The organism is Streptomyces sp. JK94 (genome assembly GCF_053613315.1).
The window spans coordinates 1-113,425 of record NZ_JBSICH010000015.1 but is presented as its reverse complement, the minus strand read 5'-3'; the positions used below and the strand labels follow the sequence as shown (position 1 = coordinate 113,425).

Sequence of the window (113,425 nt, the reverse complement as noted above, 5' to 3'; positions counted from 1 at the left end):
CGGGGCTCAGGCCCGTCTGGTCAACCTGGCCATGGACCTCGGGCTGGCGAAGGAGAAGCTCAGGGAGGATCCGCAGGCGGCGGCGATCATGGTGGACGAGGCGCACGGCGAGGTGAAGACGGCCCTCCAGGAGCTGCGGGACCTGGCCCGAGGCATCCACCCGGCGGTCCTGACCGACCGCGGCCTGGACGCGGCCCTGTCGGCGGTCGCCTCGCGCTGCACCGTGCCGGTGCGGGTGGAGGTCGACCTGGTGGAGCGGCCGGCTTCGGCCATCGAGGGCATCGCGTACTTCACGGTGTCGGAGCTGCTGCAGAACGTCAGCAAGCACGCGCGGGCCACGTCGGCCGCCGTGGAGGTGTGGCGGGTGGAGGACCGGCTGATGCTCCAGATCGTGGACAACGGCATGGGCGGAGCGGACGTGTCGGCCGGCTCCGGACTGGCGGGACTGGCGGAGCGGCTCGGCGCGGTGGACGGGATCCTCGTGGTGGACTCGCCGGCCGGCGGGCCGACCCGGGTGACTGCGGAGCTGCCGTGGCGGAGCGAGCTGGCGACCAAGTGAGGCACCGCGGCGGCGGGCGCGCGTGGGACATCGTGTGAGCACCACCGGTGCCAGGGTGCGGCCACCGCGTGAGCGCAGCGAGGGCCGACGCGCGGGACACCCCGCAGGGGCCACGGGACCACCGCGCCTAGCCCGGCCCTCGACGTTCCGGTCCTCCCCCTCTTCTCCGTTGCCCTGAAGCATTCGGCCCCGGATGCTGGAATGCTGGGCCTGTCACACGGACGGTTCGTGAACGCGGCGCGGGCCGCGCGGGCCGTGAGGTGGACGGGCTGTGGGGGGCCGAGGATCGTGGAGGACAGGGTGCGGGTGGTCATCGCCGAGGATTCAGTGCTGCTCAGGGAGGGGCTGACCCGATTGCTGACCGACCGCGGGCATGAGGTCGTGGCCGGTGTCGGCGACGGGGAGGCACTGATCAAGACCATTGCCGAGCTGGACGCGCAGGGTGAACTGCCGGACGTCGTGGTGGCCGACGTACGGATGCCGCCGACCCACACCGACGAGGGCGTTCGCGCCTCCGTGCAACTGCGCAAGGCCCACCCCGGCCTCGGCGTCCTGGTGCTGTCGCAGTACGTCGAGGAGCGCTACGCCACGGAGCTGCTGGCCGGTTCCAGTCGCGGCGTCGGCTACCTGCTCAAGGACCGGGTGGCCGAGGTCCGGGAGTTCGTGGACGCGGTGGTGCGCGTCGCGCAGGGCGGTACGGCCCTGGACCCGGAGGTGGTCGCGCAGTTGCTCGGGCGCAGCCGCAAGCAGGACGTGCTGGCGGGGCTCACTCCCCGGGAGCGGGAGGTTCTGGGCCTCATGGCCGAGGGACGGACGAACTCGGCGATCGCGCGGCAGCTCGTCGTGAGCGACGGGGCGGTCGAGAAGCACGTCAGCAACATCTTCATGAAGCTGGGTCTGTCCCCGAGCGACGGTGATCACCGGCGAGTGCTCGCCGTCCTCACGTATCTCAACTCCTGACGTCGCGCGTCCCGGCATCCGACGCCCGTGCGGCCGCAGACGTGACGCCGAGCGTTCCGACGCCGGGTCCACGTCCCGATGCCGGTGCCCGACGCCCGACGCCCGACCGCCAAGCGTCCGTGCCGCGCATCAAGTGTCCCGAGCATCGACAGGGCGGCGTCCCACGCCCCGGGAATCGCGTCCGGGGCCGACCGCTCGGCAGCTGACCCGCGTCTGACCTGCAGCTGACCGGTTTCTCATCCGCCCGGATGAGAAACCGGAGCGCGGGCAGGGCGCGTCCGCACAGGTGCCGGGAGGCGGGGAAACCGGGGGCCGCCGGTCCGGCGGGCCGTCTCGGGGTCGTGTCCATCATGCGAATGTCCACCGGAAGTAAACCCTTGCGGACGTAGGGTTGATCCTGGGACGGCCGGTAAAAGACCGTTCCTCGGACAGCCGCCTCGAGGGAGGTCCACTTCAGTGACCAGCCAGGTCAGCAGCCCAGCGGAGCAGACCGACGGAACCGTCGTAGGAGAGCAGCGCAAACCGGTCGGGGCGAAGGACGTCCGCCGGCTGGACCGGGTGATCATCCGGTTCGCGGGAGACTCGGGCGACGGGATGCAGCTCACCGGCGACCGTTTCACCTCGGAGACCGCGTCGTTCGGCAACGACCTGTCGACGCTGCCGAACTTCCCGGCCGAGATCCGGGCACCCGCCGGCACTCTGCCGGGTGTCTCGTCCTTCCAGCTGCACTTCGCCGACCACGACATCCTCACCCCCGGTGACGCCCCCAACGTGCTGGTCGCGATGAATCCGGCCGCGTTGAAGGCGAACATCGACGACATGCCGCGCGGCGCGGAGATCATCGTCAACACGGACGAGTTCACCAAGCGGGCGATGCAGAAGGTCGGTTACGACACGTCGCCCCTGGAGGACGGTTCCCTCGACGGGTACCACCTGCATCCGGTGCCGTTGACCACGCTGACCGTCGAGGCCCTCAAGGAGTTCGACCTCACCCGCAAAGAGGCCGAACGCAGCAAGAACATGTTCGCGCTCGGGCTGCTGAGCTGGATGTACCACCGGCCGACCGAGGGCACGGAGAAGTTCCTGAGGTCGAAGTTCGCGAAGAAGCCCGACATCGCCGCCGCGAACATCGCGGCCTACCGGGCGGGCTGGAACTTCGGTGAGACCACGGAGGACTTCGCGGTCTCCTACGAGGTGGCGCCGGCGGCGAGGGCGTTCCCGCCGGGCGTGTACCGCAACATCTCCGGGAACCTGGCGCTGTCCTACGGCCTGATCGCCGCTGCCCGCCAGGCCGATCTGCCGCTCTTCCTCGGCTCGTACCCCATCACCCCGGCCTCCGACATCCTGCACGAGCTGAGCAGGCACAAGAACTTCGGTGTGCGGAGCTTCCAGGCCGAGGACGAGATCGCGGGCATCGGTGCGGCGCTGGGTGCCGCGTTCGGCGGCTCGCTGGCCGTGACGACGACGAGCGGCCCGGGAGTGGCGCTCAAGAGCGAGACCATCGGACTCGCGGTCTCCCTGGAACTGCCGCTGCTGATCGTGGACATCCAGCGGGGCGGGCCGTCCACCGGGCTGCCGACCAAGACCGAGCAGGCGGACCTGCTCCAGGCGATGTACGGGCGCAACGGCGAGGCGCCGGTCCCGGTGGTCGCCCCGCGCACCCCGGCCGACTGCTTCGACGCCGCTCTGGAGGCGGCCCGGATCGCGCTGACGTACCGCACCCCCGTCTTCCTGCTCTCGGACGGTTACCTGGCCAACGGCAGTGAGCCGTGGCGCATTCCGGAACCGGACGAGCTGCCGGACCTCGCGGTGCAGTTCACGCGGGGCCCCAACCACACCCTGGACGACGGTACGAAGGTGTTCTGGCCCTACAAGCGGGACCCGCGCACCCTCGCCCGCCCCTGGGCGGTGCCGGGCACTGCCGGTCTGGAGCACCGGATCGGCGGCATCGAGAAGCAGGACGGCACCGGGAACATCTCGTACGACCCGGCCAACCACGAGTTCATGGTCCGCACCCGCCAGGCCAAGATCGACGGCATCGACGTCCCCGACCTGGAGGTCGACGACCCGGACGGCGCGAGGACCCTGGTGCTGGGCTGGGGGTCGACGTACGGCCCCATCACGGCGGCCGTGCGCCGTCTGCGCACCGCCGGTCACGCGGTCGCGCAGGCGCACCTGCGTCACCTCAATCCGTTCCCGCGCAACCTCGCAGCGGTGCTGGGGCGGTACGACAAGGTCGTGATCCCCGAGATGAACCTCGGCCAGCTCGCCACGCTCGTCCGGGCCAAGTACCTGGTCGAGGCGCAGTCGTACAACCAGGTCAACGGCATGCCGTTCAAGGCGGAACAACTCGCCACGGTCCTGAAGGAGGCCATCGATGGCTGAGACGTCCACGGAAGCGAAGCGGGCGGGTACCGGCTCTGGCACCGGCAGCGCCGACACCGGTACCGGCACTGGCACTGGCACTGGCACTGTTCAGGCGCTTTCCCTGGTCCCCCGGGCCGAGGGCAAGCAGTCCATGAAGGACTTCAAGTCCGATCAGGAAGTGCGCTGGTGCCCCGGCTGCGGTGACTACGCCATCCTCGCCGCCGTGCAGGGTTTCATGCCCCAGCTCGGCCTGGCGAAGGAGAACATCGTCTTCGTCTCCGGCATCGGGTGTTCCTCCCGCTTCCCGTACTACATGAACACCTACGGGATGCACTCCATCCACGGCCGCGCCCCCGCCATCGCCACGGGGCTCGCCTCCTCCCGCCGCGACCTGTCCGTGTGGGTCGTGACCGGTGACGGCGACGCGCTGTCCATCGGCGGCAACCACCTCATCCACGCCCTGCGCCGCAACGTCAACCTCAAGATCCTGCTCTTCAACAACCGGATCTACGGCCTGACCAAGGGCCAGTACTCCCCCACCTCCGAGGTCGGCAAGATCACCAAGTCGACTCCGATGGGCTCCCTGGACGCACCCTTCAACCCGGTCTCCCTCGCCCTCGGCGCGGAGGCGTCCTTCGTCGCCCGGACCGTCGACTCCGACCGCAAGCACCTCACCGAGGTCCTGCGCCAGGCCGCCGAGCACCCGGGCACAGCTCTGATCGAGATCTACCAGAACTGCAACATCTTCAACGACGGCGCCTTCGACGCCCTGAAGGACAGGCAGCAGGCCGAGGAGGCGGTGATCCGCCTCGAACACGGGCAGCCGATCCGTTTCGGAGCCGAGGGTTCCCAGGGCGTCGTGCGCGACCCGGGAACCGGTGACCTGAAGGTCGTCACGGTCACCGCGGACAACGAGGCGGACATCCTGGTCCACGACGCGCACGCCGCGTCCCCGACCACCGCGTTCGCCCTGTCCCGGCTCGCCGACCCGGACACCCTGCACCACACCCCGATCGGCGTCCTGCGCTCCGTCGAGCGGCCGGTCTACGACACGCTGATGTCGGACCAGCTCGACACCGCCGTCGAGAAGGACGGCAAGGGCGACCTCGCCGCGCTGCTCGCCGGCGGCGACACCTGGACGGTCGTCGGCTGACGTCGGCGGTGGTGCGCGGTTTCGACGAGGCCCGGGCGGAAACGCCCGGGCCTCGTCGCATGCCGTCGCCACCGGGCCGTGGGAGCGGACACGCCTGCGCACTAACCTTCTGGTAAGTACCTTACCTTGAAGTGGGCACTATCCATCAGTTAGCGCACGCTTTAGGGTCAGCGATACCGCACCCCACAAGGAGCACCGAAGCCATGAGCATCGTCATCACCGGAGCCACCGGACACCTCGGCCGCCACGTCGTGCGGCAGTTGCTGGAGAAGGTGCCGGCCGACCAGGTCACCGCGGTCGTCCGCGACCGGGACAAGGCCGCCGACCTCGCCGCCCGCGGCGTCCGACCGGCGGTCGCCGACTACAACAGCCCCGAGACCTTCGACGGCCTGTTCGCGGCCGGGGACCGGGTGCTGCTGATCTCCGGCAACGAGTTCGACAAGGGCCGCGTCCAGCAGCACACGGTCGTGATCGAGGCGGCGAAGAAGGCCGGCGTCGCCCTGCTCGCCTACACCAGCGCCCCCAGCAGCCTTACGGCCGCGCTCGCCGACGACCACCGCGCCACCGAGGACGTACTGGTCGGCTCGGGCCTGCCGTACGTGCTCCTGCGCAACGGCTGGTACCACGAGAACTACACCGAGCAGCTCGCCCCGGTCCTGGAGCACGGCGCCGTCGTGCAGGCCGCCGGCGAGGGCCGGGTCTCCTCCGCCGCCCGCGCCGACTACGCGGCCGCCGCCGTCGCCGTACTGACCGGCGAGGGCCACGCGAACACGGCGTACGAACTGGGCGGCGACGAGGCGTGGAGCTTCGCCGAGTACGCCGCCGAACTGAGCCGGCAGACCGGCAAGGAGATCGCCTACACCCCCGTCTCCACCGACGCCTACACCGGCATCCTCACCGGCGCCGGGCTGCCCGGACCGCTGGCCGCCGTCCTCGCGGGCGTGGACGGCGCCATCGAGAAGGGCGAGCTGGTCGTCTCCACGGGCGACCTGTCCCGCCTGACCGGCCGCCCGACCACACCGCTCGCCGAAGCCGTCTCCGCCGCACTCAAGGGCTGACGCCGGCCTGCGGCCTGCCACACGCCACCACGCCCAGGTCCACCCCCACCCCCACCCCCATCCCCGCCCTCGCCCGCATTCCGCTTCCCGCTTCCCGTTTCCTGTCATGACCGTATGGCGATACGGGCATGACAGGAGGCCGGGTGCGGCGCTACCTTCGTCGTGGCGCGCGTCCTTCCCCGCACGCCGTAGCGCGAGCAGGAGGTTCCCGTGGCCGGGTCGTCCAGGAGTGAGCAGCGAATAGGCCTGCTGAACGGCTTCGCGGCGTACGGGATGTGGGGGCTCGTCCCGCTGTTCTGGCCGCTGCTCAAGCCCGCCGGGGCCGGGGAGATCCTCGCCCACCGGATGGTGTGGTCCCTCGCCTTCGTCGCCGTAGCCCTGCTCGTCGTACGACGCTGGGCCTGGGCCGGCGAGTTGCTGCGGCAGCCGCGGAGGCTCGGACTGATCGCCGTGGCCGCCGCGGTCATCACCGTCAACTGGGGTGTCTACATCTGGGCCGTGAACAGCGGCCATGTCGTCGAGGCCTCGCTCGGGTACTTCATCAACCCGCTGGTCACCATCGCCATGGGCGTGCTGCTGCTCAAGGAGCGGTTGCGCCCCGTGCAGTGGGCGGCGGTCGGGACCGGCTTCGCCGCCGTGGTCGTCCTCACCGTCGGCTACGGACGTCCGCCGTGGATCTCCCTCTGCCTCGCCTTCTCCTTCGCCACGTACGGCCTGGTGAAGAAGAAGGTCAACCTCGGCGGCGTCGAGTCGCTGGCCGCCGAGACGGCGATCCAGTTCCTGCCCGCGCTCGCCTACCTGCTGTGGCTGGGCACCCAGGGCGAGGCCACCTTCACCACCGAGGGCGCGGGGCACGCGGCCCTGCTCGCCGCGACCGGCGTGGTCACCGCGATCCCCCTGGTCTGCTTCGGCGCGGCGGCGATCCGCGTACCGCTCTCCACGCTGGGGCTGCTGCAGTACCTGGCCCCGGTCTTCCAGTTCCTGCTCGGCATCTTCTACTTCGGTGAGGCCATGCCGCCCGAGCGCTGGGCCGGTTTCGCGCTGGTCTGGCTGGCGCTCACGCTGCTCACCTGGGACGCCCTGCGCAGCGCCCACCGGACCGCCCGGACCCTCAGGGCGCAGCTCGACCGAGCGGGCACCGGGGTGCCGCCGGTCAAGGACGGCACCGCGCGGAAGTCGGACATCGTGGCCTCCGGAGTCCCTGCCACCGGTCCCGCCGAGCCCGCCGAGTCCGCCGAGTCCGCCGAGTCCGCCGAGTCCGCCGAGTCCGGACAGCGGGACGCTCCGGCGGCGAAACCCTAGAAGGCTGCTGAACTGCCTGTCCAAGTCGCCCATGACTGGCCCGTTGTAACGCTCTCCCCGTCCCTAAGCGATCCCCGGAGCCGCACACTCCCCGAGCCCCGTATATGCGGGTGTTGGACGCGTTGACCACGGATAGCCGGGCGGGCGAGTTCGCCCCCGGCGCGCGCATCCCGTCCGAAGCCGAGCTGTGCGAGCGGCACGGCGCAGCTCGTGAGACAACCCACCGAGCTGTTCGGGTTCTCCGGGAACGGGGGCTCGTCGTCACTGAGCGGGGTAAAGGGACGTTCGTTGCCGGTCCCGCCGAGCAGAGCGAGGACGAGCACCAGGACGACCAGTGCTGTGACCGCATAGGTTCGCCGGTTCGGATGTCTTACAGGTTGTTCACATAGAAGCTGGTGAGTCGTTCGACGGCAGCGTCGACGTATTCGGGTTCGTCGTACATCTCGTAGTGGCCGGCGCTGTCGATCACCATGAGGTCGACGGGGTTGGGGGCCAGCTTCCACAGCTGCATGCCGGTGTCGTAGGAGCCGGTGTTGCCGATGCGTCCGGCGAGGATGACCTGTAGTGGCTGGGTCATGAGCTGATCGGCCAAGTGGAACGCGTCATAGCCCAGCAGGAGGGAGTCGCTGCGCGAGAGACGCCGATTTGTGGAGTGTTCGTTACCGCCACGCTCGGTGCGGTAGTAGGTGATGGCTTGAGTGGTGTCAATGTCGATCAGGCCCGCTGTCGTGGCGTCCTCGAGGGTGTCGGGCAGCCAGTTCACACGGGTTGTCTCGCCGGAGCGGGCCTCTTCGATACGTGCGTTCGCCAGGGCGTTGAGTGCTGCGGCCGGGCCGTCGGGCTGGAAGCTGCGGAATGTGGTGCCCATGTTGTTGGGGACGACCGTGCCGACCGCCTTGATGCGGTGGTCCGTGCGGGCGGTGTGCACGGCGTAGCCCCCACCGGCGCAGATGCCGAGGACGCCGATGCGCTGCGGGTCGATGCCGGGGGTCGTCGTGAGCACGTCGATGGCGTAGGAGATGTCCTCACCTCGGCGGTAGGGGTCTTCGAGGTCACGGGGCTCGCCTCCGCTCTGGCCCTGATGAGCGGGGTCGAAGACGAGCGCCGCGATGCCGCGGGCGGCGAGACGGGAGGCGTAGTTGGCGCCGATCTGCTCCTTCACGCTGCTGCCTGGGGTAGAGAGCACCACGGCGCGCAGCGGTGCGCTGCTGTCGGCGTCGTCGGGCAGGTGGAGGTCGGCGGCGAGTTCGATGGGACCGCGCGGGATCGTGAGGTGCTGAAGCATGCGTGGCTTCCTTCGTGAGGTTGTTGTTGCATAGGAGTCCAGTACAAAACAGCAACTGGTACAATTTAAAACCAATACGAAACGGTACCACCTGAACGGAGGCTCGCATGACCGTGGACGGGGCGCAGCTGTGGACGCTGAACCAGCGGCTGCTGGGCGTCGTGATGGATGCCTGCACGCGGGAGCTGGCCGAGCTCGGGTTGGAGACGAAGGAGTTCTTCGTCCTGGCCGAGGTGGAGGCATCGCCGTACCCGGCCGAGATCGCGACTGCGCTGCTGCTGCCCAAGGCGAGCGTGACGGTCTACGTTCGCAACCTCGTCGCCAAGGGCTTCATCCGCCGCGAGATCGACGAGGCGGACTTGCGGCGTCATCGGCTCGCACTGACCGCTGAGGGCACGCAAGCACGCGATCGAGCACTTGCAGCCCTCGCGGCGGAGTACGACCGCAGGTTGGCGAGGGTCACCCCCCAGGACCGCGTTGAGCTGCAACGCATCCTCGCAGCGATGCTCGCCTCGCCCGCGTCAGGCCGTATGCGCGAGTGATTCGCCCGTCCGGTGCTCTGCTGCACGTTCGGGCTGCGACCGTATGCATTCGTCAGATCGTTCAGGTTGAGACGGCAAGGGACGTCCGCCCCAGCGGATGCCCTTCTCGCTTCGGATGCGGGCGCGTTCGCGACGCTGCGCCGCGAGGACGTCGGGGTGGCGGGCGTTGGCGTTGCGCCAGCGCAGGTAGGCGTGGAGGACCCGGGTCTGCACGCTGTGGTTGCTGTGGTGGGAGTTCGCCATCGTGAACTGTCGCGGAGGCCCGAAATGGGCTTCGATCGGGTTGGCCCAGGAGGCGTAGGTCGGGGTGAAGCACAGCTCGACGCGGTTCTTCTTCGCCCAGCGACGGATCTTGTCGCCCTCGTGGGCGGACAGGTTGTCCAGGATGACGTAGATCGGGGCGCCGTCCGGGCGCGGCCCGGATCGACCTCAGTGCGGCTGGGTGTTCACCGCCCCCCGTCGTGTGGCGGTTGACGCCCCACAGCCGGTCGTCGCCGATGGAGTAGCAGCCGTGGAAGTACCGCACCCCGTGGGTGCGGTGGTAGGTCGCGGGATGGCGCTCGGAGCGACCGGCGGGAGCCCAGCCGGCTCCTGTGGTGGGGCGGATGCCGAGCGGCCTGAACTCGTCGCACGCGAACACGCGGTCCGCGAAGCGTTCCAGGGCCTCCTCGATGCCGTCCAGCTCGGCGTCGCGCTCCGGGTCGGGCGACTCCTTCCAGGTCTTGGTGCGCTGGAAGGTGACGCCGCGGCGGGCGAGCAGGCACCGTAACGCTCGCTGGTACGGGACACAGGGATGCGGCACACGGGCACGCCGAACCGCAACCGCTCGTCTCGTTCTTGACCAGCACCGATGCCACCATGACCACGCGCCAGAAACGCCAGAACGGAGTGTTGGGAGACCCGGAGGGAACGAGTTCTGCGTTCACTAGGGCACACCTGGTGACCAGGGGCTTCCGATAATCGCGAGACCGTGGCCGGATACCGGTCTTGACGGGGGGTCAGCCGCGGCCACACCATCCAGGCACCCATTCACTGCGAGGCCCCTCCCCAGGGGCCTCCTAGGAATTCGGAGCCCCCCACATGAAGCTCCCCCTGTCCGGGCGTGCACTGACGGCCGGTGCCGTCGCGGTCGCCACACTCATGGCCGGCGGTTCGGTGGCCGGCGCGGCGCCCGCCTCCGAGCGCTCCGCACCCGCCCCCGGGTCCGCGACCGTCGCCGCCGCGCCCGACGTGCCGATAGCCAACGTCAAGGCCCACCTGACCCAGCTGCAGTCGATCGCCACGGCGAACGGCGGCAACCGCGCCCACGGCCGCCCCGGCTACCAGGCCTCCCTCAACTACGTGAAGGCCAAGCTGGACGCGGCCGGCTTCACCACCACCGTCCAGCAGTTCACCGCCTCCGGACGCACCGGCTACAACCTCATAGCCGACTGGCCCGGCGGCGACACCGACAGAGTTGTCATGGCCGGGTCACACTTGGACAGTGTCTCCTCCGGCCCCGGCATCAACGACAACGGCTCCGGCTCGGCGGCGGTCCTGGAGACCGCCCTCGCCGTGGCCCGGTCCGGCCACCAGCCCACCAAGCACCTGCGCTTCGCCTGGTGGGGCGCGGAGGAGCTGGGACTGGTCGGCTCCCGCCACTACGTCAACAGCCTCGGCTCCACGGGGCGGGCGAAGATCAGCGGCTACCTGAACTTCGACATGATCGGTTCGCCCAACCCCGGTTATTTCGTCTACGACGACGATCCGACGATCGAGGGGACCTTCAAGGACTACTTCACCGGCCTCGGCATCTCCACGGAGATCGAGACCCAGGGCGACGGCCGCTCGGACCACGCACCCTTCAAGAACGCGGGCGTCCCCGTCGGCGGCCTCTTCAGCGGCGCCGACTACCGCAAGACGTCCGCCCAGGCGGCCAAGTGGGGCGGCACCGCGGGCCAGCCGTTCGACCGCTGCTACCACTCGTCCTGCGACACGACCGCCAACATCAACGACACGGCCCTGAACCGCAACAGCGACGCCATCGCGTACGCGATGTGGGAACTGTCCCAGTAGGACCGGCGCATCCGGCGGGAGCCGTCCGGTCAGCCGGTCCCGGCGCGGGCAGGGCACGGGCGCGTGCGGTCAGCCGGTCCCGGCGCGGGCACGGGCGCGTTCGGTGAGGCGGCCCATGCGGGTGCGAGCGGACTCCAGTTGCTCGGTGTCGCCCGCGGCCGGTCCCTCCTCGGCGGCGAGGTCGCCCCACAGGCCGACCAGGTCGCGCCCGAGCTCCAGTCCCCGTGCCGGGTCGCGCACGGCCCGCCAGGCGGTGGCCGCGCTCTGGACGTTGCCGTAGGCGGCCTCCGCGTCGCCCGCGCGGCGGTGTGTCCGGGCCAGGTCCAGGGAGAGGAGGAAGGCGCGGTCCGGGTCACCGGACAAGTAGGCGATGTAGGCGGAGAGTTCGCGGAGCCGGAGCACCTCGGGGTGCTCCGGCCCCAGCGCTTCGGATGCCTCCGTGACGGTCTGCTCCGCCAAGAGCGCCGCTTTCTCCGTACACCCCTCCTTGACGGCCTCGTTGATACGGGCGGTCGGCTCCGCGAGAAGCGCGGGGGTGGTGGCGTCGCCGGGAGCGGTGAGCGGTCCGTCCCCGAGCACGGCCTCGGCCACGGCGTCGAAACCGCGAACGGGGGTGGGCTTGGGGTCGGAGCCCGGGCCGACGGTGCGGGCGAGGCCGAGGTCGACGAGGGGGGCGGGGGCCGGGACAGAGGTAGGGGCAGGGGCAGGAAGCGACTTGGGGAGGGGAGCCGGCTCGGGCCTCCGGAAGGGCGCGGGCGCGCCGAAGGACTGGGGCGCGTGGGCCGGCTCGGGCGGGGCGTCGGTGACGGGCCGGGGCCCGCGGGCCGGCGCGGACTCGGAGGCGGTGGCGGTGGCGGTGACGGGCCGGGGCCCGCGGGCCGGCGCGGACTCGGAGGCGGTGGCGGTGGCGGTGACGGGCCGGGGCCCGCGGGCCGGCGCGGGCTCGGAGGCGGTGGCGGTGACGGGCCGGGGCCCGCGGGCCGGCGCGGGCTCGGAGGCGGTGATCGGCTCGGGCCAGGCGACGGGCTCGGGACGATCGATCGCCGCTTGGCGCCGGGTGACGGGCTCCGGGCGGCGCAGTGGGTCAGCGCCTACGACGGGTTCGGGCGTGGCCACCGGCTCCGATGCGGGCCGCGGTCGAGCACCCTCGACGGTCCCGGTCCCGGTCCCGGTCCCGGTCACCGTCTCGGCCGCGGCCTGGGGCCCGGTCCGAGGGCCGGCCTGGGGCCCGGTGTCGTGCCCGACGCACGTTCCGGCCGGCACCCCGGTCCAGGGCCCGGCCTGCGGTCCGACCGGGGGCCCGGCCTGGGCTCCGGTCTCGGAGCCGCCGTCCATCCTGGGCGGCGGTCCGAACTCCCCCGTCGGCGGCGCGACCGTGCCGGGTGCCGTACCCCCCGCCGGTCCCGCCGGGGCGCGCAGCGGGAACACCGGCACGGAAGCGGTGGCCGGTGAGCGCTGCGGCTCGGGTTCCGCCGGCCGGCGGATCGTCGGGGCGCTGTCCCGTACCGGTTCCACCGAGCGCAGGACGTGCGCGGACCGGTCCTGCCGTGCGGCCTTCTCCTCGGGAGCCGTCGGGACGGGTTCCGAGGCGAGGTGACTGGAGCCGTCCGGGTCGACCCGGAGGGGGACGGAGTAGCCGAGGCGCTCGTCGCGGATCGTCGCGAGGACGGGATGGCCGGCGGCGAGGGCGAGGCGGTGGAGGCGGTTGAGCACGGCGTTCTGGATCTCCTCGCCGGGAGCCGCGACGACCAGCGCACCGTCGACCGAGGCACTGCGTACGCCGGAGCCCTCCGGCACGCGGACGTCGATCGGCGTCGTGGCCGGGTCGGGCGAGTGCTCGGCGCCCTCGTGATCCCGTTGTTCCTCGCGGCCGAGTCGAGACATCGTTCCCCCACCCATCGGCGGCTTCCGTCGGCGGTTTCGGTTCCCGCACCGTCCAGAGCCTGTCATGCCTGTCGTACACCTGCCGTCGAGTCTCTCCGCTCGCCGGCGCTTCTCGGGTCACCGGGGTGTCACAGGCTCGTTCCAGGAGGTCACGCGCCGTACCGGGCGGGGCGCTGCCGGGTTGGACGATCCGCGTGGGCCTCCTCGCAGACGGTCCAGGTGCGCTTTCCCGTGGACGGGCCGGACCACGTACACGTGGACGGATCCGCGTGCGCGTGCCCGACCCCGTGGACGGACCGGCCCACGTGCGCGTCCCGCGGAGGCATCCACCCGCGCACCCCCATGGACAGGTCCATGCGTACGCATATAATGCATGTGCTGGTATTGGCCCACACCCACCACTCCGGGGGACCCCATGACCCGTCGTTTCCTCTTCCTTCTGGGCAGCAGCCGCCCCGACGGCAACACCGAGCTGCTCGCCCGGCGCGCCGCCGAGCAACTGCCCTCGGACGCCGAGCAGCGGTGGATCGACCTGGCGGAGCACCCCCTGCCCGAGTTCGAGGACCTGCGGCACGACAGCGACCACGTACGCCCCACCGGGGGCAACGCCGGCCTGCTGCTCGACGCGACGCTCGCCGCGACCGACCTCGTGATCGCCTCGCCGCTGTACTGGTACTCCCTGTCCGCCCCGGTCAAGCGCTACCTCGACCACTGGTCCGGCTGGCTGCGCACCCCCGGCCTGGACTTCAAGGCGACCCTGTCCGGCCGCACCCTGTGGGGCGTCACCGCGCTCGCGCACGAGGAGCAGGAGGTCGCCGACCCGTTGATCGGCACCCTCAACAACTCGGCGGCCTACCTGGGCATGCGCTTCGGCGGGGTGCTGCTGGGCAACGGCAGCCGGCCCGGGGACGTGCTGAGGGACACGGACGCCCTGTCCCGGGCCAAGACCTTCTTCGCGCAGGAGGCGCCGCTCGCCCGATTCCCGTACGAGCACGCGGACACCTCGTCCGCGAGGTGACGCCCTCGGCCGCGGGCCTGTCCGCTACGAGGTGATGTCCTTCGCCGTGAACCGCGCCCAGGCCGCCGAACCGAACACCGCCGCGTAGAGGACCTGGACGCCCAGGTTCTTCACCACGTCGTCCCAGTGGACCGGGGCACGCATCAGGTCGGCGAAGGACAGCCAGTAGTGGGAGAAGAAGTACGGCTGGAGCGCGTCGAGCTGCGGGATCTGGTCGAGGATCTGGACGGTGATCAGCAGCCCGACGGTCGTCGCCATCGCCGCGATGCCGCTGCCGGTCAGGGTCGAGACGAACAGGCCGAGGGCCGCGACACCGACGAGTGACGCGGCGACGACCAGGGCGATCAGCAGCGCCCTCCCCAGGCCCTCGGCGTACGTGATCCGGGTGCCGGAGATGGTCGTCAGGTCGCCGGCCGGGAACAGCAGCGCCCCGACCGCGAGCGCCGAGGCCGCGACCACCAGGGTGGCGGCGAGGCAGAAGACGATCACCGTCGCGTACTTGGTGAGCAGCAGCCGGGTGCGGCCCGCCGGGGCGACCAGGAGATAGCGGAGCGTGCCCGCGCTCGCCTCGCCGGCGATCGCGTCGCCCGCGACGACGCCGACGGCCATCGGCAGGAAGAACGGGAGGGTCGCGGCGAGCGCGGTGAAGACCAGGAACAGGCCGTTGTTGCTGATCTGCGAGATGAACGCCGGTCCCTCGCCGCCGCCCCCTCCACCGCCCCCGGGGCCGAACGACGACCCGTCGCCCGTCTCGATCCTCACGGCGACGCCGACCAGGACCGGCACGACGGCCAGTACGCCCAGCAGGGCGAGGGTGCGCCAGCGCCGGAAGGTGATCAGCAGTTCGCTGCGGAGCAGTCCGAAGGACCACAGCGGACTCGGGGCACGCGCCGCCCGCCGCGCCTCAGCCTGCGACATCGAAGCCCTCCCCGGTCAGCGCCACGAACGCGTCCTCCAGGGAGGCCCGCTCCACGCCGAAGCCGCGGACCCGGACACCGGCCGAGACCAGCGCGGCGTTCAGGTCGGCGAGGTCGCGCTCGGGGGGCTCCGCGGTCACCCGGTCCTCGGCGGTCACCACGTCCCCGGCCCCCTGATCCTTCAGCACCCGGGCGGCCTCCCCCGTGTCCGGTGTGGTCACCACCAGCCGGCCGCGCGCCCCCGCCGCCAGGTCGGCGACCGCGCCCTGGGTGATCAGCCGGCCCTGCGCCATCACCGCGGCGTGCGTGCACACCTGCTCGATCTCGTCCAGCAGGTGGGAGGAGAGGAAGACGGTGGTGCCGTCGGAGGCCAGTTCGCGCACCAGGGCGCGGATCTCGCGCATTCCCTGGGGGTCGAGTCCGTTGGTCGGTTCGTCCAGGACGAGCAGGCGGCGCGGCTGCAGCAGGGCCGCGGCGAGGCCGAGGCGCTGCTTCATGCCCAGCGAGTACGCCTTCGCCTTCTTGCCGGCGGCGGCCGCGAGGCCCACCCGGTCCAGCGCCGCCTCGACGCGCTCGCGCCGGGTGCGCGGGTCGGCGGTCGGGTCGGCGGCGTCGTAGCGCAGCAGGTTGTCGCGGCCGGAGAGGAAGCCGTACAGGGCCGGGCCCTCGATGAGGGCGCCGACCTGGGGCAGCACGGTGCGGGCGGCGCGCGGCACGGGCCGGCCCAGCACGCGTGCGGTGCCCGAGGTCGGCTCGATCAGCCCCATCAGCATGCGGATGGTGGTGGTCTTGCCGGAGCCGTTGGGACCGAGGAAGCCGAAGACACTGCCCGCCGGGACGGTCAGGTCCAGACCGTCCACGGCGAGCTGCCCGCCGCGGTAGCGCTTGGTGAGCGCGCGGGTGGCGATGACGGCATCGTCCGCGCTCCCCTGGTCCGGGCGCTCCGGCTCCGTGGTGGGCGGTGCGGCCATCGGCTCCCTCTCTGCGTCGTACGGGGACGGCTGCGTCGTACGGGCACGGCTGTGCCGCTACTGCGCGGCGTCGGCCGCCTTGACCAGCGCGTCCTTGGTGACGGCACCGGCGTAGACCGTGCCGTCGTCCGTGATCAGGGCGTTGACCAGGCGGGTCTTGAAGACCGTGCCGGAGCCGAAGTCGCCCTTGACCTGGTCGCCGAAGGAGCCGAGGAAGCCGCCGAGTCCGCCGCCCGCGGCAGCGGTGGGCAGGCCCTGGCCGCCGGTGTCGAAGGTGGCGATCGTGTTCCAGCCCTCGCCGATGACCTCCAGGCCGTCCATCTCCCCGGCGAGGCCGTCCTCGGCCCGGTGCCCCTGCCCGGGCGCCTTCGCGGCTTCGTCGCCCTCGGTGACCTTCGCGCCCTCGGGCGGCGTGAAGTCGAACGTCGACGCGTCCGGCTTCGCGAAGCTGACCCGGGTGAAGCCCACGTCCACGACGGCGGCGCCACCGCTCGCCGGGGTCAGCGTGAACTTCAGCGGCATGCCGGTCCGGGCGTCCACCGCGACGGTGACGGCACCGACCGTGGAACCGGACTGCTTGGGCTTGATCACCAGCCGGTAGGCGTCCCGGCCGGCCACCTGCGCGGTGCCGTCGACCGTCACCGACGTCGTGTCGTCGACCGCCTCGAGCGCCTGGTCGGCGAAGTCCTTCGGGGTGGCCGGCACCTCCTTCTCCGGCTGTCCGGCGGCGCCGGAGACGGTGGAGTGGTAGACCTCGTTGGACTTGCTGTCGTAGCCCCAGACGTCCTTGCCGTCATGGATCAGGCTGTACTCGGCGGCGTCCTCCAGCAGCGACAGCTTCTGCCGGTCGGGTCCGTCGGCGGCGACCCGCAGGGTGTGGGTGCCGGACACCAGCCCGGTGAGCTTGGCGGACGGGTCGGCGGCGGAGCCGTCCTCGTCCCCGCCCGTCCGCGGACCGCCGGACATCCCGGACATCAGGCCGCTCTCCAGGCCGCCGAGGTCCGGCAGGCCCAGGTCCGTGCTGATCTTGACCGTGCCGGACAACTGCTCGACGTCCGACTCGGCGATCTTCTCTATGAGTTGCTCCGCCGTGACCTCCGGAAGATCGGGGTCCCCGGAGTCGGCGAGCGCGGGGACGAGCCCGATCGTCGCGGCCGCCACTCCCATCACCGCGACCGGGACGACGTACCGCGTGGCCCTGCGCCGTCCGGCACGCGAGTCCTCGCCCTCCCCGGCGGTCGTCATGTCGTCGGAATCGATCGGTGCCATGTGTGCCCTACCTCCGTCGTCGGCGGCGGCTCTCTCGCGACCTCGCACTCGTTCTCTCACCCGTGAGCCGCCATTCTCACCCGAATCGGTGAGGATTGGTGTTTTCCGTAGTGTCCATCTGACCAAATCGGCCGGACGGAAGCGTCAGACCCCGGGCTCAACTCCGCCTACTCCTGCGGGATGACACGGAGGGGCGTCGCCTCCCCCCGCCCGTAGGAGTGGGGTGCGCCGTCCGACGAGGGCGGGGCAGGTGCCGACCTGGGCACGGGCCCCGACCTGGGCACGGGCCCCGGCCCGGGGGGGGGCGGACGCCGACCTGGGCGCGGAGCCGGCCGAGGCGCGGACGCCGGCCAGAGAAGGCGGCCGGGAAACCGACGGCGGGCAGGGCGGGCGGCACTCGGCCAGGGCGAGGCCACCCGCGGCTCGGGACCCGGCGCCTACGAAGGCGACGGCCAGGGAGCGAGGGCCGGACCCGGGACCTCGGCCACCGGAGGCTCAGCCCGCCCGGTGCACCACGGCGTCGCACAGCTCCACCAGCGCGACCTTCGCGTCGCACTCCTTGAGCGGGGCCAGCGCCGCCCGGGCTTCCTCGGCGTACCGGACGGTGTCCCGTCGCGCCTGCTCCAGCGCGGGGTGGGCGCGCAGCAGACGCAGGGCCTCCGCGTGCCGTGCGTCGTCACTCAGGTCGGAGTCCAGCAGCTCGCACAGGGCGTTGTCCTCGGCCAGCCCCAGCCGGGCGGCCCGCTCGCGCAGCCGCAGCACCGGGAGGGTCGGGATGCCCTCGCGCAGGTCGGTCCCGGGCGTCTTCCCCGACTCGTGCGAGTCGGAGGCGATGTCCAGGACGTCGTCCGCGAGCTGGAAGGCGACGCCGAGCCGCTCGCCGTACTGGGTCAGCACGTCCACGACCGTCTCGTCGGCGCCGGACATCATCGCGCCGAACCGGCAGGAGACCGCCACCAACGATCCCGTCTTGCCGCCCAGCACGTCCAGGTAGTGGTCGACCGGGTCCCGTCCGTCCTGCGGGCCCGCCGTCTCCAGGATCTGGCCGGTCACCAGCCGTTCGAACGCCAGGGCCTGCACGCGGACCGCCTCGGGGCCGAGGTCGGCGAGGATCTGGGAGGCGCGGGCGAACAGGAAGTCGCCGGTGAGGACCGCGACCGAGTTGTCCCAGCGGGTGTTCGCGCTGGGCACCCCGCGCCGCACGGTGGCCTCGTCCATCACGTCGTCGTGGTACAGCGTGGCGAGGTGGGTCAGCTCCACGACGACCGCCGAGGGCACGATCCCGGGGGCGTAGGGGTCGCCGAACTGGGACGCGAGCATCACCAGCAACGGCCGGAACCGTTTGCCCCCCGCCCGCACCAGGTGCTGGGCGGCCTCCGTGATGAAGGGCACCTCGCTTTTGGTTGCCTCAAGCAACCCTTCCTCGACAGCAACCAATCCGGCCTGGACATCGGCTTCCAGAGCCTGGTCCCGCACGCTCAGCCCGAACGGCCCGACGACGGTCACGAGGGGTCTCCTGTCTGCTGGTGTCCACTGGCGATTACCTGGTTTGTCGATAGGTCGCTGCCACCACTCAAGTCAGCGTATCCGGTCACGTTTCGATCACCGCTAGCGCCCACCGTTACAGGCCGGTCGGTATCGGATCATGTGCGGCAACATTTCGATCAGGCGATATGAGCAGATATTGATCGACATCACCCGAGGCCCGCGGCACGGAGTGCGGGCGGCCCGGAAGCCGCCGTCGAAGATCCCATCACTCCTCCCAACGGCCCGCGCTCCGAGAACGTCACCCACCCGGCACACCCCCCTCCCGTCCCGAACGGATGCCCGCCCGGCACACGGGGACACCGAACGGGAACACCGGACGGAGCGGGCCCCGGGCGGCCCCGGCAAGGCCGCGTACGGCAGTCGGCGCCACCCGGTCGCACCCGTCCAGTCGCACCCGTCCAGCCCCCACCCGGCCGACCACGCCCGCCCGGCCGCACTCGCCCAGCCCTCACCCGGCCGACCGCACCCGCCGCTCACACCCACCCGGCCACCACCCGCCCATCCGCCACCCCTCACTCTCACCCCACCCCCACCCCCATCCGCGGCCGATTGACGCACACTTGGAAGCAATGCCCGATTTGCCGCTCTTGCCGAGGCCAGTGAGTTGACTCACTCCCCCTCCCTGTGAGCAACCCTGCCGCCGACTAGGCCCTCCCTTTGCGCCGCAAGCCAGTTGAGGCTTGGCGACCGCAAAGGATCAAGCACCTCAAACCCCCCAGACCAAGGTCAACAGGCGCGTTGGGTGATTCCTGCACTTGTTCCGGACATGTGCTCTCGCATACGTTCCGGGCCTGTCGGGCGGACGCCGAATCCTGCCACCGCCCGTACGCACAGTCATCCACCAACAAACTCGCAGGCAGGAGCGGGGGACCCAGGTAAGTCGCCGCACCGGTCACCACCGGAGCGGCTCGGGGTGAAGCCGTGCCCGTCAGGGCCCGGCCGGGCACCTCCCCGCCCGAACCCGACAGCTCACCTCGCAGGCGTAAGGAGAGGGACTCACGCATGTCTGCCAACGGTCACAACCGTCACACCCGGACCGCCCGCATCGCCCGCAAGCTCGCCGTCGCCGGCACCGGCGCCGCCGTGCTCGCCCTGCCGCTCATCGGCGCCACCAGCGCGTCCGCGGCCACCCCGGCCGCCGCCACGACCGCCGCCACCGCGGTGACGACGTACCCGGACACCCTCGACGGCTGGATCCGGGAGTCGCTCGACATCATGGCGCAGCACGGCATCCCCGGGTCGTACGAGGGCATCCACCGCAACATCATGCGGGAGTCGTCCGGCAACCCGCTCGCCATCAACAACTGGGACATCAACGCCATCAACGGCACCCCGTCCAAGGGCCTGCTCCAGGTGATCGACCCGACCTTCCAGGCGTACCACGTGCCCGGCACCTCCTGGGACCCGTACGACCCGGTCGCCAACATCACCGCGGCCTGCAACTACGCGGCCGACCGGTACGGCTCGATGGACAACGTCTTCGGCGCGTACTGAGCCCGCTGACGCCCGCCGGGACGGCGGACCGAGGCAGCCGGCCAAGGTTCGCCGAGGCCTGCCGGTGCCTGCCGAGTCCTGCTGCCCTGCTGAGGCCTGCAGAGGCCTGCTGGGCTCGGCAGAGCCGCACTGAGCCCTGCTGCTAAGAGGCTCCGAAGATCCGCTCGAGGACGACGGCCACGCCGTCGTCCTCGTTCGTGAGGGTGACCTCGTCGGCCACCGCCTTGAGTTCGGGGTGGGCGTCGGCCATGGCGACGCCGTGGGCGGCCCAGTGGAACATGGGGATGTCGTTGGGCATGTCCCCGAAGGCGATCGTCCGCCGCCGGCCGAGGCCCAGGTGCTCGGCGGCGAGCGCCAGACCGGTCGCCTTGGTGATACCGCACGGCTGGAGCTCCACCGTCCCGGGCCCCGACATCGTGACCGTGGCGAGGGAGCCGACCACCGTGCGCGCCGTCGCCGCCAACTCGTCGTCGGACAGGTCGGGATGGCGCAGCAGCACCTTGCTGATCGGCGCGCTCCACAGCTCGTCGCGCCGCTCGACCCGCACCGCGGGCAGCGTCGGGTGGGGCATCAGGTACTCCGGCTCGATGAGCGTGAGGCCGTCGACACCGTCCTGGTCGACGGCGGCGTGCACCTGCCCGACCTCGGCCTCGATCTTGCCGAGCGCGGTCTCCGCCAGTTCCCGGTCCAGGGTGACCGACCACAGCATCCGGTGCGCGGCGGCGTCGTACACCTGCGCGCCCTGTCCGCACACCGCGAGCCCCGTGCAGCCGAGACGGCCGAGCAGGGACCGCACCCGGGGCGCCGGCCTCCCGGTCACCACCAGGTGCCGCGCACCGGCCTCGGCCACCCGTGCCAGCGCGCCCAGCGACCGGTCGGAGACGGTGTCGTCGCCGCGGAGCAGCGTGCCGTCTAGGTCGGTGGCGACGAGTGAATATGCGGTGCGGTCCATGATCAGAGAATACGGACACCGCACCTGCCCGGCTCACCCGCGATCGCATCCGAACGAGGACGCGCGAGTCCGGCACGAGTGCGCACGAGTACCGCGTAAGTACGCACGAGGACGCACGTTCGTGTCCGAAACCTGGCACATCATCGGCTAAGGCCGCTTCAAGGCCTGTGCACCGGTTGGCAACAGGATCGTCCGCTACCTACCGGCCGGGGGGCGCCCGGGGGTACCTTCCTGTTGTCCAGGGGACTTGATCGGGGGGTCGGGTTGAACAGCGGACGTGTGCGTGTGCTCAGGCCCGAGGAGCTGGGCGAGGGGGAACGGGAGCACTGGCGCGAGCTGCGCGCCCGGTCGACGGCGCCCCGCAATCCGTTCATGGAACCGGAGTTCACCGACGCCGTGGGCCGGGTACGGCCGCGGGCGCGGGTGGCGGTGGTCTACGACGGCGGCGACATCGCGGGTTTCCTCCCGTACGAGCGCGGGCCGCTGGGCCAGGGCCGGGCGATCGGACTCGGGGTCTCGGACTGCCAGGGAGCGGTGCTGCGCCCGGGCCTCGTCCCGGACACCCGCCGACTGCTGCGGGCCTGCTCCCTGTCGAGTTTCGCCTTCGACAACCTGGAGGCGGACCAGGGGCTCTTCGTGCCGGCCGCCGCCGAGGAGCACGCCACGTACGTCATCGACGTGGCGAAGGGGTACGAGGCGTACGAGAGCGTGCTGCGCGCCCGGTCGCCGAAGTTCCTGAAGACCACCCTCGCCAAGGAGCGCAGACTCGGCCGCCAGGTCGGGGGCGTGCGCTTCGTGTTCGACGAGCGTGACCCGGCCGCGCTGCGCACGCTGATGGAGTGGAAGTCGGCCCAGTACCGCAGGACGGGGCGCCGGGACCGGTTCGCCCAGGAGTGGATCAGCCGGCTGGTCGCCCGGCTGGCCGGGACCCGGGCACCGGGGTGCACGGGCACGCTGTCCGTGCTCTACGCCGGCGGCCGGCCGGCCGCCGCCCACTTCGGGCTGCGGTCGGCGACGGTCCTGGCGTGCTGGTTCCCGGCGTACGACCCGGACCTGGCCAAGTACTCGCCGGGGCTGGTCCTGCATCTGCGCATGGCCGAGGCAGCCGCCGCCGAGGGCATCGGCATGCTCGACATGGGCCGGGGCGCGGCGGAGTACAAGGACGCGCTGAAGACCGGGGAACTGCCCGTGTACGAGGGAGCGGCCGCGCGCCCGGGGACCGGTGCCGCGCTGCACCGCTTCGGCCGCGAACCGGCCCGCCGTGCGCGCGGCTTCGTGCGCCGCCGGCCCCGGCTGGCGTCGCTGGCGGTACGGACGTCGAGGGGCGTGGCCCGGCTGCGCCGGTCATGACGCAGGGCAACACGAGGGGGTGGGCGCATGGCCGGTGCACGGCGTGCGCGGCAGAAGACGGAGCGGGACATAGCGGAGTTCCTGAGCATCGGGCCGGTACAGGTCGCCGAGCTGGATCTCGTCGCCGAGGGGGCCGCGGGGACGAAGGGGACGGACGGAACGGAGGGCGCGGGCGGAGCGGAAGGCGCGGCGGCATCCCCGGACGCGGAGAGCGCGGGAGGCACGGAGAGCGCCAGGGGGACGGAGAGCGCCAGGGGCACGGAGAAGGCCGAGCGGGTCGCGCTGAGGCCGGGACCGGGCAGCGCGCCGGTGACGTCCGGGGCGGTGTTCCTCCTGGTCAGAAGGTCGGGTCGGCCCGTCGGCACCCTGCTCGGGGAGGTGCCCGAGGGCGCCGACCCCACGGAGGTGCTGACGGCACTCGCCCGGGAGCTGCCCCACGGGCCCCCGCCCGGACCGCTGCCCGCGCCGCCGTCCGCCAGTGTCGTGGTCGCCACCCGGGAACGCGCGGACCAGCTCGCCCGTGCGCTGGACTCGCTGCTCGCCCAGGACCACCCGGACTTCGAGATCCTCGTCGTCGACAACGCGCCCGCGACCGGGGAGACCCGGGAACTGGTCGAGCGGAAGTACGGGGAGCGGGTGCGGTACGTCCGCGAACCGGTCCCCGGGCTCGCGCTCGCGCACAACCGGGGACTCGCGTCCGTACGGGGTGAGGTGGTCGCCTTCACCGACGACGACGTCGTCGCCGACCCGCGCTGGCTCACCGAGCTGACCGCGCCCTTCACCACCGACCCGCGCCTGGGCTGTACCACGGGCCTGATCCTGCCCGCGCGGCTGAGCACCCCCGCCCAGGTACTGCTGGAGAGCCACGGCGGCTTCGCGAAGGGGTTCACCCCGCGGACGTACGACCCCGGGCACCCGCCCGCCGACGAGCCGCTGTTCCCGTTCACGGCCGGCCGCTTCGGCTCCGGCGCCAACATGGCGTTCCGCACGGAGGTGCTGCGGACGGTCGGCGGCTTCGACCCGGCGACCGGCGCGGGCACGCGCGCACGGGGCGGCGACGACCTCTACGGCTTCGTCCGGATCCTCACCCAGGGGCACGGGCTGCGCTATACCCCCTCGGCACTGGTCTGGCACCACCACCGGGAGACCTGGCGGGACCTGGAGGCCCAGGCGTACGGCTACGGGGCGGGCCTCACCGCGTACCTCACGGCGATCCTGGTGAACCGGCCCTCGCTGCTGCCGGCCTTCCTCGCCCGGGTGCCGGGCGGACTGGCGCACGCGCGGGGGCTGACCGCCGTACGCACCACCGACGCGTGCGCCACCGCATGTACCACCGACGCACGTGCCACCGGCCCGGACACCGGCAACACACACACCACCGGCCCGGACACCGGCAACGCACAGGCCGTCGGCCCGCCCACCGACGCCGCATGCGCCACCGGCCCGTGCACCACCGACGCACAAGCGACAGGCGCCCACGTCACCGTCGGTCGCCACGGCGGGGGTGCGGGCGCGGGCCCCGCGGCGGGGGTTCCGGGCGGGCACGACTCCCGTACGTATCCCTGGCCGCGCCGCCTGGCCCGGTTGCAGCTCCGGGGCATGCTGTACGGACCCGTCGGCTATCTGCGCGCCCGCCGTACCCTGCGCGCGGTCGCACGGGAGGCGGGATGAACGAGAAGGCGAGGGCGGGCGGGGCGCGGGAGGGCGGCCGGGCGCCGGGAGACGGGCCCGTCCCGGTCCTCCTCTACCACGCGGTGATGGACGACCCGCCCGCGTGGATCGCCGAGTTCACCGTCACTCCCCGGGACTTCGCCGCGCACCTGGACACGATCGCCGACAGCGGCCGGACGCCCGTCACCCTCAGCGTGCTCGCGGACCACCTGGCGGGGAGGGCGCCGCTGCCGGCCCGGCCGGTGCTGCTCACCTTCGACGACGGCTTCGCCGACCTGCCCGGTCCGACCGCCGAGGCGCTGGCCGAGCGCGCGCTGCCCGCCACCGCCTACCTCACCACCGGGGCCATCACACCGGGCGGCCGCAGTCTGCTGCCGCCCGCCCCGATGATGACCCTGGACGCGGTGCCGGAGCTGGAACGTTCCGGCATGGAGATCGGCAGCCACACCGTCACCCACGCCCCCCTCGACACCCTGCCGGCCAAGGCACTGGCCCGCGAACTGCGCGCCTCCAAGGCCGTACTGGAGGACGTCCTCGGGCACCCGGTCCGCCACCTCGCCTATCCGCACGGCTACAACAGCGCCAAGGTGCGGGCGTGGTCGGCCCGTGCCGGGTACGAGACGGCGACCGCCGTGCGGCACGCGCTCAGCTCGGACCGCGACGAGCGGTACCGCATCGCCCGGCTCATCGTGCGGCAGAGCCACACGGTCGCCGACGTCGAGGGCTGGCTGGCCGGGGAGGGCGCCCGCATCGCGCCCTACCGGGACGGGCCGAAGACGGTGGCGTGGCGGTGGTACCGGCGGGGGCGTGCCCTGGTGCGGGGGCCGGAGTTCGCCGGGTGACCCCGGCCGCCGCCCGCGTCAGCCACGCGGCTGGTTGAGGTGGGGGTCGGCGGCCGCCTCGCGCAGGGCCGCCCACGCCTGCTCGCCCGCCACGGCGAGGTCGCAGTGCGGTCCCGGGTCGCGGTGGTTCCACTGGAGAGCGGCCTTGACGCCCTCCAGGTCCTTGAGCACCCCGGGCACCTGCGCGTACCAGTCCGCCTGCCGGTCCGGCCGCTGCGGGTCGGACGCGCTGCCGAACTCCGAGAGCATGAGGGGCTTGTCGGCGGAGAGGTGGGCGCGGATCCAGTCGTGGGTGGCGTGCTGTGTCTGCGCGAAGCTGAGCCATCGTGCCTTGTGGCAGAGGTAGTAGTTGTACTGGTTGTAGCCGATCCAGTCGACGTAGTCGTCCCCGGGGTACATCCGCTCGAACAGGTCGGCGTGGTCCAGGTAGCCGGTGATGATCCAGGTCCACACGACGTTGTCGACGCCCAGCTCGCGGAACCGGTCGTGGATGTGGCGGTGGGCGCGGACGTAGTCGGCCGGGGTGCCGTTGTCCGGTGTGCGGGTGTCCATCTCCAGGTCGAAGGAGAGGAACACCTTCTTCCCCGTGCGCTGCCCGTACTCCTTGATGCGCCGCGCCTGGACGTCGATCACGGAGTCGTCCAGTTCGCCGGCGGCTATCCGCCTCCAGGTGGGCTGCTGCTTCCCCGTACCGCCCCACCACTTGCTCTCCCAGGAGAGCAGCAGCATGCGGTCCTTCCCGACGCGCTGTTCCTGTTCGGTGAGGAGCTGGCCCTCCAGACGGGTGTCCGTGACCGCGGACATGTCGTGGTACGTGTAGACGATGTCGAGCCTGCGGCCGACGTTCTCCTCGTAGGCACGCACCTTCTCGGCCAGGTCGGACTTGTCGTGGGGCACGAAGGCACCGAACCAGGCGCCGCAGGGCGGTTCGAGGAGGGCGGTCGGGCGGCACTCCCCGTCGTCGGCCGGGCCGGCCGGGCCGGAGGCGTCGCGCAGGGCGAGCACCGCGACCAGAACCGCGCAGGTGACCGCGACGGACACGGTCAGCAGACGGCGCCGTCCCCGGCCCGGGAGAGGCTTCGGCTCCGTGGGGGCCCTGGGCCGGCGGTGCTGTCCGGTCGTCGCCGAATCCGCAGACGTACGACGAGCGGGACGGGCGAACCTCACAGAGCGGAACCCTTCCGTGTCCTCGGCACCGCCCCCGGCGCCGTCCTGGGCGCCGGGGCGGCACGCAGGCGCGGGCAGAACGCGGCCAGCGTGGTCAGCAGGGTGAGCGTCAGCAGCACGCGGTCCCCGCTGAAGACGCGCGTGGCTATCAGCACCGTGGCGGCCAGCGTCGCGGCGCTCACGCTCAGCAGGACGGCCAGCATCAGCCCCTCCAGCAGGTCGGAGTGGTGTTCGAAGTCCGGGGCCCGGCGTTCCACGGGGCCTTCGGCGCGGCGGGCCCGCAGCGCGGGGCCGCAGATGCCGACCAGGGCGGCGCCCGGGCCGACGGCCAGGAAGACCGCGACCGCCGCGCCGCGCAGCGGTGAGCCGCCGGGCAGGGCGAGCGCGGCGAGCGCCAGCCAGCCGCCGAACGGAGGCAGCATCCGGATCACGAGGTCCTGCGGTGTCACCAATCGCTCCCCTCCGGTGTCATCACTCGCTCCCCTCCGGTGTCATCACTCACTCCCCTCCGGTGTCATCACTCACTCCCTTCTCGCCCTTCTCGGCTCGGCGGCTCAGCTCGCCGGTCCCAGGACGTAGAGGACGCCGGCGCTGTTCTCCGCCACGCGCTCGAACCGCGGTGAGCCCGCCACGGACTCCCTCACCCGTCTCAGCTGGGCCTCGTCCAACTGCCCGTTCATCTCGGAGTTGGCCACCTGGCCCTGGGTGAGCAGGAAGTAGGCGCGGGCGGGTGCCTCCACGGCTCCCATGTCGCGGGCGAGGACGGCGGCCGGGTCGCGCACGATCTCCTCGACGTGGCGCCGGTCGTCGTCGAGGAACCAGTAGTGGTCGACCCGCCAGTACCGCTCGTAGGCGAGCGGGTAGTTCCGGTTGGCGGCGACGACCAGGGAGTCGTCGGGCGCCTGGTCGAAGAGCTGCTGGACGAGGGCCACTTCCCGGGGCGGGAAGTAGTTGACGCGGTCCTTGCCGGAGTAGCTCGGCACGAACGCGAGGGTCCCGGCGAGCAGCACGGGCAACGGCACCCACGCGCCGTACCGCAGCGGCGGCAACGAGGGCGGGCGCAGGCGGCGGCGCCGGGCGGAGACGTCCGGCGAGCGTCCGTCCTTCCCCCGCGCGGCGGCGTCAGCGGCGGCGGCCAGTGTGCGGACCTCGGGCAGGAGCGCGGCGGCGGCGAAGAACGCCGCGCCGGGCAGCATGAACAGCAGTACGCGGAAGATCATCTCGCTGCCGTAGCTGCTCGCCACGAGCATCGGCAGTGGGGCCGCCGCGACCAGCAGCAGTGGCAGCGCCCGGTGCCGCAGCACCCGCTGGCGCAGTACGCCGGCCAGCGCGAGCAGGAGCACGGAGGCCGACAGCAGCCGGGCCGCCCAGGAGGTCGCCACCGCGCCGGTGCCGGTGGGCGTGGCCCCGTAACCGGTCTCGACGTTGGCACCGACGTCACCGATGGAGCGGATCATCTCCGGCATGGCGGCGGAGAGGAAGGGGAGCGCGGCCGTGAGACACCAGGCCAGGAAGATCGCCACCGACGTGACCACCGGAACCCAGTGGCGGTGGCGGCGGGTGAAGGCCAGCGCCACGAGCGTGACGACGAGCATGCCGGGTGTGAGCTGGTGGGACACGACGATGGCGATGAGCAGCACGCTGAGCAGTACGGTCCACACGGCCTGCCCGGGCCGGCCGTCCCGTCCGCCGGAGCGGCCGTAGCGGCGCAGTACGACCGCGAGGACGCCCAGGTGCAGGGCGAAGGCGACGGACTGCGGGGAGAAGTAGTCCTGGCCCACCCAGTTGCCGACGCAGAACAGCCACACGGCGGTCCAGATCAGCCGCCGGTCCTCGGTGAAGGTCCGGTAGATCAGCAGCAGCGGGAGCAGCAGCATGACGCTGGAGGCCAGCGGCCACCAGGCCATGTACATCGCGGCGTTGTCCACGCCCAGCAGCCGCACCAGCGCGGCCTGGGCGGCGAAGAAGCCGGGCCACTGGTCGTAGACGGCCATGTCGCCGAGTTGGTCCGCGCTCTGCAGCCCGCCGGACGTCAGCAGGTGGTCGACGACCGCGTCGTGCTTCCACGCCCACGCGTACAGCGGGGCCGGGTAGAGGACGGCCTGGGTGGCCCGCTCCATCACCAGCAGGCCGAGGACGTACGCGAGCGGCCAGCCGCCGCCTCGGCGAGGATGGCGCACCGTGCACCAGAAGCCCGCGGTGAGGACCGCGAGGCCGGCCCAGAAGGCGGGGTGCAGCGCGCTGACGAGACCGAAGTCGTCCAGGGCGGAGACGTCGGTGTGACGCATCGCGTGGACCCACAGGGACAGCGCGACGATCAGGGGCACGGCCGGCCAGGCCGCTGCCACGCGGGCCGGCCAGGCGGCGGGGGCGAGGTCGGACAGATCCGTCACGGGCGGCCCGGCGACGAAGCCGGCGGGCTCCCGGGCAGGGGGGCGGTGGGCGCGTGCGGTGACACGAACCGGCCGTGCGGACGCTTCCTGCGAGGTCGCGGTGACCGACTCCTGCGAGGTGCGGGCGGCCTCGCTGGTTTCCGGTTCGTCCACATGTGCCGGCTTGTTCACGCCTGTCGGCTCGTCGTCCGCGCGCGTCGGTTCGTCCGAGAACTCCCGTGCGGCCGAGGGGGGCGGCTGGTCCGAAGGGGGCGGCGTGGCCGAGAGCCCCGGTGCGACCCGGTCGGGCGCGTCCGGGGTCTGGGGCCCGGGCGCGGGCTCTGGAGCGGATCTCTCCCGTGGAGTTGCTGGCGGACGCACGACGGTCTCCCCCCGACGATTCGGCTCTGCGCTTGGTCAGTCCCCGGACATGCCGTTCGGTCTGGTGCGGTGCGCGGGCTTCGTCGTGTCCGTCCTATCCATCACGTCCGTCACATCCGTCGTGCAGGCCGGGCGGCGCACCGGCAGGAGCAGGACGACGAGAACGAGCAGCAGGAGGAGAGGCGGCGCGACCGGCGCGAGCTCCTGGTGCCAGACCCAGCCCCCCACCGCAGCGAGATACAGAACCCCCCAGCGTCCCTGCCACGGCAGTCGGCCGCCCGCTTTCGCGAGCAGCGACCACAGCGGTACGAGACAGAGCAGGTGCAGGACGAGCGGCGCCCAGCGCAGCAGGGGGCCGGGCCCGTCGAGCCCCGTCGCGTCCGCGAGGAATCCGGCCGTCTTCGCGTAGAACGTCCCGGCCACCGCGTCCGGTTCCCGGCCGAGGGCGACGGGCGCCGCGTACAGGGCGACGACGACGGCTGCCAACGAAGTGCCGGGCAGCCACGGGTCGGGCGAGGCGCACAAGGTCACGGACGCCGCGAACACCACGAGCAGCAGGGCCCCCGCGACCAGTGCCGGCAGGGGCAGCCCCCGCAGCACCTCCCGTCCGGTGAGCCCGGCCCCGGCCCCGGACGCGCCGCTCAGCCAGGGCAGCCCGCGCAACGCCACCAGCAGGACCATGGCGGTGACGCCGAGCAGCAGCCACAGAACCGGTCTGAGACGCCGCTCGGACACCACCTCGACGCCGTCGTCGCGACCGTGGAAGCCGTCCCCGTCGTCGGGCCCACCGTCCCGAGAACCGTCCCCGTCATCGCGACCGCCGTCCCGAGAACCGTCCCCGTTGTCCCCGGACACGAACTCGGACCCGGAAACGGACCCGGACCCGGACACGAACTCGGACCCGGACCCGGACGCGAATCCGACCCCGGAGTCCCGGGGCCGCCGGACGATCATCGCGAGGGTGTCCGCCTCCAGGGCCTCCCGTTCGTAACCCGGGCGCCCGATGAACAGGGCGACCGTGTCCTCCCGTGCCGCCTCGCCGGGCTGCTCCTGCTCGTACGCCACCCGCCGCGCCCAGTTCGTGCCGTATCCCGCGGTGGCGTTCAACCGGGCCCAGCGAGTGCCGTAGGAGGGGGCGGCCCCCTGCTTCCGGTCGCCCCGCGACCCCGTGTCCCCGAAACCGCCCGAGCCCCCGGCACCACCGGAACCCGCCGCTCGGCCGCCGCCGCGCAGGGTGGCGCGCAGACCGGGCGCGCAGCCCACCGCGACCACCGTCATGCCCCCCAGCACCGCCCAGCCGGCGCCCGCGATCCCGGCCGGCGTGAACAGCATCGTGGCGCTGCCCAGCACCAGGACGCACATGGCGCCCTGCACGGCGGCGAGCACGCCGGTGCGCCCCTGGACGCGCAGCACCCCGATGTACAGCTCGACCACGATCCTCGGCAGCGCCGCGAGGGCCAGCAGACGCAGAACCGTGGAACCGTGCTCGGCGTAGTCCGCGTCGAAGGGCGCGAGGATCTGCGGGGCGAGGACGACGAGGACGAGCACCACCGGCACCAGCAGCAGCGCCATGCGGCGCAGCGCTCCGCGGACGCCGTCGGCGAGGCGGCGCGGGTCGTGCGAGGCGTGTGCGGTGAGGGAGGAGGCCATGTTGATGGCCATGAACTCCATCGTGCCGCCGACGGTGTAGGCCACGTAGAAGTAGCCGTTCTGCGCGGCGCTGAAGTTGACCGCGACCATCACCGGCAGCAGGTTGATCATCGCCAGGCTGAACAGGGCGCCCAGCGAGTCCCCGGCCAGGAAGCGTCCCATCTCGCGGGCCTTGGGCGGTTCCACGTCGTGGTCGGCGGCGGCCTGGCGCGGGATGAGTCTGCGGAAGATCAGCCAGCCGAGCGGAAGGGTGGAGAAGGCGATGGCCACGGCCCAGGAGACGAAGATGCCGAGCGCCGGCAGCGCGGTGGCGAAGAGGGCCAGCAGGATCAGCTTCCCGACCGAGAACACGGCGTTCCCGGCGGGCACCCACTCGGCCTTGCGCAGCCCGGTCAGCACACCGTCCTGGAGGGTGAGCAGCGCCCAGGCCACGCACGCCGCGACGAACAGCGCGCCCGCCCCGGCCGTGCCCAGCGGTGCGTAGGACGTGCCCCACAGGTCGAGGGTGAGCAGGAAGACGAGCGCGGCCGTGGCGACGACCACCGAACTGGCCGCGTACACACGCCATACCAGCGGTCCGGTCGCACGGCCGGCGCGTGGCACGAAGCGGACCACGGCGCCGATCATCGTGGTCGCCGTGATGCTGGCGAGCAGTCGCATGGCGGCGATGGCGGCGGAGCCCTGTCCGACGGCCTCCTCCGAGTAGTGGCGCGCGGCCACGAGCCAGAAACCCAGGCCGAGCACGGCAGAGACGCCGGTGCTGAGCATCAGGAAGTAGGCGTTCTTGAAGAGCGAGTCACCGCCGTGCCCGCTCTCGGGTGACGTCGGGCCGCCACCGGCGGGTGCCGCGACGGTCTCGTGGACCCGGGTCTCAGCCACCGGACGGAACCAGCCCCTCCGGTGCCTCGGCCGGCCGTACTCCGGACTCCTCCAGCGCCGCGACGGTCGCACGGGCGCGCAGCGGGTCCACGGGCAGCGCGTGCCGCGCGAACCAGCGCGCCCCCGCGGGGGACGGGGACGGGTCGGTGAAGGCCGCGCCCGCGTAGTCGTCCAGCGGCGGATCGTAGAGGTGGCCGACGACGATGCCGCGCCGGGCCAGCGCGCGGACCGCCGCGTCCCGGTCCGCCACGAGCAGCGGCACCCGGAACAGCGGCTGCACCCCGCCGGGCGTCCTGCTCCTCGGCGCCTCCCGTCCGGCCGGTGCCGCCCAGCGCGTCGACAGCAGCAGCTCGGTCCCCGACCGGCACTTCGCGAGTACGCCGTCCAGCCCGTCGAGCCGCCGTCCGACGCGCCCGAGCCGCAACCGCCCCGCCCGCAGCCGGTAGTCGTGCATGTCCACGCGGACCCACGGATCGTGCGCGGCCAGGTCGGGTGCCGAGGCGATCGCGCGGGCCAGCTCCCGCGGGCGCAGGGGCATCCGGATCTCCTCGCGCTCCAGCCGCCCCAGCATCCGCATCGTGGCCCAGGCGGCCCTGCGCAGCCCCAGCCCACGCACGGCGGCCTCCGCGTACGGCCGCACGGCGTAGGCGAGTTCGGCCGTCGTACGCCGGGGCAGCAGCAGGTCGTCGCAGGTCTTCCCCAGCGCGTCCCGCAGCCCCGGGTCGGCGATCGCGAGCATGCCTCCGGCCTTGGCGCCGACGTGCTTGGACAGGCTGAAGAAGGAGGCGTCCCCCCAGGCCCCGACCGGCCGGCCGCCCACCTCGCTGCCGATGGCGTGCGCCGCGTCCTCGAGGAGCGGGATGCCCCACGCGTCGCAGCGGGTCCGCAGCCCGGGCGCCGGGTCCGGGTTCCCGTACAGGTTCGTCGTCAGTACGGCGGACAGCGAGCCCCACGTCTCCTGCGGCACGGCGTCGATGTCGATGGAGGCGTCCGACGGGCGGAGTGGCGCCTGGACCGGCCGCAGTCCGGCCGCCAGCACGACGAAGAAGATGACGTCGTCGTTGACCGGCGACATCAGCACCCGGCCGCCCGGCGGGCACCAGTGCCGCAGTGCCGCGTACAGCGCGAAGCGGCATGACGGTACGTACACGCATTCCCGGCCGAGTCGGCCGCGCATGGTCTCTTCCAGCCGTTTCATCGGCTGCGAACCACCCCGCACCGAACCCGGACCGGCCTCCCCAACGGCCATCCGTCCCCCTGGCGCGCCGCTGGAGGCCCCCTCCCCGAGGCCCCCCGGCACCCGCCCAGAGTCGCCCAGTTCGCACCGCTCCGTCAAGATTGCCTACCGGCCTGTGGACAACCACCCGTGCTCGAACGGAAGCGGAGCGCCACATCCGCGGGCCTGCACGCGGGCGTACGCGGGCGGCGCGGGAGGCCGCCCCACCCGTCGCACCACTGGTCGCCCGCCTCGCCTCCCGCGCCGGGGCCCGCACCATTCCCCCCGCACGTCAGCACAGCTGAGTGCGCCCCACCCGCCACGCACCGCCGCCTCCCCACGCACTGCCCAAGACCGGGGCGCCACCCGTAACGTGTGGCCCGGCCACGAACCACGTGGCCACCCGACGCACCCGGCGCGCACGGCGCACATGGCGAGCACGAAAGCGAGGCAGCACCCGATGCCCCCCTTCGATGTCCCCGAGGGCGACCCCTTCGGCCCGCACAACCTTCCGTACGGTGTGTTCTCGGTCCACGGCGCGCAGGAGCGGACGGTGGGCGTCCGGCTCGGCGACCACGTCCTCGACGCCGGCGCGGCGGCCCACGCGATCGGATCGCCGTACGCCTCCCTGCTGGCGCGGCCCACCCTCAACCCGCTGCTGGCGGCCGGTCGCACCGCCTGGTCCGACGTGCGGCGGGCCCTGACGGCCTGGCTGACCGTCCCCTCCCACCGCGAGACCCTGGAACCGCTGTTCCATCCCCTGTCCTCGGTGACCCTGCACCTGCCCTTCGAGGTCGCGGACTACGTCGACTTCTACGCCTCCGAGAACCACGCCCGGAACGTCGGCCGGATCTTCCGCCCCGACGCCGCCGACTCCCTCACCCCCAACTGGAAGCACCTCCCGATCGGTTACCACGGCCGCTCCGGCACGGTGGTCGTGTCGGGCACGGACGTCGTACGGCCCTCCGGGCAGCGCAAGGCCCCCACCGACGCCGCTCCCGTCTTCGGCCCGTCCGTGCGCCTCGACATCGAGGCCGAGGTCGGCTTCGTGGTGGGCGTGCCGTCCGAGGCGGGCAGCCCGGTGTCGCTCGGCGACTTCCGCGAGCACGTCTTCGGGCTGTGCCTGCTCAACGACTGGTCCGCGCGGGACGTCCAGGCATGGGAGTACGTCCCCCTCGGCCCGTTCCTCGGCAAGTCCTTCGCCACGTCGGTGTCGGCCTGGATCACGCCGCTGGACGCCCTGGAGGAGGCGCGGGTGGCGCCGCCGGAGCGCACGCACGAACTCCTGCCCTACCTCGACGACACGAGCGGGCAACCCGACGAGCCCGGCGGCTACGACCTGCGGATCTCCGTCGCCGTCAACGGCCACGTCGTCTCCGAGCCGCCTTTCTCCACCATGTACTGGACGGCCGCCCAGCAACTGGCCCACATGACCGTGAACGGCGCCTCGCTGCGCACCGGCGACCTCTACGGCTCGGGCACGGTGAGCGGACCGGCCGAGCGGGAACGCGGGTCGCTGCTCGAACTGACCTGGAACGGACGCGACCCGCTGGAACTCCCCGACGGCAAGCGGACGTTCCTGGAAGACGGCGACGTGGTGACCCTCTCGGCCTGGGCCCCGGGGCCGGGCGGCACCCGGGTGGGGCTGGGCGAGGTGACCGGACGGGTGGTCGGACGGGCGGCGGGCCGGTAGCCCTCGCGCGTCCGGATCCGATGCCCGTCGGCAGCTGACGCACACCGCCCGGCACCGTCATACTGGCGTCGGGCGGTGTGCCCGCGGCACGTCCGCCCCACCGCCCGGCTCGTGGCGCTACCCGGCTCGGAACCGCACACCCCTCCGAGCCCCGCAACGCACCGGCGACCGGCGACCGGCGCCAGCACCACCGGGCGACCACCGCAGTCCCAGCACAGCCCCGGCGCACCGCCCAGCCCAGTCCGAACCACACAGCCCCGGCGCACCGCCCAGCCCGACCCAGCACAGCACCGCCCAGCACAGCACAGCACAGCACCAGTGCACCGCCCAGCCCAGCACAGCCCCGTCCAGCCAGAGCCGTCCTTCCGACCAGGATCCGGAGCCCTCGGCATGACCGTCTGCCTGCTCCTGCTGTTCGTCGTCGCCGTGACCGCGGCGGTACCGGTGCCGCGTGCCCTCACCCGGTCCGCGTGGCCCGAGCGGGAACCCGTGGTCGCGCTGTGGGTGTGGCAGTGCCTGGTCGCCACCGTCCTGCTGTGCTGCCTGACGGCTCTCGTCCTCGGCACCACCGCCGTCTTCGGTACCGTCCGCGCCCAGCTCTTCGCGCCGGCACCGCCCGCGGTGACCGCGGCCTACAACCTCTCCGCCGGCCCGCTCTGGGCCGCGGTCCTCACCCTGCTGCTGGCGGGAGGAGCCGCCTGGACGACCGCCATGCTCGCCCGGGAACTGGTCGAGGTCCGCCGCCGCCGTGCCCGGTCCCGCGCCCACCTGCGGGAACGCGCCCCCGACCTGCCCGCCGGTCTACCGGCCGCCCGCGGCCCCCTGCTGGTTCTGGAGGACGAGTACCCGGACGCCTGGTGGATGCCCGGGCACCCGCCCCAGCTGATCGTCACGACCGGCGCCCTGCAGCGCCTCACCGACCATCAGCTCGACGCCGTCCTCACCCACGAGCGCGGGCACGCCCGGGCCCGCCACGACTGGCTGCTGCACCTGTCCACCGCCCTGGCCTCCGGCTTCCCGCACGTACCGCTCTTCGCCCACTTCTGCGACCAGACCCATCGCCTGGTCGAACTCTCCGCCGACGACACCGCCTCCCGCCGCTGCGGCCACCTGACCACGGCACTGGCCCTGATCGAGCTGAACCAGCACCGGGGCGTCCTGTCCTGCGCCTCCAGCCACCGCCTCCTGGGCGAGCGGGTCGACCGCCTCCTGGAGCCGCCGCCCCGACTGCTGCCCCGGCACCGGGCCCTGACCACGGCCACGGCCGCCCTCGTTCCCCTCCTCCCCCTGCTGATCACCTTCGCCCCGGGCCTGACGGCCCTGGCATGACGACGCGGCCGACCGCGCCGGGCAGCATCGGCCCGGCCGGCCGTCGCCGTGCACCCCTATATCCAGTCGTCCGGCTCCGGCTCGGCCTCGGGCCAGTCGTCCACGGCCGCTCCCGGGCCGTCCGACGGCCGGTCCGGTGCGGAGGCCTTGGCGGCGGCCGGGGCGGGGGCCGGTCCCTCAAGCCCGGCCAGGACGGCCAGGACACCCTCCCCGTACGTCACCAGCTTCTTCTCGCCGACCCCGCTGATGCCCCCGAGCTGCCCGATCGAGGTGGGCCAGGCGGTGGCGATCTCCCGGAGCGTGGCGTCGTGGAAGATGACGTACGCCGGGACGCCCTGCTCCCGTGCCTGCTCCGCACGCCAGGCGCGCAGCGCCTCGAAGGCGGGGACCAGCGCCTCGGGCAGCTCGACCGCGGCGGCCTTGGACTTGCGGTCGCCGCGTCCGCCACCCGCCGCCCGTGCCGCGGCCGGCTTCTCGGGCTCCTTGCGCAGCGGCACGTCGCGTTCCCGCCGCAGCACCGACCCGCTGGCCTCGGTCAGAACCAGCGTGCCGTACTCGCCCTCGACCGCGAGCAGCCCCTGGGCCAGCAGCTGCCGGGTGACGCCCCGCCACTCCCCCTCGGACAGCTCCTCGCCGATGCCGAACACGGAGAGCTGGTCGTGGTCGAACTGGATCACCTTGGCGGTGCGCTTGCCCAGCAGGATGTCGATGATCTGCCCCGCGCCGAACTTCTGCCCTCGCTCCCGCTTCAGCCGCACCACCGTCGACAGCACCTGCTGCGCCGCCACCGTGCCGTCCCAGGTCTCGGGCGGGGTGAGGCAGGTGTCGCAGTTGCCGCAGCCGGCCGGGTCCGGTTCCTGCCCGAAGTAGGCGAGGAGCTGGCCGCGACGGCACTGGGACGTCTCGCACAGGGCGAGCATCGCGTCCAGGTGGGACTGGGCGCGGCGGCGGAACGCCTCGTCGCCCTCACCGGACTGGATGAGCTTGCGCTGCTGTATGACGTCGTTGAGCCCGTACGCCATCCACGCCGTCGACGGCAGCCCGTCCCGGCCGGCGCGTCCGGTCTCCTGGTAGTAGCCCTCGACCGACTTGGGCAGGTCGAGGTGGGCGACGAACCGTACGTCCGGCTTGTCGATGCCCATGCCGAAGGCGATGGTCGCCACGACCACCAGGCCCTCCTCCCGCAGGAACCTCGACTGGTGCGCCGCGCGGGTGCCCGCGTCCAGGCCAGCGTGGTAGGGCACCGCCTCGACGCCGTTGCGGGAGAGGAACTCGGCGGTCTTCTCGACGGAGTTGCGCGAGAGGCAGTAGACGATGCCCGCGTCTCCCGCGTGCTCCTCGCGCAGGAAGCTCAGCAACTGCTTCTTGGGGTCGCTCTTGGGCACGATCCGGTACTGGATGTTGGGCCGGTCGAAGCTGGCCACGAAGTGCCGGGCCGCCGGCATGCCCAGCCGCTCGGTGATCTCGCGGTGCGTCGCGTGGGTGGCCGTCGCGGTGAGCGCGAGCCGGGGTACGTCCGGCCAGCGCTCGCCGAGCAGCGACAGGGCGAGGTAGTCGGGCCGGAAGTCGTGGCCCCACTGCGAGACGCAGTGCGCCTCGTCGATCGCGAAGAGGGAGATCCTGCCCCGGGAGAGCAGGTCGAGGGTGCCCTCCAGCCGCAGCCGCTCGGGGGCCAGGTACAGCAGGTCCAGCTCGCCGGCGAGGAACTCGGCCTCCACCACGCGCCGCTCGTCGAAGTCCTGCGTGGAGTTCATGAACCCGGCGCGCACCCCGAGCGCGCGCAGGGCGTCCACCTGGTCCTGCATGAGCGCGATCAGCGGCGAGACCACTATTCCCGTGCCGGGCCGGACCAGGGAGGGGATCTGGTAGCACAGCGACTTGCCGCCGCCGGTCGGCATGAGCACGACGGCGTCCCCGCCCGCCACCACATGCTCGACGACCGCTTCCTGTTCGCCCCGGAAGGCCTCATACCCGAAGACCCGGTGCAGTGTGGCCAGCGCCTCGCTGTCCGCGCCCCCACCCTTCGCCTGCGCCGCCTGTGTCGCCTGTGCCATCTCGCCGATCACGCCCGTCCCGCCCATCGCCTCGCCCCCGTACGTCCTGCCCCGCCCGTCCGGGCCATCCGGTCCCGTCCGGTCTGTCTGGTCCGCCCTGTCCCGACCACTGCCTCAACGATAGGGGTCCGCGCCGACAGCCCCGGAGTTATCCACAGGCTCGACCTCCGTAACGGCCGTCACCCGCGTCGAGGACAGCACAGTCGTTCACCTCGTGCACCCCGTTTACCTCGTACACCTCGTACACCTCGTTGACCTCGTACACCCCGTTCGCGCCGGACCCGTCCGTTTCCAGCGGACGGTCCGATCGCCCCGGCGGGACTCCGTCCCGTCGGAGCGCTGACGAGCGGCACGCCGCAGCGGCGAGTGACCCGCGCGCACGTGACGGCGGCCCGGCACCCCCCGAGGGTGCCGGGCCGCCGCGGTCACACCGGCGGACGCCCGCGTCAGCGCACGAACACCCCCGCCTGCCCCGCCAGGTCCAGGAAGTACTGCGGCGCGACACCGAGCACCACCGTGACCGCGACGCCCACGCCGATCGCCGTCATCGTCAGCGGTGACGGCACCGCGACGGTCGGGCCCTCCGGGCGCGGCTCGCTGAAGAACATCAGCACGATCACGCGGATGTAGAAGAACGCCGCGATCGCCGACGAGATCACACCGATCACGACCAGCGGGGCCGCGCCGCCCTCCGCCGCCGCCTTGAACACGGCGAACTTGCCGGAGAACCCGGAGGTCAGCGGGATTCCCGCGAAGGCCAGCAGGAACACCGCGAACACGGCCGCCACCAGCGGCGACCTGCGGCCGAGCCCGGCCCACTTCGACAGGTGCGTCGCCTCACCGCCCGCGTCGCGCACCAGCGTCACCACCGCGAAGGCGCCGATCGTGACGAAGGAGTACGCGGCCAGGTAGAAGAGGACGGACGAGATGCCGTCCGGCGTGGTCGCGATGACACCGGCGAGGATGAAGCCCGCGTGGGCGATCGACGAGTACGCCAGCAGCCGCTTGATGTCGGTCTGGGTGATCGCGACGATCGCGCCGGCCAGCATGGTGACGATCGCCACGGCCCACATCACCGGCCGCCAGTCCCAGCGCAGGCCGGGCAGGACGACGTAGAGGATGCGGAGCAGGGCGCCGAAGGCCGCGACCTTGGTGGCCGCCGCCATGAAGCCGGTCACCGGTGTCGGCGCGCCCTGGTACACGTCCGGCGTCCACATGTGGAACGGCACCGCGCCCACCTTGAAGAGCAGACCCATGACGATCAGCGCGGCCCCGATGAGCAGCAGCGCGTCGTTGCCCATGGTGTCCGCGAGCGCCGGGGTGACGTTCTGGACGGTACCGTCGACGACCTGCGCGATCGTGCCGTACGACATCGAGCCCGCGTAGCCGTAGAGCAGGGCGATGCCGAACAGGGTGAACGCGCTGGCGAACGCGCCGAGCAGGAAGTACTTGACCGCCGCCTCCTGCGACATCAGCCGCTTGCGGCGGGCCAGCGCGCACAGCAGGTACAGCGGGAGGGAGAGGACCTCCAGGGCCACGAAGAGGGTCAGCAGGTCGTTGGCCGCCGGGAAGACCAGCATGCCGGCGACGGCGAAGAGCAGCAGCGGGAACACCTCGGTGGTGGTGAACCCGGCCTTCACCGCCCGCTGCTCACTCTCGCTGCCCGGGACGGAGGATGCCTGCGCGGCGAAGGAGTCGACGCGGTTGCCGTGCGCCTCCGGGTCGAGCCGCCGCTCGGCGAAGGTGAACAGGCCGACCAGACTCGTGAGCAGAATGGTGCCCTGCAGGAACAGGGCCGGTCCGTCGACGGCGATGGCGCCCATCGCCGCGATGCCCGCCTTGGTCGTGCCGTATCCGCTCGCGGCGAGCGCGACGACCGCGGCGAAGGCGGCGACGAGCGCCACGGCGGACAGGAACACCTGCGCGTAGTAGCGGGACCTGCGCGGCACGACGGCCTCGATCAGGATGCCGACGACGGCCGCGCCGATGACGATGAGGGTGGGCGACAGCTGCCCGTACTCGATCTTCGGCGCGTCGATCTTCGAGATCGGATCGGCCGCCGTTGTCCACAGGCTGTGGACGGCTGTTGCGCTCACTTGGCCGCCTCCACCTCAGGCTGGGGGTCCTTCTTCTGTACGTCGGACATGGTCTGCTTCACCGCGGGGTTGACGATGTCCGTGAGGGGCTTCGGGTAGACGCCCAGGAGGATCAGCAGCGCCACCAGCGGCGCCACGACCACCAGCTCGCGCACCCGCAGGTCGGGCATCGCGGAGACCTCCGGCTTCACCGGGCCCGTCATCGTCCGCTGGTAGAGGACGAGGGTGTAGAGCGCGGCGAGCACGATGCCGAAGGTGGCGATGATGCCGACCACCGGATAGCGCGTGAACGTACCGACCAGGACCAGGAACTCGCTGACGAAGGGCGCGAGGCCCGGCAGGGAGAGGGTCGCGAGGCCGCCGATCAGGAAGGTGCCGGCGAGCACCGGGGCGACCTTCTGCACTCCGCCGTAGTCGGCGATGAGCCGCGAGCCGCGCCGGGAGATCAGGAACCCGGCGATCAGCATCAGCACGGCGGTCGAGATCCCGTGGTTGACCATGTAGAGCGTCGCACCGGACTGGCCCTGGCTGGTCATCGCGAAGATGCCCATGACGATGAAGCCGAAGTGGGAGATCGACGCGTAGGCGATCAGCCGCTTGATGTCGCGCTGGCCGACCGCGAGCAGTGCTCCGTAGATGATGCTGATCAGCGCCAGTACGAGGATCACCGGCGTCGCCCACTTGCTGGCCTCCGGGAAGAGCTGGAGGCAGAAGCGGAGCATCGCGAAGGTGCCGACCTTGTCGACGACCGCCGTGATGAGCACGGCGACCGGGGCGGTCGACTCCTGCATGGCGTTGGGCAGCCAGGTGTGCAGCGGCCACAGCGGCGCCTTCACCGCGAAGGCGAGGAAGAAGCCGAGGAACAGCCAGCGTTCGGTGTTGGTCGCCATGTCCAGCTCACCGCTCGCCCGGGCCGCGGCAATCTCGGTGAGCGAGAAGTTCCCGGCGACCACGTACAGCCCGATCACCGCGGCCAGCATGATCAGACCGCCGGCCAGGTTGTAGAGGAGGAACTTGACCGCCGCGTAGGACCGCTGGGTGGCGGCCGTCTTCTCGCCGTGCTCGTGGGCCCGGTCCCCGAAGCCGCCGATGAGGAAGTACATCGGGATCAGCATGGCTTCGAAGAAGATGTAGAAGAGGAAGACGTCGGTGGCCTCGAAGGAGATGACCACCATCGCCTCGACGGCCAGGATCAGGGCGAAGAAGCCCTGCGTCGGCCGCCACCGGCTGCTGCCGGTCTCCAGCGGATCGGCGTCGTGCCAGCCCGCGAGGATGATGAACGGGATCAGCAGGGCGGTCAGCGCGATGAGCGCCACCGCGATGCCGTCCACGCCCAGTTCGTACCGGACGCCGAAGTCCGGGATCCAGGAGTGCGACTCGGTGAGCTGGTACCGGTCGCCGTCGGGGTCGAAGCGGACCAGCACCGCGATCGCCAGCGCGAGCGTGGCCAGCGAGAACAGCAGCGCCAGCCACTTGGCCACGGTGCGTTTCGCGGCCGGCACGGCGGCCGTGGCGATGGCCCCGACGGCCGGGAGCACCGCCGTGACTGTCAGCAGGGGAAAGGACATCGGTATCAGACCGCCCTCATCAGCAGGGTCGCGGCGACGAGGACCGCCGCACCGCCGAACATCGAGACCGCGTAACTGCGCGCGAACCCGTTCTGCAGCTTGCGCATCCGTCCGGACAGGCCGCCGACCGAGGCCGCCGTGCCGTTGACGACCCCGTCGACCAGGGTGTGGTCGACGTAGACCAGGGAGCGCGTGAGGTGCTCGCCACCGCGGACCAGGACGACGTGGTTGAAGTCGTCCTGGAGCAGGTCGCGGCGGGCGGCCCGGGTGAGCAGCGAACCGGGCGGGGCGACGGCCGGGACCGGACGGCGGCCGTACTGCGCCCAGGCGGCCGCGACACCGATGACCATCACGGCGACCGTGGAGATCGTGACCGTCAGGGCGCTGATCGGCGCGTGGCCGTGGTCGTGCCCGGTGATGGGCTCCAGCCAGTGCACGAAACGGTCGCCGATGCTGAAGAACGCGCCGCCGAACACCGAGCCGACGGCCAGCACGATCATCGGGATCGTCATCGCCTTCGGCGACTCGTGCGGGTGGGGAGGCGTGTATTCGCCCCGTGTCTCCGCGGCGGGCTCCACGTCCGGCTGCGCGGGCGACGGCGTCGGGGCCTTGCGCCAGCGCTCCTCGCCGAAGAACGTCATCAGCATCACGCGCGTCATGTAGTACGCCGTGATGGCCGCGCCCAGCAGAGCCACGCCGCCGAGGATCCAGCCCTCGGTGCCGCCCTTGGCGAAGGCCGACTCGATGATCTTGTCCTTGGAGAAGAAGCCGGACAGGCCCGGGAACCCGATGATGGCGAGGTAGCCGAGGCCGAAGGTGACGAACGTGACCGGCATGTACCTGCGCAGTCCGCCGTAGCGGCGCATGTCGACCTCGTCGTTCATGCCGTGCATCACGGAGCCGGCGCCGAGGAAGAGTCCGGCCTTGAAGAAGCCGTGTGTCACCAGGTGCATGATCGCGAAGACGTAGCCGATGGGGCCGAGACCCGCGGCCAGCACCATGTAGCCGATCTGCGACATGGTCGAGCCGGCCAGTGCCTTCTTGATGTCGTCCTTGGCACAACCGACGATCGCACCGAACAGCAGCGTGACCGCACCGACGACGGCGACGACCAGCTGCGCGTCGGGTGCGCCGTTGAAGACGGCCCCCGAGCGCACGATCAGGTACACGCCCGCCGTCACCATGGTCGCGGCGTGGATGAGGGCGGAGACCGGAGTCGGGCCCTCCATCGCGTCCCCGAGCCAGGACTGCAGCGGCACCTGGGCGGACTTGCCGCAGGCGGCGAGCAGCAGCATCAGGGCGATCGCGGTGAGCTTGCCCTCGTCGGCCGAGCCCGCGAGCCCGGCCTCCCCGTGGCCGCCGAGCACCGGCCCGAAGGCGAAGGTGCCGAACCACAGGAACATCAGCATGATCGCGATGGACAGGCCCATGTCACCGACGCGGTTGACCAGGAAGGCCTTCTTCGCGGCGGTGGCGGCGCTGGGCTTGTGCTGCCAGAAGCCGATCAGCAGGTAGGAGGCGAGACCGACGCCCTCCCAGCCGACGTACAGCAGCAGGTAGTTGTCTGCGAGGACGAGCAGCAGCATCGCCGCGAGGAACAGGTTCAGGTAGCCGAAGAAGCGGCGGCGCCGCTCGTCGTGCTCCATGTACGCGACCGAGTACAGGTGGATGAGCGAGCCGACGCCGGTGATCAGCAGGACGAACGTCATCGACAGCTGGTCGAGCCGGAAGGCCACGTCGGCCTGGAAACCCTCCACCGGGATCCAGCTGAACAGGTGCTGCGTCAGGGTGCGGTCCTCGGCGTCGGCGCCGAGCATGTCGGCGAAGAGGACGACGCCGATCACGAACGACGCGGCGGCCAGCAGCGTGCCGATCCAGTGACCGACGGCGTCCAGCCGGCGACCGCCGCACAGCAGGACCGCCGCTCCGAGCAGGGGCGCCGCCACCAGCAGCGCAATCAGGTTCTCTGCATTAGACACGGTTCTAGCGACCCCTCACAGCTTCATCAGGCTGGCGTCGTCGACCGAGGCCGAGTGGCGGGAACGGAACAGGGACACGATGATCGCGAGCCCGACCACGACCTCCGCGGCGGCGACGACCATCGTGAAGAAGGCGATGATCTGGCCGTCGAGGTTGCCGTGCATGCGGGAGAAGGCGACGAACGCGAGGTTGCAGGCGTTGAGCATCAGCTCGACGCACATGAAGACCACGATCGCGTTGCGCCGGACCAGTACACCGGTGGCGCCGATCGTGAACAGCAGGGCTGCGAGGTAGAGGTAGTTGACCGGGTTCACTTCGACGCCTCCTCCGACCGCTCGAAGTCGGCCGGCTCGACCGCCTTCCGCTCCAGGCGCTCCTCGGCGCGCTGCTCCAGGGCCTTCAGGTCGTCGAGCGCCTCCGCGGACACGTCGCGGATCTGGCCCCGCTCGCGCAGCGTCTTGCTGACGGTGAGCTCGGACGGGGTGCCGTCGGGCAGCAGACCCGCGATGTCGACCGCGTTGTGCCGGGCGTACACGCCGGGTGCCGGCAGCGGCGGCAGGTGCGTGCCCTCGCGGACGCGCTGCTCGGACAGTTCGCGCTGGGTCCTGGCGCGCTCGGTGCGCTCGCGGTGGGTGAGGACCATGGCGCCGACCGCGGCCGTGATGAGCAGGGCACCGGTGATCTCGAAGGCGAAGACGTACTTGGTGAAGATGAGGGACGCGATGCCCTCCACGTTGCCGTTCGCGTTCGCCTGGGCCAGGCCGGTGAACTCCGTGACGGAGGCGTTGCCGATGCCGGCGACCAGCAGGACGCCGAAGCCCAGCCCGCAGAGAAGGGCCAGCCAGCGCTGGCCCTTGATGGTCTCCTTCAGGGAGTCCGCCGCGGTGACACCGACGAGCATCACCACGAACAGGAACAGCATCATGATCGCGCCGGTGTAGACGACGATCTGCACGACGCCGAGGAAGTAGGCGCCGTTGGCGAGGTAGAACACCGCCAGGATGATCATGGTTCCGGCGAGGCAGAGCGCGCTGTGCACAGCCCTCCTCATGAAGACGGTACACAGGGCGCCGATCACGGCGACCGTACCGAGGATCCAGAACTGGACGGCCTCCCCGGTGGAGGTGGAGTAGGCGGCGAGCTGCCCGGTCATCGGCGGATCACCCCCTCCGACGCCGGTTCCTCCTCGCCGAAGGTCGAGGCGGCCTCCTGGACCACCTCTCCCTCGGCGTGGGGGACCTGCCGGACCGTGCCGGGCGCGGCCTCGGTGACCAGGCCCCGGTAGTAGTCCTGCTCGTCCGTGCCCGGGTGGATGGCGTGGGGCGAGTCCACCATGCCCTCCTCCAGGCCGGCGAGCAGCTGCTCCTTGGTGAAGATGAGGTTGGCGCGGCTGGAGTCGGCCAGCTCGAACTCGTTGGTCATCGTCAGCGCGCGCGTGGGGCACGCCTCGATGCACAGGCCGCACAGGATGCAGCGGGCGTAGTTGATCTGGTAGACGCGGCCGTACCGCTCACCCGGCGAGTAGCGCTCCTCGTCCGTGTTGTCCGCGCCCTCCACATAGATGGCGTCGGCGGGACACGCCCAGGCACACAGCTCGCAGCCGACGCACTTCTCTAGGCCGTCCGGATGGCGGTTGAGCTGGTGCCGTCCGTGGAAGCGCGGAGCGGTGGTCTTCTGCTGCTCCGGGTACTGCTCGGTCAGCCGCTTCTTGAACATGGCCTTGAAGGTCACGCCGAAGCCGGCCACGGGATTCTGGAAACCGGGTTGGGTCTCCTTCGGTTCCTCAGCCATCGGACGCCTCCTTTCCATCCGTAGATCCGCCCAGAGATCCGTCACTCTGAGTATCGGGCCCGCCACTGACAATCAGCTCCCGCTCCCGGCGCGGACGGCGTCGCGGCACCGGCGGCAGCTCCTGTCCGGGCATCGGGGGCACGGGGAAGCCGCCGGCCATCGGGTCGAAGGCGGCCGGCTCCTCGACGGGTCCCTCGGCCTGCCTGCCCTTGTCGCGGTACATGTCCACCACGAAGGACAACAGCAGCAGGACCAGGACGCCGCCGCCGATCCAGAGGGCGATGTCGGCGAAGCCGTAGTTCTCGTTCCGCAGGGCCCGTACGGTCGCGACCAGCATCAGCCAGACCAGGGAGACCGGGATGAGGACCTTCCAGCCCAGCTTCATCAGCTGGTCGTAGCGGACCCGGGGGAGGGTGCCGCGCAGCCAGATGAAGAAGAACAGCAGCAGTTGGACCTTGACCACGAACCAGAGGAGCGGCCACCAGCCGTGGTTGGCGCCCTCCCAGAAGGTGCTGACCGGCCAGGGGGCGCGCCAGCCGCCGAGGAAGAGGGTGATGGCGACCGCCGAGACCGTCACCATGTTCACGTACTCGGCGAGCATGAACATCGCGAACTTGATCGACGAGTACTCGGTGTTGAAGCCGCCCACCAGGTCGCCCTCGGACTCCGGCATGTCGAAGGGGGCGCGGTTGGTCTCACCGACCATCGTGACGATGTAGAGGATGAAGGAGACCGGCAGCAGCACGATGTACCAGCGGTCGTTCTGCTGCGCGACGATCTCCGAGGTCGACATCGACCCGGAGTAGAGGAACACCGAGGCGAACGCGGCGCCCATCGCGATCTCGTAGGAGATCATCTGCGCGCAGGACCGCAACCCGCCGAGCAGCGGGTACGTCGACCCGGAGCTCCAGCCCGCCAGCACCATGCCGTAGATCCCGACCGAGGCGACCGCCAGGATGAACAGCATCGCGATCGGCAGGTCGGTGAGCTGCATCGCGGTGCGGTGACCGAAGATCGAGACCTCGTTGCCCGCCGGCCCGAACGGGATCACCGCGATCGCCATGAAGGCCGGGATGGCCGCGACGATCGGTGCGAGGACGTAGACGGCCTTGTCCGCGCGCTTGACGACGACGTCTTCCTTGAGCATCAGCTTGATGCCGTCGGCGAGCGACTGGAGCATGCCCCAGGGACCGTGCCGGTTCGGCCCGATGCGCAGCTGCATCCACGCGACGACCTTGCGCTCCCACACGATGGAGAACAGCACGGTCACCATCAGGAAGGCGAAGCAGAAGACCGCCTTGACGACGACCAGCCACCAGGGGTCCGTGCCGAACATCGAGAGGTCTTCAGCGGCGAGGTACGGACTCATGCCTCCACCTCCTTGGGGGCTGCGCCCGCGAGCGTCGCCGGGCCGATGCGGACGAGGGAGCCGGGCAGGACCCCGGCGTCCGAGGCGACGCCGGCTCCGGCCGAGTTCAGCGGGAGCCAGACCACCCGGTCGGGCATTTCGGTGATCTGCAACGGCAGTTCGACGACTCCGGTGGGGCCGGTCACGGCCAGGAGGTCGCCTTCCTCGACGCCGGCCTCGGCGGCCGTTGCGGCCGACACGCGCGCGTGTGCCGCGTGCCGGGTACCGGCGAGCGCCTCGTCGCCCTGCTGGAGGAGGCCCTGGTCGAGCAGCAGCCGGTGCCCGGCCAGGACCGCTTCTCCGGCGGCCGGCCGCGGCAGCGCACCGGCGGTGTGCAGCGGTTCGGCGGCCCGCGGCCCGGCCCAGGGGCCGAGCCGGTCGATCTCCGCGCGGGTGGTGCGCAGGTCCGGCAGACCCAGGTGCACGTCCATGGCGTCGGCCAGCATCTGGAGCACCCGGGCGTCGGCGGGCGCGAGGCGGCGGGTCATCTGGTCGGGCTTGAGCGCGGCCTCGAAGAAGCGCACCCGGCCCTCCCAGTTGAGGAAGGTTCCGGCCTTCTCGGCGACCGCGGCGACGGGCAGCACGACATCGGCGAGAGCGGTGACCTCGCTGGGCCGCAACTCCAGCGACACCACGAAGCCGGCCTCGGCGAGTGCCGCACGCGCGCGTGCCGGGTCGGGCAGGTCGGCGACCTCCACACCCGCCACCAGCAGCGCCTGGAGTTCACCCCGGGCGGCGGCCTCGACGATCTCGCCGGTGTCGCGGCCGTAGCGGTGCGGGAGGTCGGCCAGGCCCCAGGCCGCGGCGACCTCCTCACGCGCGCGGGGATCGGTCGCCGGGCGCCCGCCCGGCAGCAGCGACGGCAGCGCGCCCGCCTCGACGGCACCGCGCTCACCGGCCCGGCGCGGAATCCACACCAGCCGTGCGCCGGTCGCGGTGGCGGTCCGCACCGCGGCGGTCAGACCGCCGGCCACGGACGCCAGCCGCTCGCCGACGATGATCACGGCACCCTCGGCGCGCAGCGCCTCGGCGGCCCGGGCCCCGTCGTCCGCCAGGCCGGCTCCGCTCGCGAGCGCGTCCAGCCACTCGGTCTCGGTGCCGGGAGCGGCGGGCAGCAGCGTGCCGCCGGCCTTCCCCAGGCCCCGTGTGGCGTGGGTGGCCAGGGAGAAGACCCGCTGCCCGTGCTTGCGCCAGGCCTTGCGCAGCCGCAGGAAGACGCCGGGCGCCTCCTCCTCGGACTCGAATCCGACCAGCAGGACGGCGGGCGCCTTCTCCAGCGCGCCGTACGTGACCCCCGTACCGTCGAGGTCCCGGCCGCGTCCGGCGATCCGGGAGGCCAGGAAGTCCGCCTCCTCGGAGCTGTGCACGCGCGCGCGGAAGTCGATGTCGTTGGTGTCGAGCGCCACGCGCGCGAACTTGCTGTACGCGTAGGCGTCCTCCACGGTGAGCCGGCCGCCGGTCAGCACACCGGTCCGCCCGCGCGAGGCGAGCAGTCCCTGCGCGGCGATCTGCAGGGCCTCCGGCCAGGAGGCCGGCTCCAGGTCGCCCTCGGCGTTGCGTACCAGGGGCGTGGTGAGCCGGTCGCGCTGCTGCGCGTACCGGAAGGCGAACCGCCCCTTGTCGCAGATCCACTCCTCGTTGACCTCGGGCTCGTCGGCCGCGAGCCGCCGCATGACCTTGCCGCGCCGGTGGTCGGTGCGGGTCGCGCAGCCACCGGAGCAGTGCTCGCAGACCGACGGTGAGGAGATCAGGTCGAAGGGACGGGAGCGGAACCGGTAGGCCGCCGAGGTGAGCGCGCCGACCGGGCAGATCTGGATGGTGTTGCCGGAGAAGTACGACTCGAAGGGATCGCCCTCGCCGGTGCCGACCTGCTGGAGCGCGCCCCGCTCGATCAGCTCGATCATCGGGTCGCCCGCGACCTGGTTGGAGAACCGGGTGCAGCGGGCGCACAGCACGCACCGCTCCCGGTCGAGCAGCACCTGCGTGGAGATCGGCACGGGCTTCTCGTAGGTCCGCTTCTTCCCCTCGAAGCGGGAGTCGGCCTGGCCGTGCGACATGGCCTGGTTCTGCAGCGGGCACTCTCCGCCCTTGTCGCAGACCGGGCAGTCCAGCGGGTGGTTGATGAGGAGCAGCTCCATCACACCGTGCTGGGCCTTCTCCGCGACGGGCGAGGTGAGGTGGGTCTTCACCACCATCCCGTCCGTGCAGGTGATGGTGCAGGACGCCATGGGTTTGCGCTGGCCCTCGACCTCGACGATGCACTGGCGGCAGGCGCCGGCCGGGTCGAGGAGGGGGTGGTCGCAGAACCGGGGGATCTCGATGCCGAGCTGCTCGGCGGCCCGGATGACCAGGGTGCCCTTGGGCACGCTGATCTCGGCTCCGTCGATCGTCAGCGATACGAGGTCCTCCGGCGGGACCGCCGCCTCTCCCCCGCCGGAGGGAGCGCTGGTGGTCACGGTCATGCGTTCACCTCCGTACGGTGGTCGGCCCAGGCCGTCGACCTGGCCGGGTCGAAGGGGCAGCCGCGGCCCGTGATGTGCTGCTCGTACTCCTCGCGGAAGTACTTGAGCGAGGAGAAGATCGGCGAGGCGGCGCCGTCGCCGAGGGCGCAGAAGGACTTGCCGTTGATGTTGTCGGCGATGTCGTTCAGCTTGTCGAGGTCGGACATCGCGCCCTTGCCGGCCTCGATGTCGCGCAGCAACTGAACGAGCCAGTACGTCCCTTCTCGGCAGGGCGTGCACTTGCCGCAGGACTCGTGGGCGTAGAACTCGGTCCAGCGGGTGACGGCGCGGACGACGCAGGTCGTCTCGTCGAAGCACTGGAGCGCCTTGGTGCCGAGCATGGAACCCGCGGCGCCCACTCCCTCGTAGTCGAGGGGGACGTCGAGGTGCTCGTCGGTGAACATCGGCGTCGAGGAGCCGCCCGGTGTCCAGAACTTCAGCCGGTGGCCGGGGCGCATGCCGCCGCTCATGTCGAGGAGCTGGCGCAGCGTGATACCGAGTGGCGCCTCGTACTGGCCGGGGCTCGCGACGTGGCCGCTGAGGGAGTAGAGCGTGAAGCCCGGGGACTTCTCGCTGCCCATCGACCTGAACCAGTCCTTGCCCTTGTTCAGGATGGCGGGAACCGACGCGATCGACTCGACGTTATTCACCACAGTCGGGCAGGCATAGAGGCCGGCCACAGCAGGGAAGGGGGGACGGAGCCGCGGTTGACCCCGGCGGCCTTCGAGCGAGTCGAGCAGCGCGGTCTCCTCACCGCAGATGTACGCGCCCGCGCCCGCGTGCACGGTGAGGGTGAGGTCGAGTCCGCTGCCCAGGATGTTCTCGCCGAGGAATCCGGCCGCGTAGGCCTCGCGCACGGCCTCGTGCAACCGCCGCAGCACTGGCACGACTTCACCACGCAGGTAGATGAAGGCATGCGACGATCTGATGGCGTAACACGCGATGACGATGCCCTCGATGAGGCTGTGCGGGTTCGCGAAGAGGAGCGGGATGTCCTTGCAGGTCCCCGGCTCCGACTCGTCGGCGTTGACAACTAGATAGTGAGGCTTGCCGTCCCCCTGGGGGATGAACTGCCACTTCATCCCCGTCGGGAACCCCGCGCCGCCGCGTCCGCGCAGACCGGAGTCCTTGACGTACGCGATCAGGTCGTCCGGCGACATCGCCAGCGCCTTGCGGAGCCCCTCGTACCCCTCGTGCCTCCGGTAGACGTCGAGAGTCCAGGACTCGTCCTCGTCCCAGAAGGCCGACAGCACGGGTGCGAGCAGCTTCTCCGGGCTGGTGCCCTTGATCTCGGCTGCCACGGTCATCACTCCCCCTCCTCGGCGGTAGGCCCTGCCGGGTGGGAAGGGTCGGATGCCGATGTGTCCTGCGGCGCGTCGTGCGAGCTGAGGTGTTCCGCCGGGGACGGGTCGTGCACGTCCCGGGGCGCGTCGTGCGGCCCGCCGTCCCGCGGGTGCACCACGCGCGCGGCGGACGTCTCCCCCTTGGCCAGCTTCAGGCCGACCAGGGAGGCGGGACCCGCGCTGCCGCCGGCCGCGGCGGCGCCGTCCCTCTCGTCGGGGAAGCCCGCCAGAATCCGGGCGGTCTCCTTGAAGGTGCACAGCGGGGCACCGCGTGTGGGCGTGACCGGCCGTCCCGCGCGCAGGTCGTCGACGAGGCCCCGGGCGCTCGCCGGGGTCTGGTTGTCGAAGAACTCCCAGTTGACCATCACGACCGGGGCGAAGTCGCAGGCCGCGTTGCACTCGATGTGCTCCAGGGTGACCTTGCCGTCCTCGGTGGTCCCGCCGTTGCCGACGCCCAGGTGCTCCTGGAGGGACTCGAAGATCGCGTCACCGCCCATGACCGCGCACAGCGTGTTGGTGCAGACCCCGACCTGGTAGTCGCCGCTCGGCCTGCGCCGGTACATGGTGTAGAAGGTGGCGACCGCGGTGACCTCGGCCGTGGTGAGGTCCAGCATGTCCGCGCAGAACTGCATCCCGGTGCGCGTGACGTGTCCCTCCTGCGACTGCACGAGGTGCAGCAGGGGCAGGAGGGCGGACCGGGAGTCCGGGTAGCGGGCGATGATCTCGCGCGCGTCGGTCTCCAGCCGGGCCCGGACGTCGTCCGGGTAGGCGGGCGCGGGCAGTTCCGGCATGCCCAGGCTGACGCCCCGCTCCGAAGAAGAGGTGGTCACCGGTCGACGCCTCCCATCACGGGGTCGATGGACGCCACCGCGACGATGACGTCGGCGACCTGGCCGCCCTCGCACATCGCCGCCATGGCCTGCAGGTTGGTGAAGGACGGGTCGCGGAAGTGGACCCGGAAGGGGCGGGTGCCGCCGTCGGACACGACGTGCACCCCCAGCTCGCCCTTGGGCGACTCGACCGCCGTGTACGCCTGTCCCGGCGGCACGCGGAAGCCCTCGGTGACCAGCTTGAAGTGGTGGATCAGGGCCTCCATGGAGGTGCCCATGATCTTCTTGATGTGGTCGAGGGAGTTGCCCAGGCCGTCCGGCCCCAGGGCGAGCTGGGCGGGCCAGGCGATCTTCTTGTCGGCGACCATCACCGGGCCGGGCTGGAGCCGGTCCAGGCACTGCTCGACGATCCGGAGCGACTGGCGCATCTCCTCCAGCCGGATCAGGAAGCGGCCGTAGGAGTCGCAGGTGTCGGCGGTCGGGATGTCGAAGTCGAACGTCTCGTAGCCGCAGTACGGCTGGCTCTTGCGCAGGTCGTGCGGCAGGCCGGTCGAGCGCAGGACCGGGCCGGTGGCGCCGAGGGCCATGCAGCCGGCCAGGTCGAGGTAGCCGACGTCCTGCATGCGGCCTTTGAAGATGGGGTTCCCGGTGGCGAGCTTGTCGTACTCCGGGAGGTTCTTCCGCATCTTCTTCACGAACTCGCGGATCTGGTCCACCGCGCCGGGTGGCAGGTCCTGGGCGAGTCCGCCCGGGCGGATGTACGCGTGGTTCATCCGCAGGCCGGTGATCAGCTCGAAGATATCGAGTACCAGTTCACGATCGCGGAAGCCGTAGATCATGATCGTGGTGGCGCCCAGTTCCATGCCGCCGGTGGCGATGCAGACCAGGTGGGAGGAGAGCCGGTTCAGCTCCATCAGCAGGACCCGGACGATCGAGGCCCGGTCCGGGATCTGGTCCTCGATGCCGAGGAGCTTCTCGACGCCCAGGCAGTACGCCGTCTCGTTGAAGAACGGCGTCAGGTAGTCCATGCGCGTCACGAACGTGGTGCCCTGCGTCCAGGTCCGGTACTCGAGGTTCTTCTCGATGCCGGTGTGCAGGTAGCCGATGCCGCAGCGGGCCTCGGAGACCGTCTCGCCGTCGATCTCCAGGATGAGGCGGAGCACGCCGTGCGTGGAGGGGTGCTGAGGGCCCATGTTGACCACGATGCGCTCGTCGTCGGCGCGGGCAGCGGACTGGACGACCTCGTCCCAGTCGCCACCGGTGACCGTGTAGACGGTGCCTTCGGTGGTCTCGCGCGCCGAAGCCGCGGACGCTGACTGTGTGCTGCTCACGAGTACGACCTCCGCTGGTCCGGAGCCGGGATCTGGGCGCCCTTGTACTCGACGGGGATGCCGCCGAGGGGGTAGTCCTTGCGCTGCGGGAAGCCCTGCCAGTCGTCCGGCATCATGATCCGCGTCAGGGCCGGGTGGCCGTCGAAGACGATCCCGAAGAAGTCGTAGGTCTCGCGCTCGTGCCAGTCGTTCGTCGGGTAGACGGGGACCAGCGACGGGATGTGCGGGTCGCCGTCGGGGGCGCTGACTTCGAGGCGGATCAGCCGGTTGTGGGTGATCGAGCGCAGGTGGTAGACGGCGTGCAGCTCGCGTCCCTTGTCGTGCGGGTAGTGGACGCCGCTGACGCCGGTGCACAGTTCGAACCGCAGGGCCGGGTCGTCGCGCAGGGTGCGGGCGACGCGGACCAGGTGTTCGCGCTCGATGTGGAAGGTCAGCTCGTCGCGGTCGACGACGGTCTTCCCGATGGCGTTGCCGGGCAGGAGTCCCTGTTCCTCCAGGGCGCCCTCCAGCTCGTCGGCGACCTCGTCGAACCAGCCGCCGTAGGGCCTGCTCGCCGGCCCGGGGAGCCGGATGGAGCGGACCAGGCCGCCGTAGCCGGAGGTGTCGCCGCCGTTGTCGGCGCCGAACATTCCGCGCTGGACGCGGATCTCCTCACCGCCCCGGCCGCGCTGGCCCGGCAGGTTCTCCGCGGACAGGTCCTTCTCGGGGTTGACCCCGTCCGCGTCACCCGCGGTGTTGTTCGCGTCGCTCACCGCAGCAGCCCCTTCATCTCGATCGTGGGCAGGGCCTTGAGCGCCGCTTCCTCCGCCTCCCGGGCCGCCTCCTCGGCGTTCACGCCGAGCTTGGAGCCCTGGATCTTCTGGTGGAGCTTGAGGATGGCGTCCATCAGCATCTCCGGCCGCGGCGGGCAGCCGGGAAGGTAGATGTCGACCGGGACGATGTGGTCGACGCCCTGGACGATGGCGTAGTTGTTGAACATGCCGCCCGAGGAGGCGCAGACCCCCATGGAGATCACCCATTTCGGGTTCGGCATCTGGTCGTAGACCTGCCGCAGCACCGGCGCCATCTTCTGGCTGACCCGGCCCGCGACGATCATCAGGTCCGCCTGCCGCGGTGAGCCGCGGAAGACCTCCATGCCGAAGCGCGCCAGGTCGTAGCGGCCGGCGCCGGTGGTCATCATCTCGATGGCACAACAGGCGAGGCCGAACGTGGCGGGGAAGACGGACGATTTGCGTACCCAGCCCGCGGCCTGCTCGACGGTGGTCAGCAGGAAGCCGCTCGGCAGTTTTTCTTCGAGTCCCATGTCAGAGGCCCCTCAGTCCCATTCCAGGCCGCCGCGCCGCCATACGTACGCGTACGCGACGAAGACGGTGAGCACGAAGAGCAGCATCTCCACGAGCCCGAAAATCCCCAGGGCGTCGAAGGTGACGGCCCAGGGGTAGAGGAAGACGATCTCGATATCGAAGATGATGAAGAGCATCGCCGTCAGGTAGTACTTGATGGGGAAGCGCCCGCCGCCGGCCGGCGTGGGGGTCGGCTCGATGCCGCACTCGTAGGCCTCGAGCTTCGCCCGGTTGTACCGCTTCGGACCGATCAGCGTGGCCATCACCACGGAGAAGATCGCAAAGCCTGCCCCGAGGGCTCCCAGTACGAGGATGGGCGCATACGCGTTCACCGCTCCTCGCTCCTCTCAGTCGGCACTGACTGCTGGCGGTTGCATCGGGCTCACCACAGCCTCAGCAACCCCACGAACCCCGCTCGTCCCAGCGAAGATCGCGAACATGTGAAGCAGGTCACAAGCCCAACTGCCTCGCATCCTATGCCTGCCACTCTGTGATCTGCGACACGGGGTATTGCACAAGCTTTGTGATCTCCACCACCTGACGAAGGATCATGAAGTCGGATGAGCGGTGATCTTCACACAAGAAGCATTCAGTTGATCACGAGAGGTGACATTTTCGATCGTCGCCGCTGGCCAGGAGGCACCGGAGGCGAGTGTCTCCATATCAAGATGCTTCCCTTGCATGCAAATTCGCGCGGGGCGGGATCACTTGATAGAGGGCGCGTTCACACATCAGGGGGAGGGTGGGGCGCGATGTGGACACGTGCGCGCGTTCACGAGTTCCGCGGACCCGGCTCGCACGACACGGACGCGACCGGCGGGGCAACCGTTCCGTGACCTGCGCCACATTCATGAGAGGCGTCTGAAAACCGGGCTTGGCCAACTGCTTCAACAAGTGGTAGGCGCGGGGCAATTCGGGCGTAACGATCAAAGGCCGTGATCACAGGCTGGTTACGACCCGCCCGCAATGTCCGTTAGGGCGCCAATAGGAGGCGACACGCCCGGGATTCGGGACCCGGTTGAACAACTGTGGCGCAGCACACGTTTCTTGTAGGTATGGAGGAGCTCCTGATACCGGTTGTCCCTATGTCCCACACCGCTCACATACGCAGCCACCGGAAGCCCCGCCGCAGCGCGTCGACCATCGCGATGCGGGCCGGAGTTGCCGGTGGCGTCCTCAGCACCCTGGCAGTGGCCGGGGCGTCGGGTTCGGCCAATGCGGCAGAACCGGTGACGCAGACCCTCGAACTGCCCACCCTGACGGCCGACCTGGCCGCTCAGGTCGCCCAGTCCGCGGACGTCACGCAGCAGGCGGCCGCCAGTTACGAGCTGCAGGCCGAGCGTGACGCGGCCGCCGCCAAGGCCGCCAAGAAGGCCGAGGCGGACCTCGCGGAGGCCAAGAAGAAGGCCGCGGAGGAGAAGAAGAAGGCCGAGGAGGCCGCACGCGAGGCGGCCGCCGAGCGTGCCGCGCGCAGCACCGAGCGCGCCACCCTGAGCGCCTCCGTGGACACCGGGTCCTCGGACAGCACGGGCAGCGGCGTGGCCGGCGCCGGCGCCAGCACGTCCACGGCCACCGGTTCCGCCGCCGCGGTCGTCTCGTTCGTGCAGGCCCAGGTCGGCAAGGCGTACGTCTCCGGTGCCACCGGTCCGTCCGCCTACGACTGCTCCGGTCTCGTGCAGACCGCCTTCAAGCAGGTGGGCATCAGCCTTCCGCGCGTCTCCCAGGCCCAGTCGACCGCCGGCACCCAGGTGGGGCTCGACAACCTCCAGCCGGGCGACATCCTGTACTGGGGTGGCGCGGGCAGCGCGTACCACGTGGGCGTCTACGTCGGCGGAGGCATGTTCGTCGGCGCGCAGAACTCCTCCACCGGCGTCGTCAAGGCGTCGCTGTCGTACGACCCGCCGAGTGGCGCGGTGCGCGTCCTGTAGTCGGGCGCCCGTACACATCAGGCATACGAAGGACCGCGGCCGCTCGGGGGCAGCGGTCCTTCGGTCTCCCCTGGCATGCTCGGCGCGGGCTGGTCCCCACCGGCCCGTCCACGAGCCGAAGAAGGAGAGAACGTCATGCCGAGTGTGTTCGTACAGGGGCGGCCCGCCGCCGCCTGCCCCCCGCTCGCGCCGGAGGCCCTGCGCGGGACGGTGCGCCGGGTCACCGAGGTGGGCGAAGAGGTGCTGCACAGGCCCTGCCGGGACGTCACCGAGTTCGGGCCCGACCTCGCCGCACTCATCGACGACATGTTCCGCACGATGTACGTCGCGGAGGGAGCGGGGCTGGCGGCGAATCAGCTGGGCGTCGGTCTGCGCCTGTTCGTCTACGACTGCCTGGACGACGACGGTGTCCGTCATGTCGGGCATGTCGTCAACCCCGTGCTGGAGCCCCGCCGCGCGGCGGCTGCTCGACGAGGGGGAGGGATGTCTGTCGGTGCCGGGTGCCACCATGGCCGTACCGCGGCCCGACCGGGCCGTCGTCCGGGGCTTCGACAGGGACGGCGCCCCGCTCGCCGTCGAGGGCACCGGTTGTTTCGCGCGCTGCCTCGCCCACGAGACCGACCACGTGAACGGCCGGGTCTACCTGGACCGGCTCTCCGCGCGCGACCGGAAGGCGGCGCTGCGGCAGGCGGCGGACCGGCGCGCGGAGGTCCTCGTGCGCCGGGCCGCCAACGCCCGGGCCCTCGACGGGGCCGTCGGGGACCTCACCCGGCCCCGCCCCCCGGCCCAGGGCTGATCAGGCCTTCGGCGCGACCTTGCTCAGTCCGTTGATGATGCGGTCCATCGCGTCGCCGCCCGTCGGGTCCGTCAGGTTGGCGAGCATCTTGAGGGTGAACTTCATCAGGACGGGGTGGGTGAGGCCGCGCTGGGCCGCGATCTGCATGACCTTCGGGTTGCCGATGAGCTTCACGAAGGCGCGGCCCAGCGTGTAGTAGCCGCCGTAGGTGTCCTTCAGGACGCGCGGGTAGCGCTGGAGGGCGATCTCGCGCTGGGCCGGCGTGGCCCGCGCGTGGGCCTGGACGATGACGTCGGCGGCGATCTGGCCGGACTCCATGGCGTAGGCGATGCCCTCGCCGTTGAAGGGGTTCACCAGGCCGCCGGCGTCGCCGACGAGCAGCAGGCCCTTCGTGTAGTGCGGCTGGCGGTTGAAGGCCATGGGCAGGGCGGCGCCGCGGATCGGGCCCGTCATGTTGTCCGGGGTGTAGCCCCAGTCCTCGGGCATGGACGCGCACCAGGCCTTCAGGACCTCGCGCCAGTCGAGTTCCTTGAAGGAGTCGGAGGTGTTCAGCACGCCGAGGCCGACGTTCGAGGTGCCGTCGCCCATGCCGAAGATCCAGCCGTAGCCCGGCAGGAGGCGGTCCTGGGGGCCGCGGCGGTCCCACAGTTCCAGCCAGGACTCCAGGTAGTCGTCGTCGTGGCGGGGCGAGGTGAAGTACGTGCGGACCGCGACGCCCATCGGGCGGTCCTCGCGGCGGTGCAGGCCCATCGCGAGGGACAGGCGCGTGGAGTTGCCGTCGGCGGCCACGACGAGCGGCGCGTGGAAGGTGATCTCCCGCTTCTCCTCCCCCAGCTTGGCGTGCACGCCGGTGATGCGGCCGGTGCGGTCGTCGACGACGGGGGCCGTGACGTTGCAGCGCTCGTGGAGGCGCGCGCCGGCCTTCTGGGCCTGCCGGGCGAGCTGCTCGTCGAAGTCGTCGCGCTTGCGGACGAGTCCGTAGTCCGGGTAGGAGGCGAGATCGGGCCAGTCCAGCTGGAGGCGGGAGCCGCCGCCGATGATGCGCAGGCCCTTGTTGCGCAGCCAGCCGGCCTCCTCGGAGATGTCGATGCCCATCGCCACCAGCTGCTTGGTCGCGCGCGGGGTGAGCCCGTCGCCGCAGACCTTCTCCCGCGGGAAGGCGGTCTTCTCCAGGAGGAGGACGTCGAGTCCGGCCTTGGCCAGGTAGTACGCGGTGGTGGAGCCGGCTGGCCCCGCGCCCACGACGATCACATCGGCGGTGTTGTCGGAGAGGGGCTCGGTCACGGCGGGATCTCCCCAGAGTTCGAAATGTGCGTGCCGACGGGCACTGGACATGGGCAGTCTATTCAGCGTCACCGATCACCCGGCTGAAGGGCTGCCCCGTGAACCGAGCTCTGCCCGTCGTACGGTTGCGCGTCCCCACCGACGAGGACGCCGTCGCCTGGCACCGGATCTTCGACGATCCGGACGTCATGGAGTTCCACGGCGGGAGGTCCGCGGAACTGTCCGTCTACGAGGAGCTCACCGCCCGTCAGCGCCGGCACGACGCCGAACACGGCTTCTGCCTGTGGACCATGGTGGACGAGGAGGGCCGGGTCGTCGGCTTCACCGGCGCCCAGCCGTGGCCGCAGGAGTGGGGGCCCAAGGGCGAGATCGAGATCGGCTGGCGTCTCGGGCGGGCCCACTGGGGCAAGGGGTACGCCACGGCGGCGGCCCGGCAGACGCTGGAGCGGGTGCGTGCCGCGGGCGTGGCGGAGGTGGTCGCGATGGTCAACGCGCGCAACGCCCGGTCCATCGCGGTCACGGAGCGGCTGGGCATGCGGCTCTCCGAGGTCTTCACGACGCCGGCCGACGAGCAGCAGGGGCACTGCTACCGGCTTCCCCTGGGAGCGCCCGCGCCGGCACGGTCGTGAGCACGGGCGCCGGCCGACGGGCCGGACCGGGCGGGGGCGGCCCGCCCCGCGGCGTCTTCCTCAGCTCTCCTTGAAACCGCGGTGCAGCGCCACCACGCCGCCCGTCAGGTTCCGGTACGCCACCTTGGACCAGCCGGCCTTGGCCAGCCGCCGGGCGAGCGCCGGCTGGTCGGGCCAGGCACGGATGGACTCGGCGAGGTAGACGTACGCGTCGGGGTTGGACGACACCGCGCGGGCCACCGGCGGCAGGGCGCGCATCAGGTACTCGGTGTAGACGGTCCGGAACGGCGTCCACGTCGGGTGCGAGAACTCGCAGATGACGACCCGGCCGCCGGGCCGCGTCACCCGGTACATCTCGCGCAGCGCGGCGTCCGTGTCCTGCACGTTGCGCAGCCCGAAGGAGATGGTGACCGCGTCGAAGACGCCGTCCCTGAACGGCAGCCTCGTCGCGTCGCCCGCGGTGAAGGGCAGCCAGGTGTGGCGCTCCTTGCCGACCTGGAGCATGCCGAGGGAGAAGTCGCAGGGGACGACGTAGGCGCCGGTGCGGGCGAAGGGCAGGGAGGAGGTCGCGGTGCCGGCCGCGAGGTCCAGGATCTTCTGCGCGGGGCGGGCGTCGACGGCTCTGGCGACCTCCTTGCGCCACGCCCGGTCCTGGCCGAGCGAGAGCACGGCGTTCGTCAGGTCGTACCGTTCCGCGACGTGGTCGAACATCGAGGCGACTTCGTGCGGCTGCTTGTTCAGGGAAGCGCGGGTCACGGCCCCATTGTTGCAGCACGGGCTCACGGCAGCAGGCGCGGCCTCTTGCGCGCGGCGACGTCCTCCACCCACCCGAACAGCAGGACGAACACGGCGATCAGGACCCAGCCCACCCCCAGCAGGAACCACTGGCTGCCCAGCGGCAGGTACGCCTCGAAGGCGGGCACCTCCCAGAACCGGTCGATCAGCGGAACGGCGGCCATCGGCGCGAGCTCGTGCCAGAGGGAGACCGTGACGGCTCGCGCGTTGAGAACACCCACCGGCCGGTCACCCGCCGCCCGGACACCCACCGGCCTGGCACCTGCCGGCCGGACACCTGCCGGCCGGACACCCACCGGCCGGACACTTACCGGCCGGTCCCTCGCCGGCCGTGCGGGCCCCCGTCGCCGGCCCCGCCCGGCGAAGCCGTTGCCCGGCCGGGCCCTGGCGTACATCAGCAGCGTCACGAACCCGGCCGACCAGAGGGCTTGGGCGAGCGGGATGCCGTCCACGTCGTACGTGCCCGTACTCGGCCCGGTGCGCGAAGGCGTACCAGCCGCCGCAGGCGAGCGCGGCGCGGGACAGACGAGGACCGCGGCCGGCCTCGCACGCCCCAGCACGATCCGCCATGGCTGCCCCCCGCCACCCCCTCCCTGGCAGCCGCCGGCGCCGCGCCCCCGGCGGGAGCGCGGCGCGCGGCCCTCTTGCTGTGCGCTCCCATCACCCGGTGCCCGCGGGGCCGGCCGGCGTCCCCACCTCGCCGGTCCGCTTCAGCTTCTGCCAGCGCAGCCGGCCGCCGGTGAGGGCGGTGACGCAGGAGTGGATGAGGACGAGGTACATCATCTGCCGGTACGCCAGCTGCTGGAGCGGCATCATCAGCAGGTACCGGTACTTCTCCCGGTCGAGGCGGAAGGCGTACGCCGCGCACACGAGCTGCACGGCCAGCACCGCCAGCCAGGCCAGCAGGGCGGCCCGGAAGTCGACGAAGAGCATCGAGTAGACGGTGAACACGTCGATGAGCGGCGCGAAGACCGGCGTGACGACCTGGAAGAGCACGACCAGCGGCATGCCGACCCGCCCGAAGCGGCCCGAGGGCCCCTTGTCCGTCAGGGAACCGCGGTGCTTCCACAGCGCCTGCATGGTGCCGTACGACCAGCGGTAGCGCTGCGACCAGAGCTGCTTCAGCGAGCCCGGTGCCTCCGTCCAGGCCCGGGCGTGCTCCTGGTAGACGACCCGCCACCCGGCGCGGTGCAGGGCGATGGTGATGTCGGTGTCCTCGGCGAGGGTGTCGTCGCTCATGCCGCCGGCCTGGAGGACCGCCTCGCGGCGGAACGCGCCGATCGCGCCGGGGATGGTCGGCATGCAGCGCAGCAGGTCGTACATGCGCCGGTCGAGGTTGAAGCCCATCACGTACTCGATGTGCTGCCAGGCGCCGATGAGGGTGCGCCGGTTGCCGACCTTGGCGTTGCCCGCGACGGCGCCGACCGAGGGGTCGGCGAAGGGCTGGACCAGGTGCCGTACGGTGTCCGGCTCGAAGACGGTGTCGCCGTCCATCATCACGACGATGTCGTACCGGGCGTTGCGGACGCCGTTGTTGAGGGCGGCGGGCTTGCCGGCGTTGGCCTGCCGGACGACGCGGACGCCCGGCAGTCCCAGGGACTCGGCGATCTCGGCCGTGCCGTCCGTCGAACCGTCGTCCACGACGATGATCTCGATGGGGTGGGTGCTCTCCGCCAGCGAGCGGAGGGTGTTGGCTATGCACTCCTTCTCGTTGTACGCCGGGACGATCACGCTCACCGGGCCGGCCACGGGCGGCCCCCAGCTGAAGCGCCGTCTGTTGCGCTGTCGGTAGTGGCGGCGGGCGAGCAGCAGCATCATCCCGAACCGGCCCATGACGGCCACGCCCACGACCACGAGTCCGACCGACAGGACCGGCACCGTCCACTCGGCGACGGCGACGGCCGCGACGAGCGCCCTGCCCTCCCAGAGGACCGTGCCGGTGGCCTCGTGGTGGGCCGCCTGCAGGCCGCCCCCGGAGCCGGACGCCTGCGGGGCGGGCCCGCCGGAGGGCTGCTGTTCGGCCATGACACCGCTGATGGTGGTGAAGGTGTAGCCCTTCGCCTTCATCTTCTCGATGTACTTCGGCAGCGCCTCGATCGTCTGCGACCGCTCGCCGCCGGAGTCGTGGAAGAGGACGGAGGCGCCCTCGCCGTCCGCCGGAGTGGCCCCCTCGACGATCTTCGAGACGCCGGGCTGCTTCCAGTCGTCGCTGTCGGTGTCGATGAAGACGCTGGTGTAGCCGTCCTCGCCGAGTTGCTCGTAGACGGGCCAGCTGTAGTTGTCGATGGCGTCCGTCTCGGACGAGTACGGCGCCCGGAACAGCGTGGTGGTGATGCCGGCCGCACCGGCGAGGGCGAGCTGGGTCTGCTCGATCTCGCGCGTGACGCGGGCCTCGCTCTGGTAGGAGAGGTCGACGTGGGTGAAGGTGTGGACGCCCACCTCGCTGCCCTGCGCGACCAGGTCCCCGACGATGTCCGGGTAGCGCGCGATCATCGAGCCGACCAGGAAGAACGTGCCGGGTACGTCGTACTCCTCCAGGATCTCCAGCACCTGGGGCGTCCAGGTGGGGTCCGGGCCGTCGTCGAAGGTGAGGGCGATCGTCTTGTCCGGGACGGAGACGGTGGTGGCCTGTCCGCCGGGGAAGGTGAGGATCGGCCCGCCCTCGAGGACCTCGTCGGGGACGTCGCCGGCACTGGCACTGGAGCGGACACGCTGGTCGCCGCCGACCTCCGCGCGCAGATAGCCGTCGAGCAGCATCACGCAGGTCAGCGCGAGCAGGAGCAGCAGGGCGAGGAGGACGCGCGGGCGTTGCAGCGCGGCGGCCCGGCCGGCGGCGCGCTCCATGCGGGTCGGGGCACGGCGGCGGCCCCGGGCGGGCGGGGAGGGGGGCGTGGGCGTGGTCATGGGGGTGGCGGCGTTCCCGGTCAGTCGGTGGAGGCGGTGGCGGTGGGCGTGGCCGAGGTGTCGGCGCTGGGCGTGGCCGAGTCGCTGGGCGTGGCGGTGGTACCGGCGCTGGACGAGGCGGTGGCGCTGGGGGGCCCGCCGGGCACGGCCGCGCCGGAGGGCGGGGCGCCCGTGGGCGCCAGGCCGCCCATCGGGCCGGCTCCCGGACCGGGTCCGGGGCCGTTCCCCCCGCCGGCCCCGAAGGGCAGCAGCGAGGAGGGGCTGACCGAGGTGCCGATGCCCACGAAGGCGAGGCCCAGGACGGCCGCGTAACCGACACAGAGGGCCCCGACGAGCAGACCCAGCCGGCGCAGCAGCCTGGCGCGGCGTCCGGAGTTGTCGACGAAGACGGGCCCTTCGGCGGGTCCGCCGCCGCGTCGACGACGGCGACCGCGCACGGGCTTCTCACCCAGGGCGGGGCGGCTTTCGATGGCAGGCTCGGAGTGCATTCCCCGGACGGTAGGGAGCTTCCCCTGCCGCGACCTCGGAACTCCTTGTGCGATTCCGGTGAATGGCGACGCAGCCTGTCCGTGTCCTGTGGGACGGGGGAAAACCGCCCGCTTTCCTCAGGAAAGGCCAAGCCTCCTGTGAGACGTTCGCCTGCCCGACGACGACAACGTCCGAAGACGAGAACGGGAGCGTACGCACATGAGGGCTTACCGGAAGGCGGCTGCCGGGTGCGCCCTGCTGCTCGCCCTGGCGACGGCGGGTTGCTCCGCGCAGGACGGCGACGGCACGTCCGACGCGGACGCCGGGACACCGTCCGCGTCGGCCACGACGTCCGCGCCGGGCACCGCCTATGCCCCCTACGTCAGCGCCACCACGGCGTCCGACCAGGACTCGGCGGGCTCGCCGACGACGTACAACCTGGCGTTCGTCCTCTCCTCCGGTGACGACTGCGTCCCGCGCTGGAACGGGGTGCAGGACATCGACGACGCCTCCGCCACCTCCCGCGTGGAGCGGCTGAAGGAGTCCGGCGCCACCCTCCGCGTCTCCTTCGGCGGCGCCTCCGGCGAGGAGCTGGCGGCGGTCTGCGGCAACGCGACGGACCTGGCGGAGGCGTACGGCGAGGCGCTGGACGCGGCCGGTGCCACGCGGGCGGACTTCGACATCGAGGGCGACGAGCTGGCCGACACCGCGTCCGCCGCCCTGCGCTCGGAGGCGATCGCGCTGCTCCAGGAGGAGCGGAGCGACCTGGAGGTCTCCTTCACCCTCCCGGTGATGCCCTCCGGCCTGGACTCCGACAGCCTGGCGCTGCTGGCGTCCGCCAACGACCACGGCGTACAGGTCTCCACGGTCAACCTCATGACCATGAACTACGGCGAGTCGTACGACGGCGACATGGGCGACTACGCCCTCACCTCGGCGCAGGCCGCCCACACCCAGCTCCAGGACGTGTTCGGGACCTCGGACGCGGACGCCTGGCGGGGCATGGCGCTCACCTCGATGCTCGGGGTCAACGACGTCGCCGGTGAGACGTTCACCCTCGCCGACGCGGCCGAGGTACGCGCCTTCGCGCAGGAGAAGGGGATCGCCTGGGTGTCGATGTGGGCGTCCTTCCGCGACCGGCAGTGCACGGACGAGGCCGGCGCCGACGACGCGGCGACCGACTGCAGCGGCGTGACCCAGGAGGCGGGGGCGTTCGGGGAGGCGTTCGGCGGCTGACGACCGCGTGCGACGGCCTAGGGCCGCGGTCAGCGCCTGCGGTGCACCAGGCGCCCCGCGCACACGGTGGCGATGCAGGCGCCGGTGTCGTCGAGGACCGCGAGATCCGCCCGGCCGAGGTCGGTGAGGACGGCGGGGCGGGGGCGGGCGAGCACCACGACGTCGTTGCGCTCGGCCGCCGCCCGCAGTCCGGGCGGGCCGGCGTGCTCCTCCAGGATCGCCACCGCGCCCAGCTTCAGCACGGCGTGCACCCGCTCGCGCGGCGTGGGGGCGTCCGGCAGCGGGCCCTCGTGGACGCGCGCGGGGCCGAGCACACCGGGCCAGCGCCGCACCCGCGCGGCCGGGAACCGCTCCGTCAGTGCGGCGAGCGGTCCCACGGCGGCGATCCGGGTGCCGTCGACGGCCACGGCACCGCCCTGGACCGGCTCGCGGTCGTCCCAGGCGTACCGCACCTCGTCGGCGGCGTGAATCGTCAGCACGGCGGCGTCACCCGTCGGTCGTCGGTCGGTCGTCAGTCGTCGGCTGTCGGGCTGCCGGTTCCCGGTCGTCGGTCCCCGGTCTCCAGTCGTTGGTTCCCGGTCCCGGTCTCCGGTCGTCGGTCCCCGGGTCCCCGGTCGTCAGTTGGAGGCGAGCAGCTTCAGTTCCGGGTGGGCCGTGCCGCCCTCGATGGCCGTCGACGAGATGTGCGAGACGACGCGCTCGTCGACGGGGTCGTTCGCCGGGTCGTCGTGGACGACGAGGTGCTCGTACGTCGTCGCCCGCTGCGCCGGGACGCGCCCCGCCTTGCGGATCAGGTCGATGATCTCCAGCCGGTTGGAGCGGTGCTTGGCACCGGCCGACGACACGACGTTCTCCTCCAGCATGATCGAGCCGAGGTCGTCGGCGCCGTAGTGCAGGGAGAGCTGGCCGACCTCCTTGCCGGTCGTCAGCCAGGAACCCTGGATGTGGGCGACGTTGTCGAGGAAGAGGCGGGCGATGGCGATCATCCGCAGGTACTCGAAGAGCGTGGCCTGCGTGCGGCCCTTCAGGTGGTTGTTCTCGGGCTGGTAGGTGTACGGGATGAAGGCGCGGAAGCCGCCCGTGCGGTCCTGCACGTCCCGGATCATCCGCAGGTGCTCGATGCGCTCGGCGTTGGTCTCGCCGGTGCCCATGAGCATGGTGGAGGTGGACTCCACACCCAGGCCGTGCGCGATCTCCATGATCTCCAGCCAGCGCTCGCCGGACTCCTTCAGCGGCGCGATGGCCTTGCGCGGACGCTCGGGCAGCAGCTCCGCCCCGGCCCCGGCGAAGGAGTCGAGCCCGGCGGCGTGGATACGGGTGATGGCCTCCTCGACCGACACCTTCGAGATCCGCGCCATGTGCTCGACCTCGCTCGCCCCCAGGCTGTGGATGACGAGCTGCGGGAACTCCTTCTTGATGGCGGCGAAGTGCTTCTCGTAGTACTCGACGCCGTAGTCGGGGTGGTGCCCGCCCTGGAACATGATCTGGGTGCCGCCCAGCTCGATCGTCTCCGCGCAGCGGCGCAGGATGTCGTCGAGGTCGCGGGTCCAGCCCTTGGCGGTGTCCTTGGGCGCGGCGTAGAAAGCGCAGAACCGGCACGCCGTGACGCACACGTTCGTGTAGTTGATGTTGCGCTCGATGATGTACGTCGCGATGTGCTCGGTACCGGCGTACTTCCGCCTGCGTACGGCGTCGGCGGCGGCGCCCAGGGCGTGCAGCGGCGCGTCGCGGTAGAGGTCGAGGGCCTCTTCGGGGGTGATCCGACCACCGGCGGCGGCGCGGTCGAGGATGGGCTGAAGGTCGGCCTTCTCGGTCACCGGCGTCCCTTTCGCAAGGTTCGTAAGGGTTGTGGACGGACGCGACCAGCGTACGCCAGGCCTTTCACGGGTCCGTGCTCAGGCCGCGCGGGCCCCCGCGAGGACACCGAGGAACAGGCCCGCGAGCAGGAACGGCCCGAACGGGATGGCGGTCCGGCGCCCGGCCCGCCGGGCGACGACGAGGGCGCCGCCGTAGAGCGCGCCGAGCAGGAAGCCGGCGAAGGTGCCGAGCATCACCGTCGGCCAGCCGTACCAGCCGAGGCAGGCACCGGCCGTGAGGGCCAGTTTCACGTCGCCGAAGCCCATGCCGGCCGGGTTGATGAGGAACAGCACGCAGTAGCCGGCGCCGAGCGCGAGGGCACCCAGCAGGGCGGTGGTCCACCGGCCGGCGTGCTCGGGCACGAGCGCGGTGAGGCCGAGGAGGGCGAGCGCGGCGCCGGCGAGCGGGAGGGTGAGGGGGTCGGGCAGCCTTCGTACCCGCAGGTCGATGACGGACAGCAGGACGGCGACCGGGGCGAGCAGCAGCCAGACGGCCACTTCGGGGCGGGTCCCGGTGGCCGCGGCGAGAGCGGCGCAGACGAGGGCGGTGACGGCGGCGAGGGAGGCGGTACGGGGCCCGTACGACGCCGTCGGGGCCGCGCACCGCCCGCACCGGGCCCGGCCCAGCCAGCCCCTGACGGGGTGTTCGCCCGGGCACCGTTCGCGCCACGGCTCTCCCGGGGACGCGGAGAAGCGGTAGGCCGCGCGGGGCAGCAGCGCCCCCGCCACCGCGCCCCAGAGCGCGGCGGCCAGGACGGCCAGGACGGTCAGGCGGTCGATGGTCATCCGGCGGCGCCCGCGCGCCGGGCCGGCGGCAGCTCGTCGCGCAGGGCCCCGGCGGGCGTCGTCCTCGGAGCCGGGCGAGGTCCCGTCGTGCTCGACGGGCTGGTGGTGCGGCGGCGCGGCATGGCGGGGTCCTGGCTCCTGTGTCGAGGGCGGCGGGACGGGCCGCGGCGTGGGGAGTTCGGGGCGCGCCGAGCCTACCGGGATCCTGAGGACCGTCGTTGGGGATCGTCCGGAGTCCGGGCCGCGGTGCACCGGCGTACTCCTGGTCGTGAGCGCGACGGGCCGTGCTCGGTTACCCGGTCTTCGACAACCGGGCCTCCGGCCGCCCCGAGTCCTGGCTGTCGGACGCGTACCCGAGGTCGTCGCCGACGGGCGTGAGGCGGACGGTGTGGAGCGCCCGGCTGCAGACGGCACGGTTGCCCTCGACCCCCACGGCAGCCGGGGGAGCCGACCGAGACACGGGTGCGTCGGCTCCGAGCGGCCGCACGGCGTCCACCCCTCCCCCCGTACGCCGGTGTACGCCGATGTCTGGAAGCAGGGCAGTGGGCCGCCCGCCCGGGGACCTGGGGCGAATGCCGCGCGCGTCAGGGCCGGAGCAGCTCCACCTTCACGTCCGCCGGGAACCCGGTGGTCGGGCCCACCCGGCGGGCGAACTCGGTGACCGCCTCCAGCTGCGGGGCGCCGAAGCGGAAGTCCAGGGTGGTGAAGTACCGCGCGAGGGTCTCCTCGTCGAAGGCCTCCCAGCGGGCCGCCTGCTCGGCCACCTTGTCCACCTCCTCCAGGGAGAGGTTGCGGGAGGCGAGGAAGGCCTCGTGGACCTTGCGGGTGAGCAGCGGCTCGCGCTCCGCGTAGTCCTTCCGCGCCGCCCACACCGCGAAGACGAACGGCAGCCCCGTCCACTCCTTCCACAGCGCGCCCAGGTCGTGCACGGCGAGGCCGTAGCGCGGGCCGTCGATCATGTTCGCGCGCAGGGCCGCGTCGCCGATCAGGACGGCCGCGTCGGCCTCCTGCATCATCAGGCTGAGGTCCGGTGGGCACGTGTAGTAGTCGGGCTGCACGCCGAAGCGCTCGGCGAGCAGCAGCTGGGCGAGACGGACCGAGGTGCGCGAGGTCGACCCGAGGGCGACGCGGGCGCCGTCCAGGCGGTCCAGCGGGACCTGGGAAACGATCACGCACGACATGACCGGGCCGTCGCAGCCGACGGCGATGTCGGGGAAGGCGACCAGGTCGTCGGCGTTCTTGAGGAATTCGACCAGGGTGACGGGACCGATGTCGAGACCGCCCTGCACCAGCTGCTCGCTGAGCTTCTCCGGGGTGTCCTTCGTGAGCTCGAAGTCGAGGAGCGTGCCCGTTCTCGCGAGCCCCCAGTACAGGGGCAGGCAGTTCAGGAACTGAATGTGGCCGACGCGCGGCCGGGTGCGAGAATTGTCCACATCGCGAGGCTAGCCCTCCCCCCGCATCCGCCCGCCGCCGCCCCCCGGCGTCGGCCGAACGGCCGAGACGTTCAAACATCCGGGTGAAGTGATCTTGGCCTCTGTTGCGCCAGGGGGCCTGCGTGCTAGGCTCACAGCAAGTTGCAGTTTGGTTTCCCTTGCAGTACAGAGCCTGCGGAGCATGTGACCGCGGGCTCTCGTCGTTCTCAGACATATGCAGTTGTGCGGAATCACCGTCTTCACACTTGCTGGTTCTGGAGCAGGGCAACCCTTTGGGCCCAAGGAGGGCTTATGGCTACCGGAACCGTGAAGTGGTTCAACGCCGAAAAGGGCTTTGGTTTCATCGCCCAGGAAGGCGGCGGCCCGGACGTCTTCGTCCACTACTCCGCGATCAACGCTCAGGGATTCCGTTCCCTCGAGGAGAACCAGCAGGTGTCCTTCGACGTCACGCAGGGTCCGAAGGGCCCGCAGGCGGAGAATGTCACTCCTGTCTGATTGACAGCAGTACCCAAGGAGCCCCGCGCCGGTCCGGCGACGGGGCTCCTGCCCTTCCCGGACCCGGACCTCACACAGGCCACGCCACGGGCGGCAGACGGCGGACAGCAAACGGCAGACCGCAGACCGCAGACCGCAGACCGGAACGAGGCGCCGCTGTCGGTGGCTGCCGTTAGGGTCCGCGCCATGGCTGACGACACCGGACAGGGCCCCGCACACGGCTCCGGCTTCCTGGACACCACCCGCGCCTTCTACGACACCATCGCCGAGGACTACGCCGGCCTGCACCGTTCCACCGGCGCCGGCACACCGCTGGACCGGGCGCTGATGGGCGCCTTCGCCGAACTGGTGGGACCACGGGGGGAGGTGGCCGACCTGGGCTGCGGGCCCGGCCGGGTCACCGCCCACCTCGCCTCGCTCGGCCTGCGCGTCTTCGGCCTGGACCTCTCCGCCGCGATGCTGGAGATCGCGCGCCGCGAGAACCCGGGCCTCCGGTTCGAGCAGGGCTCCATGCTGGAGCTGAACCTGCCCGACGGGGCCCTCGCGGGGGCCGTCTCGTGGTACTCGTCGATCCATACGCCCTGGGACCGGCTGCCCGGCCTCTTCGCGGAGGTGCGCCGCGTGCTGGCCCCGGACGGCCACTTCCTCCTCGCCTTCCAGGTCGGCGACGAGCCGATGCACCTCGACCGCCCCTTCGGCCACCCGGTCGCCCTGCACTTCGAACGGCGGCGGCCGGAACCGATGGCGGAACTGCTGGAGCGGGCCGGCTTCACCGTGCTGTCCCGGACGGTGCGCGTGCAGGAGGAGGACACCTCCGCGAAGGTCCCGCAGGCCTGCCTGATCGCCCGCCGCTGAGCACCCGCCGCACCGAGCACCCGCCGGTCTACGCCCCGTACAGCCCCTCCACCGCCCCGGCGAAGTCCCGCATGATCACGTCGCGGCGCAGCTTCATCGAGGGGGTCAGATGGCCCTCCCACTCGGTGAAGTCCCTCGGCAGGACGGCGAAGCGCCGGATGGACTCCGGGCGGGAGACGAGTTTGTTGGCCTCGTCGACGGCGCGCTGGAGGACGGCGTGCACCTCCTCGTCGTCGACGAGCAGCTCCGGCGGCACCGGGTGCTTGCCGTTCATGCGGCGCCAGTGGCTGACGCCGTCGGGGTCGAGGGTGAAGAGGGCGCAGACGTAGGGACGGCGGTCGCCCAGCACCATGCACTGGGAGACCAGGGGATGGGAGCGCAGCCAGTTCTCCAGGGGAGCCGGGGCCACGCTCTTGCCCCCCGCCGTGATCAGCAGCTCCTTCTTGCGGCCGGTGATCGTCAGATAGCCCTCGTCGTCCAGGCTGCCGATGTCGCCGGTGGCGAACCAGCCGTCGGGGGCGGCCGGGACGACGCCGCCCGCCTGCGGGTCCCAGTAGCCGGGCAGGACCTGGTCCCCGGCGACGAGGATCTCGCCGTCGGCGGCGATGCGGATGCGGGTGCCGGGCAGTGGCCAGCCGACCGTGCCGAGGCGCGGCTTGAGCGGGGGCGTCACCGTTGCGGCGGCCGTCGTCTCCGTGAGGCCGTAGCCCTCGAAGATCTCGATGCCGGCCCCCGCGTAGAAGGCGGCCAGGCGGCGGCCGAGCGGGGAACCGCCGCAGATGACGTAGCGGACCCGGCCGCCCATGGCGTTGCGGATCTTGCGGAAGACGAGGGGGTCGTAGAAGGAGCGGGCGGTCTTCAGGGCCCGGCCGGGCCCGCCGTTCGCGCCCGTCTGGCGGGCCTCCATGGCCTCGCCGTAGCGCACGGCCACCGAAACGGCCCGGTCGAAGGCCGTGGACCGGCCGCCCGACTCGGCCTTGGCGCGGGCGCTGTTGAAGATCTTCTCCAGCATGTACGGGATGGTCAGCAGGCAGGTCGGGCGGAAGGCCGCCAGGTCCGGGAGCAGGTCCTGCGGCTTGAGGCTCGGCGCGTGGCCGAGGCGGACCCGGGCGCGGACGCAGGCCACGGCGACCATCCGGCCGAAGACGTGGGACATCGGGAGGAACAGCAGGATCGAGGGCTCCTCGCCCGTCTTCGCCTTGAAGACGGGGTAGAGCAGCTCGATGGCGTTGTCCACCTCGGCGAAGAAGTTGCCGTGGGTCAGCGCGCAGCCCTTCGGCCGGCCGGTGGTGCCCGAGGTGTAGATCAGGGTGGCGAGCGTGCTCGGGCTCAGCATGCCCCGGCGGACCTCCACCTCCGCGTCCGGCACCTGCGCGCCCAGCTCCGCCAGCCGCTCCACATGCCCCTTCTCCATGACCCACAGGTGCCGGAGGTCGGGGATGCGGTCCAGTTCCGGGCCGAGGGATGCGGCCTGCGCGGCGGTCTCGGTGACCAGGGTGACGGCGCCGGAGTCCTGGAGTATCCAGCGGATCTGGAAGAGGGAGGAGGTCGGGTAGACGGGGACGGTGACCAGGCCGGCCGCCCACGCCGCGAAGTCCAGCAGGGTCCACTCGTACGTCGTCCGCGCCATGATCGCCACGCGGTCGCCCGGCGCCAGGCCCTCGGAGATCATGCCCTTGGCGACCGCCAGCACCTGCCCGGCGAACCCGGCCGCCGTCACGTCGGACCAGTCCCCGTCGGCCGACCTGCGGCTGAGGACCACCCGGTCCCCGGCCACGGCCGCGTTGTCGAAGGGCAGGTCGGCGAGGGAGCCGCGCCGCACGGGCGGTGCGAACGGCGGTACGTACGCCTCCCGTACGACGCCGTCCAGTCGCCGCGTCTCGGGTTCCACCAGGGTGGGACCGGGCGAGTCGGCGTAGGCGGCGGATGCGGCGAAGGAGGGAAGCGGGGTGGACACGGGCGGCTCCTGGGACGTGCAGCGGCGACACTGCTCTGCTGCAAGACGTACGTGCCTCGCGCGCCGAGGCGTTCATCGCCGTCCCCCGCACACGTGGGTGACCGACGGTCAGTCCGGGGATCGTACGGGGCCTTCGTGCGGGGTTGGTGCGGGTTCGGGGGCGGTAGCGCGTCGGGGGTGTGCAGTTTCGGGAGTTACCTGCCAGTAGGTCACGTTCGTTCCAGTACGGCCGTGACCCCCTGGCCGCCCGCCGCGCAGACGGAGATCAGCCCGCGCCCCGGCCCCTCCCGCTCGGCGAGCAGCGCGGCCAGCGTCGCCACGACGCGGGCGCCGGTCGCGGCGAAGGGGTGGCCGGTGGCGAGGGAGGAGCCGGCCACGTTGAGGCGGGCGCGGTCCACCGGGGCCAGGCCCCGCTTCTCCCACGCCGCCAGCGTGGCCAGCACCTGGGAGGCGAACGCCTCGTGGATCTCGACCAGGTCGAAGTCCTCGATGCCCAGCCCGGCCCGCTCCAGCATGCGCGGGACCGCGTACGCCGGGGCCATCAGCAGGCCGTCCTCGCCGCCCGCCACATCGCCGCCGACGAAGTCCACGGCCGCCGTCGCGTACGCCGTCAGGTACGCCAGCGGCTCCAGCCCGCGGGCCTCGGCCCACTCCTCGCTCGCCAGCAGCACCGTCGCCGCCCCGTCGGTCAGCGGCGTGGAATTGCCCGCCGTCATCGTCGGACCGGCGCCGTCCAGGCCGAACACCGGCTTCAGCGCGGCCAGTTTCTCCGCCGTGGAGCCCGGGCGCAGGTTCTGGTCGCGGGACAGCCCCCGGAAGGGGACCACCAGGTCCTCGAAGAAGCCGCGTTCGTACGCCGCCGCCAGCCGCTGGTGGCTCGTGGCCGCCAGCTCGTCCTGCGCCTCGCGGGTGATGTCCCAGGCGCGGGCGGTGACGGCGGCGTGCTCGCCCATCGACAGACCGGTGCGCGGCTCGGCGTTGCGCGGGATGTCGGGGACCAGCTGGCCCGGGCGGATCTTCGCCAGCGCCTTGGCCCGGCCGGTCGAGGACTTCGCCCGGCGGGCCTCCAGGAGGATGCGGCGCAGGCGGTCGTTGAGCCCCAGGGGCGCGTCGCTCGCCGTGTCGGCGCCGCCCGCGACCGCCGACTCGGTCTGCCCGAGGGCGATCTTGTTGGCGGCGGCGATCACGGCCTGGAGGCCGGTGCCGCAGGCCTGCTGGACGTCGTAGGCGGGAGTGCGCGGGTCCAGCGCCGAGCCGAGGACCGTCTCGCGGGCGAGGTTGAAGTCGCGGCTGTGCTTGAGGACCGCGCCGGCCACGAACTCGCCGACCGCGCCCGGCTCCTGGAGGCCGTGGCGCTCGACCAGGCCGTCGAGGGCCGCGGTGAGCATCTCCTGGTTGGAGGCGGTGGCGTAGGGGCCGTCGGAGCGGGCGAACGGGATCCGCGTACCGCCGACGACCGCGACGCGCCGCGCCCGCGGCGGATTCAGGGGGCTCATGCTGACCTCACCTCGACCTGGTCCCGCGACATAGACTTACCTCCGGTAACCTTACTCCAGAGTAAGCACGACTGGGCACCGTCCGGAGTCCGTCGTCCGGAGCCCCTCGACGGAGCTGGGAGTCACCCATGGCCGACCGCTATCTGAGCTTCACCGGCACCGCGCCCGGCCGTTTCCTCACCCGCCGCCTCGGACTGCCGCAGCCCGCGGCACTCGAACGGCGCTCACTGGACGGCGGCCTGCTGCACCTGACCGCCGGCACCTCCGGCCTCGGCCTCGCTCCCGTACTGGCCCGCACCGGCCTCGGTTCGGACCACGACGGCCACCCCGCCGCCGTCGTCCTCGACGCCACCGGCGTCCGGGACGTCGACACCCTCGCCGAGGTGCACGCCGCGCTCCACCCCGTCCTGCGGTCCGTCGCCGCCAGCGGCCGGGTGGTGGTGCTCGGCGCCCCCCTCGACCCCGACGACCACCACCAGGCCGCCGCACAGCAGGCGCTGGAGGGCTTCACCCGCTCACTCGGCAAGGAGATCGGACGGGGCAGGACCGTCAACCTCGTCCGGCTCACCGACGCGCACGCCGCCGAGTCCACCCTCCGATTCCTCCTCTCCGCCGCCTCCGCCTACGTCAGCGGGCAGGTGATCGAGGTCGGGCCGCCCGGTACCCCGGTCGCCGCCCCCGACGACGGGGACCTCCCCCTCGCCGGGCGCACCGCGCTGGTCACCGGCGCCGCCCGGGGCATCGGCGCGGCGGTCGCCGGGACCCTGGCCGCACGGGGCGCCCACGTCGTCGTCCTCGACGTTCCGCAGGCCGGGCAGGAGGCGCGCAAGGTCGCCGAGCGGCTCGGCGGCACCTCCCTCGCCCTCGACATCACGGCCGCCGACGCGGGCGAGCGCATCGCCGCCGCCCTGCCCGGCGGGCTCGACGTCCTGATCCACAACGCGGGCATCACCCGCGACCGGCGCCTGGTCAACATGCCCGCCGAACGCTGGAGTTCCGTCCTCGACGTCAACCTCGCGAGCGTCCTGCGCACCACCGACGCGCTGTTCGCGGCGGGCGCGGTCAACCGGGGCGGCCGGATCGTGGCGACGGCCTCGATCGCCGGCCTCGCGGGCAACGCGGGCCAGACCAACTACGGCGCCAGCAAGGCGGGGATCGTCGGCCTCGTGCGCTCCCTCGCGCCGCGCGCGCTCGCCGAGCACGGGGTGACGGTGAACGCGGTCGCACCCGGGTTCATCGAGACGAGGATGACCGCGGCGGTCCCCCTCTTCATCCGCGAGGCCGGCCGCCGCATGAACTCCCTCGCGCAGGGCGGCCTCCCGGCCGACGTCGCCGAGACCGCCGCCTGGTTCGCGCACCCGGCCTCGGGCGCGGTCAACGGCCAGGTCGTACGGGTCTGCGGCCAGAGCCTGCTGGGGGCGTGATGAACTCCGCCTCCCCCGCCTCCTTCCCCTCCCGCACGACCACCGTCCTGACCGGCTCCCCCGCCCTCGCGCCGCTCCTCGCGCGCGGCGCGCTGCTGTCGCCGCTCAAGCGGCCCCGCCCGGACGCCGGCTTCCCCCGCGACCGGCTGGTGCTGCCCGGCGTACGCGTGGACCTCGCGCGTCTGGCCGCCTACGAGAGGGCCTGCGGCTTCGCGACCGGGGCGGACGCGCTGCCCGTGACCTACCCGCACGTGCTGGGCTTTCCCGCCGTCATGCGCCTGATGAGCGGCCGGGCCTTCCCGCTGCCGCTGCTCGGGCTGGTCCACACCTCGGCCGGCATCGTCCGCCGCACCGCCCTGCCCGCGACGGCCGTGTACGAACTCACCGCCTACGTCGAGGGTCTCGCCCCGCACCGGCGCGGCACCGAGGCGGCCGTCGTGACCCAGCTGCGGGCCGGCGGCGACCTGGTGTGGGAGTCACGCAGCACCTACCTGGCCCGGCACCGGGTCCCCGGCCCCGCCCCCGCGGAGCCCTCCGGCCGGCTCCCCGGGCCCCTGCCCGCCCGCGCCGAGTGGCGCCTCGCCGGTGACGTCGGGCGGCGCTACGGCGCCGCGTCCGGCGACCGCAACCCGATCCACCTGCACCCGCTCACCGCCCGCCTCTTCGGCTTCCCCCGGGCCGTCGCGCACGGCATGTGGACCCTGGCCCGGTGCCTCGCCGAACACGGGACGCCGGACGCGGCCGTGGTCCGGGCGGACTTCCGGGCGCCGGTGCTGCTGCCGGGGACGGTGCGGTACGGGGCCGAGGGCGGCCGGTTCGAACTGCGCGGCGCCGAGGACCGCCTGCACCTGTCCGGCGAGGTCGGGGCCCACCCGGCCTGAGCCGTCGGCGGCGGGGCCGCTCCCCTGCCCCCGCAGGCCGGTCCGGCGCACCGGCGCACCGGGACTCCCGCGCTCAGGTGTAGTGCCGGGCTCTACCCGGGGGCCCTACCCGGCCCCGACCGGGTCCACCCGGGTCACCGGAGACGGCCCCGGCCCGGACTCCGGACCCGGCTCCGGCCCGGACTCCGGCTCCGGTCCGGACGTCGGCTCCGGCTCCTCCGGCGGGGACCAGGGGCGGCCCGTCATCAGGTCGCCCAGCCCCGCCCAGGCGAAGTTCATCAGGGTCGCCGCCGCCTGCTTGGCGGTGACGCCCTCGGTGGCGCCCGCCCAGTCCGCGAGCGCCTCGGCGGCACCGACCAGGGCCTCGGCCAGCCCGGCGACCTCGCGCTCGGGCAGGTGCGGGTCCCGGTGCGCGTCCCGCGCCGCGGCGGCGATCAGCTGCGTCACGAAGGCGACGATCTCCGCCCGCATCACCGCCACCTCGGCCGCGAACGGCTCGCCGTGGGTGCGCGCGTGCAGGTGCAGCACCCGCCAGGCGTCCGGGTTCCGCGCGGTGTGGGTGAAGAACGCCCGCAGACCCGACCAGAGTTGCCCGTCGGCCGACAGCCCCGGACGCACACCGGCCCGCACCGCCTCGGTGAGGGCGCGGGCCTCGCGGCGGATGCAGGCGGTGAAGAGGTCGTCCTTGGAGTTCAGGTACAGGTACACCAGCGGCTTGGACACCCCGGCCAGCTCGGCGATCTCGTCCATCGACGCCGCCATGTAGCCCCGTTGCCCGAAGATGCGCACGGCGGCGTCCAGCATCTGCTGCTCACGGACCGCACGCGGCATCCGCTTGGTCTTCCCAGCACCCATGCGCATCAGCGTACGGTCCGTGCGGCGGTGATCATGACGCCAGCGCGTCCGGAGGCGGCGGTCAGGCGGCGGTCAGGCGGCGGCCGCCACCGGCTCCGGCGCCTGCTCCCGCGGCTCCGGCTCGTCGATCGGCGAGCTGTGCGCCTCGTCGTACGCCTTGCGGTCGAGCAGCCCCTCGCGGGCCGAGACGATGACCGGGATCAGCGCCTGGCCGGCCACGTTCGTCGCCGTCCTCATCATGTCCAGGATCGGGTCGATCGCCAGGAGCAGGCCGACGCCCTCCATGGGCAGGCCCAGCGTGGACAGGGTCAGGGTCAGCATGACCGTGGCGCCGGTGAGGCCGGCCGTGGCGGCGGAGCCGACCACCGAGACGAAGGCGATGAGCAGGTAGTCGCCGATGCCGAGCTGGATGTCGAAGATCTGCGCGACGAAGATCGCGGCGATCGCCGGGTAGATCGCGGCGCAGCCGTCCATCTTGGTCGTGGCGCCGAACGGCACGGCGAAGGACGCGTACTCCTTCGGGACGCCGAGGCGCTCGGTGACCTTCTGGGTCAGCGGCATGGTGCCGACCGAGGAGCGGGAGACGAAGGCCAGCTGGATCGCGGGCCAGGCGCCCTTGAAGAACTGGAGCGGGTTCACCTTGGCGACGGTGGCGAGCAGCGTCGGGTAGACCACGAACATCACGATCGCGCAGCCGACGTAGACGTCGGCGGTGAAGGTGGCGTACTTGCCGATCAGGTCCCAGCCGTAGGTGGCGATCGCGTGGCCGATGAGGCCGACGGTGCCGAGCGGCGCGAGGCGGATGACCCACCACAGGGCCTTCTGGAGGAGGGCGAGGACGGACTCGCTCAGGTTCAGGATCGGCTGGGCCTTCTCGCCGAGCTGGAGGGCGGCGATACCGGCGACGGCGGCCATGAAGACGATCTGCAGGACGTTCAGTTCGGTGAACGGCGTGATGACGTCGGTCGGCACGATGCCGGTCAGGAAGTCGATCCAGGAGCCGGTGTTCTCCGGCTTGGCGCCGTCGGCGGGGGTGAGGCCGGTGCCGGCGCCGGGGTTGGTGACGAGGCCGATGACGAGGCCGATGGCCACCGCGATCAACGACGTGATCATGAACCAGAGAAGGGTGCGGGACGCCAGGCGGGCCGCGTTGTTGACCTTCCGCAGGTTGGTGATCGACACCAGGATCGCGAAGAAGACGAGCGGCGCGACGGCCAGCTTGAGCAGGCCGATGAAGGTGTCACCGACCTTCTCCAGGGTGGTGACCAGCCAGGACATGTCCTGGCTGCGGGCCAGCCAGCCCAGCAGGACACCGAGGACGAGACCGGCGAGGATCTGGGCCCAGAAGGGCACCTTGAGGGACTTCTTGGCAGAAGTCTTCGTGAGGGAGGACACGGACGGACTCCGTAAGGGGGGACGGGACGCGGGGACGGACGCGCAGTGCTGACGTGGAGGACGACGGGGTGAGAGGGGAACGTCAGGGGCGACAGTTCGCGGACGCGCACCGACAGAGGTCCACGTGCAGGCGCGCCACGAGCGCGAGGCTCAGTGGTGTGTGGGGCGCGGCTGCGTGCTTCATGCACACGACTTTAACACCTGCGCTTTGAGACCCCCAAAGCCTCTCTTTGAGAGGCGAGGAGGGGCGGGAGCCCGTAAAACGCAGATCACCCCGGTTTCCTGTGGTTTCGGAGACCGGGGTGCGCGCGTACGTGACGAAGGTTACGAGGTCTGGCCCTGGGTGCGGGCCGAGTCGTCGGCGAGGTCCTCCTGGCCGCGGTTGGCGTCGAGGTTCGCCTTCATGCGGTCCACGCGGCTCACGACCTGGACCGAGGCCCGGTCCCGCTCCTTGCGCAGCGCGACGTAGCTGATGGGGGCGGAGACGAGCAGGGAGAGCAGGAGAATCCACATGCCGTTGGAGTCGCCGAGTCCGCGCGGGAACACGCCGACGTGGACGAGCCCCCAGACGGCCACGAGGCAGCCCGCGAAGATTCCGAGGCGCATCAGCGTGTAGCGGAGCATCTCAATCCACTCTTCCGTTTCTGGCACAAAGAGGCACGGTCCAGTGAAACATGCCGGGATGCCGATCTTGCGGCGGGGTCAGCCCCGGGCGGGCGGCGGCACTCCCGGGCGGACGGCGAGGCGCCCCCGGGCAGGCGCGGCGGGCTCAGGTCAGTGACAGCAGCAGGAAGACGTCGTCCCGGTCGTCGCCGGGCGCCACCCGGATCGCGCCGGGGACTCGGCCGACCTCCTTGTAGCCGCAGGACTCGTAGAACCGCTCCAGGCCGAGGCCGCCCCGGCAGGTGAGCCGGATCGCCTCGATGCCCTCGACGGTGCGGGCCGCGTCCGCGGCGGCGGCCAGCAGGTCCCGGCCGTGGCCCCGGCCCTGGTGGCGGGGGTGGACCATCACCGTGTAGAGCCACAGCCAGTGGGTCATGAGCCGGTGGGTGTTGAGGGCGAGGAACGCGGCGGCGGCCACCCGCCCCGCCCCGTCGCGGCCGACGAGGAGGCGGGTGCGCCCCTCGGCCATGCCCACCATGTGCTTGACCAGCTCGGGGCGGACGTCCTCCCGCGTCACCGGCGGCACGAAGCCCACGGAGCCGCCCGCGTTGGTGACGTCGGTCCACAGGTCGAGCACGCCGTCGCGCAGGTCGGGGGCGAGGGGCGGATCGAAGGAAAAGGTAAGGGACACATAACCATATTAGCCCTTACCCTCAGAGTTCCCGTGCCCGTGGGGCGCCGGGACCGTGCGACCGGCCCCCGCCGCCCTCGGCCGGGGAACGGCCGGGCCGTCACACCCGCATCGGCTGCGGCGCCTCCCGGCGCGCCGGGTCGGGACCCTCGAACTCGCGGATGATCTCGTAGCGCGTGTTGCGCTCGACCGGCCGGAAGCCCGCGTCGCGGATGAGGTCCAGCAGGTCCTCCCGGGTCAGCTTGTTCGGCGTGCCGAAGTCGTCCGCGTCGTGCGTGATCTTGTACTCGACCACCGACCCGTCCATGTCGTCGGCGCCGTGCTGGAGGGCGAGCTGGGCCGTCTGGACACCGTGCATGACCCAGAAGACCTTGACGTGCGGGACGTTGTCGAAGAGCAGCCGGGAGACCGCGAAGGTCTTCAGGGCCTCCGCGCCGGTCGCCATCTGCGTCCGGGCCTGGAGCCGGTTGCGGACCTTGCCGTCCTTCATGTCCACGAAGTCGTGCTGGTAGCGCAGCGGGATGAAGACCTGGAAGCCGTTCGTCTCGTCCTGCAGCTCACGCAGCCGCAGCACGTGGTCCACGCGGTGGCGCGGCTCCTCGATGTGGCCGTAGAGCATGGTGCACGGGGTCTTCAGCCCCTTCTCGTGCGCCAGGCGGTGGATGCGCGACCAGTCCTCCCAGTGGGTGCGGTGGTCGACGATGTGCTGCCGGACCTCCCAGTCGAAGATCTCGGCGCCGCCGCCGGTGAGGGACTCCAGGCCGGCGTCGATCAGCTCGTCGAGGATGTCGGAGGCGGACATCCCGGAGATGGTCTCGAAGTGGTGGATCTCGGTGGCGGTGAAGGCCTTGAGGGAGACGTCCGGCAGCGCGGCCTTCAGCTCCCGCAGCGAGCGCGGGTAGTAGCGCCACGGCAGGTTGGGGTGCAGGCCGTTGACGATGTGCAGCTCGGTGAGGTTCTCGCCCTCCATCGCCTTGGCGAGCTTCACCGCCTCCTCGATGCGCATCGTGTACGCGTCCTTCTCCCCCGGCTTGCGCTGGAAGGAGCAGTACGCGCAGGAGGCGGTGCACACGTTGGTCATGTTGAGGTGGCGGTTGACGTTGAAGTGGACGACGTCGCCGTTCTTCCGCATCCGCACCTCGTGCGCGAGGCCGCCCAGCCAGGCCAGGTCGTCCGACTCGTACAGCGCGATGCCGTCCTCGCGGGTCAGCCGCTCACCGGAGCGGACCTTCTGCTCCAGTTCCCGCTTGAGCCCGGCGTCCATGCGATACCTCTTTCTCCGACAGGGTCCGTCAGACCCGATCAACCGTACGCCCCGGCTACTGGACCTCTTCCGGCAGCTCGCCCACCCGGTTCTCCCACTTGGTGGAGAGCACGATGGTGGTACGGGTCCGGGAGACGCCCTTCGTCCCCGACAGCCGCCGGATGATGCTTTCCAGGCCGTCCACGTCAGTGGCCCGCACCTTGAGCATGTAGGAGTCGTCGCCCGCGATGAACCAGCAGTCCTCGATCTCCCGCAGCTCCTTCAGCCGCTGTGCCACGTCCTCGTGGTCGGCGGCGTCGGAGAGCGAGATGCCGACCAGGGCGGTGACGCCGAGTCCGAGCGAGGGGGCGTCCACGGTGGCGCGGTAACCGGTGATGACACCGGCCGCCTCCAGCCGGTTGATGCGGTCGGTGACGCTGGGTCCCGACAGTCCGACGAGGCGTCCCAGCTCCGCGTAGGAGGCCCGGCCGTTCTCCCTCAGGGCCTGGATGAGCTGCCTGTCCACCGCGTCCATGCGATCGAAGCCTTCCACTGGAGAGTCTGAAGATAGGGGTAACCAACGTGTGGGGGGTGCTCAGGTGGTGGGGCGGGCCCCGCCGAGGTCGCCGCGCCAGCGCCGGTACAGGCCGTGCTCGACCCCCGCGGCGTCGAGCACGCGTCCGGCGACGAAGTCCACCAGGTCCTGGATGTGCGTCGCCCCCGCGTAGAAGGCGGGCGAGGCGGGCACCACGGCCGCGCCCGCGTCGTCCAGTGTCACCAGGTGCCGCAGCGTCCGGCCGTCCAGTGGGGTCTCCCGCACGGCGACGACCAGCTTGCGGCGCTCCTTCAGGGTCACGCTCGCCGCCCGCTGCAGCAGGTCCTTCGACAGCCCGAGCGCGACTCCCGCGACGCAGGCCGTCGAGGCGGGCACGATCAGCATGCCCTTGACGGGGTACGACCCGGAGGACGGCCCGGCGGCGAGGTCGCCCGCGCTCCAGTGCCGCACGCCGGAGACGTCCGCGTCGAACGCCTCCGGCTTCCCGTCGGCCCCGCGGGCGAGCCAGGTGCGCAGGTCGTCGCGCCAGTGGGCGTCCCGGAAGGAGATGCCGGTCTCGTCGAGCAGGGTGAGCCGCGAGGCCCGGCTGACCACCAGGTCGACGCTCTCCCCCGCGGCGAGCAGCGCGCGCAGTACCGAGGCCGCATACGGGGTGCCGGAAGCGCCGGACACCCCCACGATCCAAGGCACGCGCGGCATCTTCCCTGGCTTGAATGGGTTCACAGCATCGAGCCTATCCGGCGCGGCGGAGTGGAGTCCCCAAGGGTTCCGTCGGCCGTTGCCCGCGGCCGGGCACGGACCGGGGCGACGCTGACCGGACCGCCCGGGCGCCGGGCGACGCTCCGGGGCCGCACCGGGACCGACGTCGCCTCCTCCTCGCGTACCGGATCACCGCCCCGTCAGGCACGGAAGCACTGCTCCGGGCCGCCCTCCGCGGGCAGCAGGCACGCCTGCGCCTTCGACGGGTCGCCGCCCGTCATCCGGGTGTAGACGTAACCCTCGGCGTCGTGCCGGTCCCGGATCACCGCGTGCCGGGTGGGGCGGCCCGGGACGCGCAGTTCGATGCGGTCCCCGACCTGGCCCAGCCAGACCCGTGCCCAGAGCGCGTCGCAGTGCTCGCTGTGCCGTATCTCCATGCGCGCGCCGCCGGGGAAGCGCGCCTGTGCCACGGCGCCGAAGGAGGCACCCGGCTCGGTGCAGCCCTGGGACTCGGAGTCCTCGCCGTCGCACGCGGTGCCCCGGCAGCCGGGCGGTGCCGGGGCCGGTTCCGCGGGCTCCCGGAGCAGTGGAACGGCGGCGAGGACGGCGGCGGACAGCAGGACGGAGGCCCCGACCGGCCACCAGCGACGCGCCAGCCGGCGCCAGGAGCGCGGGCGCCCGGGCCCCTCGCCCGGCCGCGGGCCCGTCACGGTGGTGGGCCCGGCCGGCTCGGGCGCCTCGGACGCCCGCCGTGTCCCCGCCGTCCGTGTCACGGCCGGCGCGGGGGCCCGGTCCGCGTCCTCGTCTGCCGCCCGCTCCGCGGCGCGGTGCGTCTCCGGCACGTCGGCGCCCCGGCCGGGGGACGCGCCGCGTTTCTCCCGGCCGCTGCACTCCGTCTCGGCGACCTCCCACAGGGCCATGAGGCGCGCGGGCGGTACGCCGGCCAGGTCGCAGAGTTCGACGACCGTTTCGCACGGCGGCAGGTTGTGCCCGGCGAGGTAGCGGTGCCAGGCCGACTTGCTGGCCGAGGTGCGGCCGGCCAGCGCGCCCAGGCTGAGCCCGGTCAGCCTCCTCAGCTCCACCAGTTCCTCGGCGAGCCTGGCCAGCTCGGTGCGCGGCCCGCTCATCGCCGCAGCGCCTCCCAGGTGTGCTCACCGATGACCCCGTCGACCACGAGCCCCCCGCGGTCCTCCTGGAACCGCTTGACGGCACGTTCGGTCATCGCGTCGTAGGCTCCGTCGACCTCGGCCACGGGGAAGCCGTGGTACTCGAGCAGGCACTGGGCCTCCACGACGTCCCAGCTGATCACCAACTGGTGCAGGTACGTCTGCCGGGTGTCGCTGTAGCCGGCGGTGAGCGCGGCCCCTCTGCGCTCCACGGGGCAGTCGTACGTGACGCCGGGCTCGAAGACGAAGTCGTCCGGCCGCTCCCGGCGGGTGGTCGCGCCGTGGTCCCAGGTCGCGGCGACGGTGATGAACGTGCTGGCCAGGATCAGCAGGGACATCAGGTACGGCGCCCGGTGCCGCGCCCACGCCGCCGCTCCCGCCGGCCGCGGTGCCGCCGCCCCGCCCGCGAGAGCGGCGTCCCCGGCGAGGGCCGCCTCACCGGCCCGCGACGGCGTCGTACCGCCGTCGGCGGTGGGTGCCGCACCGTCGACGGGCTCCCGGTCCCCGGCGGCGGTCGAGGAGCCCCTCGCGGGAGACGGGACGGCATGCCAGCCGTCGGCCGCGAGCGCGTGCAGCGCGTGCAGCCGGGCGGCGTCCTCGCCCGCCAGCGCGGCCAGTTCGGCGACCGCTCCGCGCGGCGGCAGCTTCTTCCCGTTGAGGTACCGCTCCCACGAAGACCTGCTGTAACCGGTACGCCGCTCCAGCGCGGCCAGGCTCATCCCGGTGCGGTCCTTCAGTTCGCGCAGTCCGGTCACCAGGTGCCGGGCGGACGGACTGAGGTTCTCGGGCAGAGATCTCCACGGCGCCATGGCAGACGGGTCCTCTCGTTCCGGGCGTGCTCCAGGGCCTTCTTTCCTTGTGCCTGAACCTTTGCGGCGGTCGTCTCCGGCTGAGGCGTCCCGGACCGTGTCCCGGGGACGAACGTCCGGGCCGTGTCCCCCCAGGTGAGCGCCGGAGACGTCCCGGGGACACCCGGAACGTCTCGGATCATAGCGCTGCCCGGAGAACTCCCGACAGGCTGGACCGCGTCCCGACCACCCCGCCGACCGGACCGGACGGTCCGTCAACTCCCCCGATCCTGCGGCCGGTACGCGACCGCGGGGCGGGAGACGACCGCCGCGCGTCCCCGGCACCTCCGGCACCCCGACGACAGGGAAGAGACGCATGTTCCTCATACGCGACAGCAGCCCCCGCACCCGGCGCCGGACGGCGGTGCCGGCCGGACTGGCGGCCGCGGCCGTCCTCGTTCTGCTGCCCGCCGGTACCGCTCAGGCGGCGCCGGGCCACGCCCCGCGGGCGACCGCCCTGGCCGAAACCTGCCGGGGCGTCAGTACCGTCGGTCTCTACTGCGGCTATCACACGGGTACCGCCTGGGCCGAGCGCGGCAGCGTCGGCGCCCATGTGAAGGAGATCCAGGCGCTGATCAACGAGACCACCCGCTATGCCCAGGCCGGCGGCAGCAAGCTGGCGGTGGACGGCGTCTACGGGCCCGCCACCGAGGGCGCCGTCACCTGGTTCCAGTGGTACTACATCGGCGTGAGCGCCTCCGACGGCATCGTCGGCCCCCGGACGTGGGAAGAGCTGCGCCACGGCGACCGCTGACCCCGCCACGGGTCCCCGCGCCGCCACCGTCACCCCCTACGACGGCGCGGACGCCAGACCGCCACCACCAGGCCGAACGGCACCACCGAAGACGGCCGGCCGCCACCAAGCCGAACGGCACCACCAGGCCGATCGACACCACCGAAGACGCCCCACCGCCACCACCGAACAGGAGACAGCGTGCCTCCCGAGCACACCAGCCGCCGAGGCTTCATCGGCATGGCCGGCCGGACGGCCGCGGCCGTCACCGCGGCCGGCGCCCTGCCGGTGATCTGCGCCGGCCCGGCCCACGCCGCCGCCGAGGACGAACCCTCCTTCGTCCTGAGCCACGACCACCCCGACGCGATCATCCCCCACGTGTCCGACGCCGACTACGCGGCGGGCGTCTCCCGCGAGCCGCTGAACGCGACGTGCGACTGCGCGCTGCCCGGAGGTGAGGGCGCGTGAGCATCCCGCGTTTCGTGTCCCGCGCCTCCTGGGGCGCCCGGACCGCCAGCAAGATCAGTACGGACATCTCGCCCGGACTCGGGGGCGTCGCCATCCACCACACCGGCGGTTTCCGTTTCGCCGCCGCCGACCACAGCGCGTGCGCGGGCCAGGTCCGGGGCATCCAGCGGGACCACATGGACGGCAACGGCTGGTGGGACATCGCCTACACCTACCTGGTCTGCAACCACGGCTACGTGTTCGAGGGCCGTGGCGTGGGGCGCCGCTCCGCCGCCAACGGCTCCGACTTCGGCAATCAGCGGTACTACGCCATCTGCGGTCTGGTGGGCGGCTTCCTCGTCTACGACGAGATCACCCCACAGCTCATCTACGGTTTCCGCAGCGCCATCGCCCACCTGCGCAGCGTCGGTAACGCGGGCACGGGCATAGAACCGCACGGCGTCTTCGTCGCGTCCGACTGCCCGGGGTCACGTCTGTACGCCCGCATGCCCGACATGGAGCCGGGACCGGGCAAGAACACGGGCGGGTGGGTACCGAAACCGCCACCGCCCTGGGACTCCTCGTATCCCGCGGCTCCCGACTTCCCCGGTGTCTTCCTGCACTACCCGCCGGCGACCGTGCACGCGAGCGCCCGCACATGGCAGCAGCGCATGGCGGCGCGCGGCTGGTCGATAGGGGTGGACGGCGTCTACGGCGAGCAGTCCCGCCGGGTCTGCCTGGCCTTCCAGCAGGAGAAGGGACTGACCGTCGACGGCGTGGTCGGTGCCCGGACCTGGTACGCGGCCTGGAACACCCCCGTCACGAGCGGCGGCTCGGATCCGGCCGCGGCCCCGACGTGGCCCGGTGTGCTCTTCAGCTACCCGCCGGCCACCGTCCACGACGGCGTCCGCACCTGGCAGCGGCGGATGGCGGAGCGGGGGTGGAGCATCGGCAGTGCCGACGGTGTGTACGGTCCGCAGTCCCGGACCGTGTGCCTCGGCTTCCAGCGGGAGAAGGGGCTGACCGCCGACGGCATCGTCGGCCCGGCCACCTGGCAGGCGGCCTGGGCCTCGCCCGTCACCTGAGGCGAGCGGGTCACACCGTCAGCCCCCGCACCAGCAGGTCCAGCAGCGCGCACACGAACAGGGCTATGCCGATGAAGCCGTTGACGCTGAAGAACGCCCTGTTCAGGCGGGTCAGGTCGGTCGGGCGCACGAGGGTGTGCTCGTAGACGAAGGCAGCCGCGACGATCAGCAGGCCGACCCAGAAGAACGCACCCGCGTCGGTGGCGACGGCGTACCAGACGAAGAGGGCCGTCGTCACCGTGTGGCAGGCGCGGGCGCCCCGGATCGCGGCCGGGACGCCGAAGCGGGCCGGGACCGACTTCACGCCGACCTGCCGGTCGGTCTCGACGTCCTGGCAGGCGTATATCAGGTCGAAGCCGCCGATCCAGACGCCGACCGCCAGGCCGAGGACCACGGCCTCCCAGGACCACTCGCCGGTGACGGCCAGCCAGCCGCCGATCGGGCCCATCGCCTGGGCCAGGGCGAGGATGGCCTGCGGGAAGTTCGTGAACCGCTTACCGTACGGGTAGACCACCATCGGGACGACGGCGATGGGGGCGAGGGCGAGGCAGAGCGGGTTGAGCAGGGCCGCGGCGCCCAGGAAGACGACCAGGGCGATCAGCGCGCCGGTCCAGGCGTGCCGGACCGACATGGCGCCGGTGACCAGTTCGCGGTGGGCGGTGCGGGGGTTGCGGGCGTCGATCTCGCGGTCGATGATCCGGTTGACCGCCATCGCGAAGGTGCGCAGGCCCACCATCGCGACGGTGACCAGGAGCAGCCGGCCCCAGTGGATGTTCTCGTCCCACCGGTACATCGCGGTCAGCGCGGCGATGTATGCGAAGGGCAGGGCGAAGACCGAGTGCTCGATCATCACCAGGCGCAGGAACGCCTTGGTGCGCCCCGGCTGCTGCGGCAGCGCGGCGGAAGCCGACGTCACAGTCCGTACTCCTTCCAGCGGCGGTCGACCTTCGCCGCCGTCTCCGGGTCGGACAGCACCATGTCCGGCCAGCCCCCGTCCCGCGTGTACCCCTCCTCGGGCAGCTTCCTCGTCGCGTCGATGCCCGCCTTGCCGCCCCAGAACTGCTGGTACGAGGCGTGGTCGAGGTGGTCGACCGGGCCTTCCACGACGGTGAGGTCGCGGGAGTAGTCGGTGTTGCCCAGCGCCCGCCAGGCGACCTCGTGCAGGTCGTGGACGTCGCAGTCGGAGTCGACGACGACGATCAGCTTGGTCAGGGACATCATGTGGGCGCCCCAGACGGCGTGCATCACCTTCTGGGCGTGCTTGGGGTACTTCTTGTCGATCGAGACGATCGCGCAGTTGTGGAAACCGCCGGCCTCGGGGAGGTGGTAGTCCACGATGTCCGGGACGATGATCTTGAGGAGGGGAAGGAAGAAGCGTTCCGTCGCCCTCCCCAGCGGGCCGTCCTCCGTAGGGGGCCGCCCCACCACGATCGACTGGAGCAGGGGACGCCGCCGCATCGTCACGCAGTCGATCTTCAGGGCGGGGAAGGGCTCCTGCGGGGTGTAGAAGCCGGTGTGGTCGCCGAAGGGTCCCTCGGGCAGCATCTCGCCGGGCTCCAGCCAGCCCTCGACGACGACCTCGGCGTGCGCAGGGACCTGGAGCGGGACCGTCTTGCAGTCGACCATCTCGATCCGCTTGCCCTGTACGAACCCGGCGAACAGGTACTCGTCGATGTCGCCGGGGAGCGGGGCGGTGGAGGCGTACGTCACGGCGGGCGGGCAGCCGAAGGCGATCGCGACCGGCAGGCGCTCCCCGCGCCGGGCGGCGACCTGGTAGTGGTTCCGGCTGTCCTTGTGGATCTGCCAGTGCATGCCGATGGTGCGCTTGTCGTGGCGCTGGAGGCGGTAGAGCCCCAGGTTGCGGATGCCCGTCTCCGGGTCCTTGGTGTGGGTGAGGCCGAGGTTGAAGAAGGAGCCGCCGTCGTCCGGCCAGGTGAAGAGGGCGGGGAGCCGGTCGAGGTCCACGTCGTCGCCGTGCAGGACGACCTCCTGGACGGGGGCGCTGCCCGGCTTCACCTTCTTCGGCGGTACGTGCGTCATCGTGCCGAGCTTGCCGAAGGCCTCGCGCATGCCGACGAAGCCCTGCGGCAGCTCGGGCCGGAGCAGTCCGCCGATCTTGTCCGAGATGTCGGAGTACGACTTCAGGCCGAGGGCCTTGAGCAGACGCCGGTCGGTGCCGAAGACGTTCATCGCGAGGGGCATGTCGGAGCCCTTCACGTTCTCGAAGAGCAGGGCGGGGCCGCCGGCCTTGTTCACCCGGTCGACGATCTCCCCGACCTCCAGGTACGGGTCCACCTCGGCCTTGACGCGCTTGAGGTCGCCTTCGCGTTCCAGTGCCCGGAGCAGGGAGCGGAGATCGTCGTAAGCCATGCGGTCCAGTATCCCCGAGCGGCTACCCTGGCCCTGTACCTGGGGGCCGTGACGCGTCCCCGCCCACCGCTTCCGCTGGAGAGAGGCCCCCATGCTCCGGGTGCTGATGTTCCTCGTACCACTGGCGTTGAGCGTCTACGCGTTCATCGACTGCATCAGCACGAAGGACGAGGACATCCGTCACATCCCCAAGCCGCTGTGGGCGATCCTCGTGCTGCTGTTCCCGCTGGTCGGCTCGATCTCATGGATCATCGCCGGCAAGAAGCGGCAGCCGGCCGGCTCCTCGTTCCGGCAGGGCGGCGGCGGGCGGCACCAGTTCGTCGCACCGGACGACAATCCGGACTTCCTCAAGTCGCTCGACAAGGACGCGGACAAGGACGGCGACGACACGCCGGGTGGCGACGGGCACCGCAAGCCCTGACCCGTCCGGCCGCCGCGTGCCGCGCCATGCCCGCCGCGGCGTTCCGCCCACGGGCGCGGACTGCCGGCACCCCCGCGTCCCCGTCCCAGCAGCGACGGAATCACCGCAGGTCAGCGCGCTGACCGTCCCAAGGTTTCCCAGATCGTCCCGGGGTCTTTCGGAACGTCCCAGAGACTTTGCCCACGGTCTGCGCGACTCCAGGATCGACATCGCAAGGCGAGTGGCCCGCCCGTCGGCCGGGCCGCTCGACACCCGAGCGAACGAGTCTGGAGACGCATGAACCTCAGGAAGAAGCTCGTAGGCGCAACCGGTGTCCTCGCGGTCTCCGCGGGTCTCCTCGGCGCCGGCATCGCCACCGCACCGGCCGCGCACGCCGCCTCGACCTGCACGACGCTGGTGACGACGAACATGGGCAACCACTACTACGCGGACCAGCCGTCCACGAACAGCTGGTCCACCAACTGCGTCCTCGCGCAGGGCGACCAGGGCCTGGCGGTGCGGGCACTGCAGCAGTCGCTGAAGAGGTGCGTCAACACGTGGACCCGCGACAACGTCGCCGTGGACGGCATCTACGGACCGAAGACCGCGCAGGCCGTGAGGTACGCGCAGGCCAAGTACGGCTCGGCGGTGGACGGTGTGTACGGGCCCAACACCCGGGACGCCATGCGCTGGTGGTCGAAGAACTACGACGGCAGCGGCACCTACGCGTGCCGTGGCTGACCACGGCACCCCGCACGCACCGGACTCCACCACCGCCTCGTCGTCCGCGAGACGCGCGACAGCCGTCTCCCGGGAAGGGACATCCATGAACACGCGCCGTACCGCAGCCTCCCTCGCGACCCTCGGACTGCTCGCCACCGGCGTGGTCGTCGGCACGGCCGGGACCGCCCAGGCCGCCACCCACTGCCAGGGGTACTCGACGTACACCAACCAGTACGGCGAGTACCGGAAGCCGACCACCACGAACGGCAGCGGCAACGTCAACTGCATCCTCTCCCAGGGCGACGGCTACGCCGGCGGCAGCCAGAACACGGCCGTCAAGCAGCTCCAGCGCTCGCTGAACAGGTGCTTCGCCGGCGCGGACGTGGCCGTGGACGGCATGTACGGGCCCGCCACCGCCGACAAGCTGAAGGAGGCCCAGCGGAGCAAGGGCATCGCCGCGGACGGTGTGTTCGGGCCGCAGACCTCCCGTTACATGAACTGGGCGATGACGGGCGCGACCGGCTGCACGTACGGCGGAGTCGCCTAGCCTTCCCCGTCCTCGCGGGCGGGGGCTACCGGTCACGGGGGTACCGGCAGCTCTCGCCCGCGTGCTCATGTGCGGCAGCCGCGGCAGCGGGGCTCGTCCTCAGGGAGTGGGGGCCCGGAAACCCGGCCCGACCGGTGATGTTCACCCAGCGGGTGAGTCGGCGCCGTGGGCGGGAGGGAGGGGTGGGGCTCGGCGGGGTTTCTTTCTCCCCGTGGTTCTTGCAAGGTGATCGCCCCTGTCACCGCAGCACGAGGAACCGGGTTCCGGTGAACGCGGACCACGCGGCGCGGCCGACCACCAGGACGGGACCGCCGGGATTCTTGCTGTCACGGCCGGGGACGACGGAGGGGCATCCGGGGGCCGCCTCTACGCAGTTGCCGCCGTTTTCCCCGCTGTAGCTGCTCTTGATCCAGATCGTCGCGTCGAGTTCGTGGCTGCCCATGGTGTTCGTACCCTTCCAACGCGTCGCCGATGAGGGCGACCGTCGGGCGAGTCGAAAGCGAGTCCGCCCTGAGCACATCATAGGTGTGGCTGTGGTGCGCGTAGGCGGCCGGATCACTGCTGAAACGGCCTCGTTCCAGCGATTCCGAGTACACCCGGCGCTCCCCGCCGGGCAGCTCGATCAAGGACATCGAGACGTTGGGGCGCAGGAGTTCCGGGTAGCTCGCAGGCGCCACCTGAACGCGGATGTTGGGGCGGCGCCCGAGATCCAACAGGGCCGCGCACTGGTCCCGCGTCACCTCCGGGCTTCCCACCACGTTGCGCAGGCAGCTCTCGTCCAGGACGACGACGTAGGACGGGGGCTCGTCACCCAGGAAGCGCTGCTGTCGGCTCAACCGCGCCCGTACCCGCTCCTCCAGCTCGTCGCCACTCGCGACGCGGGAGAACAGTGCCCGGGCGTACGTCTCCGTCTGGAACAGGCCCGGCACCACCCGCTCCTGGTACTCCCGCAAGGCGACCGCCACGGCGTCCATCTCCGCCCGGCTCCGGAACCAGTCCGGATGCTCCACCTCCGGATACCAGTCGATCCGCCCCCCGCAACCGCCCCAGCACCCCGCCCGTGCCCAGCAGCTCGTCGCACGTCTTCGCGAACGTGTCCTGCGGTACCCGCGACCCCGCCTCCACGCGGGCGACGTGCGAGCGGTCGCACGGGATGCGGGCCGCCAGGCCCTCCTGGGTGAGCCCCGCCGTCTCGCGGAAGTGCCGCAGCACCTCGCCGAACACCGCGGCCGTACTCGCCCCCGCACCACCGGCGTTCCGCCGTCCCACCGGCCGACCCCCTTCGTGACGGTCCACGAGTGTCACGCGCCAAGCATTGCCCCCCGCGAATGCCCTGAGCAACCCTCGGTGTACCCGGAGTCACGGAGGTCGCACGATGGAACACGAGGGACGACTGAGCGCCGCCGTGCGGGCGGTCAACGACCGTTCGCTCAGCGACGCGTCGACGGCACGGTCGCTGGTCGCGTTGCCGCCGCCGCCCGAACCCGTGGCCGGTTGCGCCGCCTGCACGCAGCTGGCCGTACTGCGCGCCCACGCCAGGGCCGTCGGCGACGGCAGCGCCGAGACCGACGCCGACGTGCTGCTGGCCCGGCACCGGCGGCAGGAGCACGAACGGGGGCCCCGCGTCTTCCGGTACGTGCCGTTCACGATCGCCCAGGACCCGTCCGCGTGGCCGGAGTACGAGGCGCGCTGCGTGTCGGGGGACGAGGCCGGCTGCGGTGCCTCCTCCGGGCCGTGCCGGGGCCCGGAGGAGGTGGAGGAGTGGCAGCGCCGGCGCACCCGGGAGACCCGGCACCTGCGCTACCGGCGCTGCTTCGCGGACTACGCGGTGCTGGAGGCGGTCAGGAGCCGGCCGGGTCCGCCGGGAGCCACAGGTCGCACTTGTGGTCCTGCGGGAAGGTCGTCGACGCCGTGATGGCCCCGGGAGCCAGCACCTGGACCCTGGGGTACTGGTTCCAGCGCGGGGCGTCGGCCGCGTACGGGACGCCGGTGTGCGCGAAGTTCGTCCAGTAGCCGAGCATCTTCGCCGCCAGGGCGTTCTGGGCGGGAGTGCCCGAGACGCCGCCGAAGACGTACCGGATCTCGGAGCCGTGCGGGGCGCCGAGCGGGAAGCTGATCGGCAGGTTCAGGTGGTCCATGGCCTGGCGGTCGGCGAACTCGTACTGGTAGGAACGGGTGTGACCGGCCATCAGCTGGGCCGTGCGGGACTGGAGGCAGGCGAACTGGGAGTCGGTGAGGACCGCGCCCAGGGCCTCGGCGGGGGTGCCGTGGTCCGACAGCGGGTAGCGGGCGAGGATCGCGTCGGCGCGGTCACCGTAGAGGGCGCGGACGGCGACCGGGTAGCCGGCCGCGGTGAGGGGCCGGCCGGCCAGGTCGTAGGTGGTCGCCACGGTGAGCCGGCCCTCGTCGGCGGTGGTTCCCTGCAGGACGGGGACCCGGTGGAACCGGCCGCTCTCCAGCGCGTCGGCGATCTGGAGCGGCAGGACCCGGCCGTCGACGTTGGGGACCCAGCGGGCGGTGGGGTTTCGTGAGGCGGCGAGCAGTTCGCCGGCCGGCTTGGCGCGCAGGCAGGCCACGTCGGCGCAGCCCAGGGAGCCTGCCCAGGACGCGCCGCTGCGCTGCTGGGACTCCTGGGTGGGCAGCGGGAAGCCGCAGCCGGACTGGGCGACGGCCCGGTGGAAGAGGCCGGCCGCGCGCGGGGAGACGAGGTGCTGGCAGACGCTGCCGCCGCCCGCCGACTCGCCGAAGGCCGTCACGTTGCCGGGGTCGCCGCCGAAGGCCGCGATGTTCTGCCGTACCCAGCGCAGGGCCGCCTGCTGGTCGAGCAGGCCGTAGTTGCCGGAGACGCCCTCCGCCGACTCCCCGGCCAGCCCCGGGTGGGCGAGGTAGCCGAAGGCGCCGAGGCGGTAGTTGAGGGTGACGACGACCACGTCTCCCCGGGCGGCCAGCTCACCGCCGTCGTAGAAGGTGCCGGAGCCGATGGTGAAGCCGCCGCCGTGCATCCAGACCATCACGGGCCGGTGGCGCAGGGAGCGCTCGGCGGGGGTGTGGACGTTGAGGTAGAGGCAGTCCTCGCTGGGGGTGCCAGGCCCGGCCAGGTCGCCCCACGGGGTGGACGAGTCCGCCTGCATGCAGGGGTTGCCGGGGGACGTGGCGTCGCGGACGCCGGACCAGCGCTCGGGCGGGGCCGGCGGCTTCCAGCGCCGCTCCCCGACGGGCGGGGCGGCGTAGGGGATGCCGAGGTAGTCGTGGGCCGTCTCCCCGGCCTTGCCCCGCACCTGCCCGTACCAGGTGGTGGCGGTCGGTCCGTCGGCCGCGGCGGCCGGGGCGGGGGCGGCGAGCGCGGTGGGGACGGCGGCGAGGGCGACCGCCGACAGCAGGAGCACGCCCGACAGCACCCCCCGTAAGCGTCGGGTCCACGACCGTGCCGTGCGGGTTCTGGGCGTACGTCTGGTGAGCGGGCCGGACATCGGCACCTCCGTGCGGGAGTGGGTGGGTGACAACGGCCCCCGCAGTGTCGGCGCCCGCCGCCGTGCCCCGCATCGCGTGAATCACCAGTCTCCGCCCCGGCACCCGCCCTTCTCGCCGATGACGAACGACCGCCGCCTGTGCGGCGAGGCGCTGCGGGCGGCGGTCGAGACGCGCGGGCAGGCCCGCACCGCACGGACGCGGGCCGTGCCGGCGGGAGCGGGCACCCGCCACGCGTACCTGGAGTACGCCTCCCCGCAGTGAACGGCGGCCCCCCGTACCGCCGTTCGAGGGGCCATCCGTTCCGTTGAACCGTGCCGACACACCGCGTACGCGGCGGCGGACACGGCATTCCCTTGGTCGGGTCTGTACACCCCTGAACGGAGACCCCCTCGTGCGAATGACCGACATCCAGCGCTGCGAGATCCGGCCCGGACGCCTCGTCGAGTGGACGCTCAGCCCCAGGACCCTCGACATCGCGGCGGCGCTGCCCGAGGACGCACGGCCGCCCGCCTACATCCAGGAGTCGCACATCCGGACGGCCCGGTCGGTCCGTGAGGACGGGCTCTTCGTCCCGACCTGGCTCGGCACCGCCTTCGACATCCCCGGCCCGGTCGACCTCGACGTGCTCCAGGAGGCGCTGCGCGTCTGGACCCTGCGGCACGAGACGCTGCGCAGCGGATTCCGCTGGAGCGGTGCGGCCGGCGACGCGATGCGGCGGTTCACGCTCGACGCGGACGCGGTGTCCCTGCACCGCGAGGAGGCCGGCGACTTCCCGGACGCCGGGGAGCTGACCCGGCACCTCCAGGACCGCTTCGACCGCGTCGCGGACGCCCTGCGCTGGCCCAACCTCATCTACACGGCGGTCGTCCGCGACGACGGCGTCAGCGTCTACATGGCCTTCGACCACAGCAACGTCGACGCCTACTCCCTCTACCGCATCCCGGCCGAGATCCACGAGCTGTACACGGCCGGCGGCGAGGGCCGGACCGTGCCGTACCCGCGGGTCGGCAGCTACGTCGACTTCTGCGAGGCCGAGCGGGCGGACGCGGACCGGATCGGCGGCGACCACGACCTCGTCGCCCACTGGCGGGAGTTCATCCGGCGGTGCGACGGACGGCTGCCCGGCTTCCCCGTCGACCTCGGACTGGAGCCCGGCGGACCGCTGCCCGAGCAGCGGCTCCTGCGCGAGCCGCTGGTGGACGCGGCCGACGCCGCCGCCTTCGAGGCGTACTGCCGTCCCTACGGCGGCAGCCTGGTCGGCGTCCTCGCCGCCACCGCCCTCGTCGTCCACGAGATCGGCGGGGAACCCGTCTACCGCACGGTGGTGCCGTTCCACACCCGGTCCCGGTCCCAGTGGTCGGAGTCCGTGGGGTGGTACGTCGGCGGCGCGCCGATCGAGGTCCCCGCGGCACGCGCCCACGACTTCCCGAGCGCCCTGCGGACCGTCCGGGCCGAACTCCAGGCCAACCGGCGGCTGTCCCGGCTGCCCATCGACCGGGTGCTGCGCCTGCTCGGCTCGGACTTCCGCCCCACGTCGCCCGACCTGTACTCGATCGTGTCCTACGTCGACGCCCGCGACGTGCCGGGTGCCGCCCACTGGCCGGACCTGTCCGCGTACGCCCTGCTCAGGGTGTCGTACGGCGACCAGGTCTGCGCGTGGGTCACCCGGCTCCCCGAGGGCCTGTGGTTCGCCAGCCGCTACCCGGACACCGACGTCGCGCACAAGAACCTGCGGCTGTACATGGAGCGCCTGCGGGACATCGTCAGCGGCGTCGCCCGCTCCGGCGCGGCGGCGGGTTGAACCGGTCGCGGCGCTCGCCGTCACCGGGGCGCGGGGGCCGGCCGCGCCCGCCCGCCCGTCTCGCGGGGCGCGGGCGCCGCGGGCCCGCACCGCTGCACGCGGAAGGCCGGCTTCCGTGACCCGGGTCACGGGAGCCGGCCTTCACTGGGAGGGCTCAGAAGCCCACCGACCGCAGCGCGCCCAGACCCACGTCCGCGTAGGAGTGCTTGCCGGAGACGAAGATGTTGACGCCGTAGTAGTTGAACAGCCAGCAGCCGAAGGCGGCCAGGGCCAGGTAGGCGGCCTTGCGGCCCTTCCAGCCGGCGGTGGCGCGGGCGTGCAGGTAGCCGGCGTAGGCGACCCAGGTGATGAAGGACCAGACCTCCTTGGGGTCCCAGCCCCAGTAGCGGCCCCAGGCGTCGCCCGCCCAGATCGCGCCCGCGATGATCGTGAACGTCCACAGCGGGAAGACGGCGGCGTTGACGCGGTAGGCGAACTTGTCGAGGGAGGCGGCGGCGGGCAGCCGGTCCAGGACGGAACTCGCGAAGCGGCCGGGCGTGCCGCCGGTCGCGAGCTTGTTCTCGAAGCTGTCCTTGAAGAGGTAGAGGATCGTGCCGACCGCGCCGACGTAGAAGACCGCGCCGCAGAAGATGGCCGTGGAGACGTGGATGTACAGCCAGTACGAGTGCAGCGCCGGAACCAGCTGGTCGCTGGCGGTGTAGAGGACCGTGACCGCGAGACCGAGGTCGAGCAGGACCGTGGTGGTCAGCGGCAGGCCGAGCCAGCGGACGTTCTTCCTCAGGGCGAGCAGCACGAGGTACACGCCGGCGGCGACCGTCGTGAACGTGATGTTGAACTCGTACATGTTGCCCCACGGCGCCCGCTTCACGGACAGGGCGCGGGTGAGCACGCCGCCCGCCTCGATGGCGAAGGCGAGCACGGTGAGCGAGATGGCGATCCGCCCGTAGAGGTCGCCCTTCTCGGTGCCGCCGTGGGCGCCGGGCCCGTCGGGCACGTCCCGGGTGCCGGTCGCGGCCCGCACGACGACCTTGGGCCGCTCCAGGACGGCGGTGCCGCCGACCTTGTTGACGGTGACGGCCGGGGCCCGCTTCGCCTGGGCGGACGCGGTGAGCGCCGCGGCGGTGCGGCCGACCTTGCTGCGGCTGCCGAGGAGCCATTCGGCGATGTGGGCGAAGAACGCGAGGGTGTAGACCGCCATCGCGGAGTAGATCAGCGTGTTGCTGAGGTTCGCGAGGTCCTCGTTGGCCGCGGCGGCCAGGTGGGTTGCGGTGGCGAGAGTCACTTCTCAGCCCCTTCGGCAGGTACGACGTGGGTGTCGGGGGAAGCGGGGGTGTCGTCGTCGTTCTTCGGTGCGTCGGGCGCGTGCGGTGTGCCGGACTCGTGCGGTGTGCCGGGCGCGTGTGCTGTGCCGGGCGCGTCGGGCGCCTGCTCGTACAGGGTTCCGGCGAGTTCGCCCAGCTCCTCGGGGACCTTCGCGGACTCGCTGCGCCCGAGGCCGGCCATCTCGACGACCGTGACCCCGTCCGCGCCCTGCACGGCCCGCACCCAGACGCGGCGCCGCTGGATGAACAGGGAGCCGGCGAGTCCGAGGACGGCGGCGGCGGAACCGGCGAGCGCCCAGCCGCTGGCGGGCTGCTCGGTGACCTGGAAGTTGGCCCATTCCTGGACGCCGTCGAAGGTGACCGTGCCGGCGCCGTCCGGGAGGGTCATGGTGTCGCCGACCTTGAGCTGCTTCTTGAACAGCTCGCCGTCGGAGTCCTTGAACTCCTCCAGGTTGGTCTTGTCGAGCTGGTAGATGCTCTTGGCGAAGCCCGCGTCCACACCGAGGTCGCCGTGGTAGGCGGAGAGCGCCAGCATCGGGTTGATCAGCGCGGGGAAGGTCGACAGCATCGTGCTGCCCTCGCCGCCGTAGGTCGGCAGGAAGAAGGCGTTGAAGCCGAGCTGCTCCTTCTCGCCCTTGGCGTTGCGGTAGCCGTCCCGGACCATGACGGCGCCGGAGGAGGTGACGTTGGAGTCCAGCGGCAGCAGCGCGGTCGCCTCGTGGTCCATGACGACGTCGCCCCGGGCGTCCCTGATGGTGAGGATGGGCGCGTAGCCGTGTGCGGTGAGGTAGACCTTCGAGCCGTCGATCTCCAGCGGCTCGTTGACCTCGATGGTGGTCGTCCGCTCCTTGCCGTAGGCGCCTTCGCTGTAGCTGACCTCGGCCTCGTAGACGCGCGGGGTGCCGCGGTTGGGGCCGCTCGCCTCGTAGGTGCCGTGGAAGTTCTTCAGGCTGAAGCTGAAGGGGGTCAGGTCGTGGTCCGGGTCGAAGAGGTTGCCGGACTTGAAGTCGTCGTACTGGGTGAGCGTGTTGGAGAAGCCGTCTCCCTCCAGGATCAGCTTGTTGCCCTCGTACTTGAACAGCTGGCCCCAGCCGAAGGCGATCAGCATCACGATCAGCGCGATGTGGAAGAGCAGGTTGCCGACCTCGCGCGCGTAGCCCTTCTCGGCGGCCACGGCGTCGCCGACCGCGTGGGCGCGGAAGCGGCGCTTCTCCAGCAGCGCGAGCGCCGCCTCGCGGACCTGCTCGGGCTCGGCCCCGGTGCGCCAGGTGGTGTACGCGGGCAGCCGCTCCAGGCGCCGGGGTGCGCCGGGCGGACGGCTGCGGAGCTGGCCGACGAACTGCCAGGTGCGCGGGACGATGCAGCCGATGAGGGAGACGAACAGCAGGATGTAGATCGCGGAGAACCACACCGAGCTGTAGACGTGGAAGAGGCCGAGCCGGTCGTAGACGGGCCCGAGGAGGTCGTGGTTCTCGCGGAACTCCGCGACCTTCATCTCGTCGACGCCGCTCTGCGGGATCAGCGAGCCGGGGATCGCGCCCAGCGACAGCAGCAGGAGGAGCAGCAGCGCCACCCGCATCGAGGTGAGCTGCCGCCAGAACCAGCGGGCCCAGCCGATGACGCCGAGGGAGGGGAGGTGGGGGGCCTCCTCCCTGGGGGCGGTGGAGAGCTGGGAGCCGGCGGCGCCGAGGTCCTGGTCCTCGGCGGCCGTCGGGGTCGTGCCCGTGGTGGTGTCGCTCATCGGTCAGATCCCTACAGTGAAGCCGTTGGACCAGGTCTGCATGTCCTGCACGATGCCGTCCCACACGCCGGTCAGCAGCAGCAGCCCGGTCGCGATCATCATGGCGCCGCCGACGCGCATCACCCAGACGTAGTGGCGCTTGATCCAGCCGAAGGCGCCGAGCGCCTTGCGGAAGGCGACCGCGGCGAGCACGAAGGGCACGCCGAGGCCCAGGCAGTAGGCGACCGTCAGTATCGCGCCGCGGCCGGCGGTGCCCTGGTCGGCGGAGAGCGCCAGGACCGACGCGAGGGTCGGTCCGATGCAGGGCGTCCAGCCGATGCCGAACAGCGCGCCCAGCAGGGGGGCGCCGGCCAGGCCGGTCACCGGGCGCTTGTGGAAGCGGAACTCGCGCTGGGTGAACCAGGGCATCAGGCCGATGAAGAAGACGCCCATGAGGATCATGAGCACGCCGAGCACCTTGGTGAGGACGCCCCGCTCCTCCTGGAGCGTCGAACCGAAGAAGCCGAACAGGGCCCCGCTGGAAACGAACACGGCGGTGAAACCGAGGACGAAGAGGGAGGCTCCGGCGACCATCCGCCCGCGCCGGGTCTCACCGAGGTCGGTGCCGGTGACCCCGGTCACGTACGACAGGTAGCCGGGGACGAGGGGCAGCACGCAGGGCGAGAAGAAGGAGACGAGGCCGCCGAGCAGCGCGATGGGCAGGGCCACCAGCAGGGCGCCGTTGAGCACCGTGCCGTTGTAGCCCTCCGCGGCGAGCGTGGACATAGAGGTCACGTCATGTCTCCGACTTGCCCGACTCGTTCGGCCTGTCCGACCCGGCCGAACCGGCCGACCCGTTCGGCTCGTCCGCGAGGTACGGGGCGAGCATCTTGCGGAGCTTCTCCTCGCTGAGCGCCTGGAGGGTGCGCGCGGCGACCTTCCCCTCCCGGTCGATGATGAGCGTGGAGGGGATGGCCTGGGGGTTGAGGGTGCCCTTCTCGAAGCGGAGCATCAGCTTGCCGGTCGGGTCGTACAGACTCGGGTAGCTGACCCCGAACTCCTCCTCGAAGGCGCGGGCCGGTCCGGTGGAGGTGTCGCGGGTGTTGATGCCGACGAACTGGACGCCCTGGTCCTTCACGTCCTGGTAGACCGTCTCGAAGTTCTTGGCCTCGGCGCGGCAGGGCGGGCACCAGGAGCCCCACACGTTGAGGACGACGACCTTGCCCCGGTAGTCGTCGACGTCGAGCCGCCCCCCGTCGACGGTCTCGCCGGACAGGTCGGGGGCGTCGGCCCGCTCGCCCTCGTCGACGGTGGAGATGCCGTCCGCGCCCGTGACGAAGCCGGTGTCACCGCCGCCGCCCGAGGTGCCGCCGGAGCCGCACGCGGTGGCGAGCAGCGCGACCGCGGCGGCACCGGCGGTCAGGGCGACACGGCGACGGGCGCGGACGGTGGTGCTGGCGCGGTGCGAGCGGTTCGACCGGTTCGAGCGGGTCGAGCCCAGGGGGGCGCGGCTGGCGGCACTCATGTGAAAAGTTTCGCATGTCCGTTCCGGGGATCTTGCACACCCCCCTCAGGGGCGGAAATCCGCATTTCAGGCGGTGTTTCCCGAGGGTGCGGAGGCCTCCTTGAGGAAGGCGTTCCAGCCGCCCGCCGGCCGCTGCCCCACCTCGACGGTACGGAGCCCGGCGAGCACCTCGGGCTTCTGCACGTCCAGCCAGTCGGTGAACTGGCGGAAGGAGACGAGCCGGATGTCCCGGCCGTTCCCCTGCTCCTTCTCCCGCGCGATGTGCTTGAGGGCGTTCTCCACGGCGTCCATGTAGATGCCGCCGTTCCACTCCTCGAAGTGGTTGCCGACGAAGAAGGGCGCCCGGTTCGACTCGTACGCCCGCCGGAAGCCCGATATGTACGCCTTCGTGGCCTGCTCGCGCCAGCCCGGGTAGTGGTGCGCGGGCGCCTTGGTCGAGTTGACCGACTGGTTGGCGAGGATGTTGTAGTCCATCGAGAGGACCTCGAAGGAGTGCCCGGGGAAAGGTATCTGCTGCAACGGCAGGTCCCAGATCCCGTTCTTCTTCTCCGGCCACACCTGACGGCCGCCGGGCGAGGAGGCGTCGTAGCGCCAGCCCAGCTCGCGGGCGGTGACCAGCAGGTCGTCCTGGCCGAGCAGGCAGGGGGTGCGCCCGCCGACGAGTTCCTTGTCGTAGTCGAACGGCAGGGACGGCAGGCCGGTCCAGCCGGTGTTGGTCCGCCACTCCTTCACGAAGGACTTCGCCTGGTCGATCTCGCTGCGCCACTGCGCCGGCGTCCAGTTGCCGACGCTGCCCCCGCCGCCGCAGAAGTGCCCGTTGAAGTGGGTGCCGATCTCGTGGCCGTCCAGCCAGGCCCGGCGGACGTTGGCGAGCGTGTCCTTGATGTGGGCGTCGGTCAGGTAGCCGATGTCGGAGGCGCCGCGCGGATTGTTCGGCGGGTCGTACAGGCGCTTCTTCGACTCGGGCAGCAGGTACAGGCCCGAGAGGAAGAAGGTCATGTGCGCGCCGTGCTCCCGCGCGAGGTCGAGGAAGCGCGGGAAGAGGCCGTTGCCGACCTCGCCGGCCCCGTCCCAGGAGAAGACGACGAACTGCGGCGGGGTCTCGCCCGGCTCCAGCGGCACGGGCGCGTCCGGCTGGTGCGGCTGCCTGCCGGTGTACGACGTGGAGCCGTCACCGATGGGCCGCGCGGGGGCCCTGCCGCTGCCGGAGGGCGACGGCTCCGCGGAACCGCCGGCCCGGTGCGAGCCGCCCGACGACGGGTGGGAGCCGGAACCGCAGCCCGCGAGCCCGGCGACGGCCGCGGCGCCCGCGCCGAGTCCGAGCATCCCCCTGCGGGTGAGAGTGCGGGTGGAAGTGCGCATCGCAACCTCGTTCGTCACGTCCTTGGGTGGTCACCCAGCCAGAGGACGTGACGAACGTGCGGGTTCCGGATATGTGTGCGGATTCCGTAACGGGCGTCACATTCCGACGGCCCCCGACGGCCGCCGCTCAGGGCCTCAGGCCCCGTACGCCTTGCCCTGCCCCTTGACCGGCTTGGCCCCCGCGAGGAGGTGGGCCGGGACGAGGTCGCGGGCGGGCTCGCTGTAGCCGACGGACACGATCCGGTCGCCCCGGTACGTGAACGTGGTCAGGGACGCCAGGGTGCACTGCCGCTTGCGCGGGTCGTGCCACAGCCGCCGCCGCTCGACGTACGACCGCAGGGTCCAGATCGGGAGCTGGTGGCTGACGATCACGGCCTCGTGCCCGCGGGCCCGGTCCTTGGCCGCGTCCAGCGCGCCCTTCATGCGCACGACCTGGTCGACGTACGGCTCGCCCCAGGACGGCTTGAACGGGTTGACCACGTGCCTCCAGTTGGCGGGCCGGCGCAGCGCGCCGTCGCCGATGCCGAAGGTCTTGCCCTGGAAGACGTTGCCGGCCTCGATGAGCCGGGTGTCCGTGGCGAGGTCGAGCCCGTGCGCCTTGGCGATCGGCGTCGCCGTCTCCTGAGCCCGCTCCAGCGGCGAGGCCACGACGTACGTCACGTCCCGGGGGGCGAGATGCTCGGCGACCCGGTCGGCCATGCGCCGGCCCAGGTCGGAGAGGTGGTAGCCGGGCAGCCGGCCGTAGAGGACGCCGGTGGGGTTCTCCACCTCGCCGTGCCGCATGACGTGGACGACGGTCAGGTCCTGGTCGGTGTCGTGGCTCACGCGGACACCTCCGCAGCCGCGCGGGCCGCCGCCGGGAGGGCGTCGGCGATGCGCTGGACGGCCCGCTCGTCGTGGGCGGTGGACACGAACCAGGACTCGAAGGAGGACGGCGGCAGGTAGACGCCGTTGGCGAGCAGCGAGTGGAAGAAGGCGGTGAAGCGGAAGGACTCCTGCTTCTTGGCCTCCTCGTAGTGGGTGACCGGACGGTCGGTGAAGAACACGGAGAACATGTTGGAGGCGGTCTGCAGCGTGTGCGCGACGCCCTCCTTGCTCAGCGCCTCGGTGACCAGGCCCCGGATCTGCTCCGACACCGCGTCGACCGTGTCGTACGCGGCGTCGTCGAGGAGCCGCAGCTGGGCGAGGCCGGCGGCGGTGGCGACCGGGTTCCCGGAGAGGGTGCCGGCCTGGTAGACGGGCCCGGCCGGGGCGAGGTGCGCCATGACGTCCGCGCGTCCGCCGAACGCGGCGGCGGGGAACCCACCGCCCATGACCTTCCCGAAGGTCATCAGGTCGGGGACGACGCCCTCGACGCCGTACCACCCGGCGCGGCTGGTGCGGAAGCCGGTCATGACCTCGTCGGAGACGAACAGCGCGCCGTTCGCGGCGCAGGCGTCCTTCAGCCCCTGGTTGAACCCGGGCAGCGGCGGCACGACGCCCATGTTGCCGGGCGCGGCCTCGGTGATCACGCAGGCGATCTCGCCGGGGTGGGCGGCGAAGGCCGCGTGCACCGCTTCGAGGTCGTTGTACGGCAGCACGATCGTGTCGCTCGCCTGGGCGCCGGTGACGCCGGGGGTGTCGGGCAGCGCGAAGGTGGCGACCCCGGAGCCGGCGGCGGCCAGCAGCGAGTCGACGTGGCCGTGGTAGCACCCGGCGAACTTGACCACCTTGGTCCGGCGCGTGAAACCGCGGGCGAGCCGGATGGCCGACATGGTGGCCTCGGTCCCGCTGGACACGAGCCGCACCTCCTCCAGCGGGGCGACCCGCTCGACCATCGCCTCCGCGAGGGCGACCTCGCCCTCGGCGGGCGTGCCGAACGACGTCCCGCGCGCGACCGCCTCCTGGACGGCGGCGATCACCTCGGGGTGGGCGTGCCCGAGGATCATCGGCCCCCAGGAGCAGACGAGGTCGACGTACTCCCGTCCGTCGGCGTCGGTCAGGTACGGACCGGTGCCGGACACCATGAACCGGGGCGTGCCGCCGACGGCGCGGAACGCCCGCACCGGGGAGTTCACCCCGCCGGGCGTGACAGCCGCCGCACGGTCGAACAGAGCCTGCGAGGCCGGTGCTTCGTATGGATATGCCAGTTCGCTCATGACCTGCGACGTCTCCGACCTTCTCGTCCTTCTCCGACTTCTCGGGCCGGCCCGGGCCGCACTCGGCCCCTGCCCGGCTCCCACTCGGCCCCTGGTTGCCCAGGGTGACCTCGTTCAGGGTAGACAACCCGCCCGGACGCCGTGCCGTCTGCCAGACTGGAGCCCGTCCACGCAGCTCACGCGGCGGCGCGGAACGGCGCTGCCGACGGCCTGCGGACATATGACGGACATATGTTTCACCGCACGTTTCGGCAAGCGGCCGTGGGGGAGGTCACTGACACGATGATCGGGTTGCGCGGCGGGGGCCACGCGTCCTAGAAAAGCAGTCGGGTGGAGATATGCATCGCGGTGGCGGACTGGGCGAGGGGACCGACGACCTGGGTCCTCGACGTGCCCGGCGGGGAAGGCACCGGCGCGATACGGAGGACACGACCGAAGCACGTCAGGCATACGGCGTCCCGGGTGAGCCCGACCGGCTCGACCGGCGGGCCGACCGGCCGGGGGCGGGGAGCAGGAATGGTGGTCGGGTGGGGGTGACCTACAAGTACTTCGGCGCGCCCGACGGCGCGACCGCGGCCCGCGTCCCCATCTCGATGCGCCCCGAGGAGCTGGGCGGCGACGAGCTCGGAATGAACGGCATGTTCACCAAGATCAAGCCGGAGACCATGGCCGCCATGGTCCTCACCGGCATCGAGGGCGTCCCCCTGTACAAGGTCCCCCCGCTGGAACTGGTCGTCCTCCACCCCGACTACGCGGTCGTGAAACTCCCGATGACCGTCGTCAACCCCCTGCGCGGCATCGGCGAGGAGGCGGTCGGCGCGGCGGCCTTCATCTGGTCGACGGTCCCGGACCGGGGCGGACCACGCGACGCGTTCAACGTGTACCAGCTACTGCACGAGTGGCAGGACTTCAGCCACCGGCTGCACGAGGCGGGGCACCAGCCGTACTGCCTGGTGTGGCCCTGAGCCGGGGGTTCGTAGGGGTCGGGCGGGGTGGCCTGCGGGCCTCGCCCTTTTTCGCGCCGGTAAGGGGCCGTCAGGCGGCCGGGGCACATCGGTTTTGCCGGGGGCGGTGATGTGCCTTACGACTCTCCGGTCCCCTGCGGTTCCGCGCCGGTGAAGGCACCGTCGATCGCCTTGCGGGTCCCGGTCTCGCCGACCACCAGGACCACGCCGTCGGCGCCGTGGTGGTCGACGACGAAGCCGCGCAGGTCGTCGCGGACCTCGTCCGCGTCCCACTTCGCCCTCGCCAGCAGGTGCTGCAACTGGTCCGGGCTCATGTGGCCGGCGTGCTCGGCCGGCGTCCGGCAGTTCTTCCTCGGCAGCCCGGCCAGCAGCCCGAGTACGAACTCCCGCGCGTGACGGCGTGGTTCGACCCGCCTGAACCGGGAGACGATCCGGCCCATCAGGACCTCGAACGTGTGCTGCCAACGCTCACGATTCATGCTGGGACCCGCGGCCACCAGCTGTTCTTCCGTCTTCACACACCGATGACCACTGGTGGCCGTACCCATGCCCGGACCCGGCCCCCACCAGCAAGATCACGATCTACGGTCGGAGTACTGGCCTCGATAAAGCTTGAAGAATGATCCTTACGGCTGGAAGAGTCGATTCTTCTTCACTTTTTCATGCTCGGGCCACATTCCGTGAGGGTATCCCAACCGTGGTGCACTCACCTCATCCAGCCAATCAAGCTGACGCTTTGGGATGTCCAGATCACCGGCCGCAAGGTTTGATGTGAGCTGATTTATACTCCTTGGCCCAATGATGGGGATTACACCCTTCGACATCGACCATTTGATTGCTACCCGCTCCGCAGTCGTATCGAGGTCCCGGGCGACGCTCTCGACAGCATCCAGGATTTTCACCTTGGCGGGCTCGTCTTCCTTATGAAGGAACTGGCTGATCGAGCTCTGCGCTCGACCTGTTCCGCCCCGCCGGTACTTGCCCGTCAGAAGACCACCGCCGAGAGGCGAAAAACCAAGGACGCCCAAGCCGAAGGCTTCCGCCATCGGCATCAGTTCCCGATCAGCGCTGCGCTCGACGAGACTGTACTCAACCTGAATTGCCACGAGAGGGGACCAGCCCCGTTGCTGTGCCAGCGTAGCTCCCGTGGCCACGCGCCATGCGGGGAAGCTGGAGAGACCCGCATACAGGATTTTGCCAGCGCGCGTCAGGTCATCGAAGGCTCGCAGTATTTCTTCGATGGATGTGGATTCGTCGGCCACATGGGCCCAGAGGACGTCCACCCGGTCGGTACCCAGTCGACGCAAGCTCTGTTCCAGGGACTGGACCATCGACTTTCGGCTGTTACCGGTCAGCTGGAGGCCGCTGCTCGCTGAAGACCCCATGGTGTACTTCGTCGCCAGGACCACATCATCGCGATCCGCGGCAATGATGTTCGCGAGATACTTCTCAGCCTCCCCCGACTGATAGTTGGAAGCGGTGTCGATGAAGTTCCCTCCCACTTCTCTGTAGGCGTCATACATCGCTTTGGCCTCGGGTGCGTGCGCCCCGTGCCCCCAGCCTGTGCCGAAATTACCTGTCCCCAGTGACAGTTCCGATACTCGCAGTCCCGATCGTCCAAGAAATCGGTAACGCATACGTCTCTTCACCCCTCGCGTCGATCGGCATGAGCAGGCCCCTCCCACCTGGCAGCTCCTGCCCCAGACACCCATCCTTCCCACCGCTGTGCGTATAGTCCATAACATGGAATCCAGTAATCTTTATCGATCGTCCAGAAGCGAGGTCACCCTCGACGCCCGTGACCCCATCCGGCAGGTCCTGGCGCTGACCCGACCCCAGACCGTCGCTCCCGCCCCACTCCACGCGGCAGCGCCGTGGAGAGCCCAGTTCTCCCCCTTCCCGCACATCAAGCTCGGCGTGATAGTGGAGGGCGAGTGCTGGCTGTGCGTCGACGGCCTGGAACCTCTTTTCCTGAGTGCGGGCGATTTCTATCTTCTCGGAAACCCGCCCCCTTACGGCCTTGGGAGCTCGATCGAGGCAGCCCGAGCTCGCGACCCCCACGGGCCGCCCCGCAGAGGGCTTTCCGCGAGTGGACCCGAGATCCCTCAAGGTTCCGTCACGTACATGTGCAGCGTCGACTTCAAGTTTCGAGATTTCAACGCTTCGCCTCTATTTGCATTGCTACCCCCGGCTATTCATGTTAAAGCAGACGACGCCGATGGGAGGTCGCTCTGGAATGTTGCGACCCTTCTCGTCCACGAGCTTGAGGAACAGAAGACGGGCCGGTCTCTTGTCCTTGAGTGTCTGGCTCAGATTCTTCTGGTGCATATGCTGAGGTCGCACGCCGGTTCGTCCCATGAGCCCTTGGGATGGCTTGCATCGGTTGCCGACGATGGGATCGGGGCGGCGCTACGCGCTCTACACGCTGAGCCACGCCATCGCTGGACACTCGAAGAACTTGCTAAAATTGCGAAGATGTCGAGGTCAGCTTTCGCCGCGAACTTCAGGAATAAAGTAGGGAAACCACCCCTGGATTACCTTATTGAATGGCGAATGCAGCTAGCACGTGCCGCACTGCGTACGGAGGACTCTCTCACGGCCATTGCAGGTTCCATCGGATACCAGTCCGAAAGTGCTTTCAGCACCGCTTTTCGGCGTGTCGTTGGGGTGTCGCCGCGAGAGTTCCGCGTCTCATTGCGTGCGCAGTCGAGGGACCTTAGCTCCGGTGATTTTCTGCCGTTTGAGTCGTCCGAGATGCACAGACTGGAATCCAGAGACGACGATTGAGCATGGATCGGCGCGGCTCAGCCGACAGACCAAACCAACTGACTAATTACCGGGATCTAGGGTGCCGAAGACAACAGCCACGAGCCGCAGCAGCCTCCCGCTGAACCCGGATCCACCGGCTTGATGCCGGTGGATGGTTCACCCAGAAACGAAGAAGTGCCTTGCGACCTGCGATGATGGGGTTTTTCTGAGACCACATCAGGCACGATCGACAAGGCACTTCCGAGATGCAATCTTCCCATGCCGCGGCGGCAGTCTCATCCGCGTTCGATGACCCGAACCTGATCGCGTACGGCGGGCTGGAGCCGGTGGTGCGGCTGGCCGAGCGGTGCGGTCTGCCCGCGCTGGTCGGGGAAACGGACCCTAGTACGGCTGAAGGGGTTGGACTATCCGTTGTGTGCTTCGAGCTCGGTCGCCAGCGTCTGTTGGGTGGCCGCCCACGACGCCAGGAGCACCAAATTGTCAGCGGTCGGTGTGCCCGCGGGTGCGGTGTAGATGTTGAGGTGCAGGCCGGGTTCGGCGGGCAGTTCCAGGGACTCGACGTCCAAGTCGAGCTGGCCCACGGCCGGATGGTGCATACGCTTACGGCCGGACCGGTGCAGCCGCACGTCCTGAGATGCCCACCGCTGCCGAAATAGCTCACTGCACGTTGACAGTTCGCCGACCAGGGCGATCAGCTCCTCGTCGTGCGGATTGCGGCCGGCTTCCATGCGCAGCTTCGCAGCCACGGCACCGGCGACTTGGTCGTAATCGACGAAAAAATCTCTGGCCGCCTCGGGCTTCAGATAGACGAACCGCGCCGTGTTCGCGGGCCGTCGCGAATCGGCCAGCACCGGTGAATACAGCGCGCGAGCGAGTCGATTCATGGCGAGCACGTCATAACGGCCGTCACCGATCCAGGCGGGCGCATCGGAGATCGCGTCGAGCACCTGCTGCAGCGTCGAGCGCACCGCCACGGCAGGCATGCGCCGGCGTGGGCTGCGGGGCGCCCTCGATTGGCGCGCGAGGTGGAACAGGTGGTCGCGCTCGGCCTCGTCGAGTTGCAGGGCAGAGGCCAACGCGTCGAGCACTCCGTCGGAGGCACCGGCGAGGTTGCCGCGCTCCATGCGCACGTAGTAGTCGACCGATACCCCCGCGAGCAGCGCGACCTCCTCGCGGCGCAGACCTTTGACCCGGCGGTTGCCGCCGTAAGCGGGCAGGCCCGCCTGCTCGGGTGCGATGCGGGCGCGACGCGAGCTGAGAAACTCCCGGATCTCGGTGCGTGGATCCATCGTGGCCATCCCCCTACCATAGGCCCGTTCAGCCGTACTAGTCAGTGGCCCATGACGGGGGGAGTACCCGTTGCAGTCGTCGCGGTGCCGCCATCTACCGGGATGATGGCGCCCGTGAGGTAGGACCCAGCCCGGCTGGCGAGAAACACCGCGGCACCCGCCATGTCGTCTTCGCGGCCGAGCCGGCGCAGTGGGGCCGCCGCCGCGATCTTGTCGCCGATGGCATCGAGCGTGGCCCCCATCATCTGCGACGGGAAGACTCCCGGTGCTACCGCGTTCACCGTGACGTGCTGTGGACCCAGCTCCCGGGCAAGCACTCTGGTGAGCTGATGGAGAGCCGCTTTGCTGCTGGCGTACGAGTAGGTGGGCGCCTGGGCGACGTGGATGGCGGCGATACTGCCGATGTTGATGATCCGTGCCGGATCATCGGCGGTTCCCGCCCTGCGAAGTGCGGGAAGCAGTGCCTGCACCAGCCAGAACGGCGACTTGAGGTTGAGGTCGAGCACTGCATCCCAGGCCTCGTCCGGGAACGTCTGCAGTGGCTCGCTACGCATCGCCCCCGCGTTGTTGACGAGGATGTCCAGGCCTTCCGAGTCGGCCATGACGAGATCAGCGAGGCGCTGGCACTCGTCGTGCCTGGACAGGTCGGCGGGAATTGCTTGGACGTCGCCGAATTCGGATAGCAGCTGCTGTGCCTCCGCGCACGTGTCCGCATTACGTGAGCTGATGACGACGCGGGCGCCCGCCTGGAGAAGGCCGCGCGCAATCATCATCCCAATGCCCTTGGTGCCGCCAGTGACAAGTGCGCACTTCCCACTCAGATCGAAAAGTTCCGTGTGAGTGGTGAATTGGTTGTCCGTCATTGGTATCCGTTCCTTCTGTCGTGTCAGAATGCGCCGACACGGTCACGCATTCGGGGAAGCAGCTGAATTGAGCTGATGGAGGTAAACCTGCAGCGTGTGTCCATGGAGTGCTGTCGGCGCTTTCGGCTCACGCCAGGTTGACAGGCGTTGTGCACGTCTGGGAGACCCTGGTGACACAGGTACTGTCAGAACCTCCTTTCCTGGTGCGCTGAGTCCGGAAGCGCGGACGTCAGACCCTGATCCGCACCGACTCCGCGGACGGCACCCACGGCTTCGTCGCCTGGCTCGCCCAGCGGGGACGATGGCTGTCCTACTCGGTCGGCATGGTGATCACCGACGCGATCCACAGCCACGTTCTGAAGGTCCCGGCATCGGCCTGGACGCCGGCCGTCGAGGCGGACGGAGAAAGCCGTGACGGGGCCTGGGTCACCGAACTCACCGGCGATGTCCTCGACGGCCGGCCAGGCGGCATGCGGCTGACCTGCTTCGCCACCAACACCTCGGGCCGACCGATCGCCGAGCTCGAGCTCCGTCACCGACTGCGGGCGAGGGCCGAGGACCGCATCCGGGCAGCCCGCTCGACCGGCCTGCGCAACCCGCCCCTGCACCGCGCAGACCAGAACCGGATCTGGCTGGAGATCGTCCAGCTCGCACTCGACCTGCTGGCCTGGATGCCGATGCTCGCGCTGACCGGCAAAACTCGCCTCTGGGAGCCCCGACGACTGCGGTTCCGCCTGTTCGCCGCGGCCGGGCAGCTCGTGACCACAGGCCGTCGGCGGATTCTCCGCCTGGCCCGGCACTGGCCCTGGGCCCACCACATCACCGACGCCCTCGCACGGCTCGCACTCCTGCCGAACCCCGGATAGCCAGCGGATTCCCCGTCCCTACGACAGCAGCTCAGCACCCGGAGCTGTGGAACCCGGCGCCACCCCGAGACGACACTCGGGCCCTCAGCCTGCCCACCCTCAGCTCACGGCACGAAAACAGACCACCGACTCCGTCGGCGGCCCGTCACGAAACTTCGAGGTTAGCCCCGTCTCAGTTGGGTTGACCCGACGGGGTTACGGCGACTCGCACGCGGCGACGGGCGGCTCCTCGTCGCCCGCCGGGACGGCCGCCGAGGACGGGGGCTCCATGGTGTCGTCGGGCTTACAGGCCATCTCATTTGGCGAACCGGCGGTAGCAGATGAGGGTGCAGGCGATGCTGGTGAAGGCTATGAAGTGGTTGGCTTTGCGTTCGTAGCGCCGGTGGAGGCGTCGGCAACCTGCGAGCCAGGCCATGGTGCGTTCGATGGTCCAGCGGTGCCGGCCGAGCCGTTGGCTGGAGTCGGTTTTCTTGCGGGCGATCCGGGGTGTGATGCGGCGGGCGCGTAACCATCGTCGCAGGTGGTTGCAGTCGTAGCCCTTGTCGCCGTGGAGCTTGCCGGGCCTGCGCCGTCGTCGGCCGCGCCGGGAGCGGATTGGCGGTATGCCCTGCACCAACGGGATCACGGCCTGGCTGTCGTGGACGTTGGCACCGGAGATGCCGACGGACAGGGGCAGACCGGTCCGCTCGGTGATCAAGTGGATTTTCGATCCGTACTTGCCCCGGTCCACAGGATTCGGGCCTGTCAGCCCGGTCTCCGTGCCGGCGTCGGCCACCGCCTTGCGGACGGGTCGGCGCCTCCGGCACCGCCCGCTGGAACAACTCCCACAGCTCATCCGGCACCAGCCGCTCCACAATCCCCACACCGGCAGACTATCGAACAGGCCAAATGAGATGGCTTGTTAGCCACCTCGCCCCGCTCCTCCTTGAGGCGCCTCCACGCGTCGCGCGCACGGTGGAACGACTCGAAGAGGTCGGGGAGTTGATCAAAGATGCCCTTGATCACCAGGCCGTGGACGCGATAGAGGGCTGGGACGCGGCGCTGAGCAACGAGGTGGTGCACACCGCCGAACTTGTGATCAGTGAGTTCGTCACCAACGCGGTCCGCCACTCCGAGAACGGCCCGGTCTCCCTGTCCGTCCGCCTCGGCGAGCAGTCACTGCGGATCGAAGTCTGCGACGACTGCACGGAGCTGCCCCGGCCAGGTTTCCCGGATCCGTGCAGCGAGAGCGGCCGGGGTCTGTTCCTCGTCGCCGCGCTCGCAGACCGGTACGGCGTCGAGCCGACGGCGATCGGGAAGTGCTGCTGGGCCGAGATCACACTGCCCACCACCACGAACCAGCCGATCGTGTCCCCGTCACCGCACTCCGGGGCACCTTTCGCCGGTCGAACTGCACGGCCGGGACGTGCAGCTGGTGGAGCTGCGACGCGAGGACCGTGCCCACCGGTGGGGCGTCGTCAAGAGCCTGCCGCTCGGCTGGCTCCCGATCTCCCGCGCGGCAGGACGGCAACGACCGCTTTGCCGGCGGCGGTGGTCCCGCGTACCACCGGCGTCTGGTCCGGCCCTGAGCCCGGGGCTCCGCGAGGTGCGGGCGGGGTCTTCGGGCCTCGGTCTTTGCCCGTGGCGGCCGGTGGGGCGGCGGGCACGTGCACGGTGATCGTCCGTCCGGTTGGCCCACCCGGGGGAAACGCGCGCCCCGCGGGTGTGAGCGGTGGCTGGAAAGCACTCGTCGTGAACAGACTGAGGGCCACGTCTGTACTCGTTGTCCGGAACGGGGGTACCCCGGCGGCGCGAGTTCCTCTCGTCCTCAGGAGGCACCCCCCATGACGTTCAATCCGCTGGAGCAGCGGGGTATCCCGCTGGACCGCCAGTTGCGCAGCTGGCGTGAGCTGAACGTGGATCCGATCGACCCGGACCACTGCGACCCGTACACCCGCTGCCGGATCATCACGATGAACGGGATCGAGGTGGAGGCCATCCTGTTCAGCCACCAGCTCGCCCGGCACACGGTCGATCCCGAGATCAAGCGGCAGCTGGCGCGGGTGCGCTACATCGAGGCGCAGCAGCAGAAGGTGGTGAACTGGCTGCTTCCGGGTGTCTCCTCGGTGCTGGAGACGACGATCGCGTACGAGCAGGTGGCGGTGGACCTGACGGCGTGGGTGGCCCGGATGGAGCCGGACCCGTATCTGAAGCAGGCGTATCAGTTCGGGGTGCTGGAGGACTTCGACCATCTGTACCGGTACGCGAACCTGTACGAGATGATCGAGCACCGCAAGGCGGAGTCGATCGTCGACGGTCTGACCGAGGTCATGCCCGGCCGGCCCACGCGGTTCCACCATCGCGATCCGGTCGACAACGTCCGCGACCCGTACGCCAAGGACGAGACGAACCCGTTGTCGAAGCTGCACGCGCTGACGATCATGTCGGCGGAGCAGCAGACCATGAACTTCTACATGAACACCGGCCCCACCTACATGGAGCCGATCGCCCGCCGGCTCTACCAGGAGATCGGGCTGATCGAGGAGGAGCACGTCACGCACTACGAGTCCCTCGTGGACCCGGGTGAGACGTGGTGGGAGCAGCTGGTCAACCACGAGTACAACGAGTGCTACCTCTACCACTCCTTCATGGAGCAGGAGAGCGATGCCAGGGTGAGGGCGATCTGGGAGCTGCACCTGAACATGGAGCTGGAGCACCTGCACGCCGCCTGCGATCTGATGCGCCGTCACGACGGCCGTGATCCCGCCTCGGTGCTGGCTCCCGAGCTGCCCAACGTGCTCACCTTCGAGCCGAACAAGGGCTACCTGCGCGAGCTGCTGGACACTCAGATGGACCTCACGACGCTGGGCGCCGGTTACGTGCGGGAGGCGCACGAGCGGTTCGAGCGGATGCAGGAGCAGATCCACGGCGGCGAGGCACCGCCGAGCGACCAGGTGATCCACGAGCACGAGGCGGTGTTCGGCCGCGAGTACCGCGTCCAGACCGAGGGCGAGCACCCCGACCCCGCCCAGCGCGAGAAGTAGAGGGAGGCCGCCATGTCCGAGCTGAAGACCCCGCACGCCGGGGAGGACGCGGCCGGGGACGACGACGTCGTCTCCCTGCTGATGCGCCAGCACGGCGACATCCGCAATCTCTTCGACGAGGTCGAGGCCGCCACGGGTGAGGAACGCCGGGACGCCTTCCGCCGCCTGGTGCGGTTGCTGGCGGTGCACGAGACCGCCGAGGAAGAGGTCGTCCATCCCTTCGCCCGCAAGGGCTTCCCCGGCGGCGAGCAGGTCGTGAGGGACCGTCTCGCCGAGGAGAAGGCGGCCAAGGAGACCTTGTCCGCGCTCGACGGGCTGGACACCGACGACCCCAAGTTCATGCCCCAGCTGCTCAAGCTGCGCAAGGACGTCCAGGCGCACGCGCGGGCCGAGGAACGTTACGAGTTCACCCACATCCGCCGCAGCACCGACGTCACCGGCCTCGCCGCGATGGCCAAGGCGATCAAGGCCGCCGAGGCGATGGCACCCACCCGGCCCCACCCGGGCGTCGAGTCCGGGGCGAAGAACATGGCCCTCGGACCGGTCGCCGCCCTCATGGACCGCACCAAGGACACCGTACGCAAAGCCATGGGCAAGG

General features: G+C 71.4%; 97 protein-coding genes, 8 pseudogenes and 1 riboswitch (1 of these 106 cut by a window edge). Of the genes and pseudogenes, 39 read left to right on the top strand and 66 right to left on the bottom strand.

Annotated elements, in window-relative coordinates:
* From ACVV2G_RS14985 to ACVV2G_RS14955, 7 genes are all read left to right on the top strand, one after another.
* A protein-coding gene (locus ACVV2G_RS14985; protein ID WP_453843186.1) for a sensor histidine kinase crosses the window boundary here: on the top strand, positions 1–559 show its final stretch. The gene continues 812 nt to the left of window position 1, outside the view; the window shows 559 of its 1,371 coding nt (coding positions 813–1,371); its start codon lies beyond the left edge, outside the window; the stop codon is at positions 557–559.
* A 300-nt stretch (positions 560–859) separates the two neighbouring features.
* The gene (locus ACVV2G_RS14980) at positions 860–1,519 is read left to right on the top strand and encodes a response regulator transcription factor (RefSeq protein WP_453843309.1); all 660 of its coding nucleotides are present in this window, start codon (positions 860–862) and stop codon (positions 1,517–1,519) included.
* 456 nt (positions 1,520–1,975) lie between these two features.
* Complete coding sequence (locus tag ACVV2G_RS14975; protein ID WP_453843185.1) at positions 1,976–3,904, top strand: 2-oxoacid:acceptor oxidoreductase subunit alpha; 1,929 nt, start codon at positions 1,976–1,978, stop codon at positions 3,902–3,904.
* 133 nt (positions 3,905–4,037) lie between these two features.
* Positions 4,038–5,039 (top strand): 2-oxoacid:ferredoxin oxidoreductase subunit beta, encoded by a 1,002-nt coding sequence (locus tag ACVV2G_RS14970; protein ID WP_453843308.1) that lies wholly within the window; start codon positions 4,038–4,040, stop codon positions 5,037–5,039.
* Between the two features lie 203 nt (positions 5,040–5,242).
* Positions 5,243–6,097, top strand: coding sequence for an SDR family oxidoreductase (locus ACVV2G_RS14965; protein WP_453843184.1), 855 nt, complete (start codon positions 5,243–5,245; stop codon positions 6,095–6,097).
* Between the two features lie 210 nt (positions 6,098–6,307).
* The gene (gene rarD, locus ACVV2G_RS14960; protein ID WP_453843183.1) at positions 6,308–7,399 is read left to right on the top strand and encodes an EamA family transporter RarD; all 1,092 of its coding nucleotides are present in this window, start codon (positions 6,308–6,310) and stop codon (positions 7,397–7,399) included.
* 104 nt (positions 7,400–7,503) lie between these two features.
* Positions 7,504–7,788 (top strand): GntR family transcriptional regulator, encoded by a 285-nt coding sequence (locus ACVV2G_RS14955; protein WP_453843182.1) that lies wholly within the window; start codon positions 7,504–7,506, stop codon positions 7,786–7,788.
* On the opposite strand, the gene ACVV2G_RS14950 is transcribed toward ACVV2G_RS14955, so the two are convergent.
* Positions 7,770–8,684: an alpha/beta hydrolase gene (locus tag ACVV2G_RS14950; RefSeq protein ID WP_453843181.1), complete on the bottom strand. Its 915-nt coding sequence runs from the start codon at positions 8,682–8,684 to the stop codon at positions 7,770–7,772. The two genes, ACVV2G_RS14955 and ACVV2G_RS14950, sit on opposite strands and share 19 nt — an antisense overlap.
* Before the next feature lie 107 nt (positions 8,685–8,791).
* On the opposite strand from ACVV2G_RS14950, the gene ACVV2G_RS14945 reads away from it, so the two are divergent.
* Complete coding sequence (locus tag ACVV2G_RS14945; protein WP_453843180.1) at positions 8,792–9,226, top strand: MarR family winged helix-turn-helix transcriptional regulator; 435 nt, start codon at positions 8,792–8,794, stop codon at positions 9,224–9,226.
* Positions 9,227–9,301: 75 nt separating this feature from the next.
* Here the strand turns inward: ACVV2G_RS14945 and ACVV2G_RS14940 are convergent.
* Positions 9,302–10,004: pseudogene (locus tag ACVV2G_RS14940) on the bottom strand (transposase); the annotation flags it as partial.
* Between the two features lie 302 nt (positions 10,005–10,306).
* On the opposite strand from ACVV2G_RS14940, the gene ACVV2G_RS14935 reads away from it, so the two are divergent.
* Positions 10,307–11,281 carry a M28 family metallopeptidase gene (locus ACVV2G_RS14935; protein WP_453843179.1) on the top strand — a complete coding sequence of 325 codons (975 nt, stop codon included), beginning with the start codon at positions 10,307–10,309 and terminating at the stop codon, positions 11,279–11,281.
* 69 nt (positions 11,282–11,350) lie between these two features.
* Here the strand turns inward: ACVV2G_RS14935 and ACVV2G_RS14930 are convergent, their stop codons facing one another.
* Positions 11,351–13,165, bottom strand: a complete 1,815-nt coding sequence (locus ACVV2G_RS14930; protein ID WP_453843178.1) for a tetratricopeptide repeat protein — start codon at positions 13,163–13,165, stop codon at positions 11,351–11,353.
* A 415-nt stretch (positions 13,166–13,580) separates the two neighbouring features.
* Here ACVV2G_RS14930 and ACVV2G_RS14925 point away from each other — a divergent pair, with 415 nt between their 5' ends.
* The gene (locus ACVV2G_RS14925) at positions 13,581–14,183 is read left to right on the top strand and encodes a flavodoxin family protein (protein WP_453843177.1); all 603 of its coding nucleotides are present in this window, start codon (positions 13,581–13,583) and stop codon (positions 14,181–14,183) included.
* 24 nt (positions 14,184–14,207) lie between these two features.
* Here the strand turns inward: ACVV2G_RS14925 and ACVV2G_RS14920 are convergent, their stop codons facing one another.
* From ACVV2G_RS14920 to ACVV2G_RS14905, 4 genes are all read right to left on the bottom strand, one after another.
* On the bottom strand, positions 14,208–15,101 hold the full coding sequence (locus ACVV2G_RS14920; RefSeq protein ID WP_453843176.1) for an ABC transporter permease: 894 nt from the start codon (positions 15,099–15,101) through the stop codon (positions 14,208–14,210).
* Positions 15,088–16,071 (bottom strand): ABC transporter ATP-binding protein, encoded by a 984-nt coding sequence (locus tag ACVV2G_RS14915; protein WP_453843175.1) that lies wholly within the window; start codon positions 16,069–16,071, stop codon positions 15,088–15,090. Before ACVV2G_RS14915 ends, ACVV2G_RS14920 begins: the two co-directional genes overlap by 14 nt.
* Positions 16,072–16,128: 57 nt before the next feature.
* The gene (locus tag ACVV2G_RS14910) at positions 16,129–17,340 is read right to left on the bottom strand and encodes a LolA family protein (protein WP_453843174.1); all 1,212 of its coding nucleotides are present in this window, start codon (positions 17,338–17,340) and stop codon (positions 16,129–16,131) included.
* A gap of 495 nt (positions 17,341–17,835) precedes the next feature.
* On the bottom strand, positions 17,836–18,846 hold the full coding sequence (locus ACVV2G_RS14905; RefSeq protein WP_453843173.1) for a polyprenyl synthetase family protein: 1,011 nt from the start codon (positions 18,844–18,846) through the stop codon (positions 17,836–17,838).
* 871 nt (positions 18,847–19,717) lie between these two features.
* A riboswitch (cyclic di-AMP (ydaO/yuaA leader) is annotated at positions 19,718–19,885 on the top strand.
* 5 nt (positions 19,886–19,890) lie between these two features.
* Here ACVV2G_RS14905 and ACVV2G_RS14900 point away from each other — a divergent pair.
* A complete protein-coding gene (locus tag ACVV2G_RS14900) occupies positions 19,891–20,382 on the top strand; it encodes a transglycosylase SLT domain-containing protein (protein WP_453843172.1) in 492 nt (163 codons plus the stop codon).
* 142 nt (positions 20,383–20,524) lie between these two features.
* Here the strand turns inward: ACVV2G_RS14900 and ACVV2G_RS14895 are convergent, their stop codons facing one another.
* Positions 20,525–21,334 carry an HAD family hydrolase gene (locus tag ACVV2G_RS14895; protein WP_453843171.1) on the bottom strand — a complete coding sequence of 270 codons (810 nt, stop codon included), beginning with the start codon at positions 21,332–21,334 and terminating at the stop codon, positions 20,525–20,527.
* Between the two features lie 279 nt (positions 21,335–21,613).
* Between ACVV2G_RS14895 and ACVV2G_RS14890 the strand changes: the two genes are divergently transcribed.
* The 3 genes from ACVV2G_RS14890 (at position 21,614) to ACVV2G_RS14880 (ending at position 25,197) form a co-directional block, all read left to right on the top strand.
* Positions 21,614–22,684: a GNAT family N-acetyltransferase gene (locus ACVV2G_RS14890; RefSeq protein ID WP_453843170.1), complete on the top strand. Its 1,071-nt coding sequence runs from the start codon at positions 21,614–21,616 to the stop codon at positions 22,682–22,684.
* Positions 22,685–22,711: 27 nt separating this feature from the next.
* Positions 22,712–24,355: a glycosyltransferase family 2 protein gene (locus ACVV2G_RS14885; protein ID WP_453843169.1), complete on the top strand. Its 1,644-nt coding sequence runs from the start codon at positions 22,712–22,714 to the stop codon at positions 24,353–24,355.
* 86 nt (positions 24,356–24,441) lie between these two features.
* On the top strand, positions 24,442–25,197 hold the full coding sequence (locus ACVV2G_RS14880; protein ID WP_453843307.1) for a polysaccharide deacetylase family protein: 756 nt from the start codon (positions 24,442–24,444) through the stop codon (positions 25,195–25,197).
* Between the two features lie 18 nt (positions 25,198–25,215).
* Here ACVV2G_RS14880 and ACVV2G_RS14875 read toward each other — a convergent pair whose 3' ends face one another.
* The 5 genes from ACVV2G_RS14875 to ACVV2G_RS14855 all read right to left on the bottom strand — a co-directional run bounded on the left by ACVV2G_RS14875 (position 25,216) and on the right by ACVV2G_RS14855 (position 32,844).
* Positions 25,216–26,238, bottom strand: coding sequence for a glycosyl hydrolase (locus ACVV2G_RS14875; RefSeq protein WP_453843168.1), 1,023 nt, complete (start codon positions 26,236–26,238; stop codon positions 25,216–25,218).
* 122 nt (positions 26,239–26,360) lie between these two features.
* Positions 26,361–26,813, bottom strand: coding sequence for a hypothetical protein (locus ACVV2G_RS14870; protein WP_453843167.1), 453 nt, complete (start codon positions 26,811–26,813; stop codon positions 26,361–26,363).
* A 105-nt stretch (positions 26,814–26,918) separates the two neighbouring features.
* Entirely contained in the window at positions 26,919–29,117 is a 2,199-nt protein-coding gene (locus tag ACVV2G_RS14865; RefSeq protein ID WP_453843166.1) for a glycosyltransferase, read from the bottom strand.
* A gap of 36 nt (positions 29,118–29,153) precedes the next feature.
* Complete coding sequence (locus ACVV2G_RS14860; RefSeq protein WP_453843165.1) at positions 29,154–31,646, bottom strand: lipopolysaccharide biosynthesis protein; 2,493 nt, start codon at positions 31,644–31,646, stop codon at positions 29,154–29,156.
* Positions 31,639–32,844 carry a DegT/DnrJ/EryC1/StrS family aminotransferase gene (locus tag ACVV2G_RS14855; protein WP_453843164.1) on the bottom strand — a complete coding sequence of 402 codons (1,206 nt, stop codon included), beginning with the start codon at positions 32,842–32,844 and terminating at the stop codon, positions 31,639–31,641. The genes ACVV2G_RS14860 and ACVV2G_RS14855 overlap by 8 nt, the downstream gene beginning before the upstream one ends.
* A 478-nt stretch (positions 32,845–33,322) precedes the next feature.
* Between ACVV2G_RS14855 and fahA the strand changes: the two genes are divergently transcribed.
* Together fahA and ACVV2G_RS14845 are read left to right on the top strand one after the other, a co-directional pair.
* Positions 33,323–34,555 carry a fumarylacetoacetase gene (gene fahA / locus ACVV2G_RS14850; protein WP_453843163.1) on the top strand — a complete coding sequence of 411 codons (1,233 nt, stop codon included), beginning with the start codon at positions 33,323–33,325 and terminating at the stop codon, positions 34,553–34,555.
* 390 nt (positions 34,556–34,945) lie between these two features.
* Positions 34,946–35,884 (top strand): M56 family metallopeptidase, encoded by a 939-nt coding sequence (locus tag ACVV2G_RS14845; protein ID WP_453843162.1) that lies wholly within the window; start codon positions 34,946–34,948, stop codon positions 35,882–35,884.
* Between the two features lie 56 nt (positions 35,885–35,940).
* Here ACVV2G_RS14845 and recQ read toward each other — a convergent pair whose 3' ends face one another.
* From recQ to ACVV2G_RS14770, 15 genes are all read right to left on the bottom strand, one after another.
* The gene (gene recQ, locus ACVV2G_RS14840) at positions 35,941–37,965 is read right to left on the bottom strand and encodes a DNA helicase RecQ (protein WP_453843161.1); all 2,025 of its coding nucleotides are present in this window, start codon (positions 37,963–37,965) and stop codon (positions 35,941–35,943) included.
* Between the two features lie 419 nt (positions 37,966–38,384).
* The gene (nuoN, locus tag ACVV2G_RS14835) at positions 38,385–40,034 is read right to left on the bottom strand and encodes an NADH-quinone oxidoreductase subunit NuoN (protein ID WP_453843160.1); all 1,650 of its coding nucleotides are present in this window, start codon (positions 40,032–40,034) and stop codon (positions 38,385–38,387) included.
* On the bottom strand, positions 40,031–41,602 hold the full coding sequence (locus tag ACVV2G_RS14830; RefSeq protein WP_453843159.1) for an NADH-quinone oxidoreductase subunit M: 1,572 nt from the start codon (positions 41,600–41,602) through the stop codon (positions 40,031–40,033). The genes nuoN and ACVV2G_RS14830 overlap by 4 nt, the downstream gene beginning before the upstream one ends.
* A gap of 5 nt (positions 41,603–41,607) precedes the next feature.
* On the bottom strand, positions 41,608–43,581 hold the full coding sequence (gene nuoL / locus ACVV2G_RS14825; protein ID WP_453843158.1) for an NADH-quinone oxidoreductase subunit L: 1,974 nt from the start codon (positions 43,579–43,581) through the stop codon (positions 41,608–41,610).
* 15 nt (positions 43,582–43,596) lie between these two features.
* Entirely contained in the window at positions 43,597–43,896 is a 300-nt protein-coding gene (nuoK, locus tag ACVV2G_RS14820) for an NADH-quinone oxidoreductase subunit NuoK (RefSeq protein WP_030401737.1), read from the bottom strand.
* Positions 43,893–44,735: an NADH-quinone oxidoreductase subunit J gene (locus ACVV2G_RS14815; protein WP_453843157.1), complete on the bottom strand. Its 843-nt coding sequence runs from the start codon at positions 44,733–44,735 to the stop codon at positions 43,893–43,895. Before ACVV2G_RS14815 ends, nuoK begins: the two co-directional genes overlap by 4 nt.
* Positions 44,732–45,373 carry an NADH-quinone oxidoreductase subunit NuoI gene (gene nuoI / locus ACVV2G_RS14810; RefSeq protein WP_453843156.1) on the bottom strand — a complete coding sequence of 214 codons (642 nt, stop codon included), beginning with the start codon at positions 45,371–45,373 and terminating at the stop codon, positions 44,732–44,734. Before nuoI ends, ACVV2G_RS14815 begins: the two co-directional genes overlap by 4 nt.
* Positions 45,366–46,742 (bottom strand): NADH-quinone oxidoreductase subunit NuoH, encoded by a 1,377-nt coding sequence (gene nuoH / locus ACVV2G_RS14805; protein WP_453843155.1) that lies wholly within the window; start codon positions 46,740–46,742, stop codon positions 45,366–45,368. Before nuoH ends, nuoI begins: the two co-directional genes overlap by 8 nt.
* Complete coding sequence (locus tag ACVV2G_RS14800) at positions 46,739–49,243, bottom strand: NADH-quinone oxidoreductase subunit G (RefSeq protein WP_453843154.1); 2,505 nt, start codon at positions 49,241–49,243, stop codon at positions 46,739–46,741. The genes nuoH and ACVV2G_RS14800 overlap by 4 nt, the downstream gene beginning before the upstream one ends.
* A complete protein-coding gene (gene nuoF, locus ACVV2G_RS14795; protein ID WP_453843153.1) occupies positions 49,240–50,592 on the bottom strand; it encodes an NADH-quinone oxidoreductase subunit NuoF in 1,353 nt (450 codons plus the stop codon). Before nuoF ends, ACVV2G_RS14800 begins: the two co-directional genes overlap by 4 nt.
* On the bottom strand, positions 50,589–51,455 hold the full coding sequence (nuoE, locus tag ACVV2G_RS14790) for an NADH-quinone oxidoreductase subunit NuoE (protein ID WP_453843152.1): 867 nt from the start codon (positions 51,453–51,455) through the stop codon (positions 50,589–50,591). Before nuoE ends, nuoF begins: the two co-directional genes overlap by 4 nt.
* On the bottom strand, positions 51,452–52,786 hold the full coding sequence (locus tag ACVV2G_RS14785) for an NADH-quinone oxidoreductase subunit D (RefSeq protein ID WP_453843151.1): 1,335 nt from the start codon (positions 52,784–52,786) through the stop codon (positions 51,452–51,454). The genes nuoE and ACVV2G_RS14785 overlap by 4 nt, the downstream gene beginning before the upstream one ends.
* Positions 52,783–53,538 (bottom strand): NADH-quinone oxidoreductase subunit C, encoded by a 756-nt coding sequence (locus ACVV2G_RS14780; protein ID WP_453843150.1) that lies wholly within the window; start codon positions 53,536–53,538, stop codon positions 52,783–52,785. The genes ACVV2G_RS14785 and ACVV2G_RS14780 overlap by 4 nt, the downstream gene beginning before the upstream one ends.
* Positions 53,535–54,089, bottom strand: coding sequence for a NuoB/complex I 20 kDa subunit family protein (locus ACVV2G_RS14775; protein ID WP_005313804.1), 555 nt, complete (start codon positions 54,087–54,089; stop codon positions 53,535–53,537). The genes ACVV2G_RS14780 and ACVV2G_RS14775 overlap by 4 nt, the downstream gene beginning before the upstream one ends.
* A gap of 12 nt (positions 54,090–54,101) precedes the next feature.
* Positions 54,102–54,461 carry an NADH-quinone oxidoreductase subunit A gene (locus ACVV2G_RS14770; protein WP_003974383.1) on the bottom strand — a complete coding sequence of 120 codons (360 nt, stop codon included), beginning with the start codon at positions 54,459–54,461 and terminating at the stop codon, positions 54,102–54,104.
* Between the two features lie 753 nt (positions 54,462–55,214).
* Between ACVV2G_RS14770 and ACVV2G_RS14765 the strand changes: the two genes are divergently transcribed.
* Both ACVV2G_RS14765 and def read left to right on the top strand, forming a co-directional pair.
* Positions 55,215–56,057, top strand: coding sequence for a C40 family peptidase (locus ACVV2G_RS14765; protein ID WP_453843149.1), 843 nt, complete (start codon positions 55,215–55,217; stop codon positions 56,055–56,057).
* A gap of 135 nt (positions 56,058–56,192) precedes the next feature.
* Positions 56,193–56,853, top strand: a pseudogene (def, locus tag ACVV2G_RS14760) (peptide deformylase).
* Here def and ACVV2G_RS14755 read toward each other — a convergent pair.
* Positions 56,854–58,188 (bottom strand): geranylgeranyl reductase family protein, encoded by a 1,335-nt coding sequence (locus tag ACVV2G_RS14755; protein WP_453843148.1) that lies wholly within the window; start codon positions 58,186–58,188, stop codon positions 56,854–56,856.
* 47 nt (positions 58,189–58,235) lie between these two features.
* Here ACVV2G_RS14755 and ACVV2G_RS14750 point away from each other — a divergent pair, with 47 nt between their 5' ends.
* Positions 58,236–58,766: a GNAT family N-acetyltransferase gene (locus tag ACVV2G_RS14750; RefSeq protein ID WP_453843147.1), complete on the top strand. Its 531-nt coding sequence runs from the start codon at positions 58,236–58,238 to the stop codon at positions 58,764–58,766.
* Positions 58,767–58,826: 60 nt separating this feature from the next.
* On the opposite strand, the gene ACVV2G_RS14745 is transcribed toward ACVV2G_RS14750, so the two are convergent.
* The 5 genes and pseudogenes from ACVV2G_RS14745 to ACVV2G_RS14725 form a co-directional block, all read right to left on the bottom strand.
* The gene (locus tag ACVV2G_RS14745) at positions 58,827–59,522 is read right to left on the bottom strand and encodes a demethylmenaquinone methyltransferase (RefSeq protein ID WP_453843146.1); all 696 of its coding nucleotides are present in this window, start codon (positions 59,520–59,522) and stop codon (positions 58,827–58,829) included.
* A 23-nt stretch (positions 59,523–59,545) separates the two neighbouring features.
* A pseudogene (locus tag ACVV2G_RS14740) lies at positions 59,546–59,797 on the bottom strand (acyltransferase family protein); the annotation flags it as partial.
* A 105-nt stretch (positions 59,798–59,902) separates the two neighbouring features.
* Positions 59,903–60,121, bottom strand: a pseudogene (locus tag ACVV2G_RS14735) (acyltransferase family protein); the annotation flags it as partial.
* A 100-nt stretch (positions 60,122–60,221) separates the two neighbouring features.
* Positions 60,222–62,465 (bottom strand): bifunctional polysaccharide deacetylase/glycosyltransferase family 2 protein, encoded by a 2,244-nt coding sequence (locus tag ACVV2G_RS14730; protein WP_453843145.1) that lies wholly within the window; start codon positions 62,463–62,465, stop codon positions 60,222–60,224.
* A gap of 20 nt (positions 62,466–62,485) precedes the next feature.
* Positions 62,486–62,953, bottom strand: coding sequence for a hypothetical protein (locus ACVV2G_RS14725; protein ID WP_453843144.1), 468 nt, complete (start codon positions 62,951–62,953; stop codon positions 62,486–62,488).
* 199 nt (positions 62,954–63,152) lie between these two features.
* Here ACVV2G_RS14725 and ACVV2G_RS14720 point away from each other — a divergent pair, with 199 nt between their 5' ends.
* Positions 63,153–64,169: a chitinase gene (locus ACVV2G_RS14720; protein WP_453843143.1), complete on the top strand. Its 1,017-nt coding sequence runs from the start codon at positions 63,153–63,155 to the stop codon at positions 64,167–64,169.
* 29 nt (positions 64,170–64,198) lie between these two features.
* Here ACVV2G_RS14720 and ACVV2G_RS14715 read toward each other — a convergent pair whose 3' ends face one another.
* The 4 genes from ACVV2G_RS14715 to ACVV2G_RS14700 form a co-directional block, all read right to left on the bottom strand.
* Positions 64,199–64,648: an imidazolonepropionase-like domain-containing protein gene (locus ACVV2G_RS14715; RefSeq protein WP_453843142.1), complete on the bottom strand. Its 450-nt coding sequence runs from the start codon at positions 64,646–64,648 to the stop codon at positions 64,199–64,201.
* Between the two features lie 138 nt (positions 64,649–64,786).
* Positions 64,787–65,986 carry a cyclic dehypoxanthinyl futalosine synthase gene (mqnC, locus tag ACVV2G_RS14710; RefSeq protein WP_453843141.1) on the bottom strand — a complete coding sequence of 400 codons (1,200 nt, stop codon included), beginning with the start codon at positions 65,984–65,986 and terminating at the stop codon, positions 64,787–64,789.
* Positions 65,987–66,064: 78 nt separating this feature from the next.
* Complete coding sequence (locus ACVV2G_RS14705) at positions 66,065–66,811, bottom strand: prepilin peptidase (RefSeq protein WP_453843140.1); 747 nt, start codon at positions 66,809–66,811, stop codon at positions 66,065–66,067.
* Positions 66,812–67,395: 584 nt separating this feature from the next.
* Positions 67,396–68,244: a menaquinone biosynthetic enzyme MqnA/MqnD family protein gene (locus ACVV2G_RS14700; RefSeq protein ID WP_453843139.1), complete on the bottom strand. Its 849-nt coding sequence runs from the start codon at positions 68,242–68,244 to the stop codon at positions 67,396–67,398.
* 291 nt (positions 68,245–68,535) lie between these two features.
* Between ACVV2G_RS14700 and ACVV2G_RS14695 the strand changes: the two genes are divergently transcribed.
* Together ACVV2G_RS14695 and ACVV2G_RS14690 are read left to right on the top strand one after the other, a co-directional pair.
* Positions 68,536–68,739: a cold-shock protein gene (locus ACVV2G_RS14695; RefSeq protein WP_003974443.1), complete on the top strand. Its 204-nt coding sequence runs from the start codon at positions 68,536–68,538 to the stop codon at positions 68,737–68,739.
* A 186-nt stretch (positions 68,740–68,925) separates the two neighbouring features.
* Positions 68,926–69,594: a class I SAM-dependent methyltransferase gene (locus ACVV2G_RS14690; protein ID WP_453843138.1), complete on the top strand. Its 669-nt coding sequence runs from the start codon at positions 68,926–68,928 to the stop codon at positions 69,592–69,594.
* Between the two features lie 28 nt (positions 69,595–69,622).
* On the opposite strand, the gene ACVV2G_RS14685 is transcribed toward ACVV2G_RS14690, so the two are convergent.
* Both ACVV2G_RS14685 and ACVV2G_RS14680 read right to left on the bottom strand, forming a co-directional pair.
* Positions 69,623–71,551 carry an AMP-dependent synthetase/ligase gene (locus tag ACVV2G_RS14685; protein WP_453843137.1) on the bottom strand — a complete coding sequence of 643 codons (1,929 nt, stop codon included), beginning with the start codon at positions 71,549–71,551 and terminating at the stop codon, positions 69,623–69,625.
* A 209-nt stretch (positions 71,552–71,760) separates the two neighbouring features.
* On the bottom strand, positions 71,761–73,047 hold the full coding sequence (locus tag ACVV2G_RS14680; RefSeq protein WP_453843136.1) for an acetyl-CoA C-acetyltransferase: 1,287 nt from the start codon (positions 73,045–73,047) through the stop codon (positions 71,761–71,763).
* Between the two features lie 128 nt (positions 73,048–73,175).
* Between ACVV2G_RS14680 and ACVV2G_RS14675 the strand changes: the two genes are divergently transcribed.
* Positions 73,176–74,471, top strand: a complete 1,296-nt coding sequence (locus ACVV2G_RS14675) for a 3-oxoacyl-ACP reductase (RefSeq protein ID WP_453843135.1) — start codon at positions 73,176–73,178, stop codon at positions 74,469–74,471.
* On the top strand, positions 74,471–75,352 hold the full coding sequence (locus tag ACVV2G_RS14670) for a MaoC family dehydratase (protein WP_453843134.1): 882 nt from the start codon (positions 74,471–74,473) through the stop codon (positions 75,350–75,352). Before ACVV2G_RS14675 ends, ACVV2G_RS14670 begins: the two co-directional genes overlap by 1 nt.
* A 105-nt stretch (positions 75,353–75,457) precedes the next feature.
* Here ACVV2G_RS14670 and ACVV2G_RS14665 read toward each other — a convergent pair whose 3' ends face one another.
* From ACVV2G_RS14665 to ACVV2G_RS14625, 9 genes are all read right to left on the bottom strand, one after another.
* Complete coding sequence (locus ACVV2G_RS14665) at positions 75,458–76,207, bottom strand: TetR/AcrR family transcriptional regulator (protein WP_453843133.1); 750 nt, start codon at positions 76,205–76,207, stop codon at positions 75,458–75,460.
* Positions 76,208–76,279: 72 nt separating this feature from the next.
* Positions 76,280–77,602, bottom strand: coding sequence for a dicarboxylate/amino acid:cation symporter (locus tag ACVV2G_RS14660; RefSeq protein WP_453843132.1), 1,323 nt, complete (start codon positions 77,600–77,602; stop codon positions 76,280–76,282).
* Between the two features lie 324 nt (positions 77,603–77,926).
* The gene (locus tag ACVV2G_RS14655; RefSeq protein WP_453843131.1) at positions 77,927–78,226 is read right to left on the bottom strand and encodes a DUF4229 domain-containing protein; all 300 of its coding nucleotides are present in this window, start codon (positions 78,224–78,226) and stop codon (positions 77,927–77,929) included.
* Between the two features lie 145 nt (positions 78,227–78,371).
* The gene (locus ACVV2G_RS14650; protein WP_453843130.1) at positions 78,372–78,896 is read right to left on the bottom strand and encodes a GNAT family N-acetyltransferase; all 525 of its coding nucleotides are present in this window, start codon (positions 78,894–78,896) and stop codon (positions 78,372–78,374) included.
* Between the two features lie 100 nt (positions 78,897–78,996).
* Positions 78,997–80,160 carry an aminofutalosine synthase MqnE gene (mqnE, locus tag ACVV2G_RS14645; RefSeq protein WP_453843129.1) on the bottom strand — a complete coding sequence of 388 codons (1,164 nt, stop codon included), beginning with the start codon at positions 80,158–80,160 and terminating at the stop codon, positions 78,997–78,999.
* Between the two features lie 55 nt (positions 80,161–80,215).
* Complete coding sequence (locus ACVV2G_RS14640) at positions 80,216–80,674, bottom strand: Lrp/AsnC family transcriptional regulator (RefSeq protein ID WP_453843128.1); 459 nt, start codon at positions 80,672–80,674, stop codon at positions 80,216–80,218.
* Between the two features lie 60 nt (positions 80,675–80,734).
* Positions 80,735–81,385: a UbiX family flavin prenyltransferase gene (locus ACVV2G_RS14635; protein ID WP_453843127.1), complete on the bottom strand. Its 651-nt coding sequence runs from the start codon at positions 81,383–81,385 to the stop codon at positions 80,735–80,737.
* Between the two features lie 209 nt (positions 81,386–81,594).
* Positions 81,595–82,521 carry a helix-turn-helix domain-containing protein gene (locus tag ACVV2G_RS14630; RefSeq protein ID WP_453843126.1) on the bottom strand — a complete coding sequence of 309 codons (927 nt, stop codon included), beginning with the start codon at positions 82,519–82,521 and terminating at the stop codon, positions 81,595–81,597.
* Positions 82,518–83,369, bottom strand: a complete 852-nt coding sequence (locus ACVV2G_RS14625) for a helix-turn-helix domain-containing protein (RefSeq protein WP_453843125.1) — start codon at positions 83,367–83,369, stop codon at positions 82,518–82,520. The genes ACVV2G_RS14630 and ACVV2G_RS14625 overlap by 4 nt, the downstream gene beginning before the upstream one ends.
* Positions 83,370–83,724: 355 nt before the next feature.
* Between ACVV2G_RS14625 and ACVV2G_RS14620 the strand changes: the two genes are divergently transcribed.
* From ACVV2G_RS14620 to ACVV2G_RS14610, 3 genes are all read left to right on the top strand, one after another.
* Positions 83,725–84,162, top strand: coding sequence for a peptidoglycan-binding domain-containing protein (locus ACVV2G_RS14620; protein WP_453843124.1), 438 nt, complete (start codon positions 83,725–83,727; stop codon positions 84,160–84,162).
* Between the two features lie 180 nt (positions 84,163–84,342).
* Positions 84,343–84,609: a twin-arginine translocation signal domain-containing protein gene (locus tag ACVV2G_RS14615; protein WP_453843123.1), complete on the top strand. Its 267-nt coding sequence runs from the start codon at positions 84,343–84,345 to the stop codon at positions 84,607–84,609.
* Positions 84,606–85,673 carry a peptidoglycan recognition protein family protein gene (locus ACVV2G_RS14610; protein ID WP_453843122.1) on the top strand — a complete coding sequence of 356 codons (1,068 nt, stop codon included), beginning with the start codon at positions 84,606–84,608 and terminating at the stop codon, positions 85,671–85,673. Before ACVV2G_RS14615 ends, ACVV2G_RS14610 begins: the two co-directional genes overlap by 4 nt.
* Before the next feature lie 10 nt (positions 85,674–85,683).
* On the opposite strand, the gene mqnP is transcribed toward ACVV2G_RS14610, so the two are convergent.
* The gene (gene mqnP, locus ACVV2G_RS14605; RefSeq protein WP_453843121.1) at positions 85,684–86,589 is read right to left on the bottom strand and encodes a menaquinone biosynthesis prenyltransferase MqnP; all 906 of its coding nucleotides are present in this window, start codon (positions 86,587–86,589) and stop codon (positions 85,684–85,686) included.
* Complete coding sequence (locus tag ACVV2G_RS14600) at positions 86,586–88,043, bottom strand: menaquinone biosynthesis decarboxylase (protein WP_453843120.1); 1,458 nt, start codon at positions 88,041–88,043, stop codon at positions 86,586–86,588. Before ACVV2G_RS14600 ends, mqnP begins: the two co-directional genes overlap by 4 nt.
* Before the next feature lie 91 nt (positions 88,044–88,134).
* On the opposite strand from ACVV2G_RS14600, the gene ACVV2G_RS14595 reads away from it, so the two are divergent.
* The 3 genes from ACVV2G_RS14595 (at position 88,135) to ACVV2G_RS14585 (ending at position 89,713) form a co-directional block, all read left to right on the top strand.
* Positions 88,135–88,464 carry a PLD nuclease N-terminal domain-containing protein gene (locus ACVV2G_RS14595; protein ID WP_453843119.1) on the top strand — a complete coding sequence of 110 codons (330 nt, stop codon included), beginning with the start codon at positions 88,135–88,137 and terminating at the stop codon, positions 88,462–88,464.
* 276 nt (positions 88,465–88,740) lie between these two features.
* Positions 88,741–89,184, top strand: a complete 444-nt coding sequence (locus tag ACVV2G_RS14590) for a peptidoglycan-binding domain-containing protein (protein WP_453843118.1) — start codon at positions 88,741–88,743, stop codon at positions 89,182–89,184.
* Positions 89,185–89,269: 85 nt separating this feature from the next.
* Positions 89,270–89,713 carry a peptidoglycan-binding domain-containing protein gene (locus ACVV2G_RS14585; protein ID WP_453843117.1) on the top strand — a complete coding sequence of 148 codons (444 nt, stop codon included), beginning with the start codon at positions 89,270–89,272 and terminating at the stop codon, positions 89,711–89,713.
* Between the two features lie 238 nt (positions 89,714–89,951).
* Here ACVV2G_RS14585 and ACVV2G_RS14580 read toward each other — a convergent pair whose 3' ends face one another.
* Entirely contained in the window at positions 89,952–90,122 is a 171-nt protein-coding gene (locus ACVV2G_RS14580; protein ID WP_453843306.1) for a DUF397 domain-containing protein, read from the bottom strand.
* Positions 90,040–90,982 (bottom strand): annotated as a pseudogene (locus tag ACVV2G_RS14575) (helix-turn-helix domain-containing protein). The gene ACVV2G_RS14580 and the pseudogene ACVV2G_RS14575 overlap by 83 nt, the downstream one beginning before the upstream one ends.
* A 106-nt stretch (positions 90,983–91,088) precedes the next feature.
* On the opposite strand from ACVV2G_RS14575, the gene ACVV2G_RS14570 reads away from it, so the two are divergent.
* Positions 91,089–91,628: a DUF7848 domain-containing protein gene (locus tag ACVV2G_RS14570; RefSeq protein ID WP_453843116.1), complete on the top strand. Its 540-nt coding sequence runs from the start codon at positions 91,089–91,091 to the stop codon at positions 91,626–91,628.
* On the opposite strand, the gene ACVV2G_RS14565 is transcribed toward ACVV2G_RS14570, so the two are convergent.
* Complete coding sequence (locus tag ACVV2G_RS14565) at positions 91,555–93,099, bottom strand: carboxylesterase/lipase family protein (RefSeq protein ID WP_453843115.1); 1,545 nt, start codon at positions 93,097–93,099, stop codon at positions 91,555–91,557. The genes ACVV2G_RS14570 and ACVV2G_RS14565 overlap by 74 nt on opposite strands.
* 202 nt (positions 93,100–93,301) lie before the next feature.
* Here ACVV2G_RS14565 and ACVV2G_RS14560 point away from each other — a divergent pair, with 202 nt between their 5' ends.
* Together ACVV2G_RS14560 and ACVV2G_RS14555 are read left to right on the top strand one after the other, a co-directional pair.
* Positions 93,302–93,445: a hypothetical protein gene (locus ACVV2G_RS14560; protein WP_453843114.1), complete on the top strand. Its 144-nt coding sequence runs from the start codon at positions 93,302–93,304 to the stop codon at positions 93,443–93,445.
* A gap of 130 nt (positions 93,446–93,575) precedes the next feature.
* Complete coding sequence (locus tag ACVV2G_RS14555; RefSeq protein WP_453843113.1) at positions 93,576–94,985, top strand: condensation domain-containing protein; 1,410 nt, start codon at positions 93,576–93,578, stop codon at positions 94,983–94,985.
* A gap of 154 nt (positions 94,986–95,139) precedes the next feature.
* On the opposite strand, the gene ccsB is transcribed toward ACVV2G_RS14555, so the two are convergent.
* The 7 genes from ccsB to hemL form a co-directional block, all read right to left on the bottom strand.
* Entirely contained in the window at positions 95,140–96,267 is a 1,128-nt protein-coding gene (gene ccsB, locus ACVV2G_RS14550; protein ID WP_453843112.1) for a c-type cytochrome biogenesis protein CcsB, read from the bottom strand.
* Positions 96,264–98,048 carry a cytochrome c biogenesis protein ResB gene (gene resB, locus ACVV2G_RS14545; RefSeq protein WP_453843111.1) on the bottom strand — a complete coding sequence of 595 codons (1,785 nt, stop codon included), beginning with the start codon at positions 98,046–98,048 and terminating at the stop codon, positions 96,264–96,266. Before resB ends, ccsB begins: the two co-directional genes overlap by 4 nt.
* 3 nt (positions 98,049–98,051) lie before the next feature.
* Entirely contained in the window at positions 98,052–98,813 is a 762-nt protein-coding gene (locus ACVV2G_RS14540) for a cytochrome c biogenesis CcdA family protein (RefSeq protein ID WP_453843305.1), read from the bottom strand.
* Between the two features lie 10 nt (positions 98,814–98,823).
* Positions 98,824–99,552, bottom strand: coding sequence for a TlpA family protein disulfide reductase (locus tag ACVV2G_RS14535; RefSeq protein WP_453843110.1), 729 nt, complete (start codon positions 99,550–99,552; stop codon positions 98,824–98,826).
* Between the two features lie 66 nt (positions 99,553–99,618).
* Positions 99,619–100,914 (bottom strand): polysaccharide deacetylase family protein, encoded by a 1,296-nt coding sequence (locus tag ACVV2G_RS14530; RefSeq protein ID WP_453843109.1) that lies wholly within the window; start codon positions 100,912–100,914, stop codon positions 99,619–99,621.
* A 135-nt stretch (positions 100,915–101,049) separates the two neighbouring features.
* The gene (locus ACVV2G_RS14525) at positions 101,050–101,697 is read right to left on the bottom strand and encodes a histidine phosphatase family protein (RefSeq protein ID WP_453843304.1); all 648 of its coding nucleotides are present in this window, start codon (positions 101,695–101,697) and stop codon (positions 101,050–101,052) included.
* Between the two features lie 38 nt (positions 101,698–101,735).
* On the bottom strand, positions 101,736–103,052 hold the full coding sequence (gene hemL, locus ACVV2G_RS14520; protein ID WP_453843108.1) for a glutamate-1-semialdehyde 2,1-aminomutase: 1,317 nt from the start codon (positions 103,050–103,052) through the stop codon (positions 101,736–101,738).
* Positions 103,053–103,579: 527 nt separating this feature from the next.
* On the opposite strand from hemL, the gene ACVV2G_RS14515 reads away from it, so the two are divergent.
* Positions 103,580–104,017, top strand: coding sequence for a hypothetical protein (locus tag ACVV2G_RS14515; protein WP_453843107.1), 438 nt, complete (start codon positions 103,580–103,582; stop codon positions 104,015–104,017).
* A 125-nt stretch (positions 104,018–104,142) separates the two neighbouring features.
* Here the strand turns inward: ACVV2G_RS14515 and ACVV2G_RS14510 are convergent.
* Together ACVV2G_RS14510 and ACVV2G_RS14505 are read right to left on the bottom strand one after the other, a co-directional pair.
* A pseudogene (locus tag ACVV2G_RS14510) lies at positions 104,143–104,457 on the bottom strand (transposase); the annotation flags it as partial.
* A 186-nt stretch (positions 104,458–104,643) separates the two neighbouring features.
* Complete coding sequence (locus ACVV2G_RS14505; protein WP_453843106.1) at positions 104,644–105,654, bottom strand: aldo/keto reductase; 1,011 nt, start codon at positions 105,652–105,654, stop codon at positions 104,644–104,646.
* Between the two features lie 106 nt (positions 105,655–105,760).
* On the opposite strand from ACVV2G_RS14505, the gene ACVV2G_RS14500 reads away from it, so the two are divergent.
* Positions 105,761–106,804: an AraC family transcriptional regulator gene (locus tag ACVV2G_RS14500; protein WP_453843105.1), complete on the top strand. Its 1,044-nt coding sequence runs from the start codon at positions 105,761–105,763 to the stop codon at positions 106,802–106,804.
* 386 nt (positions 106,805–107,190) lie between these two features.
* Here the strand turns inward: ACVV2G_RS14500 and ACVV2G_RS14495 are convergent, their stop codons facing one another.
* Together ACVV2G_RS14495 and ACVV2G_RS14490 are read right to left on the bottom strand one after the other, a co-directional pair.
* Positions 107,191–108,084 carry a helix-turn-helix transcriptional regulator gene (locus tag ACVV2G_RS14495; protein WP_453843104.1) on the bottom strand — a complete coding sequence of 298 codons (894 nt, stop codon included), beginning with the start codon at positions 108,082–108,084 and terminating at the stop codon, positions 107,191–107,193.
* A 32-nt stretch (positions 108,085–108,116) separates the two neighbouring features.
* Positions 108,117–108,938 (bottom strand): SDR family oxidoreductase, encoded by an 822-nt coding sequence (locus ACVV2G_RS14490; protein ID WP_453843103.1) that lies wholly within the window; start codon positions 108,936–108,938, stop codon positions 108,117–108,119.
* A gap of 218 nt (positions 108,939–109,156) precedes the next feature.
* Here ACVV2G_RS14490 and ACVV2G_RS14485 point away from each other — a divergent pair.
* Positions 109,157–109,804, top strand: a pseudogene (locus ACVV2G_RS14485) (transposase); the annotation flags it as partial.
* 295 nt (positions 109,805–110,099) lie between these two features.
* Here the strand turns inward: ACVV2G_RS14485 and ACVV2G_RS14480 are convergent.
* Positions 110,100–110,667, bottom strand: a pseudogene (locus ACVV2G_RS14480) (IS5 family transposase).
* A 25-nt stretch (positions 110,668–110,692) separates the two neighbouring features.
* Here ACVV2G_RS14480 and ACVV2G_RS14475 point away from each other — a divergent pair.
* The 3 genes from ACVV2G_RS14475 to ACVV2G_RS14465 all read left to right on the top strand — a co-directional run.
* Positions 110,693–111,631 (top strand): ATP-binding protein, encoded by a 939-nt coding sequence (locus ACVV2G_RS14475; RefSeq protein WP_453843102.1) that lies wholly within the window; start codon positions 110,693–110,695, stop codon positions 111,629–111,631.
* Positions 111,628–112,827, top strand: coding sequence for a hypothetical protein (locus ACVV2G_RS14470; protein ID WP_453843101.1), 1,200 nt, complete (start codon positions 111,628–111,630; stop codon positions 112,825–112,827). Before ACVV2G_RS14475 ends, ACVV2G_RS14470 begins: the two co-directional genes overlap by 4 nt.
* A gap of 12 nt (positions 112,828–112,839) precedes the next feature.
* The coding region (locus ACVV2G_RS14465) for a hemerythrin domain-containing protein (RefSeq protein WP_453843100.1) at positions 112,840–113,425 on the top strand (586 nt) is incomplete at its 3' end.

Excerpts from the sequence above, each read along its gene's own strand:
- ACVV2G_RS14525 (WP_453843304.1), bottom strand. The coding sequence starts at position 101,697 with ATGCGGCACGGCGAGGTGGAGAACCCCACCGGCGTCCTCTACGGCCGG.
- ACVV2G_RS14675 (WP_453843135.1), top strand. The coding sequence starts at position 73,176 with ATGGCCGACCGCTATCTGAGCTTCACCGGCACCGCGCCCGGCCGTTTC.
- ACVV2G_RS14800 (WP_453843154.1), bottom strand. The coding sequence starts at position 49,243 with ATGACCGTGACCACCAGCGCTCCCTCCGGCGGGGGAGAGGCGGCGGTC.
- ACVV2G_RS14585 (WP_453843117.1), top strand. The coding sequence starts at position 89,270 with ATGAACACGCGCCGTACCGCAGCCTCCCTCGCGACCCTCGGACTGCTC.
- ACVV2G_RS14490 (WP_453843103.1), bottom strand. The coding sequence starts at position 108,938 with ATGACGGACAACCAATTCACCACTCACACGGAACTTTTCGATCTGAGT.
- ACVV2G_RS14895 (WP_453843171.1), bottom strand. The coding sequence starts at position 21,334 with ATGGACCGCACCGCATATTCACTCGTCGCCACCGACCTAGACGGCACG.
- ACVV2G_RS14970 (WP_453843308.1), top strand. The coding sequence starts at position 4,038 with ATGAAGGACTTCAAGTCCGATCAGGAAGTGCGCTGGTGCCCCGGCTGC.
- ACVV2G_RS14495 (WP_453843104.1), bottom strand. The coding sequence starts at position 108,084 with ATGGCCACGATGGATCCACGCACCGAGATCCGGGAGTTTCTCAGCTCG.
- ACVV2G_RS14680 (WP_453843136.1), bottom strand. The coding sequence starts at position 73,047 with ATGAGCCCCCTGAATCCGCCGCGGGCGCGGCGCGTCGCGGTCGTCGGC.
- ACVV2G_RS14720 (WP_453843143.1), top strand. The coding sequence starts at position 63,153 with ATGAGGGCTTACCGGAAGGCGGCTGCCGGGTGCGCCCTGCTGCTCGCC.
- ACVV2G_RS14955 (WP_453843182.1), top strand. The coding sequence starts at position 7,504 with ATGCGGGTGTTGGACGCGTTGACCACGGATAGCCGGGCGGGCGAGTTC.
- ACVV2G_RS14530 (WP_453843109.1), bottom strand. The coding sequence starts at position 100,914 with ATGCGCACTTCCACCCGCACTCTCACCCGCAGGGGGATGCTCGGACTC.
- ACVV2G_RS14950 (WP_453843181.1), bottom strand. The coding sequence starts at position 8,684 with ATGCTTCAGCACCTCACGATCCCGCGCGGTCCCATCGAACTCGCCGCC.
- ACVV2G_RS14625 (WP_453843125.1), bottom strand. The coding sequence starts at position 83,369 with ATGGCGCCGTGGAGATCTCTGCCCGAGAACCTCAGTCCGTCCGCCCGG.
- ACVV2G_RS14695 (WP_003974443.1), top strand. The coding sequence starts at position 68,536 with ATGGCTACCGGAACCGTGAAGTGGTTCAACGCCGAAAAGGGCTTTGGT.
- ACVV2G_RS14590 (WP_453843118.1), top strand. The coding sequence starts at position 88,741 with ATGAACCTCAGGAAGAAGCTCGTAGGCGCAACCGGTGTCCTCGCGGTC.
- nuoH (WP_453843155.1), bottom strand. The coding sequence starts at position 46,742 with ATGAGTCCGTACCTCGCCGCTGAAGACCTCTCGATGTTCGGCACGGAC.
- ACVV2G_RS14630 (WP_453843126.1), bottom strand. The coding sequence starts at position 82,521 with ATGAGCGGGCCGCGCACCGAGCTGGCCAGGCTCGCCGAGGAACTGGTG.
- ACVV2G_RS14815 (WP_453843157.1), bottom strand. The coding sequence starts at position 44,735 with ATGACCGGGCAGCTCGCCGCCTACTCCACCTCCACCGGGGAGGCCGTC.
- ACVV2G_RS14965 (WP_453843184.1), top strand. The coding sequence starts at position 5,243 with ATGAGCATCGTCATCACCGGAGCCACCGGACACCTCGGCCGCCACGTC.
- ACVV2G_RS14475 (WP_453843102.1), top strand. The coding sequence starts at position 110,693 with ATGAGATGGCTTGTTAGCCACCTCGCCCCGCTCCTCCTTGAGGCGCCT.
- mqnE (WP_453843129.1), bottom strand. The coding sequence starts at position 80,160 with ATGGACGCCGGGCTCAAGCGGGAACTGGAGCAGAAGGTCCGCTCCGGT.
- ACVV2G_RS14765 (WP_453843149.1), top strand. The coding sequence starts at position 55,215 with ATGTCCCACACCGCTCACATACGCAGCCACCGGAAGCCCCGCCGCAGC.
- resB (WP_453843111.1), bottom strand. The coding sequence starts at position 98,048 with ATGAGCGACACCACCACGGGCACGACCCCGACGGCCGCCGAGGACCAG.
- ACVV2G_RS14855 (WP_453843164.1), bottom strand. The coding sequence starts at position 32,844 with ATGAAACGGCTGGAAGAGACCATGCGCGGCCGACTCGGCCGGGAATGC.
- ACVV2G_RS14655 (WP_453843131.1), bottom strand. The coding sequence starts at position 78,226 with ATGCTCCGCTACACGCTGATGCGCCTCGGAATCTTCGCGGGCTGCCTC.
- ACVV2G_RS14470 (WP_453843101.1), top strand. The coding sequence starts at position 111,628 with ATGACGTTCAATCCGCTGGAGCAGCGGGGTATCCCGCTGGACCGCCAG.
- ACVV2G_RS14925 (WP_453843177.1), top strand. The coding sequence starts at position 13,581 with ATGACCCGTCGTTTCCTCTTCCTTCTGGGCAGCAGCCGCCCCGACGGC.
- fahA (WP_453843163.1), top strand. The coding sequence starts at position 33,323 with ATGCCCCCCTTCGATGTCCCCGAGGGCGACCCCTTCGGCCCGCACAAC.
- ACVV2G_RS14665 (WP_453843133.1), bottom strand. The coding sequence starts at position 76,207 with ATGGGTGCTGGGAAGACCAAGCGGATGCCGCGTGCGGTCCGTGAGCAG.
- ACVV2G_RS14620 (WP_453843124.1), top strand. The coding sequence starts at position 83,725 with ATGTTCCTCATACGCGACAGCAGCCCCCGCACCCGGCGCCGGACGGCG.
- ACVV2G_RS14600 (WP_453843120.1), bottom strand. The coding sequence starts at position 88,043 with ATGGCTTACGACGATCTCCGCTCCCTGCTCCGGGCACTGGAACGCGAA.
- ACVV2G_RS14705 (WP_453843140.1), bottom strand. The coding sequence starts at position 66,811 with ATGACCATCGACCGCCTGACCGTCCTGGCCGTCCTGGCCGCCGCGCTC.
- ACVV2G_RS14500 (WP_453843105.1), top strand. The coding sequence starts at position 105,761 with ATGGAATCCAGTAATCTTTATCGATCGTCCAGAAGCGAGGTCACCCTC.
- ACVV2G_RS14900 (WP_453843172.1), top strand. The coding sequence starts at position 19,891 with ATGTCTGCCAACGGTCACAACCGTCACACCCGGACCGCCCGCATCGCC.
- ACVV2G_RS14920 (WP_453843176.1), bottom strand. The coding sequence starts at position 15,101 with ATGTCGCAGGCTGAGGCGCGGCGGGCGGCGCGTGCCCCGAGTCCGCTG.
- ACVV2G_RS14690 (WP_453843138.1), top strand. The coding sequence starts at position 68,926 with ATGGCTGACGACACCGGACAGGGCCCCGCACACGGCTCCGGCTTCCTG.
- ACVV2G_RS14560 (WP_453843114.1), top strand. The coding sequence starts at position 93,302 with ATGACGAACGACCGCCGCCTGTGCGGCGAGGCGCTGCGGGCGGCGGTC.
- ACVV2G_RS14540 (WP_453843305.1), bottom strand. The coding sequence starts at position 98,813 with ATGTCCACGCTCGCCGCGGAGGGCTACAACGGCACGGTGCTCAACGGC.
- ACVV2G_RS14830 (WP_453843159.1), bottom strand. The coding sequence starts at position 41,602 with ATGTCCTTTCCCCTGCTGACAGTCACGGCGGTGCTCCCGGCCGTCGGG.
- ACVV2G_RS14945 (WP_453843180.1), top strand. The coding sequence starts at position 8,792 with ATGACCGTGGACGGGGCGCAGCTGTGGACGCTGAACCAGCGGCTGCTG.
- ACVV2G_RS14595 (WP_453843119.1), top strand. The coding sequence starts at position 88,135 with ATGCTCCGGGTGCTGATGTTCCTCGTACCACTGGCGTTGAGCGTCTAC.
- recQ (WP_453843161.1), bottom strand. The coding sequence starts at position 37,965 with ATGGGCGGGACGGGCGTGATCGGCGAGATGGCACAGGCGACACAGGCG.
- ACVV2G_RS14885 (WP_453843169.1), top strand. The coding sequence starts at position 22,712 with ATGGCCGGTGCACGGCGTGCGCGGCAGAAGACGGAGCGGGACATAGCG.
- ACVV2G_RS14505 (WP_453843106.1), bottom strand. The coding sequence starts at position 105,654 with ATGCGTTACCGATTTCTTGGACGATCGGGACTGCGAGTATCGGAACTG.
- ACVV2G_RS14670 (WP_453843134.1), top strand. The coding sequence starts at position 74,471 with ATGAACTCCGCCTCCCCCGCCTCCTTCCCCTCCCGCACGACCACCGTC.
- ACVV2G_RS14725 (WP_453843144.1), bottom strand. The coding sequence starts at position 62,953 with ATGCACTCCGAGCCTGCCATCGAAAGCCGCCCCGCCCTGGGTGAGAAG.
- ACVV2G_RS14915 (WP_453843175.1), bottom strand. The coding sequence starts at position 16,071 with ATGGCCGCACCGCCCACCACGGAGCCGGAGCGCCCGGACCAGGGGAGC.
- ACVV2G_RS14935 (WP_453843179.1), top strand. The coding sequence starts at position 10,307 with ATGAAGCTCCCCCTGTCCGGGCGTGCACTGACGGCCGGTGCCGTCGCG.
- ACVV2G_RS14910 (WP_453843174.1), bottom strand. The coding sequence starts at position 17,340 with ATGGCACCGATCGATTCCGACGACATGACGACCGCCGGGGAGGGCGAG.
- ACVV2G_RS14880 (WP_453843307.1), top strand. The coding sequence starts at position 24,442 with ATGGACGACCCGCCCGCGTGGATCGCCGAGTTCACCGTCACTCCCCGG.
- ACVV2G_RS14775 (WP_005313804.1), bottom strand. The coding sequence starts at position 54,089 with ATGGGACTCGAAGAAAAACTGCCGAGCGGCTTCCTGCTGACCACCGTC.
- ACVV2G_RS14640 (WP_453843128.1), bottom strand. The coding sequence starts at position 80,674 with ATGGACGCGGTGGACAGGCAGCTCATCCAGGCCCTGAGGGAGAACGGC.
- ACVV2G_RS14535 (WP_453843110.1), bottom strand. The coding sequence starts at position 99,552 with ATGAGTGCCGCCAGCCGCGCCCCCCTGGGCTCGACCCGCTCGAACCGG.
- nuoI (WP_453843156.1), bottom strand. The coding sequence starts at position 45,373 with ATGGCTGAGGAACCGAAGGAGACCCAACCCGGTTTCCAGAATCCCGTG.
- ACVV2G_RS14570 (WP_453843116.1), top strand. The coding sequence starts at position 91,089 with ATGGAACACGAGGGACGACTGAGCGCCGCCGTGCGGGCGGTCAACGAC.
- ACVV2G_RS14845 (WP_453843162.1), top strand. The coding sequence starts at position 34,946 with ATGACCGTCTGCCTGCTCCTGCTGTTCGTCGTCGCCGTGACCGCGGCG.
- ACVV2G_RS14930 (WP_453843178.1), bottom strand. The coding sequence starts at position 13,165 with ATGTCTCGACTCGGCCGCGAGGAACAACGGGATCACGAGGGCGCCGAG.
- ACVV2G_RS14730 (WP_453843145.1), bottom strand. The coding sequence starts at position 62,465 with ATGACCACGCCCACGCCCCCCTCCCCGCCCGCCCGGGGCCGCCGCCGT.
- ACVV2G_RS14755 (WP_453843148.1), bottom strand. The coding sequence starts at position 58,188 with ATGTCCAGTGCCCGTCGGCACGCACATTTCGAACTCTGGGGAGATCCC.
- hemL (WP_453843108.1), bottom strand. The coding sequence starts at position 103,052 with ATGAGCGAACTGGCATATCCATACGAAGCACCGGCCTCGCAGGCTCTG.